Origin of the sequence: Haladaptatus paucihalophilus DX253, assembly GCF_000376445.1 — an archaeon.
Classification (GTDB): Archaea; Halobacteriota; Halobacteria; order Halobacteriales; family Haladaptataceae; genus Haladaptatus; species Haladaptatus paucihalophilus.
Genome location: NZ_AQXI01000002.1, coordinates 346,030 through 461,372 on the forward strand (window position 1 = coordinate 346,030; position 115,343 = coordinate 461,372).

The window sequence follows — 115,343 nt, forward strand, 5'->3', positions numbered from 1 at the left end:
ACACGTCGTGGTTTCGCAACGCGGCGCGTGCGTCGTCGCGGGCCTCGGGCGGAATCGTCTCGTGGTCCGCGATTGCACCCGCGGCGTCCGTGCTCCCGTCCAAGCCGTCGGTGTCGATACTGGCGACGACGATGCCGGGACGGTCGAGTTCGCGCGTCGCGGCGAGGGAGAACTCCTGATTCGGCCCGCCGGTCCCGTCGCCATCGACGGTGACGGTCGTTTCGCCGCCCGAGAGGAGGACGGCGGGCGGGGCGAGCGGATTCCCCGTCGCGGCACACTCGACGCCGATTGCGGCGTGAGTTCTGCCGACCTCGGCCGCCTCGCCGCCGACGCGGGACGAGAGGACGAGCGGGGAGTAGCCCAGGTCCCGCGCCCGGTCGGCCGCCGCGTCGAGCGCCGTCCAGTTGTCCGCGATGACGCGGTTGGTCACGTGCGCGAACGCGTCGGGGTCGTCGTTCCCGGTTGGGGTCGATTCCCGCTCGCGCAGCGCCGTTTCGATGTCCGCGGGAACGCTATCGAGGTTCTCTTCGAGGACCCGCTTCGCGTCCGCGGGCGTCGCCCGACTCGGATACGTCGGCCCGCTGGCGACGACCGACGGGTCGTCGCCGATGACGTCGCTGACGACCAGTCCCACGACGCGGGCGGGAGCGGCGGCACGGGCGAGACCGCCGTCCTTCACGCTCGACAGCGCGCGGCGGACGGTGTTGATGTCGTGGATGTCGGCACCGGAGCGGAGCAGGCCGTCCGTGACCGTCCGAAACGAGTCGAGCGAAATGCCCTCCGCGGGCGAAGAGAGGAGCGCGCTGCCGCCGCCCGAAATCGGCGCGAGCACGAGCGTCTCCGCGTCGGCGTCGCGGGCGGCGGCGAGGATATCACCGGTCGCGTCCCGGTTGCGTTCGCTCGGAAGCGGATGGTCGCCGGGACGAACGTCGATTCGGGTCGTCTCGGCGGGCGAGTCCGTCACCACGATGCCGTCGGTCAGGCGCTCGCCGAGGACGGCTTCGAGGCTGGCCGCCATCTCCCCGGCGGCGTTCCCCCCGCCGAGGACGACGACGCGCGAGAAGTCGTCGAGGTCGAACGTCTCGTCGGCGACGGTGAGCGTCGTCCCGTCTCGGGAGAGCGTTCGACGGACGACGTGCCGCGGACGTGCGGCGTCGATACCTGCGTGCAGGCAGTCGAGCGCGACGGTTTGTGGTGACGGTCGGTCGGTTCGGTCGTGGGTCATCGGTGGTCCGCTCCGTTCATGGTCACGCTTCGGCCGCGTCCCGTGTCAAGAGTGCGGTCAGATACTCCGCGTGGCACCACGCGAGCGGCATGGCGAACCGAACCACGTCGCGGTCATTCGTCTGGACTTCCAAATCGCGATAGGCCTCCCGCATGTGGCCCAGTTCCTCGGCGATGAAGTCGAACGACACGTCGCGCAAGACGTCCTCGTCGAACTCCTTCTCGTAGTCGAGTCCCGTGTCCCACTCGTTCTCCATGAACGCCTCGAACCGCCGTCTGGTCGTGAGGTGTTCGGGGATGTGACCCTCCTCGTTCGCGTAGCGCGCAATCGTCGCCAGTACGTCGTTTCCGCGGTCGAGGTCGCCGTTGGCGAACCGATACTGAGCGTGCCACGCGGTGTACTGCAACCACGGTCCGTTTCCGCCGTGCTGGTGGACGTCGAAGTCGCGGTAGAAGCCCATGAATCGCTGGATACCGCCGATTTCGGGGTCTTCAAGCGCGGTCGCGCTTCGGTTCGCGGCCTCGTGAAGCGCGTCGTCGAACAGGTCTTCGAGGTCGAAGTAGAAGGGAGCGAACAGCGTCACGTCCGGACGAGTGTCGAGGTCGCCCTCCGGCGAGTAGCGTCGCGGTACCTGTGCCGGACTCGTGAACGCGCGTTTCACGCCGCCTTCGAGGTGCGAGCGGAAGCGGTGGATGTCGTCCTCGACGGCCGCGGACTCCTCGGGGAGGAGGGAAAGCGCCCGTTCGATGTCGCGGAGGGCGGACACGAACACGCAGTTGACCCAGAGGGTGTAGCCGGACTCGATGCGGCCCTCGTGGATGCTCGTCGTGCTCTCCACGAGGTGGGCGTTCGGGTCGAAGAGGTCGTCGCGGACGTGCGCGACGGCCCTGTCGGCCGCGTCGATGACCCTCTCCCGGAACGAGGCATCGACCGTCGCCAGCGCGTCGGTCGCATCGAGGGCGAACACGGCGTGCGCGAGAACTCGCAAGCCGTGTCCAACGTTGTCCTCCTGTCGGTAAATTCCGCGGTCGGTGCCGTCGAGCGCGTAGCGCTGTCGCCACTGCCCGCCCTCTTCCTGTGCGTCGAGGAAGAACCGAGCGGCGTCGAGGATGTGCCGTTTGCACTGGTCGGGGCGGATATCAGCCTCGACAGCGCCGAGCCACGCTTTCGTGATGCAGGCGATGTCCCGCGGATAGGCGTAGGGATAGCGGTCGTCCGGGTCGCTCGCCAGCGGCACCGACCCGTCGCAGTCGGCCGGGTACACTAGGTCGTCCAAGACGTCGAGGTGGAACGTCGGGTCGTCGAGGTCGGTCGTCGGCGAATCGTGAATCGCGTTTTCCGTCGTATGGTTTGGCATTTGTCGGTGGAGGGATTAGTTGGAGATGGATGGTCGCTGTGTCTGTTCGTCGGGGAATCCACGCGTCTTGAGAGCGCCGCCGGTGTCCGCGTCGAAGAGGAACACGTCCCGCGGGGAGACGGTCACACCGAGCGTCTCGCCCGGGTTCGGATACGTGTCGGACGGGACGCGGGCCATGAGGTCTCGGTCCGCGATAGAGAGGTGAACGAAGTTGTCGTTCCCTTGGTACTCGGAGACGGTCACGGTCGCGGCGAACGTCCCGTCGGCCGGGTCGTCGGCGAGTCGAACGTCCTCGGGTCGGAGGCCGAGCGTGACCGACTCGCCGTCCGCGAGGGAAACCGCGCCGGACGGAACCGCGGCGAGCGTCGTTCCGCCGTGGCGGAACGCCAGTTCGTCGCCGTCCTCGCGGACCGTCGCCTCGAAGGTGTTCATCGAGGGACTGCCGAGGAATGTGGCGACGAACTCGTTTTCCGGGTGGTCGTAGGCGACTTCCGGCGGCGCGACCTGTTGGAGTTCGCCGTCGTTCATCACGGCGATACGGTCGGCCATCGTCATCGCCTCCGTCTGGTCGTGGGTGACGTAGACCGCCGTGACGCCGAGGTCGGTCTGGAGCTGTTGGAGTTCCGTCCGCATCCGCGCCCGAAGTTTGGCGTCCAGATTCGAGAGCGGTTCGTCGAGCAGGAACACGTCCGGGTCGCGGACGATGGCGCGGCCGAGCGCGACGCGCTGTTTCTGCCCGCCGCTCATCTCGTCGGGTTTGTCGTCCAACAGTTCGGTGATGTCGAGCAGTTCCGCGATGTCCTCGACCTTGCGATTTCGTTCGTCCGCGCTCAAGTCGGTCGAGTGTTTCAGCCCGTAGGCCATGTTCTCGCGGGCGGTCATCTTGGTGTAGAGCGCGTAGCTCTGGAACACCATCGCGATGGAGCGCTCGCTCGGCGCGAGGTGTTGGACCTCGCGGTCGCCGATGGTGATGGTTCCGTCGGTCACCGTTTCGAGACCGGCGAGCATCCGGAGCGTTGTCGATTTCCCGCACCCGGACGGCCCGACGAGAACCAGAAACTCGCCGTCGTCGATGTCGATATCGAGCGAATCGACCGCGACTTCGCGGCCCTGTGCGTCGTCGTATATCTTCGTGAGGTCGGTCAGTTCAAGCGTCGCCATGGGTTTCACCTCCGTGGTCGCAGTCCGCGGTTCGGTTCATCGAATCGCCTCCCCCGTCGCGTCGAACGCGTGGAGTTCCGTGCGGTCGAACGCCACCTCGACGTCCGCCCCCGGGGAAACCCCCTCGGGAAGCGCCCGGACGCGGGCGGTGAAGGTGTACTCCCCACGCGCGAGTTCGAGTTCGTAGGCGTTGCCGAGCGGTTCGATGACCCGCACCGCACAGGTCATCGCGTTCGTCAGGTCGTCCAGGTCGGGTCGGGAGACGTTCGCCACGTCCGCCGCTGGAGTTCGGAGCAGGTGGACGTCCTCCGGCCGAACGCCGAGGGTTTCGGTGTCCGCGGGGAGCGTCGTATCGAGTCGAACCGACTCCCCGTTCGGCAGGAGTTCGACGCCCTCCCCGACGGAGACATCGAAGAAACACATCGGGGGGTTGCCGATGAATCCGGCGACGAACTCGTTGGTCGGCGTCTTGTAAATTTCCTCGGGCGTCCCGACCTGCTGGAGTTCGCCGTCGTTCATCACGGCGATACGGTCGGCGACGCTCATCGCCTCCTCCTGGTCGTGGGTGACATAGACCGTGGTCGTCCCCAGTTCCTGCTGGAGTTCACGAATCTCGAAGCGCGTCCGAACCCGGAGTTGCGCGTCCAGATTCGACAGCGGTTCGTCCATCAGGAACGCCCGTGGCTCCCGGATGATGGTGCGGCCCACCGCGACGCGCTGTCGCTGGCCGCCCGACAGTTGGCCGGGTTTCTTATCGAGGAGGTCCTCGATTTCGAGCAGTTCCGCCGTGTGCTCGACTTTCGCGTCGCGCTCCTCGTCCGAGACGTCCATCTTCCCGAGCGGGAATTCGAGGTTGCCGCGGACGGTTTTGTGCGGGTAGAGCGCGTAGCTCTGGAACACCATCGAGAGGCCGCGCTCCTGCGGGAGGGTCCTCGTCACCTCCTCGTCGCCGATGTCGATGCGGCCGTCGGTCGGGGTTTCGAGACCGGCTATCATCCGGAGCGTGGTCGATTTCCCACACCCGGACGGGCCGAGCAGGACGAGGAACTCGCCCGGTTCGACGTCGAGCGAGAGGTCCTCGACCGCGAGCACGTCGCCGTACGACTTTTCGATGTTCGAGAGCGAGATACCGGCCCGCTTGGTCTCGACCGCCGAACGGTCCGTTTCGGCGGCGGTCGGCGATTCGTCGTCGATTTCGGTCGTTTCGGAGGACACGGATTAGCCCTCCACCGAGCCGAAGGTGAGGCCCTCGACCATGTATTTTTCAAGATACACGAACATGATGACGATGGGAATGCTCGTCAGCAGCGATGCGGCCATTATCTGTCCCCACACCTGGTGGAAGCCGGACGAGAGCGCGTCCAGACCGATGGGGAGCGTGAACGTCGATTGGCTTCGGAGGAAGATACTGGCGAAGAGGTACTCGTTCCACGCTATCATGTACGTGTAGATGAACACGGCCACGATGGCGGGTGCCGAAAGCGGGAGCGTGATGCGGAAGATGACTTCCAGCCGCGAGTAGCCGTCCATCATCGCCGCCTCCTCGATTTCCGGCGGGACGCTCCGGAAGTAGTTCCCGAGCATGTACAGCGACACCGGCAGCGTCTGGACGAGGTAGGTGATGACCAGACTGCCGAGGTTGTCCACGAGTCCCAGCCAGACGATGATTTTGAACAGCGGCACGACCAGCAGGATGCCCGAGAACATGTACACGAGCAGGACGCCGCGCGAAAACAGCCCCCGTCCCGGATAGTCGAGGCGGGCGAAACTGTACGCGCCGAACGTGGCGACGACGACGGACATCCCCGCGGTTATCACCGAGATGATGAGGCTGTTTTTGAAGTAGGTGACGAACGGGAACGTCTCCGGGCTGAAGACGCTCTGGTAGTGTTTCAGCGTCAGGTCTTGTGGCACGAACGACGGCGGGAGCGAGTAAATCGCGCTCTCCGGCATGAAGCTCGTGACGACCATCCAGTAGAACGGGAGGAGCGAGACGAACAGCGTGAGCGCTATCGCCCCGTAGAACACGACCCGTTCCCACAGGCTGGTTTCGATGCGACTTCGCCCGAAGGCGTTACCGAATCCCTCGGACACCGTAGCGAGTATTGTCTGTATCATGTGTTACCACTCCAGAATCCAGCTGACGTACATGAGCACGAACAGCATGAGCGCGACGAACAACACCATCGCGATGGACGCCGCCTGTCCGTGGTTGTAGTTGGCGAACGCGGTCTGGTAGGCGTACAGCGACAGCGTGTTGACCTTCTTCGTCAGCAGCCAGATGTCGGCGAACTTGTTGAAGTTCCAAATCCAGCGGAGCAGGAAGACGGTTGCGAGGACGTACTTCAACTCGGCCAGCGTGATGTCCTTGAACCGGGCGATGCGTCCCGCACCGTCGATTTTCGCCGCCTCGTACATGTCGCTCGGAATCGCCTGCAGTCGGGCGATGATCATCAGGAACGCGAACGGGAAGTAGCGCCACGCGTCGAAGGCGATGACCGTCCAGAGCGCCGTCTTCCCGTTGTTGAGCAGGTCGATGTTCCCCGAGTAGATGCCGAGGACGTTGCTGAGGAAGTACGGAACCATCCCGTACAGCGGGTCGAGAAGCCACTGCCAGACGTAGGCCACCGCGATGAGCGGGGCGACGTACGGCAACAGCATGAGGCCGCGGACGAGGCGACGGCCGCGGAACTTCCGGTTAAACAGGATGGCGACGCCGAGTCCACCGGCGGTGGCGAGCACGTCGCTGAACAGCGTGAAGATGACCGTCGTCTTGAGCGCTGCCCAGAACTCGCCGCTCGAAAGGAGGGTTCGGTAGTGTTCGAGACCGACCCACGTGGGGGACGCGTCGGGCGACAGGGGGACGTTGGTAAAGCTCAGGTACACGTTGTACAGGACGGGATACACGATGACCGCGGCGACCAGCAGGAGCGCCGGTGCGATGAGCAGGTAGCCGAGGATGGCCTCCTTCTGCTCGACGGTGTAATCGCCGTCCAGCGACAGCTTCGTACGATTTGCTAAACTCATGAGTGAAATGGGGTCATGGTCGATTTCGAGCGACCGATTATTCCGAGATGGCGTCGCGCATCTTCTTCGCCTGTTCTTTCGCGACCGTATCGGCGCTCTCGCCGTCGGTGACGCGCGAGATGGCGTCCGCGATGAGGAACTTGTTCGTGATGTTGCCGAGTTCCGGGAACGCCTTGCCGTCGACGTAGCCGAATCGTTCGATGTTCTCGAAGGCGGCCGACACGTCCTCGACGGTCGAACCCCACGCCTTCAGCGTCTCGTTGTCCTTGAACTCGTCACTGCTCGCGGTTTTCTTGAGGACGGGGTTCATTCCGCCGGGGGCCATGTGGAGCCACTCGACGTACTTCTCGTCCATCATGTATTCGGTCAGTTCCTTTCCGGATTCGAGTTGGCCGTCCGAGGCCGACTCGAAGAGATTGAGACCGACGATTTGACCGAACGAACTCTTGCGCTCGTGTTCGACGTACGGGGCGAATCCGGTGTCCTTCACCATCTTCTCGCCTTTATCCACGATGTCGCCCATGATGAACGTCGAATACTGGATGATGTGACACTGCTCGTTGAGGTACGTGTTGTTCGCCGTCTTCCAGGTGTCCTTGCCCGGCGGCGTGTACTTCGAGAGTTTACCGTAGAAGTCGAGCGCCTCTATCATCTCCTTGCTGTCGAAGACGATGTTGCCCTCCTTGTCGAACACGCGTGCGCCGTTCGAGCGGGCGAAGGGCGTGAAACACTGGCGGGCGAACGCCGTCTTCTTCGTGCCGACGACGATACCGTACTGATTGTCGTCCGGTTTGTGGAGCGCTTTCGCCGCCTTCAGCATGGTGTCCCACGACGTCGGCTGTTTCAGGTCGTTGTCCTCCAAGACGCTCTTTCGGAACCACATTCCCTCGACCCAGCCGTACATCGGAATCGAATAGTGGCCGCCGTCGGGCGCTTTCGTGAGGTCGAGCGCGCCCTTGTAGAACTTGTCCTTGCCGATGGAATCGATAACGTCGTCCGCAGCTTTCGTCGAGAGGAGACCACCGCTACCGAGTTTTTGCATCGGCGAGAGGCCGAATTCCGCGACGGTCGGAAGCGTGTCGGAGGCGCGCGCCGACGAAATCCGGGTCGGCAGGTCGTCCTCCTTGACCGCGTTCATCGTGACCGCCGCTTCGTGGTCCGATTCGAAGGATTTGAGCACGTCCTTGATGACCTTCTGTCGGTCGTTTTCCACGTTGCTCGTCCAGAAGGTGACGTCCTTCGAGCCACCGTCGCCACCACTGCCGCCGAGACTGCCGAGACAACCCGCGAGAGCAGTTACGCCAGCCGCTCCGCCGAGTGATTTCAGCACCGTACGCCGCGTTTTTTCCCCGTGTTTGTGGTCGCCTGTCATAGGAGCTCTGTCCTACTCAACCATGAAGAATAAGACATATATAAATCTTGCTCATGAGTTTGATACAGGAGTGAATATGAGAATTCGCACGGTCGGTACGACGCACGATTCCGAGAGACAGTTACAACATTCAACACGATAGGATGGGAAGGGACACACAGATGGACACCGACGAACTTCGCAACGGACTCCGAGAGGCGGGGCTCTCGACCTACCAAATCGACGCGTACGTCGCTCTATTGAACCTCGGGAGCGCGTCGGCGACGTCGCTCGCGGAACAGGCGGACGTTCCGCGGTCGCGGATTTACGACGTGCTCCGGGACTTGGAGGAAGAGGGCTACGTGGAGACGTACAAACAGGACGCGCTTCGAGCGCGCGCCAGAGAGCCGACGGAGGTACTACAGAAACTCCAGTCGCGGGCGGAGACCCTCTCGAACACGGCGACCGAGATTCAAAATCGGTGGCAACAGGCGGGTGTGGGTGGGCACCGCATCAGCGTCCTCAAACGGGTCGAGACGGTCATCGAGCGGGCCGAGGAGGCGATACGAAACGCGACCAGCCAAGTACAGCTATCCGTGACGCCCGAACAGTACGAAGAACTCGCCCCGGCCCTCGAAGCCTGCTACGAAAACGGCGTCTTCGTCTCCGTATCGTTCAACACGAGTCACAAACTTCCGAGCAAACTCCCGTCGGAGGAGGAGTTGTCCGGCGTCGTCACGGAGGCGCGCCACCGCCACCTCCCCGCGCCGTTTCTCGCGCTCGTCGACCGAAAGATAACCTGCTTTGCGCCGCACATGGAACCGGTCGAGCAGTACGGCACGGTGTTCGAGGACGAGACGCTCTCGTACGTCTTCCACTGGTATTTCGAGGCCGCGCTCTGGGAATCGTGGGCCGTCGTCCACACGTCCCACAGCGAGACGCTCCCGGCGGAGTACGTGAACATCCGGCGGTGCATCCGCGACATCGCGCCGCTGCTCGGCGAGGGGGCGACCATCACCGCGACCGCGAGAGGGCGGGAGATGGGGAAACGAAACACGGTGGCGCTCACCGGCGAAATCACCGACGTGCTGTACGCCAACGGCGACCTCCGGGACGGGGAAGCGACGCCATCGCTCTCCTCGCTCGCGGGACAGGCGACCATCGTCATCGAGACGGACGACGGGGAGTACGGTATCGGCGGGTGGGGTGCCGTGCTCGAGGACATGGAAGCGGACAGGATCATCATCGAAAAGGTGAGCTACCCTGACGACGAGGAGGACGCCTGATGCTTCCCGACGACTGTGCGCTCGCCATGGACTCCGGCCGACAGGTAATCGTCGATTCGAGGGGGGACGTCACTCCGAAGACGCCGGAAACCGGCGTGTACGAGTCCGACCATCGCTACCTCTCGACCCTCGAAATAGGGGTCGGAGACGCCGACGAGTGGACCGTCCTCGGCCGCGACTCCCGCGAGCGCGGCGTGACGACGACGCTCGCCAGCCCGACGGTCGGCACCGGTCGCGGCGACCAACGGCCGTGGACGCTCGAAAAACGCGTCGAACTCACGGAGACGGGCGTGACGGCCACGGCGCGACTCACGAACAACACCGCCGATACGCGGGAGACGACGGTCGCGTTCGAACTCACCCCCGATTTCGGCCACGTCTTCGAGATTCCGTCGTTCTTCTCGCCGCGCGAGCGCCAAGACAGGCCGGTTTCGGTCGAACGGCACCCGAACGGGTGTGCGTTCGTGGGAACCCTCGCGGACGGGACGGAACGGCGCGTGACGGTCAGTTCGGACTCCAGCATCGAGACGACGAGTACCGACGATTCGGCGACGGTTTCGACCGACGTGGCGGTCGCACCCGCTTCGACGCGGACGGTCGAACTCGACATCGACCTCCCGGACGGGGCGCGGAACACGCCCGAAATCGACGCGGGTATCGACTGTCCGCGGTACGGTCGGCTCATCGACCGCGCCGCGGAAACGCTCGGGGCGCTGATGCTTCCGTGCGGCGTCCCGGCCGCAGGCGCGCCGCGATTTCTCGCGCCGTTCGGCCGGGATTCGCTGCTCGTGAGCTACCAACTCCTGCCGTTCGATTCGAGCGTCGCGGAGCGAACGCTCCGGTTCTTGGCCGACGAGCAGGGAACGGAAACCGACGACGCGACGCTCGAAGCACCCGGCCGAATCATGCACGAGAAGCGCCACGGCGACCTCCCCGCCATCGGCGAGAGCGTTCGAACGCCGTACTACGGCACCATCGACGCGACGCCGCTGTTCGCCGCGTTGTTCGCGGATACCGTGGCGGAGACGGAGGACGAGACGCTGTTCGGTTCGGTGTATCCCCACGCGAAATCGGCCGTCGAGTGGACGCTCGCCGAGTTGGACGACGAGGGATTCCTCTTCTACGAACCGCACGACCACCCGCTCGGTCTCGCCCATCTCGGGTGGAAGGACAGCGCGGAGGCGCTCGCGCGGCCGGACGGGACGCCCGCACAGGGATCGGTCGCCCTCGCGGAGGTGCAGGGGTACGTCTTCCGCGCGCTGACGCGGTTCGGGCCGCTCGCGGAGCGGGCGGACGATTCGACGCTCGCGGCGGAGTGCGAGGTGGCCGCGAAAACGCTCGCCGAATCGTTCGAGAAACGGCTGTGGCTCCCCGAGGAGGGGTGTTACGCGCTCGGTATCGACGACCGAGGAGTCATCCCGAGCGTGGCGTCGAATCAGGGCCACGCCGTCTGGGGCGGGTTGGGAAGCGACGACCGGGTCGCACGAGTCGCAACCCGGCTGACGGACGACGACGTGCTCACGTCGGCGGGGCTCAGGACGTTCGCGTCGTCGCACGACTCGTTCGACCCGCTCTCGTACCACCGCGGGAGCGTCTGGCCCCACGACACCAGCATCGCCGCGATGGGATTCGCGGAGCGCGGCCACCACGAGACGGCCGAAGCGCTCGCCGTGCGGGGACTCGACGCGCTCGCCGACACGGTTCGGACGGACTTCCCGGACCGGTTCGGCTTCCCGGAACTCATGGTCGGCTTCGACGGGGACGTATCGGCGGGGACGGTCCGACACCCGGACGCCTGTATTCCGGCGGCGTGGAGCGCCGGGAGCGTGTTCGGCTTTCTGCAGAGTGTAGCGCTCAACCGGGAAACGGCGGACGCGATAGCCGAGTTGGTTCGGTAGTCAGGCCGAGCGGCGAACGACGACGAGGAGTATCGCCGCGACCAACGTCATCCCGGCCAACAGTTCCCAGCCGGTTCCGTACCCCGACCGTTCGACGAGCATTCCGAAGATGGGCGGGGCGACGAGTCCGCCGACGTTGATGGCGGTCTGCCCGCCCGCCGTCGCGGCCCCGATGTCGTCGCCGTTGACGAGTGTGCTCAGACAGGAGTAGAACACGCCGGTCGAGCCGTAAATCGAGAGGCCGAGTCCGGCGAACACGACGAGCGCGACGGGGAACGAGGGGCTTCCGGCGGCGAGTGCGCCGAACAGGACGACACCGGTCGCAATCTGGACGAGCGCGACGGTCGCCGACCCGCGGGCACCGCCGAGCCTGTCCGCGGCGGTTCCGGCACCGATTCGTGCGGCACTTCCCGTGACCTGGGTGAGCGCCAACACGATACCGCCGACGGCGGTCGTTTTGCCGAGACCGTCCACGACGTAGAGGACGATGTACCCGAGCATGGCGAAGATGGACGCGCCGAGGAAGAACCCGGCGACGACGAGCAGCAGGTACGGCACGTTCGACCGGAGTTCCGAAAAATCCGGCAGCGACAGCTGGCCGTCGCCGGACGACCCGCCGTAGACGGCGGCGAACCCGAGCGCGTAGCCACCCGCGAGCACCGCGATGACCCAGAATCCGAGCTGCCACGCCGCGACGGCGGCGACGCCGGTGATAACGAGCGAGGCGACGGCGCTCCCGGCCGTGACGCCGACCTGTTTCAGTCCCATAGCGAGGTTCTGCCGACCGTCCGGCGCGCTGGTGATGATGCCCCGGTTCGACGCGGGCATGGCCGACGAGTAGGCCGCACCCAGCGCGAGGCCCGCCACGAGCAACAACGCGTACGATGACGCGACGGAGACGCCGACGGTGGCCACGGCGAGCGCGACCAATCCCACGACCATCACGCGTTTCTCGCCGTAGCCGTCCACCGCGGCACCGCTCGGGAACAGCGCGAGCGTGTAGCCGAACAGCGCCGCCGTCAGGAAGAAGCCGACGCTCGACGCCGACAGGGAAAAGGCGTCGCGGACGATGCCGGTTGCGGCGAAGATGCTGTAGTAACAGAGGCTCGCCGCCGTTTGCCACCCGGTGACCGTCGCAACGGACCGCCAATTTCTCGACACGAAGGTAGATTCCTCGGTCGAAAATCGCCCGGCGGCGCGGTAAGCGTGACGACTCGGGAAAACGATGCCTCGTTTCGACGGCCACGAACGGCGGCGAAAGGGGAGACGGATTCCGGTTTCCAGACCACTTATCGACGTCTGGGGCGTTACCCGAGGTGCTATGTCAGAGTCGATGCGAGCAGTCGAAGTCGCCGAACCGGGCGCATCGTTCGAACTCGTGGAGCGGGAGATTCCCGAACCGAGTGGCACCGAAGTTCGCGTCGAAGTCGAGGCGTGTGGCGTCTGTCACAGCGACGCCTACGCGAAAGAGGGCGGCTATCCCGGTCTCTCCTATCCGCGAATCCCCGGGCACGAAATCGTGGGGCGCGTCGATGCGGTCGGCGAGGACGTGGAACTGTGGGAGGAGGGCGACCGCGTGGGTGCCGGATGGCACGGGGGACACTGTTTCACCTGCGAAGCCTGCCGTCGCGGCGAGTTCCAGCAGTGCGAGAACGCAGACATCCACGGCGTGACGGTCGACGGTGGCTACGCCGAATACGCGGCGGTCAACGCCGAGGCGCTCGCCCGCGTCCCCGACGAACTCGACGCGACCGACGCCGCCCCGTTGCTCTGTGCGGGAATCACGACGTACAACGCGCTCCGACACACCGACGCCCGACCGGGCGATCTGGTCGCGGTGCAAGGCATCGGCGGCCTCGGTCACCTCGGCGTGCAGTACGCCCGACAGGCCGGGTTCGAAACGGTGGCCATCTCGCGCGGCACCGACAAGGAGGAGTACGCCCGCGAGTTGGGTGCCGACCACTTCATCGATGCGAAGGCCGACGACCCAGCAGAAGAGCTACAGAAACTCGGCGGTGCGAAGGTCGTCCTCGCGACTGCGCCGAACGCCGACGCGATTTCCTCGGTCGTTCCGGGCCTCGGCACGGACGGGGAAGTCGTCGTCGTCGGCGTTCTCGTCGAACCCATCGACGTTTCCGGGGCCGCCCTCGTCGGAAGTCGCGGCGCGGTCCGGGGATGGGCGTCCGGGCACGCCCGCGAGTCACAGGACACCTTGGAGTTCAGCGCGCTCCGCGACATCACGCCCGAAGTGGAGACGTTCGACCTCGCTGACGCCGACGAAGCCTACGAGCGGATGATGGAGAACGAAGTCAGATTCCGCGCCGTGCTGGAACCCTGAGAACGAGCGGTCGCCCGGTCCGCGACGCTCGTCTCAACGGGTTTCAGACGGGAGCCGAGGACGCACCGGACTGAGACCCTCTGCTCTCTGGGGCTGGACAGTGTTGTTGCCCAATAATACTGAGCACACATACTATTCAGAACTACTGACCAGACATACTGGCCAGCAATATTGGAAAAGAATATCGACCGTTCGGACTGAGCGAGACAGTCCGTCGGTCAGACTCGATTCGGCACTAGTCGAGTCCACGCTCGGAGGGAAACGACCGCCGATTCGAGCGAGCGTAGCATCCGACAGAGAGCGGTTATAAGGCGTTAAACAACCATACACGCGAATATACTGAGTAGTAAAACTATCCAACAACACCATTCAGCGATACCGAATAACAATACTGCTCAGAAACACCAACCACAGAGACCATTCCGACGGTATCGAGAGAGGCACTGCCCAACAGCACTGAGCAGGCACAACGACCAGGGATACTATTCAACAGTACTGAGCGTTGTTACTGCTCAGTAATACTGCCCGGTGCGTCTGACTAGTGTTTTTATGGGTTGCTTACGATAGGGTTCCTGTATGATTCCGTACACGGTTTGGTCGGAGGCGGGAGGCGTCGGGAAGACGACGTTCTCCGTGAACCTCGCGGCGGCGCACGCGCGGCGCGGACAACAGGTCCTCGTCATCGACATGGACCCGCAGGAGGGCGGACTGACACACCACTTCGGCGCGGACGACTACCGGTCGGACGCGAACGTGGACAACATCGTCCGGCACATGGTCGAACGACCGAAGGGCGAGTTCGCCGACCTCGTGATGAACGTCGGCGAGAACCTGGACCTCGTTCCGGGTCACAACATGCTCGGCTCGCTCGAACAGAACCTCACGCGCGCGGCCGAGATGGAACAGTCGATGCACGACGCGAACTACCGCTGGCCGAAGGAGAAGCAACTTCGGCGTGTGCTCGCCGACGGGGGCGTCCCGGACGAGTACGACGTGCTCATCATCGACCCCCCGGCGACGGTCGGACAGCACATCTACAACTCGATTTACGCGACGTCGAACCTGCTCATCCCGGCTGAACTGAGCGCGAAAGGCGAACAGAGCGTCGAGGGGCTTCGGGACGTGGTGAACAACATCGAAGAGACGCTCGGCGACATCGAAGTCGGGATTCTGGGAGTCGTTCCGAACAAAGTCAGCGGGACGAACGTCCAGCAGTCGGTGATGGACGAGCTCAACGAACAGGAACTCCCCGTCGCACCCGTCTCGATACGGGAGCGCGGCTCCATGCTCGGCGAAGCGTGGCAAAACCAAGTGAGCATCTTCGAACTGGGTGAGAGCGAGGACTACCGCGACCTCCGGGAGTACGAGGAGACGACGCTCGAAAAGTTCGACGAACTGGCGGCGTACATCTCGGAGCAGTTCGTGACACAGGAGACGGTAGCATGAAAACCGGCGCATCGGATCCCTTCGGCGACGACGGCGGAAACGAGATTTCGGAGTCAGAATCGACCGACTCGGAGACGACGACCGAGGAGACCACCGAGTCAGCAACACCAGATAATAATACTAGCCAGATTAACCGAGCAGACCTACCACTCATACTTCGTCGTGATACCGTCAAGGACGAGCGCGAAAGCGTCCACCAACTGTTCGTGCAGGACTCCACGGACGGGCGCGCCAAGGACGCCGAGCGCGAGTTGGAGTCTATCATCGGCGACGACATCTACCGACTCGACGCGCGGGAGGCCATCTATCTCGCGGGCATGCGGAACCTCGATACCGCGGCGGACATCCTCCGCGAGTGGGGCTACGACCTGTAGTTCGTCCCGCGGCGTTCCTTCCATTCCGGTAGCCACAAAGAGAAAATAGCACCGCGGTGAACACGACGGCCATGGCAACGCTCGGTGAGGAAGACGAGGGGAAGTTCCTGATGGACGGCGACGGTGAACAGCTCGGAATCGTAACGGAAGTCAAGGACAACACGGCCTACGTGGACCCCGACCCCAGCCTCGGCGAAGCGTGGGTGGAGTCGTTCGGATGGGGGAGCATCAACGAAGACGACCTGAGCGTCCCCGGCAACGTTATCGACACCGTGACCGACAAGGAACTCCGCATCGAGAAAGAACTCTAACTCGAAACCGTCGACGACAAGCGCGTTCAGGTACTCGGACTCGGAGAACCCTGTTCGACGCTCGGTTCGAGGGCGTGACCGGTGATGGTTCTGAGCCGGTCGGTGAGGCGTTCGATTTTGGACTCGCCCGTGAGCGCGACTTCGAGGACTTCGCTGATGTGCGAGACGGGGATGATTTCGACCATCTCCTCGTACTCTTCTTCTATCATCACGTCCTGCTCGTTGGCCTTCGGGATGATGACTGTCTTGATACCCGCTTTCGCGGCCGCCTCGATTTTGTGCGTGACGCCGCCGACCGGGAGCACGTCGCCGCGGACCGACAGCGAACCGGTCATGGCGATGCTCTGGTCGATGGGGATATCTTCGAGGGCGCTGATGACCGCGGTGGCCATCGTCACCGACGCGGAATCACCCTGGACACCCTCGTAGGCTTGAACGTACTGGATGTGGATGTCCTTTTTCGCAATCTTCTCGTCGCTGAACTTCTTGATGATGGCGCTGACGTTCTGGACGGCCTCCTCGGCGATGTCCTGCAGTTTCCCGGTGGCGATGACCTGACCGGAACCCTGTGAGGGCGCGATTTCCGCCATGACGGGCATGACGATGCCGCTGTCATCGCCCATGACGGCCAGACCGTTGACCCGTCCGACCACGTTGCCGTCCGACACCGTGAGTTCGTAATCCTTCCGGCGCTCGATGTAGTTGTCGGCTATCTGTTGCTCGATGGAGCGCGAGCGCTGTTTCGCCTGCAGCACGTGGTCGCGCGTGGTGTTCTCGGCGTCCTCGGCGCGGGCGATGTCGCCCGCAACGCGGACGAGGCCACCGAGGTCACGCAGCTTGAGTGTGAGGTGGTCCTTGCGCATCGCGCGGCGCTGGGCATCGTGAACGACTTCTCCGATAGCGTCGCGCGTGAAGTGCGGAAGGCTACCGTCTTTTTCGACTTCTTGGGCGACGAAGCGCGCGTACTTGCGGCGCATCTCCGGCGTGTCGTCGATAGTATCGTTCATGTAGACTTCGTACCCGTATCCCTTGATACGGCTCCGGAGCGCCGGGTGCATGTTCTCCATGGCGTCGAGGTTCCCCGCCGCGACCATCACGAAGTCGGTCGGAACGGGTTCCGTGTGCACCATCGCACCGGACGAGCGCTCGGACTGACCGGTGATGGAGAACTCGCCCTCCTGAATCGCCGTCATCAGCTTCTGCTGACTGCGGATGTCGAGGGTGTTGATTTCGTCCACGAACAGCACGCCCTTGTTCGCGCGGTGGATAGCGCCGGGTTCCACGCGGTCGTGGCTCGGCGTCTCCATGCCGCCGGACTGGAACGGATCGTGGCGCACGTCGCCCAGCAGCGCACCAGCGTGGGCCCCCGTCGCGTCCTCGAACGGGACGGTCTCGGTATCGGCGTTATCGACCAGCAGGTTCGGAATCACGGCGTTGGTCCCGCGCGAACCGTAGTTGAACATGAGATAGACGACCGCGACCGCGATAGCGCCCAACAGCAAATCTTTGGCGAGAAAGATGGCGTAGCCGCCGATGATGGCGATGAGCGTCCACATCAGGAACGTTCGCATCCGATTGCGTTTCCGTGCTTCCTCCCTGTGGGCGTTGATTATCTGTCTCCCCTTTCCGGCGGGCACGGTGCGGACTTTCGGCTCGTTCCCGTCGTCGGGGTTGTGATAGACGAGGACGTCCTGGAGTTCCTCCTTCGGGAGAAGTTGGCTCATCGCCTTCGCCAGCATCGATTTCCCGGTCCCGGGCGACCCTATCATCATCACGTGACGGCGCTGTGTGGCCGCTTTCTCGACGATATCTCGTGCCGTATCTTGACCGATGACCTGATCGACCAGTCGGTCGGGGATGGGAATCGCTTCGGTCGTTTCGACGTCGAGTCCTCCGAGAAGGTCGTCGTCGGTTTCGGGGTCGAAATCGTCGGCGATCAGCGAGGCGTCGATGTTTTGCCCGAGAGCGTCATCCGCCGCGGGGGTCGGCGTGGAGGACGGGTCGTCGTCGGAGACAGGCCGTGAACCACCTCGTCCGTCCGATTCGGAACCATCATCGGCAGGTACGGGCACCGTTTCGGACGTGGAGGGGTCGTCGGTGTCGTTTGGATTACTCATTCTACTATATCGTTGATACAACGCCCGGGACGATAACAGATATACTTTCTGAAAGGAATGGCGTTTCATTGATATTTTCGGGGACGGCCAATTCCGACCGTACGCGCGAGGTACGGCGGACGACGATGAATCGACACCACGAACCGAGCCGACGGCACCCTGAAGTGACGAACGATGAGACAGGAGGAGCGTGGACGGCCGGGACGTCGGGTGCCACCTGTACGAAGGAGACGAGGACGAGACGAATTCCGAAGCGGACGGGGAGTGCTGACACACCTCAGCTATCTTCATGGCGGTTCGACGTCTCGAATCGGACAGAGAATGCCTATCGAGTTGAACGGGTCACGAACGACCGCTCGCGTGATGGTCGAGGACGAGCGCCTCGTCGAATCGGGCTGCCTGAACCAGATTCAGGAACTCATCGACCACCCCGCGTTCACCGAACCGGTGCGGATAATGCCGGACACGCACTGGGGCGCGGGTGCACCCATCGGATTCACGATGCCGCTCCCGGACCGCGTGGTGCCGAACATCGTCGGCGTCGACGTGGGATGCGGGATGTGCGCGACGAACCTCGGCGACGACCTCCCGCTCGCGCACGCGAAGCGCGAGCGGCGGGTCCGCGACGTCGTTCCGATGGGCCGCGAGGTCCACGACTACGACGACGCACCGCACCTCGTGAACGAGTTCCCCTTCGAACGGGCGAACGAGGTTTTCGAGCGATTCGACGCCGCGTACCGGGAACGATTCGGTCGGGCCATCGACCCTATCTCGTTCGACTTCGACGGCTACGGCGAGTCGTACTTCAAGTCCCTCTGTGAGCGCGTCCTTTCGGGGCAACGACAGGGGATGGGCTACGTCATCAAGAGCGCCGGGACGCTCGGCGGCGGCAACCACTTCGTGGAGTTCGCCCGCGGACGCGAGTCGGACGACTACTGGCTCGTCATCCACAGCGGGTCGCGCTACCTCGGCAAGGCCGTCGCCGAGTACTGGCAAGGGCGCGCCTCGGACTACCGCGCGGCCGACCAAATCCGGGACGCGATTCCGGACGGCTACGAGGAGTTCCTCAAGTTCGACCCAGAAACCACCGGCGACGGCGAACTGTTCACGTGGGTCACGGGTGGCATGGGCGAATCGCACATCCGAGCGGAGCGCGTCCGAGAAGCCTTCGACGGCGGCGACATCGAGGACGCCTTCGACGCGCTCTCGGGGTCGAACCTCCGCCCCGACGGGGAGCGAAACGACGACCTCGATTGGCTGGATGGGCGGGAAGCACACGGCTACTACGTGGACATGCTGTTCGCCCAGCAGTACGCCCGCTGGAACCGCGAACTGATGAGCGACGCCATCTGCGACGCGCTCGACGTCGAACCCGTCGAGCGGTTCCAATCGACGCACAACTACATCGACTTCCGCGACATGACGATTCGGAAGGGCGCGACGCCCGCCCGCGAGGGCCAGCGACTCGTCGTCCCGTTCAACATGGCCGACGGCTCCATCATCGCTCGCGGAAAGGGCAACGAGGAGTACCACTCGACGGCGCCGCACGGTGCGGGCCGGACGATGAGTCGCGGCGACGCCTTCGAGACGATTTCGATGGACGAGTTCGGCGAAGCGATGGACGGCATCTACTCCGAGTCCGTCGTCGAGTCGGTGCGCGACGAAGCGCCGATGGCGTACAAACCGGCGGACGCGATTCGAGAGGCAATCGAGCCGACCGCTGACGTTGTGGAGCGGTTGGACGTGGTGCACAACCTCAAGGCGAAGTAGACCGGGTTCGAGGCCGGGTTTTGTTGTGTGAGAATTGCTTTTCAGGTGTTTCGTTACGAGCTGGGTTCGGTCGTTCCGGAATTGCAGTTGCAAGAGAAGCTGTCCGCGAACGCTCGGCCCAGTTCAGTCCATCCACACACCGCACTACTTGTCCTCCTTCACGCGCCGTTCGGCTGACCGGTATCGCCCAGCCCGTCCGTGGTCGGTGGCGCGCGCTGACGGGACGGTTCGACCGAAAAACGTAACGTCACCGGCGACTCGCCGTGAAACCCCACCACGGTCGGTAGCGGGCCGTTTCCTATTCCACCGGTTCGAACACGGGCGCTGGCATGCCGTCCAGTTCGACGGTATCCGCGAACTCGACGGACGCGCCGATTTCGACGCCCTCATCGCCACGGATACGTCCCATGAGCTTCGTCTCCCCGAGGTCGATGACGCCGACCTGATACGGCCCCTCGAATCCCACCGGCGGGACGGTTATCGTCGTCTCGCTGTGAACGGTGCCGGTGGTCGGCAGGGAGCAGGTATCGAGGATTCTGTCGCCACAATCGATGCAGGCGCGTTTGGGCGTCGCGGTGACGTGCCCGCAGGACCGGCATTCGAGTCCGACGAGTTCGCCGTCTTCGAGGCGGTCCCGCCAGTCGGCGTAGGCCAGCGGCCCCGATTCCGACGTTCGGTCCCCGCTCATGCTCGTGCCTCCAGAACGGTGACGACGGTCGTCGCGGCGTCGCCGCCGAGGTTGTGCGCGACTGCAGTTCGTGCGTCATCGACCTGCCGGTCGGCGGCGTCGCCGCGGAGCTGTTCGGTCAATTCCACGAGTTGGGCCGTCCCCGTGGCACCGATGGGATGGCCCTTCGCCTTGAGGCCGCCGCTCGGGTTGACGGGCATCTCGCCGTCGATGTACGTCTCGCCGTCGGCCGCCGCACGCCCGCCGGTTCCGTCCTCGAAGAGGCCGAGCGCCTCGATGGCCAGCACCTCTGCCCCGGTGAAGCAGTCGTGGACCTCGGCGACGTCCACGTCGTCCGCGGTGATTCCTGCCTGTTCGTAGGCTTCGGCGGCCGCGTCGCGGGCCGCCCGGGTTTCGGGAAGCGACGCCTTGTCCGCGAGCGGCACCGCGTCGGTTCGGTGTCCGACGCCGGTCACGGAAACCGGTTCACCGGTGAAACTGTCGGCGAGGTCGTCCGAGACGACGAGGACCGCCGATGCGCCGTCGGAGAACGGGCAGCAGTCCATCAGGTGAAACGGGTCCGCGATGATGGGGGTTTCGAGCACCGCCTCGACGTCGGTGTCGCGGCCGAAATGCGCCTTCGGGTTGAACTGGCCGTGGTGATGGTTCTTGACGGCGACTTCGGCGAGTTGCTCTTCCGTCGTACCGTACTCGTGCATGTGTCGCTTCGTCAGGAGCGCGAATACGCCGGGGAACGTCAACCCGGTCGGTTGTTCGTACTGGCGGTGGGATGCGCCCGCGAAAATTCGGGTCATCTCACCGGTTCCGAGGCCCGTCTCGGGGGTACAGCGCTCGACGCCGCCGACCAAGGCGACGTCGTGGACGCCGGATTCGACCGCCTGCACGGCGTGTTTGAACGCGTTCGAGGAGGTCGCACAGGCGTCCTCGAAGCGCTGACAGGGGATTCCCTGCAACCCGATGTGGGTCGCCAGCTTCGGCGCGAGGTGGGTGTCGGATTCGGTCTGGCCGCCCAGCGCGTTGCCGAGGTAGAAGGCGTCGATTTCGTCGCCAGCGATGCCCGCGTCGTCCATCGACGCGAACGCGGCGTCCGCAAACAGTTCCTCCAACGGTTGGTCGTGCGGGCCGAACGAAGTCATTCCGCCCCCGACGATGGTAGCTCGTGTCACTATACTCACCTCTCTCGGGGAGTGTCAATAATCCACCGCCCGCCGTCGGGCGACGAACGCGAAACCGAAACCGGTCAGTTCTCCCCGTCGTCGCCGGTCAACCGCGCGAGCGTCTCGGCGGACACCCCGGCCTCCCGGAGGACGGATTCGGTGTGTTCGCCGTGGTTCGGAAGCCGAGTCGGAACCGACCGCTCGTCGGATTCGAAGGCCGGGAAGCCGATTCGCGGCGGGGCGTCGTCCGAACTGACGACCATCCCGCGTTCGCGTGCCTGTTCGTGGTCGAAGGCTTCGGTCACGGTGTGAACGCCGCCGACGGCCGTGTCCACGTCGTCCAACTCGGCGAGCCAGTCGGCCATCGTCCGCTCTTCGAAAGTGTCCCGGAGGGTGTCGCGCACGGCCGCCCGAACCGCCGGGTCGTCGCTCAGGTGCTCGTCTATCAGTTCGGGGCGGTCGATGGCGGTACAGAGCGCCGTCCAGAACTTCGGTTCGAGCGCGGCGACCGTGAGGTAGCGGCCGTCGCCGGTGCGATAAACGTCGTAGCAGGGGAACTCGCCCGTCAGCAGCGTTTCCCCCGGACGGGGCGTCTCCCCGCCGAACGCGCTCCCGGCGAACACCTGCGCGAACGACAGCATCACGTCGGTCATAGCGATGTCGAGGTGCGTGCCGCTCGCCCCGCGTTCCCGGGAGAGCAGCGCGCTCACGATTCCGAAGGCCGCGAACAGGCCGCTCGCCATGTCCACCATCGGGTAGCCCGGAATCGCCGGTTTCGAGTCCTCGTCCGGACGCGTCATGTCGAGGAGGCCGGTGAGTCCGGCGTAGTTCAGGTCGTGGCCCGCTCGGTCCGCGTTCGGTCCCGTCTGGCCGTAGCCCGAAAGCGAGACGTAGACGAGTTCCTCGTTGTACTCGGTCAACGTCTCGTAGTCGATTCCCAACCGCTCCGCGACGCCGGGGCGGAACGTCTCGAAGACGACATCCGCCGCCTCGGCCAGTTCGTAGAACGCCTCGCGTCCGGCGTCGTCCGAGAGGTCGAGGGCGACGCTTTGTTTGCCGCGGTTCACCGCCTCGAATATCTCCCCGAAGCCGCTCTCGCCGATGGGTTCCATCGACCGGGCGTAGTCGCCGCGGCCCGGTTCCTCGATTTTGACCACCGTCGCGCCGAGGTCGGCGAGGAGTTGCGTCGCGTACGGCCCGGGCAGGAGTCTGGAGCAGTCGAGGACGAACAGGTCATCGAGTCGCATACGGGGGGAAGGCGGGGAGGCGGTAAATCGTTCGGGGAAAAGGCGAACGACGATAGCGGCGTGACTGGAGTACGACCCAATCCTTCAAACGACTCGCCCGTCAATCGTGGTGTATGGCCGTTTCGGGAACCATCGACGCACACGTCCACCTGATGCCGCCGCGACTGATGGCGGCGATTCGGAAATCGCTGTCGGCGGAGGCGGGGTGGACCTTCGACCACCCGACCGAGCGCGAGGCGATGGAGGCCGAGTTGCGTGCGGCGGGTATCGACCGATACATCGCGCTTCCCTACGCGCACAAACCGGACATGGCGGCGGAGTTGAACGGGTGGGTGTTGGCCGCAGCCGAGGACTCGGCGATGGCGGTTCCGTTCGCCACGGTGCACGGCGACGACGACGTTGCGGCGGTCGTGCGGGCGGCGTTCGAGGCGGGCGCGGGGGGGTTGAAGTTCCAGTGTCCGGTACAGGAGTGCGGTCCGGCCGACCCGCGACTCGACCCGGCGTTCGAGTTGGCCGCCGAGTACGACCGCTCCATCGTGTTTCACGCGGGAACCGCCCCGATGTTCGAATCGAGTCCCCACGTCGGGGCGGACCAGTTCGAGCAGTTCGTCGAATCGTACCCCGAGGTGCGCGCCTGTGCGGCCCACATGGGGACGTTCGAGGCGGACGCGTTCATGGAGTTCGCGCGGGAGCACGAGCAGGTGTTTTTGGACACGACGATGGCGCTCTCGCCGCGTTCGGCGGACGTGTTGGGGTTCGACCCGTCGGAAATCGGGGACGACCAGTTGGCCGAACTCTCCGAATCGGTCATGTTCGGGACGGACTTTCCGAACGTCCCCTACCCCTACGAAGCGGAGCGACGAGGGTTGATAGAGCGCGAGTTATCGGAAGCCGTGTACGCGGACGTCTTCCGTCGAACCGCGGAGCGGTTTTTGGGCGAGCGATAGCGAACACCGGCTCCGTTGAAACCCTTAATCGGTGATAGTTCTACTCGGCCGTGATGGATACACAGCGCATATTCATCGAGGAAAGGCAAATGGATTCGTGGGCGTACATATTTGGCGTCCTGCATCAAAGTTTCAACACGTGAACCAACCCTCCTCGCTCGCCAAACTTCGCACCCGGTTCGATGCGTTCCGTATGAAGAACGCTTCGGAGGCCGAGATACGGGAGCGCCAACAGCGGCGGCTCCAAGAACTGCTCCATTTCGTGCTCCGAAACTCTCGGTTTTACAAGCGACTATACGACGATATCGACCGGCCGATTACGACTCTGGACTCACTCCCACCAGTTACCAAGTCCCAGTTGATGGAACACTTCGATTCAGTCGTCACAGACACAGCAGTGGAGCTCGATGACGTTGCGGATTTCACCGGAGCTACAGCGACTCTCGGCGAGCGCTTTCTGGGGCGGTACCCAGTTTGGATGACCTCTGGGACAACCGGTGAACCGGGCATCTTTCTTCAGGATGACTGGTCAAAGACTGCTACAGATGCTGTCAGGGTTAGATGGGCTCTATCGGCTCTGTTCGATTTGCAGACGATTAAGCGACTGATTCGTCACAAGGGGAAGATTGCCGAGATCGCCGTCGGAGGCGGACACTTTGCTGGGGCCTCAGGCGTCGAAATATTTCGGAAGGAACACCGACGTCTCCAAGACAGGATACGCCTAGTCTCTCCAGACCAGCCCCTCTCGGAGGTTATCGCAGAACTCAACGAATACCAGCCAGCGGTCCTGATTGGATACGCAACTGTCCTCTTGGAGCTCGAACGAAAGCAACGGTCGGGCCAACTGAAGTTGAGCCCCGCCTACATCGCTCCGACTGGTGAACCGATCACTTCCGAAGAGAAAGACCGACTTCGAACGACCTTCGGAGCCAGTGTCAGAGAGATCTATGGTGCCACAGAGTTCTACGGAATCGGAGTCGAGTGCGAGCGCGGGAACGTCCACGTAAATACGGATTGGGTCATCTTGGAGCCTGTCGACGCCGATTATCAACCCGTCGACCCTGGTGAACCGTCCGAAACTGTTCTCGTGACGAACCTGGCAAATCGCATCCAGCCCCTCGTCAGATACGATCTCGGGGATAGCGTCACGATGTACGAGGAACGCTGTCCCTGCGGAAGTGCATTCCCAGTGATCGAAGTTGAAGGCCGGCAAGGCGAAGTCCTGCACTTCGAAACGGACGAGGGGAAGGAGATTCCGATCTTCCCACTCGCACTCACAAGCGTTGTGGAGGAAACCCCCGGCGTCCGTCGTTCCCAGATCGTGAAGACTGGCAGTAAGAGACTACGTATCCGACTCGAGTTCGAGGAGAAGTTCGATGAAGAGTCAGTATGGAAGACAGTCGAGAATGAGTTGTCCGACTTTTTCGCCACTCAGGGAGTCGGCGATATTTCCATAGAACAGGCCACAGAAGCACCTGCACGCGATTCACAGAGTGGCAAGTTCCGACACGTCTGGTCGGAAGCTTGAGAACGGGGCTTGATAAGGCAAGTGAAATGCCTGCTCAACGAACTGGAGTATCCGGGATTTTGGGAGGGCTTGCATCCGGTCAGACTACCGGGCGAATCTGTAACTCTCTGAGGATTTCAACAGAGCCCGAACACCCATTCAGACGTTATTTTCAGTCGAGACAGGAGCGAACGGGGTCGTCGAGCGATGGACGACGAAAACACTATGGTAATCCGTTCGAGAGGAGTGGTGTATGAACCCCGAGCACGCGGCCCGAGAGGCGGTCGACAGAATCGGGGATGGAGGAGAGCCGTTTTCGACGCGAGAGTTTGCGACGGAACTGGGTTGCAGGCCGGACGCCGCCGTGACGAACCTCGAAGCACTCGCCGAGCGGGGCGTCGTGAAGGGGAAAGAACTCCCGTCCGGAAACCGGGTGTGGTGGCGCGACGGCGACCGCGAACGGAACGACGACTCGCAGTTTCACTCGTTGGTCGAGGAGGTAGAGGAATACGCCATTTTCATGCTCGACCCGGACGGGTACATCGCCACGTGGAACAAGGGTGCGGAGAAGATCAAAGGGTACACCGCCGAGGAAGTCATCGGCGAACACTTCTCGAAGTTCTACACCGAAGCCGACGCGGAGGCGGGTGTCCCGGAGCACCACCGCGAAATCGCGGCCGAACGAGGACGCACCGAGTACGAGGGGTACCGCGTCCGGAAGGACGGCACGCGGTTCTGGGCCAACGTCGTCATCACGGCCCTGTGGACCGACGACGGGGAACTCAGAGGGTTCACCAAGGTCACTCGGGACATGACCGAACGGCGGGCGACGAAACAGCGGCTCAAAGAGGAACGCGATTTAATCGAGCAGGCGCTCGAAACCGTCCCGGTCGGCATCGCCGTCGTCCGGTCGGACGGCACGTTCGTCCGGGCGAACTCCCGCGTCACCGACCGGCTCGGCATCGAGGAGTCGAAGCTGGACCGGTACACGGTGCAGTCGTGGGACCTCTACGACGAGGACGACGAGTCGATTCCCCCCGACGACCGCCCGTTTGCGCGGGTCGCCGAAACCGGCGATCCCGTCGTCGATTTTCGGTGCCAGTTCCACCTCGAAGGGGAAGGTCGTCGGTGGCTCTCTATGAACGTCGCCCCCATCGACGACGGGGACGGAATCGACCGTCTGGTATACGCCATCGACGACATCACCGAACAGAAAGAGCGAACCGACCAACTCCTCCGCGAGCGAAACCAGACCGAACGACTGTTGGAAACGTCGCCGGTCGGCATTTACGTACAGGATGCGGACGGAGAGATACTGCTCGCAAACCGACGAGCGCAGGAACTTCTCGGCCTGTCCGAGGAGGAACTGCGGGAAAAATCGGACGACGCCGACGAGTGGCGGACCCTCGACGCGGACGGGGAACCGCTCGCCGACGGGGAGTCGCCCGCAGCGCGCGTCCACGCGACCGGCGAGACGGTGTACGACGAGGAGATCGCCATCGAAAAACCGGACGGCGAACGCCTGTGGCTGTCCATCAGCGCCGGACCCGTGTACGGGCCCGACGGGGAGCTGGAACGGGTCATCTCCACCGGTGAAGACATCACCGACCTCAAGCAGCGAGAACACGAACTCGAACGCCGACGGAGCGAACTCGAAACCGAGTTGAGCGAGATTCTCGGCCGCGTTTCGGACGCCTTCTTCGCGCTCGACGACGACTGGCGGTTCACGCACGTCAACGACCGTGCGGAGGATATCCTCCCGGAATCCGGCGAAGCGGTGCTCGAACGGCGTTTTTGGGACGTCTTGCCCACCGCCACCGAGACGGTCATGTGGGAGGAGTTTCACGCCGCGATGGACACCCAGGAGCCGACCAACTTCGAACTCAACGACGAACGGCTCGGCATCTGGATCGAGATGAACGCGTACCCGTCGGAAACGGGTCTCTCGGTGTATTTCCACGACATCACCGACCGTAAGGAGCGCGAACGCCGATTGGAGCAGTTCGCAAGCATCGTCTCACACGACCTTCGAAACCCGCTTTCCATCGCGCAGATGTATCTGGCGGAAGCCGAGATGAACGGTCGAGAAAGCGATTTCGAGGAGGTGAAACGCGCACACGAACGGATGGAACGGATCATCCGCAACCTGTTGCGGATGGCACAGAACAAGGAGACGGCCATCGAACCGAACGACGTCCCCCTTTCGAGCGTCGTGGAGCGGGCGTGGAACCACGTCAAAACGTTCGACGCGACGCTCTCGGTCGAGGATGCGATGCCGACCGTGCTGGCCGACGAAGACCGACTCAGAACGGTGTTCGAGAACCTGTTTCGAAACGCGGTCGAACACGGCGGCGAGGACGTTGCGGTGCTCGTCGGGGCGCTCTCCGACGGGTTCTTCGTGGAAGACGACGGGACGGGAATCCCCCCCGACGAACGCTCCGAGGTGTTCGACTACGGGCACACCTCGGGGAACGGAACGGGGTACGGACTCACCATTGTCACCGAGTGCGTAGAAGACCACGGCTGGGAGATAGACGTCACCGAATCGTCGAGCGGCGGTGCGCGGTTCGAAATCCGGGGGGTCACGGAGGGAAGCACGCGGACACGACCGCGGTGATCGATTCGGACGACTGCTCCCGCGACTCGTCGTCCCCACGCAACCGCCATCCTCGGGGTGAGAAATAGAGATACGGGGAGACGGCGAACTGAGTCACTTATCCGTCGGGAGCGGATTCGTGTAGGTATGGTCTCCGGAATCCACGTCCAACTCGCGGTGAGCGACGCGGACGGGTGTCCCGTTTCGTCGATCAGCGAGGAGTTCGAAATCGAATCCCTCAGCGTGGCCCAACACGCTACCCGAACGGCGACCGAAGTCGTCGGGGAGCTAACGGTGGACCGGTCCGACGATGCCGGAACGGAACCGGAGGCGGCCGAGGAGGTCTTCGTCGACGAGACGAAATCGGTGTACCGGTACACGCACGACAACGAGTGTCCGTGCCAGCGCGTGCCGAGTCACGGGTGTCCCGTCCGCACCCTCAGGGCCGACTCCGGCCGACTCATCGTCTCGTTCATCGCGCCCGACCTCGAAACGCTCCGGGGCGTCGTCACCGACTTGCGGTCGTGTTGCGAGGGCGTCACGGTGAACCGACTCACGCGCTCGGCGGCCACCGACGAGCGGTCGTTGCTGTTCGTGGACCGCACGGCGTTCACCGACCGCCAGTACGAGGCGCTGGAGACGGCCCACGAGATGGGATATTTCGACTCGCCGAAGGGCACGACCGCCGAGGAAGTCGCCACCGAAATCGGAATCTCCGTGGCGACGTTCCTCGAACACCTTTCGGTCGCACAGACGAAACTGCTCGACCAGATTCTCTCGACGTGACGACGGTCGGGGGTGAATCACCGGTCGTCGAAATCCACGAATCGACCGAACGGGGGATTGAATCGAGGACCACGGTGATTGTTCACACGAGTCTTGGTACCAAATATCGTTAGTTTAAATAAACCCGAGTATGGTAGTGAAAGGTCGTATGCGGAACCCGGACCGACAATCGTGGTGACGCAATGTCTCAATCAGTTTATCACGAAATCGGCGGACAAAGCGCGGTCGAAGCGGTCGTCACGGATTTCTACGACCGAGTGCTGTCCGACGAGCAGTTGATTCCGTACTTCGAGGGGATGGACATGGCGGAACTGCGCGCCCACCAGATTCAGTTCATCAGTTCGGTGGCCGGTGGTCCGGTCGAGTACACGGGTGACGACATGCGCGAAGCGCACGCGCACCTCGACCTCGACGAATCCGATTTCGATGCCGTCGGCGAATACCTCGAAACCGCGCTCCGAACGAACGGCGTGGACGACGAGAACGTCGAAGCCATCATGAGCGAAGTCGTCGCGCTCAAGGACCCGATTCTCAACCGATAAACGCCGCTTTCGACACGCGAATCGGCGTTCTAATACCCGAATCGGCGGTGTAGCGGGGGACGGCAGCGGGACGGACGACGACCGGCCGGAACGACGACGGGACGGTAACGGGACGACCGAACCGACGAAACTGCCGTAATCCATCCGTTTATCGGGGTGAACCCTCTCCGACTAGGCATGAGTGAAGATTTGTTTTCGTACCACTGGACCGCGGAGGGTCCGAGGTGTGGAACGGGGACGCGGTGGTCACGGAGTGAGTAGCGACCGCGACACCCGGACCGTCGTCCTCAGCCTCATCGCGGGCGTCTTCTTCGGCGGCGTCGGCGGCGGCGTCGCATTTCCGACGCTCCCCCGTCTCGGAACCCTGCTCGGGTTCTCGGCGCTGACGGTCGGAATTATCCTCGCCATCAACCGCTTCACCCGGATGCTGTTGAACACGCCCGCGGGGACGATTCTCGACCGGTTCGGAACGCGGCGGCCGATGCTCGTCGGCTTCACGCTCCAAGGGCTCGCGCCGTTCGGCTACGTGCTCGGACTGACGGACGCGTGGACGAACGGACTCGCGGAAGCCGTCCCCGTGACGGCGACCGTCGTGAGCGCCACGACGTTCGCCGGGTCGCGCGTGCTGTGGGGAATCGGGTCTGCGTTCGTGTTCGTCGGCGCGTTCAGCACGGTAACGAAAGTGACGACGCCCGAGAACCGAGGCAAGTGGACGGGGTACTTGCGCGGCGGCCAGAGTCTCGGTTTCCCCGCCGGACTGGTCGTCGGCGGACTCGTGGCCAACCTCTACGGCTTCACCCCGGCGTTTCTCGTGGCCGGGTTCGCGGGGTTGTTCGCGGCGCTCGTCGCGTTCTTCGTCCTGCCGGATTTGAACCCGACCGTCGAGACCGACACCGGACTCCGGGAGATTCCGGGTATCGTCGCCTCGGACGTTCGCATCCTCTCCGTCGGCCTCGTGAACTTCGTCGTTCGGTTCCTCTTCGCGGGAGTGCTCCTCTCGACGGTCGTGGAGTACGCGGCCGTCGTCGGCATCCGCATCGGCTTCCTCGACGCGACGGGCATCAGCGGCGTCGTCATGGCCGTCAGCGTGCTGTTTTCCAGCGGGACGACGCTACTGGCGGGACCGGCGTCCGACCGCGTTTCGAACCGCGCGTTCGTCTCGATTCCGTCGCTCGGCTTTCTCGCCGTCGGCTTCGGCCTCCTCGCGCTGGTTCCCTCGCTCGTGGGAACGTTCGTCGGCGTGGCGGCCATCGGAATCGGCGTCGAGGGCGTGAACATCCCGCTCCTCGCGTACCTCGGCGACATCAGCCCGGAAAACGACGTGGGAAAACTCGGCGGCGTGTACAACGTCTTCGGCGACTTCGGCTCCACGGTCGGCCCTCTCGTCGCCCTCCCGTTCGCGGTACGGTTCAGCTACACGACGGAGTATCTGGGTTGCGTGCTGTTAGTGATTCTGACGGGGGTTCTCGCCGCGCTCACGTTGCTCGGCGAGGACGACCACGAACGGCCCATCGTCGTTCCGAGCGACGACTGAGGACGCTTTCTACGGGTGGTTTCGGTCGGGGAATTCAGCTATCGCGCACCGCCGCACGGAGGAGTCCGGTCCCGTCGGATTCCGTCGGGGAGCGCACCGACAGACACAACTCCCAGTCGTCGGCATCGACCGACCGAGCCCACTCTATCGACACCGATTCGGGGTAGATTCGGCGGAGTTCGATGGCGAGCGGGAGAGTCGGGAGGTACCGTTCGTCCCCCTGTAGGGCGTACTCGGAGAGCCTGACGAGCCACGCTCGCGGGGACACCGCGTCGTCCATCGAGGTGAGTCGGTAGTCCGAGACGATGGACACCGAAACGAGGTACTCCAGCACTGTTTCTATCGTCGCCCCGTCATCGACCGTCGGCGGCAATCGGGCCGCTGCCGACGCCAGCACGCGGGCCTGTTCGTCGGCGGAAAGCCGGTCGGTCAACTCCTCGACCATGCTTTCGAGCAGGATGAGACAGAACTCGTCGCGGTCCGAAATCGACTCCGCGGCGTCCAGATACACGTCCATCACCGCTCGCTCGACGGCGGCGAACCCCTCCGTTGCGAGCGTCTCGAAGAGCGCACCGGTGACGTCGTGACAGAAGTCGATGAGGGGTTGGTGGTCCGTGACCGAATCACCGCCGACGGAACGGGCGGAACGTTGGAGGGTGGGTCGCTGGAACGGCGGTGTGGCGTCCCTCGCCGCGTCGGAACCCCTCGGCGTCTCGCATACGATGAGGTCGTGATAGGGAAGGTGCGGGTCGTAGCGTCGGAGCGCCGCCCGATATTGTTCGGCGAAACGGAGCGCGGTCTGTGCGGTGTCCCTGCTCTCGAACCGTTGTCCCGCAATGGGGACCGGACTCGTCCCGGTTCGACCGCAGACGATGCGGTACGTTCCGCCGTCGGTCGCGAGCGATTCGACGTGCCGACGAATGTCGTGGAGGGTGTTTCCTACCATGTGTCAGTCGTGGTTCCGTCGCGGGGGTCAGCAGGACCCAGCGACGGTACCCGTGTCACCGCCATGTTTTTAGGCTGGCCTAAAACTCTAAAAGTGTTTTGTTTGATTCACGAACGGTCGTAAGTACAGGAACGTTGTTCCGGGTCAGTCGTTGTCGAACGGGACGTGCTTCGCGGCCGCGGAGAGTGCGTCCCTTTTGCATCCGGTAATTGCTAGCACGAGTCGAAATCTTTACGCCGTCGTCCGGAAACCATGGACATGACAGTTCATGAAGAAGGAAATGACGACGATGGATTTCCTCGACCGCGCCGTCGATCTCTACGACGACGTGGTGGGAGTCATTGCGGATGACGGCACGGAATATACGTACGCGGAGTTCAACGAGCGAGTCAACAGTCTGGCGAACGTGTTGGCCGACCGCGGCATCGGACAGGGCGACCGGGTGGCGATGCTCGCATCGAACACGCACTACTTCCTCGAAGCGCTGTACGCGACCAACCATCTGGGCGCGGTGTACGTCCCGATGAACTACCGCCTCGTTCCGGAGAACTACGAATACATCCTGAACGACTGCGAGGCGTCGGTCGTCATCGCGGACTACGACTTCGCCGAGAAGGTGGAGGCGGTCCGCGATTCTGTTCCGGCGGAGACGTTCATCGGCTACGAGGCCGACGAAATCGACGGCGACTGGGAGGACTACATGACTCTCGTGGACGAGGCATCGGCCGACCCGCCGGAGCGCGCCGACCTCTCGGAGGACGACGACGCCAGCATCAACTACACGTCGGGGACGACCGGGGACCCGAAGGGCGTCGTACGCACCCACCGAACCGAACACTGGCACGCGCTCGTGCTCAACCAACACATGGAGATTCGGGACGACGACACCTACCTCTGGACGCTCCCGATGTTCCACTGCAACGGGTGGGGGCACACCTACGCCATCACCGGGACCGGCGGTACGCACGTCTGTCTCCGGAAGTTCACGCCGGAACGAACGCTCGGGAAGATTCGGAACCACGACGTGTCGTTCATGTGCGGCGCGCCGACGGTCCTCAACCGCGTCATCGCCTATAAAGAGAACAACCCGGACGTGGAGACGACGGGCGACCGCGAGTTGCGCATCGCCACCGCCGGAAGCGCGCCCGCGACGGCGACCATCGAGACCGTCGAGGACGACATCAGCTGGCGCATCATCCACATCTACGGCCTGACCGAAACCGCACCCATCATCACGACCTCGAACTCGCCGCGCCGCCTCGCCACGCGCGGTCGGTCACTCAAGGTCAAACAGGGGAGCGAAGTGCTCGGCACCGATGTTCGCGTCGTCCACGACGACGGAACGGACGTTCCCGCCGACGGGCAAACGATGGGCGAAGTCGTCGTCCGCGGCAATCAGGTGATGGACCGCTACCTCAACAAGCCGGAGGCGACCGAGGAGGCGTTCAACGACCGCATCTCGGGCTACTTCCACACCGGCGACCTCGCTACCATCGACGAGGACGGGATGATATCCATCCAGGACCGCAAGAAGGACATCATCATCTCGGGCGGGGAGAACGTCTCGTCCATCGAGGTCGAAGACGTGCTCTACGACCACCCCGAAATCGCCAAAGCGGCCGTCATCCCTACGCCGAGCGACGAGTGGGGTGAATTGGTGACCGCCGTCGTCGTCCCGAAACCCGGCGTCGAGCTATCCGATGCGGACGTGGAGGATTTCTGCCGCGACCGGATGGCGGGCTACAAGATTCCGCGCAAGATTCTGGTGCAGGAAGACCTACCGGAGACTGCGACGGGCAAGGTCCAGAAGTACCAACTGCGCAAGGAATTCTGGGAAGACGAGGATCGGCTCATCGGACAAGGGTGATAGCCTCCTCGAAGAAAGATAGCCCGCTGGAACGCGGCTCGAACCGATCTGCGGTTTTTCTATGCATGTCGAGAACGTGAACTGAACAACCGACAGACACACGATGCCGGGGAACGTTATGGCGGTCGGGGGAAAAACAGTGAGTCGATACGATACGACGCGGAACGTTCTCGAAAGCGAACTACAACGGACGGAGCGGAGGCGATAGCATGGCCGTGGTGGACACCATCATCGTCTTCATCGTCAGCCTGCTCATCGGCGGGTTCGGCATCTACGTCGGGGCGCGGGTGACGACCGAATACGCGGGAAGCTACGGCCACGCCATCGTCACGGCGCTGATCGGGTCGATAGTGTGGGGCATCATCAGCTTCTTCGTCGGGTGGATTCCCATCCTCGGCGCGCTGTTGGCGCTCGTCGCGTGGGTCGGCGTCATCAACTGGCGGTATCCCGGCGGGTGGGGGACGGCCGTCGTCATCGGACTGGTCGCGTGGTTCGCGGCCGCAATCGTCCTCTACCTGTTCGCGCTGTTCGATATCGTCGCCTCGGGCGCGCTCGGAATCCCCGGCGTCTGAGCCGCCTATCAACCCGTTTTACCGGAGTTCCGGGGTCCACACGGACGACGACAGCGAGAGCGGCGGTTCGCGGGAGCGAACCCACCGGGCGATGGCGACCGTTCCGACGACGATAGCGCCGACGCCGACCAGCCCCGCTTCGGGGCCGAACGCCCCGCCGGTGAACACGCGGGGACCGACCTGTTCGGTTGCGATGACCGTCACGGGGAGGCGAAGCCCGCTGACGGAAAAACCGTAGACGCTCGTCTGAAACAGGTTCCACGAGACGTGCAACCCTATCGGAATCGCCAGTTCGCCCGTCACCAGGTAACCCGACGCGAGCATGACTCCCGCGAGGACGATGACGACCGTACTCGTGAGCGTCGCGTTCGGGTTGAAGACGTGTGCGACGCCGAACAGAATCGACGAACAGAGCGTCGCGGCCGCGACCGCAACCTCACCAGACACCCGCGGAAACCAGCGGAAACCCTCCGCGAGATTCGTCAGGATGTAGCCTCTCACCAGCAGTTCCTCGCTGACGCCGACGACGACGAACACGAGAACGGAGGTGAGAAAGACGGTGACGAACGACAGGCCGGACACCGTTCGAAAGAAGCCGGTGACGCGAACCCACCCCAATGCGAGTTCGGTCAGGAATATCGCGGTCATGAGCGTCGCGCCGAGAGCGAGGCCGAACCCGAAATCGAGCCACCACGTCCGCGACAGGTGAAAGCCGAAGTCCGAAAACCGACGCCGGTCGATGAACCGACCGACGAGGTACGTGAAGAGACCGACGATGACCAGTTCGAACGAGGTTCGAAACAACAAGCTTCCGAGACGCCCGAACGACGCGAATTGGAACCCGACGAACGCGGACACCCACACCGGGCGAAGCGAAACCGCCGCGGCGAGCGAAACGACAACGAACACGATTCCGGCGACGACGAACCGCCACGGGAGTCGAAGCCGCCGGTCAGTCGCGTTCCAGAAGACGGCTTTTATCGAAGAGAGCACCACGAAACCGTACGACGAGGAGGGTTGTTAATCCTTGAGCCCACCCGCTGTTCGATTCGACCGTGCGAATAAAAAAGGGGGATTACGGGAAACGTCGGTGTCACCTCGGCGGCGTTATCGGCACTCGGTTCCCGAGATGTTCACGTCGAGCGACGGCAGTGCGCTCGCTTCCTCGTCCCTACCCGCGTCGATGGTCGTCTCGAAGCCGACGTCGACCGCCCCGACGGGATAGATTTGGTCACGAATCTCGCCGTCGGGATACGCTTTCGAGTGAACGTTGACGTAGGTCTTCCCGGCCGTCATCTCGGTAGCAAGGTCGTCGATCGAGGACCCCTCGTAGGGACCGACCAAATCGTCGTCGGAAATCGTCCCGGTAGCGACCACGCTGGTGCCGAAGAGGTACTGTTCCTCCGTGCCACTGCCGTCGATGAGATTAACGACGTGTGGGCCGTTTTCGCCCGACTCGCCCGTGTGGATGTGCGCCTTGGTCACCGGCGCGTCGAGTCCGAACGCGAGGAGTCCGTATTCGAGTTCGCCGTCGGTCGTCCACTGGAAGACGGCGACCCCCCGTCCGTCGCTCTCGTTGGGAGGCACCTCATTCTCCCCAGTTAGTACCCCCGTGCTGAACAGTTCGGTCGGCGGTTGCTGTTCGGCGTCCGAACCCGAATCCGAGTCCGAATCGGTGTCATCGTTTCCGGCGACTACTCCAGCGCCGACGCCGCTGAGGGCGACGGCTCCGAGGCTCAGCAGTTTCAGCGTCTCTCGTTTGTCGGTATCTGGCATCGTGGGACCAATTAGTGAGTCGATTCGAAGTTACTAAGCCATTATTGCCACCTGTAATATATTGATGTATTAAATAGATAGAATGGAACAAACAGTGTTTCGCCCGCGACAGAGCTATGTTCTGATACAGCAGTTCGACGACACGTCGATACGCACACTTTCCTCCGCTTCGAAGAGTGGGTACAGATGCCCTCAAACTCGAAGCTCGACGGTCAAGTCGCCTTGATTACCGGCGGTACCAGCGGCATCGGTCGGGAGACGGCGCTCGCGCTCGCGGACCGCGGTGCCTCGGTCGCAATCGTGGGACGCAACCGAAAACGCGGGCGGCGCGTTGCGCGCGAAATCGACGCGCGGAACGGCGACGGATGGGCCGAACTGTACATCGCCGACTTCGCGTCCCGAAAGAGCGTCCGCAACCTCGCGGTTGCGTTTCGGGACCGACACGACCGGCTCGACGTGCTGGTGAACAACGCGGGGACGTTCCGCCACCGGCGGTCCGAAACCGGGGACGGCATCGAAGCCACGTTCGCCGTCAACCACCTCGCGCCGTTCCTGCTCACCCACCTACTGGTCGATACGCTGGTCGAAAGCGCGCCCGCACGGGTCGTCACCGTGACCTCCGAGTTGCACGAGCGGGGCGCCATCGATTTCAGCGATTTGGGGTGCGAGCGCGACTACGACGGCATGGAGGCCTACAGCCAGTCGAAGCTGGCGAACGTTCTGTTCACCCGCGAACTGGCCGAGCGACTCCGCGGAACCGGCGTGACCGCGACCGCGGTCAACCCCGGTTTCGTGCCGGGAACGGGATTCACCCGCGAGGCCTCGATTCGCAATCGATTGCTGTTAGGGCTGTTCTCGGTCCTACCGCTTCCCTTCACGAAGAACGTCGAAGAGGGCGCGGAAACCGTCATCGAGGCGGCCGCATCACCCGAATTCTCCGACGTGACCGGCGAATACGTCAGCGACGGGGTAATCGCGGAGGCCTCCGACAAGGCGCACGACGATGACGTTCGACGGCGGTTGTGGGACGTGAGCGCGGGATTGGTCGGCATCTCGCCGGACTATCCTCGGTAGGAAAATCGACCCGACTGGAACCGTTTTGTCCGTCGGACGCCAACCCTCATCAGAGGGGGAAACAATGACTGACGCACTGATAGTCATCGACATGCTGAACGATTTCGTGACCGGGAAGATAGCCGCCGAGCGCGCGGAGCAAATCATTTCGCCGCTCGACCGACTCACGGCCGCGGCGCGCGAGAACGGCGTTCCGGTTATCTACGCGAACGACGCCCACCGACCGGAGGACTTCGAGTTGGACGTGTGGGGCGAACACGCCATGCAGGGGACGGAAGGAGCGGCGGTGATTCCCGAACTCGAACCCGACGAGGGAGACCACGTGTTCGAGAAGCGGACCTACGACGCGTTCTACGGGACGGCGCTCGACGAACACCTGCGGAGTCTGGGCGTGGACCGAGTGGTCCTGACCGGCCTGCACACGAACATGTGCATCCGTCACGCCTCGGCCGGGGCGTTCTTCCGCGGTTACGACATCGTGGTTCCGGAGGATTGCGTGGAGGCCTTCAGCGAGGAAGCTCACACGGAAGGACTCGAATACCTCGCGGACGTGTACAACGCGGAGATAACGACGACGGACGACCTCATCGAGGAGTGGCGAAAAACCGCGTCCGCCGAAGCGGTGAGCGACGAGGGAACGGCGTCGTAATCGCCCCGTGGCTATCGACGCCGGAGCGACCGAACCGACTCCCGTAACCGCCGGAGCGAATCGGCGTGCCGCGAAGCGCCGAGGTCCGAACTCGACGGGGATTCCGACGGAGCGGTTTCGGACGAAGAGGTGCCGGTCGTGGGGGGTTCGGACGAGGTGGTCCTGGATGTGGTGGTTTCGGACGAGGTAGTGCCGGACATGTGGGGTTCAGACAAGGGAGTATCACGAGTGGAGGCCTCTGACGAGGATGGTCCGACGTCCGTCGGGTCCGTCCCCGCGGCTTTCGACCGCCATGCGCGGAGGTTCGCGGGGATGTCCACGGGAAGGTCCACGGAGAGGTTCGACGCGGCGACGCCGGTAGTGAGGCCCATCGAGGACGCCAGCACCGCGGTTTGGAGTTCGAGGCGTCCGAATTCGAGCGGGTCGAGTTGAAGGAGCGTCCACAACAGCCCGGAGACGAACAGAACCACTCCGGCAACGGTCAACCACTCGTTCGTATCGGACGCGTCGGCCGCCCGTCCCGCGAGTCGCGTCACGAGGACGCCCGTGACGAACTGGACGAGGAACACCGCGGCGAGAAAGCCGAGGGCGGAAACGGCCGCGAACGGGTCCCACGACGCGATTCCGCCGAGCCGGTCGCTCGGGAAGACACCGGCGGCGAACTGGAGGGTCGCTTCGAGGAGCGCGGCGGTCACGGCGTCTATAAGGCCGAGCGTGTCGACGAGCAGTCGTATCTCGCCGTCGAGGAGCGCGCGTGCGAGGTTCCGACTCGACTGGCTTCCGAGGAGTTCCGCGAGGACGAAGAGACAGAACGGTGGAAGCGCGCCGAAAACGACGGCGTATCGCGCGAGTCGAGTGGGAAAGCCGCTCCGGCGGACACTCTGCACGACGAACCAGAGAACGACGGCGAGCGGGACGATGGCGGACGGCGATTCGTGGAGGACACCGATAGTCGTCTCGAACATGGGGATGGCCAATCGAACAGAGCATGGCAGTTCCGCGTAGAGAAACTTACGGCTTCGAACGCGCCCGCGGGGAACTCCTTCGAAACGGATGGGTGGCGCGTTCGGTCGGGATAGGCACTCGTCCGGGGGCTATCATCCGGAAACGAAGAGACAATCGGCCGCGTTTCGGAGTGAAGGTTACTCGATTTCTATCTCGACGACCTCGGGGTCGTTGTCGAAGTCATCGTCCAGCGGGTCGTGTGCGAGGTCCTCCAACACCAGTTCGATGTTGCGTTTGTTGGCCTTCCACACCGCGTCGATGATACCGCCGACGACCGGGAGCGACCCGCCAACCACGTCGATGCTCACGTTCGCTATCATCCGCAAGAGGGTGGTGAACGAGACGCCCAAGCGGGCCGCTTCGAGGACGAGGTACAGGGACAACCCAGCACTGATAACGTCGCCGACCCCCGGCAGCGCGCCGAGGATGGGGTCGAGACCGACGCGGAAATCGGTCCCCGGAACGCGCATGAAGTCGTCGAAGACGCGCGCTACCGTCCGCATTCTGTCGATTGCCGCGCGGTCGAGGGTCGGCGGGAGTTCACCCTCGAAGTCGAACTCGTCTTTCAAATCCGAATTGCGGCTCATGGACACACCTGTTTCCGAGACGCAATAAACCCGACGGCTGGTGAGATGCAGATGACGTCGAGCGTCGTCTCCGCCACAAAGCATTTGGACGATTCGGTGGATTTGGGACCCGTGACGGTAGTTTCACGGCCATTGAATCGGAACGGCGTGCAGTCGTCACGAAAGCGAGCGGACATCCGCTCCCCGTGCTACCGTCACTTGCCTCTGACTTCCGATACCGGTGCGTCCCCTGACGTACCGGTGTTTACCTGACTCGGACGACGGTGTGTGTGCACAATCATCATAGTTTTGCACAACGTAGTGTCGTCCATGTCGCGGAGAATCGTCGTGGAAACCGCGAGGGCCGAGCGCGGAGAACATCAGTGGCTGGAGACGTTCAACGATTCGCCGAGTCACGGGGACGAGTACAACGCCATCACGTCGCTGTCGTGGAACGGCCCCCGGGAAAATCAGGTGGGCGTATTACGCTACGGGAAACTGCCGAAACTCGACCTGCCGTCGTACCTCAACTACTGGTACTACCACCTCAAGTGGGGCTTGGAAAAGGAGGGCATGGTTTCCAGACTGTACGCGCCGAACATCTACGAGACGAACGCGGAGTACATCGAAGAGTACTTTCCCTACGTGACGGTCGAACGAGTGCTGGAACGGCGAGGATGGCAGATGAGAGACGAACGACAGTTGGAGGACGGCCGCGTTCGATACACGTGGACCAAACCCGAGCGGCGGGACTCGGTGGCGGAGTCGGCGAAGCGACTGATGACGAGAATACGGCGCAAAGAAGCCACGTGAACGGCGAACGGTGAACAGCAGTAACGACAGCGGAGCGGTCACTCCAGCACGACAGCGGAACAGTCATTCGGTCTCGATACCGCGAACTCAGTCGGAACGACCGGCGGTCGGGTCCACGACGCGGCCGAGGAAGAGGACCGTATTTGTCGGTTTGTGGCGAATCAGGAACAGAAACGGCCTATCGACGGTCATTTCGAACGGATTCAGCGGTGCCGACGTGACACCCACTTCGACGGCCGTCGCGGCCGCCGCTTCGGTTCCGTTCTCGTCCACTTCGATAACGCTCTTCTGACGAACGCTGTCGATGGAGAGGTTCTCGCCCGTCTCCTCGATGTCGGCCATTCCGCCGAAATCGGCACTCGGGGAGAACGCGCGGGCCATACCGAGGTCCGAGAGCGTCGTCCCGAGGTCGAGCGACGATTCGAGGGAGAACTTCGGCAGCGCAATCGAGCCGTCCGTTCGCTCCATCTCTCCCAGCAACGTCTCCAGTCGGTCGGCGGAAAGCGACGACGTGAACGCCTCGAACGTCCCCTTTTTCGGCAGAAGGACGACCATCCCGACCTCGTTGCCGACGTAGGGGAGTTCTATCAGCTGCTGGCCGTCCACGGCGGCGTAGGGGAACGAGTCGGATTGGGACATCATCGGCACCCGCGATGTCGTCCCGTCGAGCGCGGTGAACGGCCGCCGTTTCGTGTTCTCCTCCGAGAACGTGCTGGCCCACGTCGCCCGGAAGTAGATGGCGTTGGTGAGGACGAGTCGCGTTCGCGCATCGAGCGCGTTTTCCGCCAGCAGGTCGGTGATTTTTCCCTCCGTTCGGTCGGCGACCCACGCGTTGATGGTCTCCGTGGCTTCGTCGGCATTCTCTTGGAAGTCACAGACGTTGAGACCGGCGTCGTAGTACGTTCGAAGTGTCGTGAGGAAGTCGTCGCGCCACGGATAGCCTTCCTGTCCCCAAATCGCGTTCGCGGTGGTCAACTGGAACGGCGTCCCTCGGTTCGCGTCGGCGTCCGCCCGCTCGTCTACGGTTTCGAGTCGCTCGTCCGTCTCGCCGAACGCGGCGTGAAGCGACTCACCATCGAAGGGGAATCGGAGGGTGTCGGCCATCGCCGCTCGCGTCTCGCCGCGCGCCCCGGCATAGGTCGTCGCCAACGCCACAGACACGCTGAACGGGGACAGAAACTGGTTTTCGTTCGGGTCGGTTTCGGCGAGCGAGGAGAGAAGCGTCAGGCCGAACTCCGAGTTTCCGCGGGCGAGCGTTCGAATCGCCGCCTCGTCGGTCGAAACGGGATTCGACTTCCCGGTTCCGGTTACCGTCTGAACGTTCGTTCCGGGGTCGTTCGACGAGAGCGGGGCGAGACAGCCCGAAAGGAGGGTTCCGGCGACAAGCGCGTTCGAGAGCGCGAGAACGCGGCGACGGGTGGGTGGCATACTCCACATTTCGCCTTCGCGAGCAAATACGTTAGTAAGACACAAATACCGATTGTAGTTACGAAGTATCCGCTTCGTCCCCGCCGCGGCGAGCGAAGAACACCTTGGGCTCCATGGTGAGTTTCGTCTCGTCCGCCTCGTTCTGCATTTCGAGGTAGAAGGTGACGAGGCCGCGGTTCGGGTCGCTTTCGAGCGGGCGTTTGTCGGTGACTTCGAGCGTGAGCCAGAGGGTTTCGCCCGGTTTGACGGGAGCGGGCCACGTGACGGATTCGACGCCGGGCGAGCCTAAACTGCCGCTGTTCTCGAAGAAGTTGTCCACGAGGATGCGCATGGAGATGGCGGTGCTGTGCCACCCGCTGGCGACGAGTTCGCCGAACATCGATTCGGCCGCGGCGTCCAAATCGACGTGGAACTCCTGTGGGTCGTACTGCTCCGCGAACGAGAGGATTTCCTCCTCGGAGACGGTGTAACTGCCGAACGATTCGCGGTCGCCGACGACGAGATCTTCGAAATCCCGGTTGCTCATGCGGTTGGATTGGCGGAGCCGAAACAAATAGCCGAGGGCTGGGGAAATCGAGGGAGTAATTCTCAGTCGCCGCTCGTCGCCGAGGCTGACGACTCGCCGCGTTCACGCGGGATGTAGTAGGCGAACCCGACCGCGAGAATGGACACGACGACCGACAGTGCGAACACGGTCGTCAGTCCGTCCGTCAGAATCGTCGCTAACCCGGCGGGCGGCGTGGGAGACCCGAGAAGCCGCTGTTGGAGTTGCCCGAGGTTCGAGACGCCGGAAATCGTCGTCAGTTGGTTTCGGATGACGAGGTTCAGGGCGAACCCGAGGAGCGCGACGCCCATCGTCCCGCCGAGGTTGCGAAAGAACTGTTGGGAGGAGGTGACGACACCCATCTGTGCCGTCCCGAAGTGGTTCTGAATCGCCGTCAGCAACGGCGGCGTGACCATTCCCATACCGACGCCCATCACGAACACGTTGCCGATGACGAGCGGGAGGGCCGTCGCTGCCGTCCAGAGGACCGTCGCCGCGCCGAAACTCAGGACGAGGAGGACGGTTCCGACGGTGGCGAGTCGCTGTTCGCCGACCCGATTTACCAGTCGGCCCGAGAGAAAGCTCGTCCCCGACCAGCCGATGGAAATTGGAAAGACCGCCAGCGCCGCACTTCCCGCACCGCCACGGACGCTTTGCAGGTAGAGCGGCACGTACGTAATCGCCGCGAAGAGCACGAAACTCGTGAGGAATCCGGTCACGTTCGTCGTGATGAACACCGTGTCGTCGAACATCGACAGCGGGACGATGGGCTGGGTCGCGCGCCGCTCGACGGCGTAGAACACACCGAGACCGACGATTCCGGCCGCGATGAGCGGAAGCGCCCACGAACTCGTCGTTTCGAGGAGTTGAAGCCCGACGAGGAGCGCCCCGACGGCGACCGAAAGCACGGCCGCGCCGAGGAAGTCGACGTCGCGGTCGGCGCTGCCGGTCGATTCGTCGAGCGAGACGGCCACCAGAACCACGGCAACTAGCCCGACCGGAACGCTGAGGTAGAACACACCGCGCCAGCCGACCGCTTCGACGATGACGAAGCCGAGAAGCGGGCCGATGACGCTCGAAATCCCCCAGACGGTGCTCCCGAGGCCGATGGCTCGACCGCGTTCCTCGGGCGGGTACACCACCCCGAGGATGGTGTACGGGATGGCGAACATCGCGCCCGCGCCGACTCCCTGCAGCGACCGGAACGCGACCAGTTGAGGCATGCTCCCCGCCGCACCGCACAGCGCGCTCCCGGCGACGAAGATGGCGGCACCGACGAAGAACAGCCGTTTCCGGCCGTAGATGTCGGCGAGGCGGCCGTACAGGGGCATCGAAACCGCCGCGAACAGCATGTAGGCCGCGAAGGCCCACGCGTACAGTTCGAGTCCTCCCAGCGATTGTACGACCGTCGGCATCGCCGTGCTCACGATGGTTCCGTCGATGGCCGCGAGGAAGATACCGAGCAGGACGCCCAGCGTCGCAAGCCGTCGGTTGGTCATAGAACTCCTTCGGGAGCGACGGGCAAATAGCCGCCCCACGGCTTTCCGTGGCTTCCACACGGCATCGTGGGGAAATCGTTTCCGACCGCAGCGTCAGTCAGGATTCCGACCACGGCGTCAGTCAGGAGTCACCCCTATCCGTGGTGTTCCGTCAGATTAACCGCCAGCACCGGAACCGTCGTCAAGCGAATGACTCGCTCGGTGACGCTCCCGAGCAGGAGGTGGCTGACGCCCGTATTGGCGTGGGTGCCCATCACGATGGCGTCGATGTCGTTCTCCTCGGCGTAGTTCACGATTTCCTCTGCCGGGTCGCCGTTCACGATGGCGGTCCGCGTTTCGAGACCGGCGCGCTCCGCCGTGCCTTCGATAGAGGACACGGCCGTTTCGCCCGTCGTTTTGAGGTCGTCGTGAACCATGGATTGTGTCGATTCGGAGAGCGAATCGGCAAGTCCGGAATCCACGACGTGAAGGACGTGAACCGTTGCGTCCGTGAGTTCGGCGAGCGAAATCGCTTCCTCGACGAACTGCTGTTCACCGCCGCTACCATCCGTCGGCACGAGAATCGCGTCGTACATCGGTTCGCCCAACGAGGGCAACCGGGATAGTGGTACTGCTTGCCCGAAGAGCAGCAGAGAGTAGTAACTGAAGAAGCAGGAACAGAGGTCGCGAAACTACGGAACCGGCGGTAAATGACCGACGAGACCGATATTACACTCTGGACGAGGGGTGTCAGACGTGTGTCTGGTTGTGACACAAAACAGACCACTCGTCCAAACGTGCGTCGAAAATAGTTCGTTCCTCGAACGACGTCGTTGGCGGATTACTCGTCGATGTCGATGCTGTCGAATCGGCTGTCCCGGAGCACGGATTTCAGGACGATATCGGTGTCCTGCACGAGTCGATGTTCGAGGTAGCTCCCCTGTCCGCGACCGCCGCCGGTTCGCGTCGATTCCACGACGCCGAGGAACGCCTGTTCCTTGAGGAGTTCGTAGACGCGGTGTTCGCTCAGCACGTTCGCATCCAGTTGCTTGCAGATCTGCTGATAGCGAGTGAAAATTTCGCTCGTCGAGAACTCCGAGCCGCGGTTTTCCTTCGTCAGGAGTGCGAGCGCGTAGAGGATGAACTTCACCTGCGTCGTCGACCCACGGAGCAGTTCCTCAAAACGGTCCACCTCGGCCCACTCCTGTGCATCGCGGATGTGTTCCTCGGTGACGAGTTCGTCACCTTGCCGTTCCGCGAGTTCCCCGGCGTGGCGGAGGATTTCGATTGCCTTTCGCGCGTCACCGTGTTCCTGTGCGGCAAACGCGGCGGTCAGCGGAATGACGTCGCCGGTCAGGACCCCTTCCTTGAACGCGTCGCGCCGGTGTTCCATGATATCCCGCAGTTGGTTCGCGTCGTACGGCTGGAACACGAACTCCTCCTCCCGAAGGCTGCTCTTGACCCGCTCGTTGAGCCGGTCGCGGTATTCGATTTTGTTGCTGATGGCGACGATACCGAGGTGGCAATCGGCCTTCCCCGACTCCCTTGCGCGCGAGAGTTGCATCAGTACGTCGTCGGATTCGAGTCGGTCAACCTCGTCCAGGATTATGATCACGGCGTCGTAACAGCGGTCGAGAACCTCCCAAAGGTAATCGTAGTACTCCCCGCTTCCGATACCCGTCCGAGGAATGGAAATCCCCGTCTTGTCCTCGTCGTTCAGCGTTCGGGTGATAGACCGAGCGACCCTGGTGTGGGTGTTGTGCTGTGCGCAGTCTACGTACACGGTACCGACGTCGACGTCCTGTGCACCGGCAGCCTGTCGTGCGCGCTCGGTCACGTGCCGTGTGACGAGTGATTTCCCGGTTCCGGTCTTGCCGTATATCATGACGTTGTTCGGCGGGTCGGAACGGACGATGGGTCGGAGCTCGGCCGCGACGGACTCGATTTCGGAATCACGCCCGACGATGCGCGTACTCTGGGGGACGTGACCGACTTTCAGCAACTCCTTTCGTTCGAACACCTGTGTCGTGGTTTCGTCGTTCACGTTGAACAGGGGGTCGCTCGCCGGGTCGTCCGTGGTATCGAAATCGGAGAGCCGGGGAGGTTCATCGGACATACGACAGCCAGCGTGCGCTCAGTATAAATAACTAGGCCTTCCCCACACACAACGTGTCGAGTGTATATCGACCGAATATACGAGAGAAGAGGCGTAATTCGTCGGTATCATATTCTCATCACCAAGACCCGAGAAAGAGTGAAAAAGAATCGAGAAGGGGAGAAGAGGATGAAAAAAGGACGTGAGGAAGAGAGGAAGAAGGAGAGAAAGAAAAGCGGATGAGAAGGGGAGAAGAAGATGAAAAGAGAACGGGAACGGGTGGAAACGACGAACCGGAAAGTCGAAGCCTGCTCGTCGAACAGACGCCCGGTCCAGAGTGAAAACACGCACGATGAGAACAGTCGAGATGAAATGAGAGCAAGACGGGAGAGGAGAACAAGATGGGAGAGCAAAAAATCAAAACCGGGGAAGTAAAACGGACGTGTAGAAAAACCATCAGGGAAGTAGAACGGAGCGGTAACGTGTGTTTTTCGTGTGATGTTGGACACCCCTCGTCCAGAGTGTAACGGTGGGAAAATCGGGTGTTTTTGAAGGAGGAATTCCTGAAAGTCGGAAGTAAATCTCGATGGTAAAGACCGGATAGACGACAGCTGAAAATAACGGACGAGAAAACGCGCCACTGGGCGAAAGAAGGTCCGTTTCGTCTGGAGGTTAGCGTCGGTTTATCGGAAGAAAGGAAAGGGTGACACACACCCCTCGTCCAGAGTGTAACGGGGAAGATGGTGGGTGGGGTGGAGGAGTGGGGGGAAGAGACGCGGGCGGTCTGTGATAGAGCGGGAAAACACGATCTAAAAGCCTCAGGCGGATATTACCGGTAGTACCGAGACCGTCGCGTTATTCGAGACGTTGCTCGGGATGATAGAATCGACCGATAAATACTCGACAGCAATTCATCGGCTACTCAATATAAATCCGTTGTAGCCCATACAACCGGGATAAAGAATATATGGATATATAGAATGTCGTTCACGTATCCATGGAGCATATCGAACGATTAAGTATAATATGTTAGAGCACGAAAAGTCCATTAAGCTAATTTCATTTTAACGAAGACGAATTTCTATTCGTCTTCGACTCTTGTTCCAGTCGAAGCGACCCCTCGGAAATCCCGCTGAAACGTGTGATTTGTGGGGGGTGGTTCGGAGCATGGAATTCGTGGAGTGTAGTCTTCGGGGAGGAGTTCGTGGGACGTAGTTTGCGAGGTGTAACGTCACGGGACCGTCCATGGGTTTCGAGATCCGTTCGTCTTTCCCTCGGCTGCACTCCGATATACTGCACTCCGTTATTTTCGTCCCACCTCACCTCATCCCTTCCCTCACCCCCCCACCCCCACCCCCACCCCCACCTTCTCCCCATTACACTCTGGACGAGGGGTGTGTGTGAACCAAAGTATGTCTTCTAACTATCAATTTCCCGTTCGTACCCGAGTCGGTTGCCGTCCTCCCGATTACGAACAGAGTAATCCACCGTCGAAAGCGGAACCGTGCACTTAGCCGTCGGTACGAACGACCAGCGCGGCGGCGATTAGCAGGGCGGCGGTCCAGAGGAGTGCGATATCGAGGACCGGATAGAGCGACCCGCTGACCCCCGCGCCGGTGTCGTATCCATCGCCAACAATCGCGTTCAGTACGCCGAAGGCGACGACAGCGACGAAGGTAAATCCGAACGCCGTTCCGAACCCCACGTCGGGTCGATACGCGACGAGCGGAACCGCGAGGAAGACTGTTACGATGCTACCGACGACAAACGGCGAAATCGGGAGCGGCCGTATCATCCACGCCCGGAGCAACGACCCGAGAACGCTATTGACGATACCGGATAACCCGATCCAGACGCCGACCAGCCGAAGTGGATGATCGAGTGCAGTCTCGATTCGACGGATTACTCCTTCCTCGTCATCCGCCGTTTTGTCACCTGTATCTTTGCCACCCGCCGTTTTGCCACCCGTCGTTTTGCCACCCGCCGTTTTCTCGTCCGTCATGCTTCCTCCAACGCGACCACCGCGTTTTCGATGCCGACGTACACCCGCTCTCCGACGACGGCGGGCGGCCCGACTGAACCGGTTCCCTCCTCGGGTTCGAACGCGAACAACCGTTCCCCGCTAGCAGCGTCGAGCGCGACGAGGCCCGACTCCGCTCCGACGTACACGGCGGTATCCGTGACCGCGAGGCCAGAGATGAAACTCGTCCGGTTCTCCCCCGTCCGTCCCACCGACGTCTTCCAGCGCGTGGAACCATCCGTCGAATCGACCGCGACGACGTGTCCCTCTCCGGCGCGGAATAACGTTTTCCCGTTCGCCGCCATCACCGCCCCTGTCGCGTCGGTGGTCCATTCGACCGTTCCTTCCCGCACGTCCACCGCGTAGAGTCGCCCCGCGCCGCTGTAGAACGTTCCGTTCGAGATAACCGGACCGTTCCCGAACGCCGCTTCGATATCGCCGGGAAGCCCGGGCCGTGACAGTTGCCAGCGCGTTTCGCCGTTCGTTGCGTCGAGGCCGACGAGAGTGGTTCGGGAGCGTCCCGCTCCAACGAGGATACCGTCCGCGTACGCGAGAGGTCGATATTTGCTGGGCGTTTTCCAGCGAGGAATCCCGTTCGATGCATCCAACGCGATGAGCGAGTCGGAACTACCGAAGTACGATGCGAGGAAGATCGTGTTCCCGACCGGGAGCACTTCGTCGAAACTGCTGTTCGTGGCGAACTTCCACCGTGCTTGGTTCTCGGAGACGGCGTACAAATTCACTCCTGCCCTATAACACGCCTGCCCATCGACGACGACCGGACCTCCCTGCAGGAGCTCGCCTTCGGTAGCGAACCGCCACCGCTCCGTTCCGGTGGCCGCGTCGAGCGCGACCAACTCGTGTCGCGTGAGGGCGTAGAGGATGTCGCTCGCGACGGTCGGCGACTGGAACAGATGCGGGTCGCCGACGGTCGTCCGCCAGGCGACTCGAACGTCGTCCGTCGGCGCGCTCGTCGTCGGCGCATATCCCGACCGGGAGGGGTCCCGACCGCGCATCGGCCACGCGTCAGGCGGAACCGACGGGTCGAGTGACTGCTCGTTCGTGAACAGGGAGGGGCGGACGTACCACGCACCGAGGGCGGCGGCACCTCCCGCGGTGAGTAGCTGTCGGCGTGAAACCCGTGGGGACTCTGGAAACACGTTCTGAATCAGTCCTATCCGTAATAAACAATTTCGAAAGCGACGTGAGGAATATCGTCGGTATCCGATGCAGTACCGCACCGTTCTCTCCCACTCATTAAATCGTCCACCCTTCCCTCTGTGGATAGCCCGAGGCTCGTTTGTAAAATTTAAGCAAGGCGGAACACCATGGTTCCGTATGCGAACCGGTATCGACGGCTCAACACTTCTCGTCTTTCCCGTCGAACATGTGTGACGACCGAACGCAGGTCGTTCGTCGCCACCTCGACGACGGGCTATCGCTCGGAACGTTCGAGCAGGAATCCCGTCCGACCGAGGAGGCAGCGACTCGGTTCTTTCGGACCCTCTTCGTGCAGCTACTCGACTTCGAAGCGACGCCCTCGTCGCTCGGCGATACTCCGTGGCAGGACCTTCCGGTCAGCGAATGGTCGAGTGCATCGCGGACGATGGCCGCTCGCGTGCTTGCGAAAGCCGGGTCGTTTCGGGTGGTCTACGTGGAACTGGAGGAACTCACGCGGACCGCCGAGCGAAGCGTCGTCCGTGACCTCGCCGATTCCAACCGTTCGGAAGCGTGGGGCGGTAGCGGTTCCTTCGTGGCCGTTTTCCACGCTCCGGACGCCGACGTTTGGCATCTCGTGACGCCGTACGAGGACGGAATCGGTGACATCACCACCGGCCGACCCGTTCTCCGGCGGTACGTCCTCGGAGCGGGCGAAACGCACCGAACCGTCGCCAGCGCGCTGGCGGGACTGAACGCGACCGAGAGCGGTCTCGCCGACCGAATTCACGACGCCTTCCGTCTCGAGCCGGTCACGAAGCGGTTCTACGAGGAGTACACGGAGGTGTTCGATACCCTTCGCACCGAACTCCGGGAGAAGGGAGTGTCGGAGACCGCGGCCGACCAGGGTGCGCACCTCACGCTGAATCGGCTGTCGTTTTTCTATTTCCTGCAAAAAACGGGGCGACTCGGCGGGCGAACGGACTTCCTCCCGTGGTTCCTCCGGCAGTACGAACGCTCCGACGATGTGGACTGCTTCCACGAAAAATGGCTTTCCGCGCTCTTCGGTCGCGTTCATCAACCCGACGGGACGCCCGCCGATACGACAGCTTCCAATGATACCGCAGTATCGGATTCGACGGTACTTTCCGACTCCTCGGCACTTCCCGACTCCGCGCCGTTCCCCAACTCCTTGACGTTCCGCGGTCCGGTCGCCGACGCTCTTTCCGAACGTCCGGAACTCGATGGCGGACTCTTCCGGTCGGATGTCGTCGAGACGGAGGGCGCTTTCCTCTCGGATGCCACCTTGCGCTCCGTCATCCGTGACTTCTTCGAGGAGTATCCCTTCACGCTCGCCGAGGAGCGACCGGACGACATCGACGTCGCGGTCTCTCCCCGGATACTGGGGACGATTTACGAATCGTTCATCGCCGAGCGGGAACGCGACGAGGCGGGTATCTTCTACACGCCACGTACCGAGGTGGACCTGCTGTGCCGGACGGCGCTGTACGAACAGTTCCGCGACCGACTCGACATCGATGAGGCGGACGCCGAACGGCGTCTGGTCGAGTTCGTCTTCGGCGACCCCCTCGATTGGAACCCCGAACCCGCCGAACCGACCGATGAATTGGAGTCCGTCCTGCGCTCGCTCGACATCGTGGATCCCGCGTGTGGCGGGGGTGCGTTCCTCATCGGGATGACGGAGATTCTCACCGAACTCTACCGAAAACTCGGCTACGATGGGGCGTACGGGTTGAAAAAGCGAGTCCTCTCCGAGAACGTCTCCGGCGTCGATATCAAACCGTGGGCGATTCACGTCGCGGAGATGCGTCTCTGGCTCTCGTTGCTCCGATCCGAAGACGGTTGCCCAGACGATACCCATCCCGACGCTACTCGTTCCGCCGATAGCCATCATGGAGCTACTCATTCCGCCGAGACTCATCCCGGCGATACCCATCATGGCGCTCCCTGTCCCGATGTGCACTCTCTCTTTCCCGACCTCTCGTTCGACCTGCTGGTCGGCGACACGCTGGTCCAGAACGCCAGCGCTGACGAGCACCTTCCCTTCGAGCAACTCCGTCACTGCGCCGATGAAGGGGACGATACGGGAGGGGAACTCGAGCGGGAACGCCGCGAGTTAGTGGACCGAAAGACCCGATTTTTCGAGGGAGAACTCGACGACCCGACGCTCGTCGAAGCACAGCGAACGAATCTAGTCCTCGCCGCCCTGGAGCGGGCCACCGACCGGCAGTCGGCGTCCTCGACGAGCGCGACCGCCACGCTCGACGGAATCGAACGGCTTCGGGAGCGGGTCGAGTCGGACGACGGAGACGGGTTCGTCTGGGAACTCGATTTCCCGGCCGTGATGACGACCGGCGGGTTCGATATCGTCATCGGCAACCCGCCATACGTTCGCCACGAAAACATCTCCCCACCGAACCTCCACCAGTTCGGTCCCGACGCGACGACCGCCACCATGTCCCCTGCCACCACGACCACCGCTACCGATGCGTTCCGCACCGATGCGTCCCGCGAGTCGAAGTCGGCGTACAAACGAGCGCTCGGCGAGTTCGTCGAACGGCGGTTCGACATCGCGCCGTACAAGACGAGTGACCTGTACCTGTACTTCTATTTCCGCTCGATGGACGTGCTTCGGGAGGGTGGCACGCTGTCGTTCGTCACCTCGAACGCGTGGTTGGACGTCGATTACGGCGTTCGATTACAGGAATTCCTGCTCTCCGAGGGTGACGTCCGCTATCTCTTCGAGAGCCGCGCCCGGCGGACGTTCGAAGAGGCGGACGTCAACACCGTTCTCTCCGTCGTAAATCGGAATTCCTCCGGCCGATTGTCGAACGCCGTCGAGTTCGTGGCGGCGTACACGGAGTACGACCGATTCGTCTCCGGGGATACCCTCGAATCCGTCCTCGTCGGGTCGGGAACTGGTTCTTCTCTCCCCTTCCACGACGAACGGCTGACGATCAAAACCGGTGACGGGTGGCGGTCCATCGGCGTTCCCGAATCCGCGCTGTGGCGGCTCGGCAGTGCGAGTACGACCACCGACGAGGCCGACGGGTGGGTGCGACCGCGGGGGGACTACCGTTCGGGCAAGTGGGGAAAATACACCAGAGCGCCGACGGTCTTCTTCGATATCGTGGGCAATGCGGACCCTGAACTGGTCCCGCTCGGCTCCCGTTGTGCCGTCCAGCGGGGGACCCGAACCGGCGCGAACCAGTTTTTCTACCTCCCCAGCGACTACTACGACGCGCGTCCGGAGGGGGACTCCCTCGTTCTGACGGCCACCGGCGAGTGGCCCGACGGCGGCTACGCGACGGAACTGGAGATACCGCGGTCGTACTGGATGCACGCGACGGCGGACGGATGGGAGCCGAACCTCGTGTTGAAAACGTCGAAATCGTTCGAGACGCCGATTTTCGACCCCGAATCGCTCGAACCGGGTCGGGGGCTCCGATACGTCCTCCGCATCGACGAGCTGCGGGACGAACTGGACGGGGACGTCGCCGAGTACGTCCGCTGGGGCGAGGAGTACGACCCGAGCCGGGACGATATCGGACGCAAACGCACGCCGTTCCCGTCCTCGGTTTCGAGCCGTGGTGTCGGGTGGTACGACCTCACCGAGGACCTCCAGCGCGGGGACGTACTCCCGATGAAGAGTATCGACCTCCGCCACGCCTACTGGTTTCCGACCCATCAAACGTGGATCGACAACCGCCTTCACGGAATCGAAGTTCCCGGCGGCGAACGGAACCGGCGGTTCGTCGCGGGACTGCTCAATTCGACGTACGGCGCGCTCGCCGCGGAGGTAAACGGCCGCGTGAATCTGGGGCAGGGCGCGCTGGACATCGCGACCGACGACCACAGAAGGACGCCGATTCCGCGCCCGAATGCCGTTGATGACCAGTTGAAAGCCGATATCGCGACGCGGTTCGAGCAACTCGGTGCCCGTCCCATCGCGTCCATCTTCGACGAACTGGGAACCTCCGACCCGGAATCGGTATCGTTCGAGCGCGTCGCTCCCGACCGACTCGAACTCGACCGGCTTGTGGTCCGGGACCTCCTCGGATTCGACGAGGCGGTCCACCGGGACCTCTATCGGGGCGTCGTCAAACTCGCTCGACAGCGAGTCGAGAAGGCCGACGGCGTGTGAATTACCCCTGTCGAACACCTCATCGATTTCACAATGCGACCGGAAATCCACCAAATAGGTTTCAAACGCACGTCGGTGAACTCTCCGCCGACCGGCGCGGGTCTCGAATTCGAGGATGCACCAGAACGCCGATTTACCGTCCACCCGGTTATCGCCGTATGGACCGTTCGACTCGTCTCTCTCGACGGCGACTGCTTCGAGGGCTCGGGGCCTCCCCCGCGGTAGCGCTCGCGGGCTGTCTCGGCGGCCCGTCCGGCGACGAACCGGCCGACCCCGTTCCGAAACCGTATCGAACCGCGACGGCGCAGGGCGGAACCGCTCGGAACCCGGACGCGCTCCGGTCGAAGGGCGGCGTCAACTACCACGCCGCACAAGGAACCGCGACCTGTGCAAACTGCATTCACTACGTCCCCGACAAGAACGGCGACGACCTCGGCGCGTGCGCCGTCGTCAAAGGGGATATCGAACCCGACGCGTGGTGTACGCTCTACGCCCGGTACGACGGTGGCTGATGCCCGGTGCGACGGTACGACGGTAACTGACGGTTCTTCTCGCCGAACTGTCCGCGCGACTATCGCAACTAGTCCGTGATTGTCCGGCCACGGTCGTCGAGCGGACGTGCAGAGTAAACAGATGACTGCACAAGACTATTCACGAAAATCACCGACGTTCTTGCAAACGGTTCGTCTCGCTAGAAGAATCGACCTCGATACTGTTTCGCGGTTTCGAGGGTGAACGCATCGAACCGAACGATGTCGTCCGTCGAGAGGTCGTCGTACCCCTCGACGTACGCTTTCGCGGCGCTCTCGGTCGAAAACGCGAGCGGGTTTTTCATCATCGGGTCGTCGACGTGCTCGGCGTTCATTTCGAGAACGAAGTACTCGTCGGCGACACTGACGAGTTCTTTCGACTCGTGGTCGTGAACCCACTTCGTCCCGATGTCATCGGGGGACGCGTCGTCGTCGAACTGACTCGGCTTTTCGACGTAGGCGACCAAACACCCCGTCGAACAGAAGTGGACGCGCTCGCCGTCCGTCCGCTGCAACTGCGCGTTGTACTTCGGATACATCGCGACTTTCATGTTACAGACGGCGCATTTCTCGTCCTTCGCGGGCGTTTCGGGGGTTCCCTCGGCGGTGTCCCCGTGGGACGTTTCACCATCCGTCGTCTCGTCGTCTCGTTCCGACTCTCCTTCCTCCGTTTCCGTTCCGTCCTCCGTTCGAGTCTCCCCGTCGTTCGTCGTACCCGTTTGACTCATCGTCGCCGCGACCGTCTCGCCGCCGTCATCGCCCGGTCCGCCGCCGAGACACCCCGCGAGAGCGATTCCCGCGCCGAGCGCACCCGTTTTCAGCACTGTCCGACGGTCGAATTTTCCTTCGGTTCCTGACTGGTCCTTTCGTCCCATGGAGTAAGGGTCCCAGTATATTTATTAGGTCATTCTGGTACGGTGGGCGAATCAGCCGGAATGGACGCTGAAAACGGCACGTACGCGATATCACTCGACAGATGCATCGCGCTCGACTGTATTCTCCGACCGTACGGACCACTGGTGGCGGTCGCGCGGTTCGAGATGTGTACCAGTCACGCTATACTGGTCGCCTGGGAAGTATCGATGTGTTTCGACGTGTGACGGCGCTCGGTGTCGTGCTCATCATCGCAACGACCGCCATCGGGGTCGGCTCGTTCGCCGCCGATACGACGGCGACACCCGAACCGGTGGCGTTCCACGAAACGGTCTCGGCCGGTCTCTCGTCGACCGCCATCGAGGAGAGCCGCGAGCGGGACCTATTGGTGCCGCAGGTCGAGGTCTTCTACTCGGGCTATCGGTACGTGCTGGGATACTACGGCGTCTCGGCGTACGCGCGAGTATCGCAGCTTCCGGAGACGACACAGCGGTACGGGACGCCCATCGCCGTCTACGTGAGCGACCTCTCGACGGTTTCGCTTCGCACGACCGAGGACGGCTATCTCGCGCACGACGGCACTCCCGACTGGGTTCGCGCCGACCGGGCGTTCTTCGTCCGCGACAGCGACGGCAGGACGATGGCCGGACCGGCCGTCCCCGCGTTCAGCGACCGAACCGACGCGGAACGGTTCGCGTCGGCCCACGGCGGTCGCGTCGTTCGGTGGGAGACCGCCGTCGAGACGGTCGGGACGGCGGATGACCGCCGCGCGGGAGCGGACGCGTCGTCCAAGCGCGCCGGAGCGGACCGGGACGTGCGAGCGACGGCGGGCTATCGGGACCGGCCGACGTCCGTCGTCGTCGGCCGCGACGCGCCGACAATCGCCGCGGCAATCGACCGAGCGCCCGCCAACACGACGGTGTTCGTTCCCCCCGGCACCTACGAGGGGAACGTGACCATCCGCAAACCCGTCACGCTCCGAGGGGCGCCGGGTGCGACAGTCCGCGGTAACGACTCGACGGGTGTCGTTACCGTTCGTGCTGACCGCGCCGCGGTCGTCGGACTCTCCATCACCGGAACCGAGTCCGGGGCCGGGTCCGACTCGTCCGGGTGGGTCGGCAGCGATCGCGGATGGGATTCGTGGGTGAAAAACGCCTACGCGGACAGCAGCGCGGCCATGCGAGTTGACGACGCCGACGCAACGCTGATCGCCGACGTGACGGTCACGACGCCGGATACCGGCGTTTTTGTCACGAACAGCACCGATGCCGTCGTCACGAACCTCACGCTTCACGGGAGCGACGACCGGTACGAGGGCGGCATGGGCGTCATGTGGATGTACTCGAACGGGGTCGTCCAGAACTCGCGGTTTCTCGACGGCCGCGACAGCGTTGCCACCCATCGCGCGGACGGACTCGTCGTCAGGAACAACACGATGACCGGGGGACGCATCGGCGTTCACCTGATGTACACCTCCGGGACGCTCGTGGCGAACAACACCATGCGCGACCAGCGACGCTCGGGAATCAGCGTGATGACGAAACCGACGAACACCACGGTCGTCGATAACAGGGTGGCGGGAGCCGACATCGGAATTTCAGTCGCCGGAAGTCGGGCCTACGTCGCGCGCAACATCGTGGCGAACAACACGTACGGTTTCGAGGTGACGACCAGCCACTCGATTTACGAGGAGAACGTCGTCTACGGAAACCGAATCGGCGCACAAGCGACCGACCTCCTCGCGTCGAACTCGGTTTCGAACAACGATTTCGTCTCAAACGAGCGCCACGCGGCCTCGACGTACAGCACGTTGCACGTCTGGACGTACGATGGCGTCGGTAACTACTGGAGCGGCGCGCCCGGCAGAACCGCGGGGGACCGCCTCGACCGCTCGTTTTCACCGACGGACCCGGTCGGACGGCGACTCGCCACGATGCCTGCCGTTCGCGTGGTGGCGGAGTCGCCGGGGTATCGACTGACGCGGTTCCTCCGCGGAACCGTGCCCGGGATGCGCACCGACGGCGTGGTGGACCGTCGTCCGCTCTCGCACCCGACCAACCCCGACCGGATTTCCCGCGCGGAACAGTTCGCCGACCGAACCGCGGTTGCGCACGACTCAGCCAACCGAACCGCGATTGCATACGACTCATGACGACGACGCACCCCGACCTTCCGAACGCTGTCGAACAGTCCGCGACCGACGATGCGGGACCCCGCGAATCCACGGAACGCTCCGCGGTCACCGCTGCCGACGTCACGAAACGCTTCGGGGACGTCGCCGTGTTGTCCGGCGTTTCCCTCACGGTGCCGACGGGAACCGTAACCGCGCTCATCGGGCCGAACGGGTCCGGGAAGACGACGCTGCTTCGCACCCTCTCCGGCCTCATCGAACCGACCGAAGGGGACATTACGCGTCCCGAGAACCGGGGACGGGCAATCGGCTACCTTCCACAGACGCCCTCGTTCCGGGGTCAACTGACGGTCGAGGAGACGGTCGCGGCGTACGCCGCCATCGTCGGCGAGGACGACGTGACATCGACGCTCGCTCGCGTCGGACTGGAATCCGCCCGCGACCGACGCGCGTCGAACCTCTCCGGCGGCATGACGCGGTTACTCGGAATCGCCACGGCGCTCCTCGGCTCGCCGCCGCTCGTCGTCCTCGACGAACCGACCAGCGGCCTCGACCCGTCCATGAGCGAGCGCGTCTTCGATATCGCGAACCGGGTCGCGGCGGACGGGACGGCCGTCCTGTTGAGTTCGCACGACCTCGAACTCGTGGCGGAACGCTCTGACCACGTGGTGGCGCTCCGACGCGGGGAGGTTGCGACGAGCGGGCGTATCGAGAGCGTCACCGACGACGAGGGGTCGCTCCGCACGCTGTTCGACGACCTCGTTGCGGACCACGAAGGTCACGTCGCGGTTCGAAGCGCCGGAGGGGACGCATGAGCGACGAGACGGCGACGGCCACGCAACGGCCGACGCGCGCCGACCGCGGCCTCGGACTCCGCGCTGCGGGGCCGGTCTTCCGCCGCGAACTGACGACCATCCGACGAAGCCGCGCCTATCTCGGGTTGGCGGGCGGATTCGCCGTCGCCGTCGTCGGACTCACGCTTCTGGGCGGCGGCGTCACGGTCGGGTACGTGCCCATGATAATCGACCTCCTGACCTACGTCGAGGTGTTGGTCCCGGTGGTCGCGTTCGCGCTCGGCTACCGCGCCGTGCTCGACGACCGAATCAGCGGCGAACTCGCCGTACTGCGGACGTTTCCGCTCCCGCGGGCGGCCTACGTCGTCGGCGTCGTGGCGGCGCGACTGTGCGCGCTGGTCGTGCTCCTCACCGTGCCGCTCGCGCTCGTCGGCGCGATAGCGTTCCTTCGGCCGGAACCCGCCGAATACCTGTTCGCCACGACGAGCGGTGCCGATTCACCCGTTCTCTACGTCCGGTTCGTTTCGCTGACGCTCCTCTACGGTATCGTGAACCTCGTGGGCGGTATCGCCGTCTCCGCGACCGCTCGTTCGGTTCGCACGGGCGTCGTCGTCGCCGTCATCTCGGTCGTGACGCTCTCACTTGGCTTCGACCTGTTCGTGCTCAGCGGACTCGCGGAGGGGATGCTCGGGGAGCGAACGCTCGCGGCCGCCCTCGCGCTCGGTCCGGCCAGCGCGTATCGCGCGCTCGTGATGACGACCGTCATCGGTGCGACGACGAGCGGCGTGACGACGATTCCTCCCCTCTTTCCGACCGTGGCGCTTCTCGCGTGGGCAGCAGTTTTGCTCGCCGTCGCCATCCGTCGGGTTTGGTAGCGCCCCGCCACACCGTTCAGCCGTTAGCGACCGATTTGGCCGATGAGCCGCGGCGTCACCGCGTCATAGTCGATGACGTCACCGCCGTACTCGTCCGCGAACGCGTCGGCGTCCGCGCGCTCGCCGAACGGTAACAGGTCGTCGCCCATCGCGCCAACGACGTCGCTCCCGACGACGTAGACCAGTTCGCTGACGGGCGAGAACGACTCTTCTTGGAGATGCGAGGAGATGAATTGGTCGCCGCCGTCGGAGAACACCTCGTAGTCCACGGCCGAATAGTCCGTGATGAACCCCTCCCGTCGCGTCCAGTCGCGGTCGCTCGCTCGCATATCGTACTGAAATCCCTCCCACGCGCTGCAGAACCACGCGGGACCGTCGTGCTCGGGTCCCTCGTCCCGATAGAAGAACTGCGCTTTCGGGCCGGGATGTTGCTCAAGAACCATCCCGCAGGTCTCACACTGTTTCGTCCCCGTCAGCGCTATCGGCTCCACCGATTTCCCGTTTCCGCTCCCGAGACACCCGGCGAGGAGGGCGGCTCCCGTCGTTCCAGCACCTACGAGGACCGCCCGCCGCGACGCCGCGGGTCGAAGCTTCGTCATTGTCCGTTCTACCTAGTCGTTCCCCAAATACGGTCTGGTAGGGTCCTCGAATCCCGGTCTCGGAGCGGTACGCGCCGTTTTCGCCCCATTTCGTTCGTTTGGCGCGGAGCGGTCCAGCGGCGCCATCGCTCCAACGCGCGTCTCGAAAACGCAGCGGTGACTCGCCGCGTCGAATCGATTAGAGTCGAAACCGGATGCTACGGCTCCCGAGGACCCGCATTCGAAGCTCGCACCAGAACGTCCTTTTCCGACCCGTGGCGATATCCGCCAATGGCACACCCGACAGTCTCGTCCGTCCCGACCGTCTCACTCACCGCTCCCGCTCGCCCACACGTAATCGACGCCGCTCGTCATCGACGTCGTTCGGTTCCGATTCGACGCGCGCGGACGGAAAAGTCGAACGCGACCCGGTGGCACCGACGATGAGTAACGCTTCGAACGCGACGACGGTCGTGGCAGGGTTTATACACAATCGAAGCAAACTCGCCACGTAACGCCGCTGACTCCGTATGAATCTCGGTATCCCGACCCTCGTCTTTGGCACCCCGTGGATGCGAGCGCTCGCTCGTTCGACGAGCGGTGGTCTCGCCGACCCCGCCACGCCCTTGCACCTCGGTAGTACCACGACGGACGTGACGTTCGTCTTCATCGTTCTCGGCGGCATCGCATCGAGCGTGTTGGCCAGCGCCAGCGTGTTCGCCTTTTCACAGCGCCGCTCCCGGCCCTACCTGTTCGTGTCGCTCGCGCTCGGGATGCTCGCGGCGAAGGCGTTCATGGGCGGACTCACCGCCTTCGGATTCGTCCCCGGGGCGACACATCACCTGATAGAGCACGCGCTCGATTTCGCCACGGCGCTGTTGCTCATCGCAGCCGTGGTCTTCGCTCGGATGGAATCCGCCGGGTCCGAGGACCGTCCTCGACGCGAAGACGCCGACGACGAACGAGTAGACACCGACTTCCCGAACGGGTTCGAACAGTGATTTCGCCGACTTCTTTCCGACCGCGCCGCCCGCCCGCTCCGTGAGGACCCATTTTTCGAGGCGCTTACCGCGACAGCACGCGAGAATATCGTGAGGTTTAGAAGTCTCGTCACCTGAGAAACGGGTAGGAACGGCGACACGGAACCACAGCTACACATGACGGAAACACGTACCCGAATCGAGCTTCAGATCCGGCGGAATCCCGGCATTCACTTCAACGAACTCGTGCGGTCGGTCGATTTCGCTCCCGGTCAAATTCAGTATCACGTCCACCGGTTACTCGACGACGATTCCATCGTCGAAGAGAAACTGTACGGCCGAACGCACTACTACTCGCCGTCGTTCGACCCGTGGGAACGGCGTCTCCTCGCGCTGTTCCGCCGGGAAACGTCGCGCGACATCATCGGGTACGTTCTCGAACACGAGCCGACCGACCCGCAAACGGTCGCCGACGACCTCGGAATCGCCCGGAGCACGCTGGAGTGGCACCTGAGTCGGCTCGTCGAACAGGAAGTCATCGTCAAGGAACGCGACGGCCAAAACCGCGTGACGCTCGTGGTGAATCGCCCTGACCGGACGCGAACGCTCCTGAAGCAAATCGCGCCGTCGATTCCGGACCGGTTCATCGACCGGTTCACCCGACTCGTCGATAGCCTTCTCGCCGAATAGGCCGTGACCGGTTCGTCCGTCGAAGCGGGAGAATTTCCCCCTCTCCCGTCCCGAGTCCCGACCTCCTCTCTCCCCCGGGTTCCGACTTTTTCCCCTGAGTCCCGACCTTTCCTCCCGTATCGACACCTCTTTCGATGTTCACACCAGAACCTACTTTCAACGCCACCGATAACCGACACCGTACTGGACGGAGACGCACATGAAACGAAAGCGACGGCCGAGCGCATTCTCGGCTGCACGACAGTCAGAACGCCGAACCATACCATGAACGTCGAGCGAACTCTCCGGAACCTCCTTTTCCTGATCATCGGGTTGGAAATCGCGGCCTCTCCGGTTGCGGCACACACCGGGACGACGCACGCGGCAACGCCCCACTGGATTCTCTTCTCCTTCTTCGTCGGAGGTATCTGCGTGATGGCCGGGGTCGCCGCGGCGATTCGGCGCGAACTCCTCTCGATACCGCTCGCTGGCGTCCTTCTGACGGCGAGTGCCGTCACCGCGGTCTTCGGCGGTATCGGTCTCGTCGAAACCCAAATCGTCGGTCAGACGGCACCGCAGCTCATCGCCATCTATCCGGTTCTGAGCCTGTTCATCGGCGGCCTCCTCGCCGTGGGCGGCTTTCTCCTCGTGCTCACGAGGTACCCGACGAAACCGCAGTACGCCCTGCTTTGCATGGTGTTGGCGGGGTGGATACTCTACCCGACCGTCATGCCGGGACAGGGGTATTACAACCCGCTCGGGTACCTGCTCGTGCTCTCGCTTCCGGCGATCATCGCGTACATCGTTTGGACCGACGCGCGCGGCGTCCTCCAGAGCATCCGTCTTCAGACGACGCCGAAGCTCGTCGGCATCGTCGCGGGGTTGTTGATGTGCGTCTTCTTCGCGTTCTCGGCCGGAACGATGAGTATCAAACCGGACTCCGGGATCAACGCGCCGACGAGCGCGTTCATCATCCCTTACAATGTCGCCAGTCCGCTCGTCGTCTGGCCCGCCGTGGAGTGGTACTTCCCGTCGATTCCGTTCACCGGCTATCTCTCCGTCGGCTCGTTCCTCTTGATGGCCATTCTGGGCGGTTTGACCGGCCTGAACGCGGCCATCGTGACACAACAGTGGTCCGGTTCGGAGTCGGTTTCCGCCACGCCGCTGTTCTCCGGCTCGCTCGCCGCCTCCGGCGCGACCGCGTGCTGTTGCTGTGCGCCCGCGTTCTACGGTGCCCTCAGCGTCCTGTTCGGGACCGCCGTGACGCCCGTCTACTGGTCGTTCATGATACCGTCGTCGCCGGTCGGGTCCACGTTCTTCGCCGCGAGCGTGCTGTTGCTCCTCTGGAGCATCGTTCGGGCGACCGGCGCGTCCGCGGGCGACGCGTGTGCCGTCGCGCCGTCGGAGTGAATCGGAAATCGGAAATTGGGAATCGAAATCGGGAATTCCTGTCGGCGACCGGGATTTGCGATTGGGTCGGATGCCGTCTTAGAGTTCTTCTCGAAGCCGCGTGAACAGTCGTTCTTCGCGGTCCGCGAGCGCCGCCGCCTGCTCGCTGGCGTCCTCGAACAGCGCTCCCTGTTTTTCCCCTTCGACTTCGCTCGCCTCTTTGAGCGTGTCGCCGAGGCCGGTCCAATCGTCCGCGACGGCGTGGAAGCGGTCGGGAATCTCTCCTTCGAGTTCGAGGTCGGATGCAACGTGGTCGAGGAAATCGGCGTACAATCGGCGGAACGCGCCACCGCCCGTTCCCCGCCGTTCGATGTTCTGGTAGGCGAACCGGGCGCACCAGCCCGAATCCTCCAACGCGGTCCACGAGGGGAGGTCCGCCGCGAACCGGCGAATTCCGTCGATACCTTGCGAGTGCCAGCCGCCGTCCTCCGCCGAGAGCATGAGGTCTGCCGTCCGTCGAACCGCGTCCCGACTCGCGGTCGCGAGGTCGGTTTCGATGGTCGGATCGGTCACGACGAGCCATCGGTTGTCGAGCGGGCCGAAGCCGTGGTCGGAGTCCCACGCCTCCCGAAGGTGGGAGGCGGGCAATCGCTGTGTCGTCTCGAATTCGCTGTCGGACAGGAGCACGTCGTCGCCGTCGGTGCCGACGCAGAGGAGGATGTGCGGGCCGAAGTGCGTGTTCGTTTCGAAGTAATCGAGGTAGTAGAGGTCCACGAACAGCATCACCGGAACGTCGTCCGCGAGATACTCACGAACGTCGCTCCACGCCGCACCCCACTGCCGTTCGCTGTCCTCCCGGTAGTCGATGCCGAGCGTCTCGAAGAACCCCGTCTCCAACTGCCCGTTTCGCCCCATGATGAGACGGCTCGCCGGGCCGCGCTCGTAGTATCCGAAGCCGAGTCCGGAACCGAGACCGAAACAGAGCGATTCGTCGAAGCCCCACTGGTAGAAGTCCGAGAGGTTTCGAAGCGACGCGGAGCCACAGTGCGCTCCGGGTGTGTGGTCGTACTCGGAGAGGTGCATGCGTACTCGATGGACGCGGCGTGTAAAGTAGTGACCGTCTTCGTTCTTCGAATAGTCGGACTCAAACCTTTTGATCAGTTATCGAGAATCTCGATGCTGGACGGCTGCATCTGTCTCTTCCCATTACATCCCTCATGTGTGGATATTGCTGGTGGGCTCAACATCGGATTTCCCAAACCCTCATTGAACATATGATAATTATAACATTAATTAAAAATTGTTATTTTATTATATTTCTATAATATATTTTAAATTGTGAGCAATTAAGTGCTATTATCTACATTTACGAACTGATGCAATATATCAAGCGCGGGGACGATGAGTTATTTAACCGAACACGACGTTCGTTTCTACGTTTCACTGGTGCCGCAGCTACTACTTCTGCTTTTCTCGCAACGCAAGGGATGAGCACCGCTGCGACTCGGACCAAATATACCATCCGCGAGGATACGCTGGACGAAACCGAGGTGTACGTGACTGATACGCAGAAATCGGGGCCGACGGCGGTCGTGGTAGGCGGCATACAGGGTAACGAACCCGCCGGTTACGATGCAGCCAGGGACATCAAAACGTGGTCGATAGACCGAGGAACCCTTGTCACGATTCCACAGGCGAATCCGATTGCGATTCGCCGGGATACATACTTCAACGACAGGGGGAACCTCAATCGGAAGTTCCCGCCGGGGGAAACGCCGACGACACCGCTCGCACGGGCGATTTGGGGCGTTCTTACGTCGTACGACCCGGACGTGGTTATCAATCTCCACAGTTCGCGAGGCATCTATCGGGAAGACGTCGGACCGGACGGCGTCGGACAGGCGATCTACCCGACGACCGTTTCGGGTGCCGCTCGTGACGCGATACGCACGAAAGAGTACATGAATCGATATCATCTCGACGACTCTTTTCCCGACCACTATCGATTCAAGCGCGGCAATCTGATCGATGGGACCCGTCCGTTACTCATCCACAAGGTCGATGCCGACCTGAACGAACCGGGATTCATCATCGAGACGACCCGGTACGGGACGAGCCTCAAAACGCGGACCCGTTGGGAGCTCAACATCGTTCGACATCTGCTGGGACGACACGGAATCCACCGGACGTACGAAAATTGAAATCGGGATGGTTTCGGGTTGCAGAGTCGATGAACAGTAAATGGGAGTACATCGATGGTGTTGCCCGCCATCGATCCGTCTTCGTTCTTCGAACCGCTCACTCGTCCCGCGGCGTAACCCGTACCTCGACGCCGTTCGGTCGGTAGGCGTTCGCCGCGTAGCCCCCCTCGTTCCACGGGTAGACGTCCTCGGGAACCTCCGCCCAGTCGTCGAGGACGGCGATGCGGGACGGCTGGGTTCGTCCCTCCTCGTCGGTCGCCCGCGAGAGCAACGTGACCGTCCCGTCGAACCCCGTCTTCGGTTCCCACGCGTAGCTGAACAAGCGCCACGCGCCGCTGTAGTCCGGACCGTACAGGTCGGCGTCGTGCCACGTCTCGCCGTCGTCCGTCGATACTTCGACGCGGGACACCCTGTCGTCCCCCGCCCACGCCACGCCCCGAATCTCCACCCGTCCGTCCGCGTCGGGTGTGACCGGGCGTTCGCCGTCCGGTTCCCCGATGAGCGACATGACGTTCTCGTCGAACGTGTACGGGTGCGTCACGTCGCCGACGAGTTGCTCCCACGTATCGACCGTCGGAACCGTCTCCTCGATTCCCGGTTCGGCGTCCGCCGGATGGATGCGGTAGGCACCGTGTTGCCAGTAGGTGTACGTCCGCCCGTCGTCCTCCTCGGCGAACGTCGCGTCCGTGACCATCGTGTCCGTCACCCGGAGTTCCTCGACCCACTTGACGCTGTTCGTGCCGTACCATCCCGGCACGATGAGTCGGACCGGATACCCGTGTTCGACCGGGAGCGGTTTGCCGTTCATCTCGTACGCGAGGACGCAATCGTCGAGCGCCTTCGACAGCGGAATCGATTTCACGTACACGTCGTCGTCCGCGGGGACGTCCCCGCCGACGACGGTGAGCCAGCGATCCGAATCGTCGTTCACGTCTACGCCGCGGTCTTCGAGCACCGCCCGAATCGGCGTTCCGCTCCACATCGCGGTTCCAACGGCGTCCCACGTCCACTGGACGCTCCCCGTCTCAGGGTCGTGTTGGCCGCGGTTGTTCCCCGCACACTCCATCGTGTGTGCGACGGCGACCGTCGGATAGTCCTCCCGAAGCGCCTCCATCGAGAGCGATTCGCCGTCGTCCACGCCCGTCACCCGGACTCGCCACGTTTCCGCGTCTGCGTCCGGGATGTCGTTCCGATGGCAGACGAAGTGTTCCTCGACCGGCGTCAGCCAGTCCGCGAACGTCCCCCGACTCGCCGCGCCGACGACGGTGTACCGGTCCTCCTCGTCACGAGCCTCCCGCGTCCCGGGTTTCCGTTCGAGGATGTCGTCTATCTCCCCGTGCCGTGAGTCCCGTCCAGTGCTCTCTCCCATGTATGATATTATCAGTCACGACGAGCAAAACCGTTCCGGCGTGATGTGCGAACAGGCTTTTCCTGTTCTCTTTCCGTATCGTATCCGCGAACAAATGTGGCGAATCGAAGTAATTCCGGCTAGGGGCTCTGACGAGCGTCGTCGCACCTTGATTTCGAAACGTTCCTCGGTATCGTCGCTCTTCTCCTTCCTTGTCGTATATTACCTGAGCCCTTCACTCCGATTGATCATTCCTATCAGACGGTACGTCCTCCGAACGTGATAGATGATGGGACATAACTAATTATAAAAATTCTAAATTTATGATCCGATGTCAAATAACGAGAGAGGAGAGGACGCGGGAGTCGATAGAACACGGCGTTCGTTCCTTCGTCACGCCGGAGTCGCGGCTACCGCTTCGGCGTTTCTCGCGACGCAGGGGACGACTCGGGCCGCGACTCGGACCAGATACACCATCCGTGAGGATACGCCGGACGAAACCGAGGTGTACGTAACTGATACAGGGGTATCTGGACCGACGGCGGTCGTGGTGGGCGGCATACAGGGTAACGAACCCGCCGGTTACGAAGCGGCTGAGGATATCAAAACGTGGTCGATAGACCGGGGAATGCTCGTTACGATTCCGCGGGCCAACCCGGTTGCCATTCGCCGGGATACATACTTCAACGATAGGGGGAACCTCAATCGGAAGTTCCCGCCGGGGGAAACGCCGACGACACCGCTCGCACGGGCGATTTGGGACGTCCTTACGTCGTACGACCCGGACGTGGTTATCAATCTCCACAGTTCGCGAGGCATCTATCGGGAAGACGTCGGACCGGATGGCGTCGGACAGGCGATCTACCCGACGACCGCTTCGGGTGCCGCTCGTGACGCGATACGCACGAAAGAGTACATGAACCGGTATCATCTCGACGACTCGCTCTCCGACCACTATCGATTCAAGCGCGGCAATCTGATAGACGGGGACCGTCCGTTACTCATCCACAAGGTCGACGCCGACCTGAACGAACCGGGATTCATCGTCGAGACGACCCGGTACGGGACGAGCCTCAAAACGCGGACGGCTTGGGAGCTCAACATCGTTCGACACTTGTTGCGACGACACGGCATCCACCGGACGTACGAAAATTAACGTCGAAATCCGTGCTGTGGGTGCCGAGTAGGCGGTCCCTGAACCGGTTTTCACGCCGACTCAGTGCCCGCGGTTCTACGAGCGCACGGAGCGTGACCCGTAAAACCGAAACCGAAGCCGACCCCGGTCGGCAGGCACGAATAAAAATCGTTGGAGGAACCGAACCCCCTGTTTATCGGCGTCGAATCAGCAGTACATCGATTCGGCGACGTCGATGAGCGACGCCTTGGAGAGCGACCCGGTTACCGAGTAGCTGCTGTCGTCGTCCGACCACTGGAGCAGGCCCTGCTCGCCGACGGTGGTGTAGGTGGCGTCGTGTCCGGCGACCGAGACGGTCTGGTCCCCGCGAGACGGGCGCGTCGCGGATGTCTGCGAGACGACCAGCGAGTCGGTTCCGTTCGAGTATCGCAGCGACACCGACGCGTCGCCGTTCGAGGTCGTGACCGTCACGTTTTCGAGCGAGTAGCCGTCCGGAACGTCGGTCGGCTCGCGGATGGCGAAATCGACCGCCTCCTGTGCGTCAGCGACCGAGGAGTACGTCGTGGTTTCCGGCAGCCCGACGTCGATGACCTTTGCGTCCTCCGGCGGGGTGTACGTGAACCGCTCGTCGGAAATCGACGCGTCGTACGACAGGTTCGAATACGTCATCGTCGTCGTAGTCGTATCGTTTCCGACGGCTGTCTCCACGTGCGTCTTGACGGGGAACCAGTTCTCCTGGTCGAGCCAGACCGTCTGGTTCTGCATCAAGTTCCCGAGGGACTCGTTTTTCGGCTGGAGCGTCACCTTGTAGGTTTCGCGGCCGGAGACCGTCGCTTCCCCTTGGTACTCCGCGGTGAACGCGTCCGAGAACTGCTGGAACGCTTTGGTGAGGTTCTGGACGAGACCCGCGTTCTCGCCGCTGAGCCGCAGGTGACGGGCGGTGTTCCGCGTGTCGTTGTACATCCAGATGTCCGACCCGTTCGAGACCATCACGTCGCCCGCCGTGGGTCCGTCCGTGTACTCGTACCGGACGTGGTTCGGCAGTCGCTGCCAGACGTCGGCGCGGACGGTCTGCGTGTCGTTCGCCCGCTCGGTTTCGACGGTCACCGTTCCGGTGACGCTGGTGACCGTGGTGTTGTTGCCGAGGGCGTGCTGTTCGATGGTCGATTCCGATGGCGTCGAGGTATCCTGTACCTGATCGGAACTCTCCATGCTCGCATAGCCGCCGACCGAGGCGGCGACGACGAGCGTGAGGAGACCAAGTGTCAGGAGGGACTTTCGTGTGACCATGCGACCGAAAATTACCACTGCCGTTTGATGAAATCTTTTATGAATTTCTGATAGATGAGATGAATTAGCACGGTGTTGAGATTTGCTCGACGGCCGGAGTCCGTCGAAACCCGCTCTCTGAATCGCGCTTACTGCACCGAGAATCCGCCGTCGACCACGAGGCCGTGGCCGTTCACGAACGAGGCTTCCTCGCTCGCGAGGAACAACACCGCGTCGGCAACCTCCTCGGGACGGGCGAGTCTGCCGAGCGGATATCGTTTCAGCAACTCCTCTTTCGCCTTCTCCGGGTCGGGTCGCGTCTCGAAGAACTCGCGCCCGAGTTCGGTGTCCGTGAACGCCGGGAGGACGGCGTTCGCGCGGACGCCCGCACGGCCCGCCTCGGCGGCGACGGCGCGGGTGAAGTTGAGCACGGCACCCTTCGTCAGCGAGTACACGGACTGCATCGGCAGTCCGTAGAAGGACGCCAGCGACCCGACGTTGACGATGTTCCCCGACCCTCGCTCTTTCAGGTGCGGGAGCGCGGCCTGACAGCCGTTCCAGACGCCGCGGACGTTCACGTCGAAGACCCCTTCGAAGACCGAATCCTGTACGTCCTCCACGTACGCTGGCGGGTGACCGACTCCCGCGTTGTTGACGAGCACGTCGAGTTCGTGTTCCGCGACCACGGCGTCCACGAGGGTCGAGAACGACTCGGCGTCCGTCACGTCGAGTTCGAAGAACTCCGCGTCGTCGCCGTCGTCCGCGATGTCCGCAACCGTCTCCGGTCCCGTCTCCTCGTTCACGTCGGTGCAGATGACGAACGCACCCTCCCTCGCACACCGCTTGGCCGTCGCTTCTCCGATACCCTGTCCCGCACCCGTGACGAACACTGTTTTATTTTCGAGCCGCATACGTAACGACTGTCAGCTGAATACTTGGTTCTTTTTATGGTTGGAAGAAACAGGTGCCCCAATCGTTCCGCGTCGCTCGAACGGGTCCCTACAGTTCGAGGAGTTCGACCGCGTTCCCGTCGGGGTCCCGGAGGAAGCAAATCCGCGTCCCGCTGCCGGTCGTCTGCGGTTCGCTGATGGTTTCCACGTCCTCGGGCAGGGTCGCGTAGACTTGCTCGATGTCGTCCGTCCGTAGTCCGAGGTGTTTCGCGCCGGTTTCGTACACGTCACGGGCGCGGCCGTCGTCCGCGTCGTCCGTGCGGTCCGCGACACTGGTCTCGTTCCCCTCGTCCGAATTGCCCGCATCGCCGTCGTCCCTCTCGTACTCGATGAGTTCGACGCGGGCCGTCTCGCCCCCGAGTTGGGCGAAGCGGCCGGTTATGGAAGTTGCAAGGCTAAAACCCCGTCCTTTAGGGCGGGGATACAGCCGACAACTCCTACCCTATCCACCACCAATAGCAAGGTCGGATATTCAACGCTACCGACACTATTAAGAGAACGAGCTTCATAACCAGTTATGAAGCCAGAAAATGAGTCGAACCGTCCGAACCTTCGAGGCCACGATTGCGAACCAGCGACAGGTTCGTGACGACCTCGACCAACTCGGATGGGCCGCCTCAAAACTCTGGAACGTCGGTCGCTACTACACGCAAGAACAGTGGGACGAAACGGGCGAGATTCCCGATGACGGGGAACTCAAAGCCGAACTCAAAGGCCACGAACGCTACACGGACTTGCATTCGCAATCCAGTCAGCGCGTTCTCGAAGAACTCGCTGAAGCGTTCAACGGCTGGTTCGGCAAGCGTCGGAACGGCGACGACCGTGCCCGACCGCCCGGCTACCGCAAAAACGGAGACTCCCACCCGCGTTCAACCGTGTCGTTCAAAGTGGCTGGCTTCAAGCACGACGCACAGTTCACCCGTGTTCGCCTCTCGAAAGGCCGCAACCTCAAAGAACACCGCTCGGACTTCATCCTGTGCGAGTACCAGACGCGCCCGGATGTTGACCTGACCGAGTGGGACATTCAACAGGTTCGCGCCGTCTACAAACGCGACGAGTGGCGGTTACAATTCGTCTGTCGCACCACTATCGACCCGGAACCGCCGGGTGACGAGGTGGCTGGTGTTGACCTTGGGATTTGCAACTTTGCCGCTATCTCGTTTGGTGGTGAGTCGGTTTTGTATCCGGGTGGCGCACTCAAAGAAGACGAATACTACTTCACAAAGAAGAAAGCCAAGTGCGACGATTCGTCGTCCCGGGAGGCTACTCGTCTCGACCGGACACGGACGGGTCGTCGGACGCACTTCTTGCACGTACTCTCGAAAGCGATTGTTGAGGAGTGCGTCGAACGAGGTGTCGGTAGACTTGTCGTTGGCGACCTCGGCGGCCTCCGAGAAGACGATGAGAACGGCGAGTCTCGGAACTGGGGCGACCACGGTAATCTCGACTTGCACGGGTGGGCGTTCGACCGCTTCACGACGCTACTCGACTATAAGGCAGAAGCCGAGGGTATCGACGTGGAGTTGGTGTCAGAACGCGATACGTCGAAGTCGTGTTCGTGTTGTGGTCACACGGACGATAACCAGCGGGTTGAACGCGGGTTGTACGTGTGTGAGACGTGCGATACGGTTGCGAACGCGGACGTGAACGGCGCGGAGAACATTCGGCAAAAGGTACTCCCGAGTCTCGCCATAGACGGCGGAGATAGGGATAACGGCTGGTTGGCACAGCCAGCGGTTCACCTGTTCGACCGTAGTGAGGGTGTTTTCGCCCCACGAGAACAGGTCGTGAACCGCGAACCGTAATATCCCAACGCGGTCGGGAATCCTCGCCCTTCAGGGCGGGGAGGATGTCAACGGTCCGCTCCCGATGGCCGTTGCGAGCGCGTCGTCAGAGAGCGTGTAGCGGTCGAGCAGCTCCAATCCGAGCACGTCGCTGTAGAATTCGACCGCGCGGTCGAGGTCCGAGACGGAGATTCCGTGGTGGTGCACGCTGGGGTGTGCCATACTGTTCCCTTCTCGCCCGCGTTCAAAGGTCTTCGTCTCCCGCGGTTCCTTCCCCTTTCGTTCCCGTCAGTCCCGGCTTTCGAGGTGGAACTTCTGGACCTTCCCGGTCGTCGTCCGCGGTAACTCCTCCACGAACTCGACCTCGCGGGGATGTTTGTACGCCGCGAGTCGTTCGAGACAGTACTCCCGCACGTCTTCCGGCGTCGCGTCCGCGTCCGGTTCGGGGACGATGAAAGCCTTGACCGTCTCGTTCCGGCGCTCGTCGGGAATGCCGACGACGGCGGCGTCTGCCACGGCCGGGTGTTCGAAGAGGAGTTCCTCGACTTCGCGCGGATAGACGTTGTACCCTGCCGTGTTTATCATGTGCTTCTTGCGGTCCACGACGAAGAAGAAGCCGTCCTCGTCGGCGTAGCTGATGTCGCCCGTGTGGAACCAGCGCTTTCCGTCTGCCTCGGTGAACGCTTCCGCGTTCGCCTCGGGGCGCTCGTAATACCCCGTCATCACGTTCGGTCCCGCGACGACGAGTTCGCCGGTTATCTCGTCGAGGTCCACGCTTCCCTCCTCGACGGGGCCGCGTTCCACCGGCGGTCGCTCGTCGAACGCGTCATCGACGATGCGGGCGGACACGCCGTCGAGCGGTCTGCCGATACTGCCCGGTCGCCGCTCCCCGGCGTGGTTCGCGTGCGTGACGGGACTCGTCTCGGTCAGGCCGTAGCCCTCGTGCAGTTCGACGTCGAACCGTTCCTCGAACGCCCGGCGGACCTCTTCGGGCAGGCCGCTTCCGCCGGAGTTGGCGAATCGGATCGATGAGAGGTCGAACTTCGTGTCTTCGGGCAGACCCGCGAGGTCGTTGTACATCGCGGGAACGGCGTGGACCAGCGTTAACTCCGCTTCCTCGATGAGGGATGCGGCCGCCTCCGCGTCCCACGCCGGTAGCGGGTAGTAACTTCCGCCGTCGAACAGGGTTGCGTTCATCGTCACCGTCATGCCGTAGATGTGGAACAGCGGAAGGACGCCGAGGTGGCGGTCCGTCGGTCGGATTCCGTCCGGGATGGGGTTCGTCGAGGCGTTCGCATCCCACGCGAGGTTGTGGTGCGTGAGGAGGACGCCCTTCGGCGTTCCCGTCGTTCCCGAGGTATAGGGTTGGACGGCGACGTCCTCGTCCGCTCGGTCGGCGATGGGACGCGTTTCGTCGGCGAGGAATGCCTCGAACCGAACGTCGCCGTCACCCTCGCCGACGGTCACGACGGCTTCCACGTCGGTTTCTTCCCGAACCGCATCGACGTGCTGTACGAGGTCCGGGAGGGTGACGACCGCCTTCGCACCGCTGTCCCCGAGGAGGTGGCGGAGTTCCCGGCGCTTGTACTGGGGGTTCATCGGGACGACCACCCCGCCAGCGCGGAGCGTGCCGTGGAACGCGGTGACGAACTGGGGGAGGTTCGGGAGGTAGATGGCGACCCGGTCGCCCGCGCCGATTTCGCGCTCGGCGAGTCCGGCCGCGAACCGCCCCGTTCGCGTCCAGAACGCTTCGTAGGAGGTCTCTTGCCCGTCGTAGACGAGCGCCGGTGCCTCGCCGCGCTCCGCCGCCGCGTCCGCCACGTGGTGAACGAGATTCATGCGTCGTCCGTGCCATGTGCCCACACTGGCAAAAGCGTTTATTGATGGTCGCCAACCGCCCTAATATAGTTATCTTTGGAAAGATTTAACGGGAAAGAGTTATCGATGTCAACCATCCCGCTCGCGGCGCACGGCACTTCGTGCGTCCCCAGTTATGGTTCCCAGTTGTATAGCGCGTCTGTGAAGATGGCGTGGACATCCTCTTCCGTCACGGGACGGGGGTTACAGCGGAGCAACCGCGCTTGCGTGTCCACGGTCTGTTTCGCCAGCCAATCCACGTCGTCCTCCGTAATCCCGGCCAACTCGGCGAGGCCGCTGGGGAGGACGTTCAAGTCCCGCTGGAGTCGGATGTACTCCCCTTTCAGGGCGTCCGCGGCCTCGTTCGTGCTCATCCCCGTCGTGTCGACGCCGAACCGACGGGCGAGCGAGGCGAACCGCTCCGGGTCGCTCGCGGCGTTGTAGCCCAGCGTGCTCGCGGGAGTGAGCACCGCGATGGTCTCGCCGTGGTAGGTGTGATACTTGTTCCCGACGGGATAGGCCATCGCGTGACAGAGGCTCGCGCCCGCGGTCAATCCGGCGATAGCACCGAAGAGGGCACCCTGCAACATGTTTTCGCGCGCTTCGAGGTCGTCCCCGTTGTGAACCGCTTTTCGGACGTTGCCCGACAGCAGGTCGATGGCCTTCTCGGAGAACATCTCGGTGAGCGGCGTCCGCCCGGCGTACACGGGCCGTTCGCGGGGGTTCGTCGGTCGGAGGAGCGAGTCGTACTCGTGGGTGGTGTACCCCTCGATGGCGTGGCCGAGGGCGTCCATCGCCGTCTTCGCGGTCAGTTCCGGCGGAAGCGTGGTCGTGAGCGTCGGGTCGAGAACCGCCGCGTCCGCGCGGATGTGGTTGCTGGAGATGCCTTCCTTTATCTCTTTTTCCTCCACCGAGAGGATGGAAACCGGCGAGATTTCGGCCCCCGTTCCCGCGGTTGTCGGCATCAGGACGAGCGGCGGTCCCGACTCGTCCAGGGCCTTCCCTTCGCCGGTCGGTTCGGCGATGTAGTCGAGCGGGCCGCCACCGTTGGCGATGACAGCGCGGGTCGTCTTCGCGGTGTCCATGCAACTGCCGCCGCCGAGACCGACGTAGAAGTCGTAACCCTCCTCGCCCTTCTCGTCGCGGACGAACGCCAAGCAGTTCTCGATGTCCGCGATGGAGGGTTCGCGCTCCGATTCGTCGTAGACGTCGACGGCGAACTTGGCGTCTTCGAGGTGCGTCTCGACGCGCCCGACGTGGCCGATATCCGAGAGCGTCTCGTCGGTGATGATGAGGCCGTGTGCGCCCTCCTCGACGCCGAGGTCGCGCAACTGGAACGCCAGTTCGTCCGTCGCGTCCCGTCCGAATCGAATCTGGGGCATCTGGATGTGCCAGACCGTTTCCGGCGAGAGTTCGTGCGACGGCGCGGAGACGGAGCGTTCGTAACTCATCTCAGGGCCACCCTTCCTGAATCTCCTCGAACTGCTCTGGGTCGTGGCCGTACACCACCTCGGCGTCGTGCTCGCGCTCTATCTCCTTCAGTTTCTGGAGGCTGTCGAACCAGTGGCGGTGACTCCAGAGCAGTCCGGCACCGAGCGGCGTCCCGTTCTCGTAGTTCTCGGTTTGGTAGATTTCGTCACCCGCGAACGCGACCGTTCCCGCACCGTCGAGGTGGAAGACCGTCCCCGTCAATCCCGGCGTGTGACCCGGGAGACGAACGAACTCGACGTCCTCGAAGTGCGTTTCTCGGTCGCGGTGGAGCACCCGCCAGTTGAGGTCGTGGTCGAAGTCGCCGAGGATGTACGCGCCGCTTCCCTCGTCCGTCTTCGTGCTGTAGTAGGCGAACTTCAACTCCTCCTCGTGGACGAACACGGGCGTGTCCGTCCCGTCGAAGTGGTGCAGGCCGCCCGCGTGGTCGAGGTGAAGGTGTGTCTGGAACACGTAATCGATGTCGTCGATATCGTACCCCGCATCCGCGAGGTCGTCCCGAAGGTCGTGTTCCCGAACGTCGTGCGGATAAAACGCCTGTTTCAACCCCTCCGGCCAGTGACCGTCGAGCGCGTCCTCGTGGTTACCCGTATCCCAGAGAATCGTCCCCTCGGGATGGTCGATGACGAGGTTGAACACGGGTATCTCCACGTAGTCGGTGTCCGGATTCGGTTCGTCGTGGGACCCGAGCGTGTTGCCCTCGATGAGGTAGTTGAGGTCGCACTCCAATCCGCCCCGGTGGATTACGTCGATGGTTGCATCAACCATGGTTAATCATTACTGTCTGACGGGATGAGCGTATCTTACTGCCGGAAACATGTCTTTTCACACACGAACGCTCGACCAGATACGAACTCCGTGGCCGACTTCCGACGGTTCGACCGCAATCGCTGTCGTATTAACCGCGGTGACACAACGGGACGGTGACTGATGCTTTCGAACCAACTGTTCTATATCGCAAACGCCGTCGGGTTGGTCGCCTTCGCGCTCGTCGGCGCGAGCAAGGCAATCCGGGAGGGATTCGACCCGTTCGGGGTGACGGTCGTCGGCCTCGTCACCGCATTCGGCGGCGGAACGACCCGCGACGTGCTCGTCAATCGCATTCCGCTCTCGCTCCAGACCCTCTCGAACATCGGGTTCGGCGTGGTCGGCGTGACCACCGCGGTCGTGCTGTCCATCCTGTTCGACGAACCGGACCGACACCCGATTTCGCTGGCCGCCGATGGCGTCGGCCTCGCCGCGTTCACCACTGCCGGTGCAATCGTCGCGTCCGGGGCGGGCGTCTCCCCGTTCGGCGTCGTCGCGGTGGCGACGATAAACGCCGTCGGCGGCGGCGCGATGGCGGACATCCTCCTCGACCGCTCGCCGTTCGTGCTGATGCGGGACTTTTACGCGAGTTGTGCCATCATCGGCGGTTCCGCCTACTGGTGCCTGCTCGCCCTCGGCGGCGACGCGAACGTCGCGGCGAGCGGATGCGCGGCCGTCACGCTCGTCACGCGGGTCGCCGCGGTTCGGTTCGGCTGGCGGCTTCCGACCGTTCGAACGAGTCTCGGCTGAGTATGCGGCCACACGACGGGATTGCGGCCATGCTTTCGTGACGGACTTTCCGCTGTTTTCTCCTGACGGCGTTCCCGCCTCCTACTCCCCACGAGTCCCGTCGTTGCCGACCCGTTAGCCGTGCTGGAGCGCCCTCGTCAACCGTCTGAACGCGTCCTCGTCCGCGGCGTTCGAGGGTTGTGCGCCGACGACCGCGATTTGGTCCCCGTCGTCGACCGTCTTCGCGACGAAAAACCGCAAGTCGGTCGAGGTACCGTCCTTCTTCGCCGTGCCGTCGAAGGTAACGAGGTCCGTCGTCGTTCCGAGGAGGTTGATGGACTTGGTGCCGTTTTTCCCGCTCACGGTCACGGTCCCGTAGTTGTTCGAGAAAGCGGTGTCGATGACGCCGCCTTCGGTTTCGATTATCTCCCGCTCGTTCATCTCTCGAAGCGGGTCGATGGTCCGCCCGCTCACTTTGGCTATCGGCACGCTGAGGCCGAAATACAACGCGGGCAGAGATGCGCCCGTCCCGTTCCGACGGTATTTGGAAATCTGGCTGTGCACCGAAACCCCCTCGAATCCGTCCGGGAGGTCGAACCCGCTCGTCAGTCCGAACCCCTCCGTATCGACCAGGCTGTACCCCGTTTTCGAGAGCGCCTCGTCGGAAACTGTGACGGGAGTCGCCTCCGCTTCGACGCTCCCGCTGGGAAACATGTCGAGACAGCCGGAGGCGAGCGCGACGCCGACCGTCCCGGTTAGCTGCAGCACCCGTCTCCGTGACCGGGATGTGGTTCGATTCGACGTGTGGCGGTCGCGGTCGTTCGATGAGGACTCGTTCATCTCTACGTGTACGGACGGCTCACCGCCTTCTGGTTTGGGTGTCTTACTATGCAGACGACCGCCGAACGACGGGTCTATCAGTTTGGACGCTCCGGCGTTTTCTTCGTCTGAATCCCCGACCCAACATACCGTCTTCAGCGTACGCACGCCTGATTCGGCACGAGGTCGAACGAATCTATCGGTACAAGGTCGAACGAATCCCTCATACCGTCGTTCAAACGAAGCTATCACATCCCTACATTTCTCGGCGAGACGACGAGCGTCCGGCACGGTGCACCGCTTTCCGCGGGATAGAACCGCCGTCGTGACGCTTTCACCCGGCTTCGTCGCCGCCGTCATGATTACTAGACGCGGTTCGGTAACGCATCGTGATAGCTAGCGTGTCATGACAGGGGAGTGGACCTCCTCGATTATTTTGAAACATGATGAGTGATGCTGACGACGGGGGTCGCTCCCAACGCTCGGTGTTGGACGGCGACTCGTCGTCGACCGATAGACCACGCCCCGGAACGAACGACGGAACGGCGAACGACCGTCCGGCCGTGGTTTCGGCCAGCGGCGTTCGACGGACCTACCACCTCGGAAAGCCGGTTCACGCGCTAGACGACGTTTCCGTTTCCCTCCCGGACGGGTCGTTTACCGCGGTCATGGGACCGAGCGGTTCCGGGAAGAGTACCCTGATGAACATGCTCGGCTGTCTCGACACGCCCGACGAGGGCACCGTCAGTATCGACGGGCAGGCGGTCGATTCGCTCTCGGACAACGAACGGGCGCGCCTCCGCGGCACGGAAATCGGATTCGTCTTCCAGCAGTTCAACCTGATGCCGAAACTCACGGCGGCGGAAAACGTCACCCTGCCGATGGTGTTTCACGATGCCGTCGATGAAAGCCGCCGCGAGCGCGCTCGCACGCTCTTGGACCGCGTTGGCCTCGGCGACCGATTGGACCACGCGCCCAACGAACTGTCCGGCGGGCAACGCCAGCGGGTCGCCATCGCACGCGCGCTGGCGAACGAACCCACGCTCGTGCTCGCCGACGAGCCGACGGGCAACCTCGACACCGAAACCGGCGAGGAGATAATGGAGCTGTTCACCCAGCTACACGACGAGGGGCGGACCATCGTGATGATCACCCACGAGCGGGCAATCGCCGAGTACGCCGACCGAATCATCCACCTCGTCGACGGAGCTATCGACGACATCGAGGTTCTATCGGCGTCCGCGGAGCGTTCGAACACCGACTCCGACGACACCGGAGGGACCGACGAATGAAACTCGGCGAAAGCCTCCGTATCAGTTGGCGGACGATCACCTCGCACAAACTCCGGTCCACGCTGACGACGCTCGGCGTCATCGTCGGTATCGGGTCCGTCATCACGTTCATGATTCTCGGCGGCGCGTTCTCCGCGAACATCCTCGGTGACGTGGGCGCGATGAACGAACCGGTGATGAAGATATCGACGCAACGGTCGACGGGCGCGGTCGGTATCCAACAGAGCCACTCTCCCATCTACACCGAATCCGACGTCGAGGCCTTGCGACAGCTCGATAACGTCGAGTACGTCGCCCCGCTCGGTAGCGTTCCGGCCGCCCAACTGTCGCACGGAAACGACAGCATCACCGGCATGTTCGCGGTGCAGGCCACGACTACCGACCGGTTCGAACACGGCGAACCGCACGAGTTCACCGAGGGCGAGGTGTTCTCCGGGGACGACCAAGCGGTGATGAACACGCGGGCGGCACAGTTGTTCGAGAAGAACGTCTCGGCGGGCGAGACGGTGACCCTCTCGTTCCAGGACGGTTCGAAAAAGACCGTCACCGTGACAGGAATCGTCGATGAGGACATCGGCAGTCACGCCGCGTCCCCTATCGTGTACGTCCCGCTCGGCTCACAGTACGCGACCACCGTCCGGACGCCCGGCGGTGAGGAAAAGCGCGCCTACTCCGGCGTGGAAATACGGGCGACCAGCATGGATGACGTCGATTCGGTGAAGCAAGCCGCGGCGAACTACATGCACGAACGGTCGGACGCTCGGAAGCTCAAGGCCGACGACTTCGATATCGTCGTGGAGACGATTCGAGACGAGGTTGACCGCGTGTCCTCCACTCTCGACCAACTGACGGTCCTCATCGGCGGTATCGCCGCGATTTCGCTCGTCGTCGGGTCCATCGGCATCGCCAACATGATGATAGTCAGCGTCACCGAGCGAACGCGGGAGATAGGCATCATGAAATCTATCGGCGCACGGAAACGGGACATCGTTCAGCTGTTCCTCGTCGAATCCATCATCCTCGGTGCCATCGGTGCGGTCTTCGGTATTCTGGTCGGTATCGGATTCGGCTACCTCGCCGTCACCCTCGCGGAGTGGCCGATGACGTATCCGGTCGATTGGATCACCATCGCCGCCGCGGTCGGGGTCGGCGTCGGTATCGTCTCCGGGTTGTACCCCGCCGTGCGCGCCGCTCGAATCGACCCCATCGAAGCGCTTCGACAGACCTGACCGCTTCGTCCAGTCTCCTCGGTTCCCATCGACTCCCGCTGGCGCGCTCGACTCTCCCCTTCGACACCCCTCCCTCCTCCGTCCCCGCCGACCTGCTGACGCCCTCCATTCGCTTCCCCGCTGACGCCATTCCACCTCCACCTTCACCTCCGTGCCCCGCCCGACCTAACTACCCGTCTCCCGCCGACTTTCTTCTCGACCCAACCACACACCCACGACGACCGCCCCGTTCGACGCCAACCTCTGCATAGCTAGAATCCACCACTAAGTTCGAGGCGGCCTAACGTAGGATAAATGCGACGTGCCCTCTCGCGCACCGGGACGCCGGAATCCGCGTATTTTCGTGCTTACAGCCGTCAGAACCGCTAACGAACATGACCGACGATGACTCCGACGACGGACTGCAACCGCTCCCGGTGGACGGGTACCCCGACCCGGTGCTCGAATACGGCTTCGAGGACGAACGACCGGTGGTGAGAGCGGGTAACGAGGCGTTCCGGGTGACGTTCGACGCAGACGCGTCGAACGTCTCGCTCCGCTCCGTCTTCGACCGATTTCAGTTTTCCGGGACCTCCTCCCCGACCGAGTTCGTGACTCGCGTTTCTCGGAACGAGCAGTTCGGTACCCGTCTTCGCGTCCCGGAACGGGCCGACGCCGATGGGGGCAACGGGGACGGCGGAAACGACGGAACGAGCTATCTCGTCCGGGTGGTACCCGCGTCCGACGGGTCCGGCGGACACGTCGTCTTCGCACCCGGTTGCGAACGTCCGCGAACGAAACCGGGAGACGAGCGGTGGGGGTCGGTGGCGAGCGTCATCACCCACGACCTCCGGAATCCGCTCGACGTCGCCAAGGCCCGTCTCCGCGCGGGTCGTGAAACCGGCGACGACGCGCACTTCGAGCACGTCGAGCGAGCACACGAGCGCATGGAGCGCATCATACGGGACGTTCTGACCGCCTCTCGCGGGACGGATACGATAGCAGTCGACCCCTCCGAAGCCGTCGATTTCGAGGAGTTGGCCGTGGCCGCGTGGGAGACGGTCGAGACGGACGGGGCGACGCTGACCGTCGAAGACTCGCTTCCGACGGCGGTCGCCGACGCGGACCACGTTGGCCGACTGTTCGAGAACCTGTTCCGAAACGCGGTCGAACACGGCGGCGAGACGCCAACCGTCCGCATCGGCGGGCTATCGCGGGACTCGAACGACGGGTTCTACGTCGCCGACGACGGACCGGGAATACCGCCGCGGGACAGACAGGTCGTGTTCGAACCCGGATACAGTTCCCACGAACGGGGAACCGGTTTGGGGTTGGCCATCGTCGCCCGCATCGTCGCGGCCCACGAGTGGACGATTCGAATCGAGGAGTCGGCGAACGGCGGAGCCAGATTCGAGGTGTGCGACGTTCGCCGCGACGATTCGACCCCGCGGTCGTAGCGAGCGACACGGTGAAATAGCAGGAATCGTATCGATTAACCGACAGGGACGACTTCGACACCAGCACAACGATGGACGAAAAACTCGACCGAGCGCCGATAGGCGTTCTCGACTGTTCGACGGACGGCACGGTGACCGGCGTGAACGAGGCCGCCCGGCGGCTCCTCGACGTCGGAACGGCCGACGTGACCGGTGCCGACGTCGGAACCGTGTTTCCGCGGAGCGTCGAGAACACGCTTTCGACCGTCCTCGATGCGGGACCACCCACGGAGGACCGCGAGTTCGAGGAGTACTACCCCGAACTCGAACGGTGGCTCGTGGTTTCGCTCGTCCCGGTGGACGATGAGGTGACGGTCTATCTCCGCGACGTGACCGACCGCCGGAGCCACGAACGGACCGTCGCGGATATCCAAGGCCAGCTCGACCGGTTGATACTCCTCAACGGCCTCATCTCCGAGATTCTCACCGATCTCGTCGATGCGTCCACGCGGGACGAAATCGCCGAGACCATCTGCAAGCGCCTCGGCGAGACGGACATCTACGAGTTCGCGTGGGTCGGGGAGCGGAAACTCGGCGCGGACGAAATCGTCGTCCGCGCGTCCTCGGGGGCAACCGGTCGGACGTTCGAGAACCTCACGGAGAGCCTGTCGCGGTCCGAAATGGGTCCGGAAGAACGCGCCGCCGAGACGGGAACGCTCCAAGTCGTTCGCTCGCTGGCGAGCGACGATACGGTCCCCGAGGCCGTCCGTCGAGCGGCTTTCGCCGAGGGATTGCAGTCGATGCTGGCGATTCCGCTCACGTTCGGAACGGAGGTACACGGCGTCGTCGGCGTCTACTCGTCCGAACAGGAGGCGTTTTCCTCCCGCGAGCGAGCGAGTTTCGAAACGGTCGGCGAAATCGCCGGATTCGCCGTGAACGCGACGCGCAACCGAAACCTCCTCCTATCGGATACCGTCACCGAACTCACGTTCGAGGTGACGGACCCGGACTCCCCTCTCGTGGCCGCCAGCGCCGACCTCTCGGCTGCACTCTCGCTCGCCGGGATGGTTTCACACGACGACAGGGGACTGCTCTGCTATTTCAGGGTCGATGGCGAACCGCCAGCGACGGTGGCCGAGACGCTCGATTTCGGCGACGATGCCGTCGTCTCCCGCATTGTCAACGATAGCGCGGAGACCGGTTCCGTCGAGATGGAACTCGGCACCGAAACCCTGCTCGGGGTGCTCTCGACGCTGGGCGTCTCCATCCGGTCCGCCGAGTTCGAGGACGGGTCCGGGCGCATCGTCGTCGAACTCTCCCCGGACGAAAGTGTTCGTCGAATCGCCGATGCAGTGACGCGGCAGTTCGACGCGGACGTCGTTGCCGTGCGGGAACGCGAGCGACCCGTTACGACCGCGAACCAACTCCGTGACGAACTCGGCGACAGGCTGACCGACCAACAGGAGGCCGTGCTCAGGACGGCCTTTTTCGCCGACTACTTCGAATCGCCGCGGGGAAGCACCGCCGAGGAGGTCGCAAGCACCCTCGGTATCACCGGTTCGACGCTCCTCTATCACCTTCGGGCGGCACAGCGGAAGCTGTTGGATTCGTTTTTCGACGACTCGGTTTCGGTGGTTCGAAAGTAGGAGACGAAACGGGAACACACCCGCTCTCGATTCGGTGACGGTTCGGTGTGGGAGTACCGGTGTGGACTTAGCGTCCCTCGCGGTCGATGGCCTCGAACGCCTCGAACAGTTCGTGCGGGTCGTCGAGCAACCGATGGATTCGGTGGGCCAACTGCGCCGCTTTGCGCTCGATGTCGAGATACTGCTGATGGTCTTGGCGCTTTCCTTCGGGTATCTCCGCCTCGATAACCGCGCGTTTGGACTCGACGCTGAAGTACTCGCCGAGCATTTCGTATCCCAGAATCGTACACTGCTGTGTAACGGCCGTTCGGATGTCCTCGCGGTCCACGGGCTTACAGAGGTAGTCGTCGAACGGCATATCCAGAACGTCGAAGCCGGGGTCGATGGCCGTCACCATGATGACGCGGCCGTCGAACCCCCGACCGGTGAGTTCGGAGAGTACCTCGTCTCCGGACATGCCGGGCATGTGGCGGTCGAGGAGAACGACGTCGACCGTCGAGTCCTCGACCGTTGCGAGAGCGGCCTCCCCATCGTAGACGGTTTCGACCGAACAGAGTCCTTGGAGTCGGAGCGCGTACGCGTCTGCGACCTCCTTTTGGTCGTCCACGATGAGTGCCTTCGCCAGTGTCTCGTCGTCCGTATCGCTCACCATCTGAATCGAGCCTTACCCGTCGTATCTCGTCGCCATCATATAATTACCAACTATTTTCGACGGGAAACTGCCACGTCCACGCGCGGCGTCGGTGCCGTCTCGCGGTGCTGACCCGTACGGTATCTGTACTCCTAGAGGGGACGTTTTCAGTGATGGACGCTAGCTACCTCATATGGATTGTCGAACGGACCGGTCGATATCGAAACGGCGGTCGTGTCAGATGCGGAGCCAGACCCGTCCGCTACCGGTTTTCGGGGCGACCGCGGCGTCTTTCCTGTCTTTCCGTTCCGATATCGCTATCCCCGGCCGTTCCGGGCCGCGTCGGTTTCCTCTTGGTTTAATACCGTTCACAAATAAGACCTATCCGTCAGTGTCCGCCCGTTATGTGTGCTCCATCCGTTCGCCCTACGACCGTGACGTCACTCCCCTCCCCCGCGAAGTGTATCGCACCGTTAGCAGGAACCCAGCGCCGCGTGCGGTGATGTGCTAGTCGAATGATGGACGTCGAGTTGGGGCTGCGCGTTGCGATAAACCTCGTCTCGGTCCTCGTGACGGGATACTTCCTCGTGATCATGTGGCGAGTTCGGTCGGAACCGACCTCCTTGCCGTTGCTCGGCGTTGCGGTCGTCGTGTTCCTCGGTGCCGTCGTCCACCCGCTCGTGACCACGTTCCTCACGAAATTCTGGTTCCTTAGCATGTACTCCGTCATCGTCTTCGGCGGCGGGTTCTGGTTCCTCTTCGCCCTCCGGTATACCGGCCGCGGCGGACGAGTTACTCCGTTAGCGGTCGCGCTCGTCGCTGGGCTGTCCGTCACCATGCTCGGCATCGATATCGCCGGTGCGACGTCGCTCTTCCGGCGGTTCGTTCTGGTCAACGTCCTCCTCAACTCCGTCATCCTCGTGCTGGCGTCGTTGGTCGTCATCGGCCTCATCGTCGTCGTCACGGTCTCCTACGAGGAAAACGAGTTCCTGATTCGCGGGTCGATGCTACTCTCGGGCGGTGCGGCGGTCCTCGTCCTCGTTCCGGTGGTCGCGTCGAAGTTTCCGAATCCCGTCGTCGTTCCCTCCATGTTCATCGCAGCGAGCGGACTGCTGAGCGTGGCCGTGAGCCGCTATCGTCCGTTCGAGATGCTTCCCGTCGTCCGCGTCGCCGGGCGGGACCGAATCATCGAAGAGCTATCGGATGCGGTCGTGGTCGTCGACCGCGACGGTCGAGTTCGGGACCTCAATCCGAGCGCCGAGACGGTGTTCGACATCGACCGGAGCGCGGTCCTCGGACGGCCGCTCGGAGATGTCTTCCCGGTTCCGTTCGACACGGCGAGCGCGGCCGCTGCCCAAGAACCGACCCACGTTCGAACGGACGACGACACGATTCTGTCGGTCACCGTGCGGAGCGTCACGGACGACCGTGACCGCCTGTTTGGCCACCTCCTGGTCTGTCAGGACGTCACCGACCGCCGAAATCGTGAGGACCGATTGGCGGTCCTCAACCACCTACTGACCGGCGCGATGCGTGAGCAAATGGGGGCCGTCGCGGACGATGTGACCGCGCTGCTCGATTCCGAGACGGCCGAGGCGACGGACCCGGAAGGTATCGGCGACGGCATCTACACGACGACGACGGACCTGCTGACGCTCGTCGAGCGCACCCGCGAAGTCGAGCGTGCGCTGGCCAACGGCGACGGGACCGGGGCCGACGAGCGAACCGATGCGGTTCCGATAGTCCGGGACGTGGTGAACGCCGATTCCGCTGACATCGACATCGTGCCGACGCTCCCCGACGGTCCGGTCCCGGTTGCAATCGGCGGGTCGCTCCTCCGGACCACGGTCGAAACGCTGCTGGACGATGCCGTCCGTCACGCCGCCGAAACCGTCGCCGTCGCCGTCGAAGAGACGGACGAGATGGTGACGATACGAATCGTCGATGACGGTCCGTCCGAGTCGGACTCCGCCGAAGACGAGGGACAGTTCTCGGACGGCATCTCGATGCAGATCGCCCGACTCGCGGTCGAACACGCGAACGGTTCCGTCTCCGTTTCACCCGACGAAACCGACGGTCGTCGTATCCGCGTCCGACTTCCCGGCATCGGTTCGGCGTCGCGTGCTTCGGGACGGACGGATTCGTCCGGTCGGGATGGCTCCCTCAGCCGAGACGCTCCGTCTCCGGTCGATGGAGGTGCTGAACGGTGACCGACGCGTCGGTTCTCGTCGCCGGCGTCGGTGCGATAGGGTTGTTCGCCGTCGCAACCGCCATGGCCGTCCGCCATCGGAAACTCCCCGGTGCGGATGCGTTCGTCTTCCTGTTGCTCGCGCTGGTTTCGATGACGGGGTTCGTCGTTCTCGGTCGAACGGGGGTCCTTTCGACGGAACTCGCTCTCGGCGGCCTCATCATCTGCTGGATGGTCGCGTCGGTGATATGGGCCGTCTTCGCGTTCGAGTACACCGGTCGCGGTCCGACGATGACCGGTCGCCAGGTCGCCGGGTTGCTGTTGCTACCCGCGTTCGTCTGGGTGAACGCGGTGGTTCGAAATTCGCTCTCCGGCCCGTTCAAATCCGCCTCGTTCGCCTTCGGGAGCGTCGTGTTGCTAGCGACCATCTCGGTCGGCGGCTTCGGCGTGTTTCTCGTCCTCCAATCGGCCATCTCGTACGACGACCTACCGTCCGACAGGGCGCTCGTCCTGACCGCCTTCGGGGCGAGCATTACCCTCCTCGCCCTTCCGGCGAGCCTCGAAACGGCACGGTTCGAGGTGATAACGGACGTGGTTCTGCTAGGTGCGGTCGCCATCAGTGCGGCGGCCGTTCTCGTCCAGCGCAACTACCAACTGTTCGAAAGCGGCCCGAGTACGGGTCATCTCGCTCGGAAAACCGTTCTCGACCAACTGTCGGCGTCCGTCTGCGTCGTCGGCCGAGAGGGTCGTCTCCTGGACGCGAATCGGGAGGCAACGCGCACCTTCGACATCGAAACGAAGAACGCCATCGGCCAGTCGGTGGACGAGGTTCTCGGCGTCGCACTGGACGTCCCGACGGGCGAAGTCATCTCTCTCGAAACCGTCGATGGTCGCCGCGAGTTCGAGGTCAGTCGCTCGTCCCTGACGGAGCGACACGGAACTCACATCGGGCACGTCTATCTTTTCCGAGACGTGACGGAACAACGGACGCACGAACAGCGCCTCGAAGTCCTCAATCGCGTCCTCAGACACAACCTCCGGAACGAACTCGACGCCGTTCGAGCGTTCGCGGAAACGCTCGGTGACGACGGCCCCATGGAAACGCCGACCGTCGCCGCGCGGATTCGGGACGTCTCGCGGGAACTGGTCCACCTCGGAACGACCGTCGAACGGGCGGAGCGATTGCTCGCGCGCGAGACCCTCGACCGCGAACCGGTGGACGTCGATGCGTTGGTTCGGTCGGTCGCTTCCGACGTCGCTCGGACGTACCCGGACGGGGAACTCACGATTTCGACACCGGACGACGGTATCGACGCGCGTACCGACCGGGAAATTCTCGAAGCGACGCTCGCGGAAGTCGTCGATAACGCGCTCAAACACACCGGGACGGTGGACCCCAGCGTCACGATCCTCGTCCGGCGAGCGGACGAGTCCGTCGTCATCGAAGTGCGGGACAACGGTCCCGCGATTCCGGACCACGAGCGCGCGGTTCTGCTGGACGGCGAAGAGACGCCACTCCAGCATGGAAGCGGATTGGGCCTGTGGTTGGTGTACTGGGGGGTCTCTCGCTTGGGTGCAGATATCTCCATCGGCGAAAACGACCCGTCGGGGAGTGTCGTGACCATCCGTATTCCAACCTGACGGTGCCCCGTCTCTTTTCTCGGCACCTGGTCGATATCGGCGATTCGAAGCTCGACACCAGATTCGACCTATCTCTGGATTATGTGGACGTAATCGATTTAAAAATAATCACAACAATTAAAGTATATGAAGAAGTAAAATTCAAATAGAAAACTATGGTTACTGACACGAGTTCGGGCGGAACCCCGGCGATTCGGGTCGACGGATTACGGAAGTCGTTCGGCGACGGCGACGACGCTGTAACGGCCGTTGACGGCGTTTCCTTCGACATCGAAACGGGAACCGTCGTCGGGATGCTCGGACCGAACGGGGCCGGAAAGACGACGACGATAAAGTCCATCCTCGGGCTGGTAATCCCGGATTCCGGAACCGTCGAAATCGCCGGTATCGACGTCCACGAACGACCACGGCGAGCGTATCGGAACGTCGGTGCGATTTTGGAAGGCGCTCGAAACGTGTACTGGCGGCTCACCGTCCAGGAAAACCTCTCGTTTTTCGCGGGATTGGGCGGCGATGACCCCGACGATCTTCGGGAGCGACACGAGTCCCTCTTGGAACAGTTCGGTCTCTCGGAGTACGCCGATACGCCGGTGAACGACCTCTCTCGCGGCATGAAACAGAAAGTCTCGCTCGCATCGACGCTGGCACGCGACGTCGATGTGGTGTTCATGGACGAACCGACGTTGGGGCTCGACATCGAATCTTCCCTCGAACTCCGTTCGGAACTCGACCGTCTCGCCGACCGCGAGGACGTCACCATCGTCCTCTGCAGTCACGACATGGACGTCATCGAGACCGTCTGCGACAGCGTTCTGATACTCAACGACGGCTCTGTCGTCGAGCACGATACCGTCGATTCCCTGCTCGAACTGTTCCGAACCCGCGACTATCAGGTCACGCTCGAATCGCCGGTCGCCGACGACGTTCTCCGTCGATTCGAACGGGCGGTCGGAGCCGACTGCTCCGACGACGGTGACCGCGTGACCGTCACGTTCACCGCGACCGACGGCGACGAGATGTACGCCGTGATGGACACCATCCGGGACGCGGGAGCGGAGTTACGGGATGTCGAATCCGTGGACCCGGACTTGGAGGAGGTGTTCCTCCGACTCACCGAAACCGGCGACGGGCCGACCGACGATTCGTCCGCCCCAACGGGTACTCGGCCGGTTCCCGGCGATTCGGACGGTCCGCCTACCGCGGCCACGACGGAGGTGAGCGCCGATGGCGACCGTTGATACCGGAACGGAGACGCGGGACGACGCCTCGCTGCTCGCGCTCGCGAAGGTCATGGTGTCCAAACACCTCATCCTCCTCGTTCGCTATCCCGTCAACACCGTGGCTCGACTGCTCACGCTGATAATCCTCTTCGCGGTGGTCTTCTTCGGCGGGCAGGCGGTTTCCGGTGCCGCCCTGACGGACTCGTTGGACGGGATCATCGTCGGATTCTTCCTGTTCACCCTGTCGATCATCGCCTACTCGGGACTGGCGTGGAACGTGACGCGCGAAGCCCAGTGGGGGACGCTGGAGCGGTTGTTCATGTCCCCACACGGGCTTGGAACGGTGATGGCCGTCAAGACGGTCGTCAACGTCTGCATGAGCGTCCTCTGGGCGGGTGTTCTGCTGGTGTTTATGATGCTCACGACAGGGCGCTGGCTGACCATCGACCCGCTGACGGTCGTCCCGTTGGTGCTGTTGACCCTCATGTCCGTCATCGGAATCGGGTTCCTGTTCGCGGGACTCGCCCTCGTGTATAAGCGCATCGAAAACGTGTTCCAAATCGTCCAGTTCGGATTCATCGGTCTCATCGCCGCGCCGACCGGCGATATCGAGTGGCTGAAGCTCCTGCCGGTGGCACACGGCAGTTATCTCACGCGGATGGCGATGCAAAACGGCATTCGACTCTGGGAGTTTCCCACCTCCGAACTCGCGTTGTTCGTCGCAACCAGCGTCTTCTACCTCGTGGTCGGCTACTACTGCTTCTACCGAGCGGGCATTACAGCGCGCACGAGAGGCGTGATGGGGCACTACTGACGACTTCCCGTTTCGGGACGGTGACCCGGACGGCGGATGGTGGTTCCTGTTACTGCGGGCGCTTCGGTATGCGGTGCTGGGGGATGGAAATGGGGATTCATAAAATTCGTTCGAATCGAGAGGAGTTCCCTCCTCGGTACCGACGTCTTAGATACCCGTGATGAGGCAGGTGATGATGCACATTTTCGCCGGACCGAGCGTGTCGTCGTCGAGGTCGGCTGTCATCTCCACGTCGAATTGGGAGTCGTACGCGTTCTTGTTGAGCTGTGCCGTCACCGTGTTATCAATTGCAACTGACATGCGTTGTACACTTTAAATTATACAGTATTAAATATTAGTATTATATTCAATCTTTTATTACTGTACTATATTCTTATATTGATATCGAGAAAAATAATCTTGCTGTGACTCAGTTGGATATGGCACGCCGTCGCGTAAAATTGTGTGATGTGTCGGTCAGTTCGAGCACTCGTCGTCGCTTAGACGCTGACCGTAACTGCACAGCTGACGGTGCACGTGAGAAGACACAGCTTCGCCGGGCCAAGGTCCTCTTCGTCCTCGTATTCAGGAACCAGCGCATCCGTCTTGAACTCGGAGTCGTAGACGTCTTTGTTAAGCTGTGCCGCCACCGGACTGTCAATTACGATTGACATACAATACGTATATCATGATATATATTAAAATTTACTACCGGACTGAAATTGAATCCAATATCTATAGAACTATACCAATACTCCGAATTTACGGATGCTATTTAACGGTATATCCGACCAACACCGCTTGTATTTTCTATTATTCTCATTGTCGTCCGTTTGTGTGGTCCTTTTGAGAATCCTCGGTGAGAGTAGTACCATCGCTCGACTAAAAATGGGGTCCGTCGTTTGATGCGGCGACGTTAGCCGGTGATGGTGCACGTGAACACACCGCACGTGATCAAGCACCACGAATCGTCGGCTTTTGCGACGAACTCGTCGTCATCGATATCCGGCGTTTCCATCGGAACGTCGAACTCCGCATCGTATTTTTTCTTGTCGAACTGAATCGAACTCTTATTTTCTATCACAACTGACATGCAATACAATTATATTAGTGCAATCATATTAAACTTATTGCTCTAGTTAAATTATTAAAACAGCGGTCATACTCGATGAGTGACCTCTTCGCTGGCGTGTTTTGTACCGATACGAACGGTACACAACTGATTTCCACGAATATGATCTCGTGGGCTCACTCCAGCAGCAGGACACTGGGGAGCGAATCGGGGTCACGGAGTCGAAGGAGCGTGTAAATCGCTCCCGAAATCCCGTCGAAGAACGTCGGATTGACGAACGCCTCCGAATGGCCGGGGAGCGACAGCACGCCGCCACGGTCCCGGCGAGTGAGACAGCGACCCAGCAACGTTTCCGCCGCATCGAGGTCGCCGTCGGCGCGACGCGCGCCGACGAGTATCGTCTCGACGCGGCCGAGGTTTCCACAACAAACGTTGTCGAGATGCGACGGCCGCTCCGTCGCCGTCGCGGACAGCGCATCGTTCACCGTTGGAAGCAACGACGAGTCGTTTAGCTGTTCGCTGATACCGATGCGAGCGAGCGCGATTCCGGCCCGCCCGTGACACCACCTGTCCCGATAGTTCTCGACCGCCGACGAACTCGCCCAGTTGTCCCGGTCGGGCGCGTACAAACTCGATTCGAAATCGAGCGCCTCCCGCGCGGCCTCGGCGTATCGCGCATCGTCCGTCGCGGCGGCGAGCCGAGCCAACGCGTACGCGATTCCGCTCGACCCGTGCGAGAAGCCGGTTATCGGCGTCTCCCTGTCGCCCGTGTTCCACACCCGACACCCGTTGACCGTGACGCGCGCTTCGAGCAGTCGTTCCCCACACTCGATTGCGCGGTCGAGGACGCTCGACTCGCCGTACCGCTCGTAGTAGGCGAGCAGTCCGAGCAGCGTCCCGGCGGACCCTTCCATGACGTCGAACACGTCGTCACGCGCGAGCTTTTCCGCGGTCACTTTTTGCGTCGCCGCCAACGCACCCGCTCGGTAGGCGTCGTCGTCCAGCAGTTCGGCGATGACCGACAGGGTGTACACGACGGACCCGACCCCCTTCGTTCCGCCGAGCGACGCGGAAAAGTCCCCGCTGGAGAGGTCTTCGAGCAGCGGGTCGAGCGTTTCCGAAACCACCCGTCGGTACCGCTGCTCGCCGGTCGCGTCGTAGAGGGCCGCTGCGGAGAGCGCGATACCGCCTCGCCCCCAGAACAACGAATAACTCGCCGGAGCCAGGTTGACCATGGTATTGGTCGGACACACCGAAATCCACCCGTGGCCGTCCGGTGTGTCGATGGCCGCGTCCATCACGTCGTCGAACAATTCCTCCGCGTCGCGCTGCAGTCGGTCTTCGGTTATCTCCGTCGGTTCGGGCGTCGATTCGTCCGGTTCCGCGGTATCGTATATCTGTCTGAGCAACCAGACCTGTTCCGCCAAATCGTCCTCATCCATCGCGTCGAGGCGCCGTTTCGCGTGGTTGTACCCCGACTCGTCCGCCACCACGTCCAGCGGTTCCCCGTGGTGGAACAGCCGCCGTTGGTCGGGTCGGGACGTGAACCGCGGGATGTCCTGCCGTCGAAGGTCGCGCCGCTCTGCTTCGTACAACTCCCAGTGTCGATCCGTTTTGATCCGGCCGTCGAAGAACGGAACCGCGAGGTCTTCGAACTCGACCGTGAAGCGTGCACCGTCCCGGAGCGGGTTTCGCGCGGTGGTCGAGCGCCGAATCGACCGGTACTGCATGGTCGCCCGGTACACGAGACGGTTTTCGATGCCGTCGATGAGGTCGTACGTTGCGATGGTGGACAGGAACTTCCCGTCCACATGGAGCCGACGAATCGTTTCGTGAGTCTCTTCGAACCCACGAACGAGCGCGTCGATGTAGTCGTCCGGCGATTGGTCTTCTCCGCCTATACTCGGCGTGTTCGTGCTCAAACCGACCGTCATCTCCTCTTCTTTGACCGACATCACGTCGGTGTTGACGGCCTCGACGGACGGGAGCGACCGATTTGCGAGTTGCGTCTGACCGCTTTTCCTCCCGAACCCGGCCACCGACGCCGCCAACCCTTGCTTGTCCGGTTCGCGCGGGTCTCCCGCGGACCACGGAAGCAGCGCGGTCAGCAGGACCGAGCCGTCCATCACGTCGAATATCTCCTCCGGGACTTGTTTCGCGTCCGCGTCCATGTGCGGGTGAAAGAGCGTTTCTCCGTCTACTATCATCGGGTTCTCTCCGTCGACGATGAGGTTCTCCAACTGGCAGTCGGTGAAGTTGAGCGCGTACGCGACACACAACATCGCACCAGCACGCTCGTAGTATCGAGTGGCGGCGGTTTCGTTGGGTACGTCCCGATACTCGACGTACTCCATCCACCCGTACTCCTCGCGGGGGACGTACGTCGGCGTCTCGAAGGACGGAAGCGAGAGGTACTCGTCGAGCCGTTCCAGAATCGTGTAAAACGCGACGCCCCCATCGACCGGTCGCGGCTTGTAAATCACGTCACCCGTCTCGAACGAGACGCGGACCGGAATACGACCCCCGCCGTGAACGTCGTCGGCGAGCGGGGAGAGTGCCGTGATGTTCCCCTCGACGCCGAACCGTTCACGGAGGGTCATCTCGTCTCGTTCCAACCGTTCACAAACCTCAGTAATCGCGTCGATCCAGTTTTCGACGAACACGACGACCTGCCGTCCGAGCACCGGATACTCCACAAAGAGATTTTTGAAGCCGTGTTCGAACATGGCGTCGATGAACTGGTCGTAGTACGTCGTGTCCGGGTTCGCAACGTCGCCGGGGTCGGCTTTCGCCAACTCCGGGTCGTGATACTCGACGAAGCTCTTGAATTCGACGTACAGAGGTCGAACACACGTTTTCGAGAGCTGTGAGACGAACCCCTCGACCATCGGCGACATAGCGTCGATAGTGACGGTACCCGTCGGTAGTCGCTGACGGGCGTACTCCGCGATGCTGGCCAACAGCTCCACGAACGGCGTCTCCTCGGGAACCGTAACGCCGATTGCATGTCGGTCGGCGGTCGGCGTCGCTTCGACGTGTCGAACCATCTCTTCGACCGTGTGTATCCAGTCGGGAAGGGGATGGTCGGCGGGCCAGCGGGTCGCGGCGAGCTGTTCGCGGACGGTTTCTTCCGTTAGTCCGTCGCGCCTGAGACGCTCGTAAAACGCCGCTTCGTCCGGGAACTTGTCCTTCCACTCGTGAAGAATCTGTTCCGGCTCTATCGGCGGTTCCGCTCCCGGCTCGTTCGGGGGTCCTTCAACTCGTTCGTGGACGGTTCGTGCCCGTCCAGCAATCTCGCGCCGTTCCTGTTTCGTGAATGTCGTGTCCATCGTATCCTCGAAAACGTCCGTGGTGTGGTTTGTTGTCGAATCCGTCGGCGTGTCTCGTCGTTTCGATTCGCGTCGTCCGTGACGGGTTCGAACCGCGTCAGGTGGGTGGTACAACCCAGCCCGTAAACGGCACGCCGACTGCCGAGTCGATGAGGCCGACTGACCGCCGTCGAACCGACGCCGCTCCAATTTTCATACGCCTCGAAAGGCATATTACAAATTTGGGTTGACATATACCGGTGCAAATAGTATATGTTTATTAAAACCTCTTGTCCGAACATGTTTGGGTGTGTTTCATATCAAACTGCTATCTTCTCGTGACTGATCAAAACGATTCGCACCTTCGACCCTTGTCGCATTCGACTGGAGCGTTCGGACAACAGATGCAAGGGCATCTGTGATTTCGTTATTTTATCCGGTGAGGCCGCAGCTGAGACCACACGAGAACCAGCACATCTCGGCCGGTCCGAGAAGGTCGTCCTCGTCGAATTCGGTTTCCGACGTTGCGGCGTCGAATTCCGCGTCGTAGCTTTCTTTATCGATCTGTGCCGCCGTGCTGTTGATTGCAACGGACATGCAATTAACACATTAATACATAATATATTAAAACTTTCCCTATTGAAAATATAACACTTATTTTTTGATTCTGTTAGAGAAATTATTGCAGTTTGGCCCGTCAATCTACAAATTATAAATCATGTCTGTGCGAACTGTATTATATTCCATCTAATAATGTATGATTATAACATGGGCGTATGAGGAAATATCTACGAACAACGGCTTACTGTACTCTCTACTGATATTATCCCGCACGTATCTTCTTCTGGACTTTCATTTTAAACTTTGTAAATTCTTAATTTCAGTTTGAATATAATGCCGTTATTCTTCTCTAGTGCCCGTGCTGAATCCACTCATTTCTGAAATCAACTATCGGATAAATGTCGTCCGTTCTAGCACGGTTATTCCTTTGCGGGTGGTTACGACGCTCCGCTCGCGTCTCGATGTCGGTATTCACGTTGCGGGCAATGGACATCTCGGCTGAAAATTTATATATCAAACATTCTTTTAGAATAGTATCATGGTTTCGAAATCAAAAATCCGAGACGCGGTCGGCAAATCGGAAATCGAAAACTGGGAGAAACACCCGTTCACGATGCATCCCGTTCGCTCGGACGACGAATCGATGCGCGCGTGTTGGGTGTACGAACACGACGTCAACCTCCGCTTGGAGAGAACCGAGGCGTTGGCCGCGGATGTCGAGCAGGAGTGGACCGCGGAACTCCCCGCGCCGAGCCATAGCTACGAGTATTATCTCTTCTACGGAACGTCTCCCGTCGAATCGCACGTCATCGTTTCCGTCGATGAACACAATGCGGCTATCCCGTTGCCCGAACGTGACGAGGACGGTAACCGGTACATCACGCCCTATCAAGCCACCCTCGGCCGCGTCGTCACCGGCGACTATCAGGACTTCGAGATATATCTCGACTGGACGGACATCGAAATCCGCTGAATACCGTCCCGCCCGCTCCCCCGTTCTTCGATTCGTTCGTCTTCGACCTCGAACGACTTTCTCGGACCGGCCGAGTCAGTTCTCACCCAGTAAGAGCAACTGTCTACGGTTATATTCTCCTCTCGCCTATAAATATCTATGAACGCACGTGCCATCCTTTTCGCAGTTGCGAGCGCCGTCACGACCGTCTTGCTCGCCGGTGCCGCCACTATCGAGCTACTGAGTGCCGTGTACGGCGAAAGCCCCGGCGTCGGCATGCTCGGCCTCGTCGTCGGTCTCGTCGTCGGCGTGTCGGTCGGCGCTGGCGTTGCGGTTACGGCGGGGCGATTCTCCGGGATCTCCCTGGCGGCGCTCGTCGCGTACGCGACCTTCGGCGTCGCGTTCCTCGCCATCGCCGGACTCCGATACGTCAACGCCCCCGGTGCGGACGCGCTGTTCACGTTCCCGGTCCACCTCGCGGTGAGCCTGCTCCTCGCACTCGCGTTCGCGGTCCTCACCGCCCGCGGTCTCGTTCGCGGTGTACGACCGAGCGTCTGAACGACGGTCATCGTCGGCGTCGGGTGTTCCCGTGGCGCCGTCTCTTGGTTCTCGTCGCGTCTCGGTGACGTATGCTCCCTCCGTGCAATACCCATCTTCACATACCGGTCGTTCGACGAGAGTTCGTTCGAGTTTTCGCCCGTCGGTCTCTTCTCGATGCGCGGAAGCGGACGGACCGTCGATACCCGGCAGTGACGTGCTACCTGCCGACTGATTTCCGCATTCGGATACCCTTCGAATCCGCTTCCCGGCGACCGCACTAATGATATTGCGGAATATTGTGAATAGCGAGAAAAGTATAAGTGTCTATGTCACGTTTAATGGTAACATTGTTCAGGAGAGGTGGTGACAATCACCAATTTCGGCTTCGTCATCGACAACAGGCGATGTATCGGTTGCCACGCGTGCACCGTCGCGTGTAAGACAGAACACGACGACCCCATCGGCGTTAACAAAACATGGGTAAAGTATATCGAGAAAGGGGAGTTTCCGAACACGAACCGGAACTTCTCCGTGATGCGGTGTAACCACTGCGACGATTCGCCCTGTACGGACGTCTGCCCGGTCACCGCTCTCTGGGAGCGCGAGGACGGAATCGTGGATTTCGACCCCGAGCGATGTATCGGCTGTAAGGCCTGCATGCAAGGGTGTCCGTACGACGCGCTCTACATCGACCCGGAGACCTCGACCGCGGCGAAGTGCAACTACTGCTCGCACCGCGTCGATACGGGGCGCGAGCCGGCCTGCGTCACCGTCTGCCCGGAAGACGCCATCATCGCGGGCGACGTGGAGAATCCCGACACGGAGATCGCCGAGACGATCTCCAAACAGGAGGTACAGGCGCGCAAACCGGAGAAAGGGACGGACCCGACGCTGTTCTACGTCAACGGAGATGAAGGAAGCACGACGCCGGGAACTACCGCCCGCGAGGACCACTACATGTGGTCGGACGCCCCGAACCGCGTGGAGACGCGCGGGGCAGCGCGGGAGGAGTTCGACATCCGTCGCGCCGCCGAATCGCTCGCCGACTCGGACGTCGACCTCGGACGGAGCGACGAGGCGCGGTCCGACGGTGGGTGTGCCTGCGGCGGTAGGTGCGGCGGTGAGTGCCGGTGCGACGACCGCGTTGCCTCGGACGGAGGAACGGCGGCGACATCGGCCGCGGAGAGGGCGGACGGACCCCGGAGTGGTGGGTCGGACGAACGGGAGAGCAGTCGGACCGAGCGCGCGTACGAACTCCTCCACGAAGAGGCACGACGCGTCTACGATATCGGCGAGAGCCACTACACCTCGTGGGGATGGGAGGTCTACTCGTACACGTGGACCAAATCCATCGCCGCGGGCGTGTTCATGCTCCCGGCGCTGTTCACGCTCGCGGGGCTCGTCGAACCGAACGCGACCACCATCGGCGTCGCGTCGCTCGTGAGCCTCGTTTTCCTCGGCCTCACCACGCTGTTGCTCGTCCTCGACCTCGAACAGCCGACCCGGTTCCACTGGGTCCTGTTGCGCCCGAACTGGAACTCGTGGCTCGTGAAGGGCGGATACATCCTGACCGCCACCGGCGGTTTCCTGACGCTCGTCGCGGGGAGCTGGCTGCTCGGCGTCGAGACCCTCGTGACCAACCCGGTCACGCTCGGCGTCGGGGCGGTACTGGCGGCCGCCACGGCGGTCTACACCGCGTTCCTGTTCAGCCAGTCGAAGGGGCGCGACCTCTGGCAGAGTCCGACGATGCCGCTCCACATGTTCACCCAAGCGGTGGTCGCCGGTGCCAGCGTAACGGGGCTGTTGGGGCTGGCCGGTATCGCCGGGTTCGACGCGTTCGTCGGCCTCTCTCGGCTCACGCTCGCCGCTGGCCTCGTCGTCCATCTGCTGATAATCGCCTCGGAGATATTCACGCCGCACCAGACCGAGGACGCCGAGGAGGCCGCCGCGCGCATCACTCGCGGTCGATTCAGCCGGGCGTTCTGGATCGGCGGCATCCTCGTGGGTATCGCGCTGCCGCTCGTCGCCCTCGCGGCGAGCGCTAGTCCCGCGGTCGTCGCGGTCGGCGGCGTGCTCGCCCTCGCCGGGTTGTTCGCCTTCGAGTACTGCTGGATAACCGCTCCGCAAACCATCTCGCTCGCATAACCATGGGACACCAATACGAACTCAGTCGAATCGAGAAACTCGCCGAGAGCCTCGGGCTGTTGTCCGACCGCTCGACGGGCACGTCGAAGCAACGACAGGGAACCAGTGGTGCCGTCAATCGAATCGCCGCACCGGGCGAACTATCGAGCTATCCCGACCCCGAAACGTGGCACGAGTGGGTGGAGTACGATTCGACCGGCGAACCGACCGAGTACTCGGTCGTCCCGACCGCCTGCTTCAACTGCGAAGCCGGGTGCGGGCTTCTCACCTACATCGACAAGGAGACGGGTTCCATCAGGAAGATCGAAGGGAACCCGGAACACCCCGGCTCCCGCGGCAGAAACTGCGCGAAGGGGCCCGCGACCGTCAACCAGATCAACGACCCCCAACGCATCGAGCACCCGCTCAAACGCGACGGTCCCCGGGGGAGCGGCCAATGGACTCGCGTCTCGTGGGACGAGGCCCTCGACGACATCGCCGGGGAGATGCGCGACGCCATCGTGGCCGACCGCGGCAACGAAATCACCTACCACGTCGGTCGCCCCGGCCACGAGGAGTACATGGACCGGGTCATCCAAGCGTGGGGTGTCGACGGCCACAACTCCCACACGAACATCTGTAGCGCCGGTGCACGCGCCGGGTACGGCCTCTGGCACAAGTACGACCGTCCGAGTCCCGACTTCGCAAACGCGGAGTTCATCCTCCTCCTGTCGGCGCACCTCGAATCGGGCCACTACTTCAACCCGCACGCCCAGCGAATCATGGAAGGCATGCAGGACGGCGGCCAGTTGGCCGTCGTGGACCCGCGGCTGTCGAACACGGCCGCGATGGCCGACTTCTGGCTTCCGACCCAGCCCGGCAGCGAGGCGGCCGTCCTCCTGGCGATGGCGAACGTCATCCTCGACGAGGACCTGTACGACGCCGAGTTCGTCCGCAACTGGGTGAACTGGGAGCAGTTCCTCGACGAGGAGTTCCCGGACCGCGAGCGGAGCTTCGAGTCCTACATCGAGACGATTCGGGAGGTGTACGCCGAGTTCACGCCCGCGTTCGCGGCGGCCGAAAGCGGCGTCGACGCCGACACAATCGAGACGGTCGCTCGGAAGATCGGCACCGCCGGGGACCGCTTTGCCAGCCACATCTGGCGCTCGGCCGCCTCGGGCAACGACGGGGGTTGGCAGGTTTCACGTACCCTCCATTTCCTCTCGGTGTTGACGGGAAGCGTCGGAACCAAGGGCGGTACGGCGCCCAACGCGTGGCACAAGTTCGACCCGCACCTGCCGAACGAACCACCCCGTCAGCGGCTCTGGGACGAGTTACAACTTCCGCCCGAGTATCCGTTCGCCCACTACGAGCTGAGCCAATTGCTCCCGTACTTCCTCAAGGAGGGTCGCGGGAAGCTCTCGGTGTACTTCACGCGCGTGTTCAACCCCGTCTACACGTACCCGGACGGCTTCTCGTGGATAGAGGCGCTGACGGACGAGGAGAAGGTCGGCATGCACGTCGCACTGACGCCGACGTGGAACGAGACGGCCTACTTCGCCGACTACGTGCTCCCGATGGGTCATTCGCCCGAACGACACGACATCCAGAGCCAAGAGACGCACGCCGGGACGTGGGTCACGTACCGACAGCCCGTCCTCCGCGAGTACGCCGAACGGGAAGGTGAGGACGTCGAGTTCACCTACGAGGCCAACCCCGGTGAGGTCTGGGAGGAAGACGAATTTTGGATCGAACTGTCGTGGCGTCTCGACGAGGACGGCACCCTCGGCATCCGCGAGCACTTCGAGTCGCCGTACCGCGACGGCGACGGCGACGCCCCGGCGAAGATGACCGTGGACGAATATTACCGGTATATCTTCGAACACGAGGACAACCTCGTGGAACTCGCCGCGGAAAAGGACATGACGCCCCTCGAATACATGAAACACCACGGGGCGTTCGAGGCGTCCGAGAACGACTACGAACTGCATCGGGAATCGCTCGACGAATCCATCCTCGACGCTGACGACGTGACCGTCGACGAGTACGGGACGATTCGCCGCGGCGAGAAACCGTCGAGCGCGTCCGCGTCCGACGACTCGGACGTCCTCGGCGTGATGGTCGACGGCGAACCCAAACGCGGGTTCCCGACGCCCACGGGGAAACAGCAGTTCTACTCGCGGACGATGGCCGAGTGGGGCTGGGACGACCTCGAATACACCGTTCCGCACTACCTGAAATCGCACGTCCACCCCGAGAACGTCGATTACGAGAACGGCGAGATGGTGCTGGTACCGACGTTCCGCCTCCCGACGGCGATTCACTCCCGGTCGTCCAACTCGAAGTGGTTGGAGGAGATTTCGCACAACAACCCGGTGTGGCTTCACACGAAGGACGCCGACCGACTCGGCCTCGAAACGGGCGACCTCTGTCGCGTCGAAACCGAAATCGGCTACTACGTCAACGAAGTCTGGGTCACGGAGTCCATCAAACCGGGAATCGCCGCGATGAGCCACCACATGGGACAGTGGAAAATCGACCGCCCGGACAACGACGAGTCGGACGTCCAGGAGGGCGGGGACCCGTACGGGAAGGTGACCGTCGACCTGAACACCGAGGCGGGCCGGTGGGGGATGCGACAGGTCGAGGGCATCCATCCGTTCGAGAGCGACGACAGCGACAGCGAGCGCGTCTGGTGGACGGACGGCGGCGTCGCACAGAACCTCACGCACGCCCCGCATCCCGACCCCGTCTCGGGAATGCACTGTTGGCACCAGAAGGTGACCATCCGACCGGCCGAGGCGGACGACTACTACGGCGACATCTACGTCGATACGGAGCGGTCGTTCGAAATCTACCGCGAGTGGCTCGCCGAGACGAAACCGGCCCCGGGACCCGACGGGCTTCGTCGCCCGAAGTGGCTCAAACGGCCCATCGCACCCCCGACCGACTCCGGAGCTGACGCGGGGTGGTTCGTGGACGGTCCCATCGGACGCCCCGGCCGCTGGGACCCCGAGTCCCTGTCGACGACGGCCGACGAGGAGTAACGCGGATGGGCACGACACCATCCGACGACGAGTCACTCGCCGCCTGCGTGGAACGCGCGCTGGCGGACGCTCACATCGGTCGAGACGGTCTGTTCTACGCTCTGGACGAACTCGACGGGTTCGGACGCGTTCGCGTCGATGGCCGGACGGCAATCGTCCCGGTGACGCTGCCGCTTCCCGCGAGAGACGTCCGAACGGTCGTCGAGCGCGACGTTCGGGAGGCGGTCGGCGCTATCGACGGCATCGATGCGGTCACGTGCCGCTTCGAGCCACGGGTACCCGACCCCGGCGTCCGCGTCGAGTTGCTCCCCGACGTGAAACACGTCATCGCCGTCGCCTCCGGGAAGGGCGGCGTCGGCAAAAGCACCGTCGCCACCAACGTGGCCGTCGCGCTCGCCGATGCGGGCGCGTCGGTCGGAGTGCTGGATGCCGACGTCTACGGGCCGAACGCACCCCAACTGCTCGGCGTCGGCGAACGGACGCCGACCGCAACCCTCGACGACCGAATGGTTCCCCGCGAAGCGCACGGCGTCTCGGTGATGAGCATGGGGTTCATCGTCGGCGAGGACGACCCGGTCATCTGGCGCGGCCCGGTCGTGGACGGGTTTCTAACGCAACTGTTCGGCGACGTGGAGTGGGGTCCCCTTGACTACCTCGTCGTCGACCTCCCGCCCGGTACCGGGGACGTACAGCTCTCGCTCGTCCAGCACCTGCCCGTGACCGGTGCGGTCGTCGTGACGACGCCGCAAGCGGTCGCCGTCGACGACGCCCGGCGTGGACTCGAAGGGTTCGCACGGTACGACGTTCCCATTCTCGGTATCGTCGAAAACATGGCCGGATTCCGCTGTCCCGATTGCGGTTCCGTCCACGACCTCTTCGACGCGGGCGGCGGCGACCGATTGGCCGAGGCGTTCGAGGTGCCCGTTCTTGGGCACATTCCGCTCGACCCCGCCGTCGGCGAACTCGAACGCGGCGAGGACCCACCCGACCCGCCCGGCGTCTCGGTTCCGCTCCTCGGCCGGTTGCAACTGCCCCGGACGGAGGCGGAACGCGAACGCCCCACGAGCGCCGAGCCGATGGCACTCCGCGAGGACGGCGGCGAGACGAGGCGTGCGCTCGAACTCGTCGCGACGCGAACCGCGGCCCGCGTCAACGCCCTCGTCACCGACTCGACGCCGCCCGACTCGTCTCCCGACTGACCTCGGAACCACGGTCACGAGCGGTCTCGTGTATTTTCCGACCGAATTCTCGGTTGCGGTTCGCGGTGGTGCCGAAGTACCCCCGTCGAATCGTGTCGGCCTCCCCAAACTCATTTGTCGCTGCTCGTCGTCTCGGAGGGCTATGAACGGCTTCGACGACTTCGACTCGCTGATAGAACGACTCCGGCGCACCGCGACGGTCGAAACGGTGTACGGCGACCCGATTTCGACCGGCGACCGGACCGTCGTCCCGGTTGCGACCGTCGGCTACGGGTTCGGCGGCGGCGGAGGCGACGAGGGAAGTGGACTGGGTGGCGGCGTGGGTGCGTCCCCGGTCGGCGTCCTCGAAGTCACGCCGGACGAGACGCGGTTCGTCCGCTTTTCGGAATCCCGGAACGTGGCGCTCGCACTCGTGCTCGGATTCGTCCTCGGCCTGTTCGTTCGTCGCTCGAACTGACCCTACTCTCTCCCCGTTTTTCCCGCCCGCTGAGAACTACTCGTCGAGTATATCATCTCTCGTGACATATATTCTGTTGACCATGCCGATCAACATCACAACCATCCTCAAGCGAGGCTACAGTCGAAGTATCGAGCGAAACGGCCTCATGCTCATGGGGATACTCTTCGTCATCTCCGTCTTTAACGGCGTGTTAGGGCTCGGTGTTGACCGGTGGGTCGCCCGACAGGGTGGGGCCGCCGGTGTGCAGGCGAATCCGTTGGTGATAGTTCCGCCGCTCGGTGCCGGTATCGTCTCCCTGATACTGGGCATCGCGTTGCTCGTCGTGAGCATCGCGGCCATTCGCGTGTTCGTGAGCGACGAAACCGAGCGTCTCCCGCGAGAGTTCTTCACCCGGAACATGGTCTGGGCCGCGGTCAACCTCTTCGTCGGGACGATAGTCTTCGCAATCATCGTGGCACTGGGTCTCGTCGCGCTGGTCGTTCCGGGCATCTTCCTGCTCGTGACCCTGGTGTTCTGGACGGTCTACGTGGCCGTCGAAGACCAGAACTTCGTCGAGGCGTTTCGAAGCAGCTGGGGACTGACGCGGGGCTACCGCCTCAACCTCTTCATGCTGGGCGTGGCGGTGGCGTTCATCACGCTGATCCTCAACCTCGTCTTCGGTTTCGGCGACCTCGCGAGCGGCAGTTTCGTCGGCGATTTCGTCGCCTTGGTGTTCGCGCAAGCCGCCAGCGCTATCGCGACGGTCTTCGCAACCGCCGTGCTCGCGACGGCGTACACCGAACTCGACGCCTCCGACGATGAGGACCTCGGTGAGACGATAACCGACGACAGCACCGCCGGACGGCCCGCCGCCTAACCGTATTTTTCGATTTTTCGAGTAACCGTGTAAAACCGCGCTCCGGCGTCGAGCTAGTCCACGGGTTGGGTGTCGCGCCCGAGGAGGACCCGCGTGAGGTCCTCGCCGAGACTCTCGCCAGCGTGCGTCTCCTCGACCTGCGTGTAGACGAGAACGAGACCGAACGTCGCGAGCGCGGCGGCGAACGCGAACGGGACGACGTAGCCGAAGCCGACGAGCCACCCGCCCGCGAGCGGGCCGATGGCGGTGCCGAGACCGAACGCCATCGTCAGCACGGAGAGCGTCGTCCCGGCGTTCGAGTTCCGTGCGATGTCACCGGCGAGCGCGAAGGCCGGTGCGAACACCATCGCTCCGGCGATTCCCTGCACGAACCGAGCGGCGACCATCCCGACCGGCGTCGCAACGAGTCCCTGTGCGAGCGTCGCTGGCACGAGGAGGACGAGGCCCGCGAGGATGAACGGCTTCCGGCCGTACCTGTCGCTCGCGGTGCCGACGGGCGTCTGCGTGACGACTTGACCGAGCGTGAACGCCGCGAACTCGATGCCGAAGAGCGTCGCGCTCTGGCCGAGATGCTGGTTGATGATGCTCTCTAGGGGCGCAAGGATGGCGATGCCGATGGCCATGAAGAGCGACGCGATGCCGAGCGTGAACACGGAGTCGAGCACGCCGTTGCCGTCTCGCTCGAAGACGGCGACGCTGTGTTCGCCGCCCGCGTCTGCAGTGTTCTCCGCGTCGATGTCGATGTCGGGGTCGCTCACCAGTGCGAAGACGAGGATTGCGCCGACGAGCGCACCGAGCGTGGCGATGTAGAACGCCGCCTCGAAGCCCGTGACCGCGTAGCCGAGGACGGCGTACGGACCGCCGTAGATGACGGTGCCCGCCGCCACGGGGCCGATACCGAATCCGAGCATACGGAAGGTGTTGAACACGCCCATCGAACCGCCGCGCGTGTCGTCCGTGGAGAGGTCGTTCACGAGCGCGATGGTCGCCGGAACGGTGACGGCGACGCCGATTCCCTGTCCGATGCGGATGAGCAACATCGCGCCGTAACTCCCGGCGAGCGAGTACGTGAAGTTCGAAACCGCGAGGATGAGCAGTCCGGCGACCACGAAGGCTTTCCGCTTCCCGGTCTTGTCGGACAGGTTCCCCGCGATTGGCTGGACGCCGCTCATGAAGAACCCGAACGCGGATAGGATGAGTCCCGTGACGAGGGCGGTGCTGAGGCCGAACGTTCCCCCGCTGACCACGCCGCTGGCGATGTAGAGCGGGAGGACGACGATGAGGAACGAATTCCCGATGGAGTCGGCCATCCGCGCGAACGCGAGCGCGAGAATTCGACGGTCCGTATCGAGGATGCCCATTATCGGGGTCCCTCCTCGATGTGATGATGTGTGCTGTGGCTCCGAATCATTTCTTACTAACTACTCAGTTAGCAACGCGGATAAACGTTCCGACGTGGCAGGTGCCGACTAACTGTGGACGGGAAATAACGCTTGAAACGCGGTGATTCGGACGAATGGGGGTGTTTGGGACGTCTTTCCACCCGGTTCCGATGGATTGACTGGACAGTAAGTTTTTGGAGTGCTATATGTCGGGGAACCGAATCACTCGCCCGCCATGCGGTTCGCTCCGGGCGTTCTTCGACGCGTTCGGCGGGGGTTTCAAAACGAGTGTCGAACCGCGGAAACGTCGAGGGCAGTTACTGCCAGAGAGCGCCCGTTACCATGTTCCGAACGGCGCGACGACGGCGACGTCGAGCGCCGAACAGACGAAGCTCGTGAATAACCTACCTGTGAGTGAGATTCCGACGAGTTCTCGGGCGTTCACGTCGTCGGGAGGAGCGTCGATGTCGAATCGTTAGTCGTCGGCGACCACGCTGTCTTCGGTCGCCGCACAGCGGTTCGGTCCCAGTTCGAGTTCGTTCTCCTCATCGACGTTTTCCGGTTGGTAGCTACCCTGGTTCGTGGCGATGACCGTCTCGTAGTTCGGCGGCTTCGATGGAAGGTTCTCGAACATGTGCTCGACGAATTCCTCCTCGTCCAACTGGACGATTTCGTTGGTCTGCCGAACGGAGCCGACCGTCGTGACCATCGGCATGCCGGGCGTGACGTCCACGTACTCGCCGTCGTCGGTGACCGAGAAGTGGCCCGGGAGAATCTTCACGTGGTCGGGAAGGGACAGGATGACCTTCTGGAGCGTCGCGTACTGGACGCGTGCCCCGTCGCGCGCGTCGGCGTCGGCGAACTGGAGTTCGGTGCGGCCGATGGACTCGACGAACAGGGTGTCGCCGGTCAACAGCGCCTCGTCGTCGATTAGCCACGAGGTCATGCCCGTCGTGTGACCGGGCGTGTGAACCGACTTGATATCGACGTCACCGACGTTTACCGTGTCGTTCGGGTCGACGCCGTCGAAGTCGTATTCGGGGTCGCGCGTCGCGGCGGGCGAACCGAGGTGGTACGGGACGCCGAGTTCGTCGGCGAGTCGGCGACCGCCGGAGATGTGGTCGGCGTGGATGTGCGTATCGAAGACGTGCGTGATGTCGAACCCGCGCTCCGCGGCGGCGTTCTTGAACGTCTCCGTGGCGCGCGTCACGTCGATGGCGGCGGCCTCGCCGGTGCGCCTGTCGCCGACGACGTAGCCGAGACAGCCCTTCGAACGGCGCTGTAACTGGAGGATTTCCACGTCGTCGTTCCGCGTTGCGATGGGTACGACGTCGTAGAGCATGCTCCAGGATTCCATGCCGCCCTCGACCGTCAGTACGTTCTCGAACCCGTCAGCTTCGAGCCACTCGGCGAACTGTCCGGCCGAACTGCCGGTCGCACAGATGGTGATAATCTCGTCGTCGGCGTCGAGTTCCTCGCGGTGGGCGTCGAAGTCGCCGACCAGTTCGTCGTTCGCGCCCGAATATTCGACGTTCTCGGCCTGGGCGATGTGCCAGTCCGCGTAATCCTCAGGGTTTCGCGTATCAAACAGGGTAACGTCTCCGTTCGCGTCGATCTTATCTCGCAATTCCTCCACCGTGATTTCCTGAACCATTGCATCGGATTGTATTGTCCATGCAATAATAAGGGTTCGTCAGGACGGTTTTGTTGCCGGGTTATCGCTCCGATACCGGATGTCGAACACGGGTAATCCACATTTTTGCCCCTTCTTCGAACGTTTCCGCATCTTCCACTGACCCCTCGGTGAGGCTCGGAGTGGTCTCGGCAGTATTGTGTGATACTGTCCTTATTGACTGGAACAAACCGGCAACCACATTACGTTGGGACCACTACGACGGATAGGTGACCCGCGATGTCTGATTCGGACTCGATACGTGAGAAACTCGATGGGCTCCCCCCCAGTTCTAAGTTCATCTACAAGACGCTCGAACGGAACGGTCGAATGACTCAAAAGGCTCTCATCGAGGAGACGATGCTGTCGGCCCGAACGACGCGCTACGGTATCAAACAGCTCGACGACGCCGGGTTGCTCGAATCGTCACCGGCGCTCCGCGACGCCCGACAGACCTGTTACGGGCTGGCGTTGGACGGGCCGGACCAGCGTGGCTACGCGAAGGACGTCCTCGTCGCGGCGGAGTGGCTCGCCGAACGCTTGGACGAGGTTCGAAGCGACGACCCGTCGCTTCGCCTGATAGAGGCTGACACGGGCGACGCCTACGAGGACGGTCACATTCCCGGTGCGATCAAATTCGGCTGGTTGACGCATCTGACGGCGGAAAACGGCCGCGGCGTTCCGGAGAAAGGGACGTTCGAGGAGTCGCTCGGTCGGCACGGCATCACCGACGAAAGCACCGTCGTCCTCTACGGCGGCGAGTCGAACTGGTTCGCCGCCTACGCCTACTGGCTGTTCAAATATTTCGGCCACGACGACCTCTATCTCCTCGACGGCGGTCGTGACTACTGGGTCGAGGCGGGCTATCCTACGACGACCGAGATTCCGTCGGTTACGGAGCGCGAGTACGACGCGAGCGGTCCGTTCGACCACCTCCGAGCGACTCGTAACGACGTCGAACGGGCGCTCGCGGGGGACGTGACGCTGCTCGACGTGCGGAGTTCCGAGGAGTTCGTCGGCGACGTCCGAGCACCGCCGGACGGCGAGGGGATGCCCGCGACGATGGTGGGCGGTCACATCCCCGATTCCGTCCACGTTCCGTGGTCGAACATCTTCGACGACGACGGTTGGTTCAAGCGCCGCGACGAACTCCGGGCCATTTACGAGGCGGAAGGGGTGGCGACCGACGACGACGTTATCGTCTACTGCCACGTCGGCGAGCGCTCCGCCCTGACGTGGTTCGTCCTCTCCGAACTCCTCGGCTACGAGACCGTGCGAAACTACGACGGGTCGTGGAGCGAATGGGGAAACCTCGTGGACGCGCCGATAGAGACGGAGTGACCCCACACGCTGCAACCGGTCTGTATCGCCCGTTTCCGCCGGGATACAAATTTTGCCGCCGTCTCTTGGTGTTGTGAGTATTGCACAACAATGTTGCTTCTATCTCTAGTTTGATGGGCGTGGGACCACACGTGTAAGTAGGTATGGTAAAGATAGTCGTTCTCGGTGCGGGTACGGGCGGTGCCATGACAGCGAACCTCCTTCGACGGAAATTGGGCACTGACGCCGATATCACGGTGGTCGATAAGAGCACGAAGCACATGTACCAGCCGTCGTTCTACCTCATCCCCTTCGGCTATCTCGACGCCGAAGAGCAGGCTCGGGACGTCCGCGAACTCTTCGACAACGGCATCGAGTTCGTGCAGGACGAGGTGACCGGCGTCGACCCCGACGAGAAGGTCGTCGAGTGCGCCGAGGACGACATCGAGTACGATTATCTCGTCGTCGCCACCGGTCATCGACTCGCACCCGAAGCGACCCCCGGACTGCTCGAAGGGTGGGAGGAAACCGATTCCGTCTATCCGTTCTATCACTACGAGGCGGCGATGGCGATGCGGGAGGCGTTCGAGGACTTCGACGGCGGAACGTTCGTCGTCACCCAACCGAACACGCCCATCAAATGTCCCGGCGCGCCGCTGAAGATGACGATGCTCGCCGAGGATTTCGCTCGGCGCAAGGGAATCCGCGACGAGACGGAGTTCATCATGACCCGGAACGCCGACCACCACTTCGGCGTCCAGCCCTACCGGGACAAACTCTACCAGTTGTGGGACGACCGCGACATACAGTTCGAAGCGAACTTCTCCGTCGAAGCAATCGACCCCGACGAGCAGGTCGTCCGCGCCGCCGACGGCCGGGAGATAGAGTACGACCTCCTCGCCCCGGTGACGCCCCAGTACGGCCAGACGGCCATCACCGAAGGCTCGCCCCTGACCGAGGGCAGCGAGAACGGCGAGTACGTGACGATAGACGAGCGCACGCTGCAGCACACGGAGTACGACGACGTGTTCGCATTGGGCGACTGTGAGAACGCGCCCCACTCGAAGACCGCGGCGGCCGCCCGCAAAGAAGCGCACGTCGTCGCCGACAACCTCGAAGCCCTCATCGAGGGACGGACGCCGCACGCGAAGTACTCCGGCTACGCCGCCTGTCCGCTCCTCACGAAGAAGGGGAAGGCGATGATGGCGGAGTTCGACTACGAGGAGAGCATCTCCGCGCCCGTCGAGAGCAAGATGAACTGGATTTTGGACGTCAACGTGCTGCCGTCGGTGTACTGGAACCTCTGGCTGCACGGTTACGACCCGCTCCCGTAGGTGATCACGAATGAGTGATACACAGACCCAGGAAGCGGTTACCGAACGCGACTCGGAGGACCTCGACGCGCTCGTGGACAAAATCGACGACAACGCCGAGGACCTCATCGCGTTGCTCGACGCCCTCGACGCGACGCAGGGCCTCGCGGAGGAACTCGTCCCCGAACTGACGGACGTCGCCCGCGACAACCGCGAACCCATCCGCGACCTTCGCGTGGCGTTCGAGCGCGAAGAGACGCTCGTCCTGCTCCAGAAGGTCGGGCACAATTCGGAACAGTTGGTCGAACTGCTGGACGTGCTCGAAGTCAGCGCCGGGCTGACCGAGGACCTCGTGCCGGAACTCGTCACGGTCGTCCGCGAGAACCGTGCGACTATCGAGCGACTGCGAGCGGCGTTCGAGAAGGAAGAAACAATCGTCCTCCTCGAACGACTCGGCGAGAACGCCGACGCGCTCGTCGAACTCCTCGAACTCCTCGACGTGACGCGCGGGCTGGCCGACGACCTCGTTCCCGAACTCACGGACGTCGCACGGAACAACCGCGAACCCATCGCGGACTTGCGGCTTGCCGTCGAAGGATTCACGGACGCCCGCCGGGAGCGCGAGACGCCGGACATGTACGAACTGGGGAGGAACATGGAGGGCTTGGTCGCGCTGACCGAGACGGCCGCCCAACCCGAGGTCGTGAACTCGCTCGACGCCGGATTGAGCGCGTTCACGGACGAGACGAAGCCGAAGAAACTCGGCCTGTTCGGCCTGCTCGCGGCGTTACGCGACGACGACGTTCGACAGGCGCTCGGAACCCTCGTCGAAGCGGCGCGACGGATGGGGAGAGCGAACGACGACCGCTGAGTCGGGATGCGGCGCACCGAGGACCATCAAAGAGGCCATTTACGAGGGAGAACGGGCCGCTCGTCGCGGACGTACTGGAAGAATGTGGAAACCCCTATCTCGTGACGGATGAAGTCGAGACGAGCCACCCTCTCTGTGGCCTCGTAAACTACCCCATACGCTCCCGAAAAGCGGGGATTGCACTGATTGATACGTGGTAACCGTCATACCTACCGAGCGATAGTTATCCGCGTATCACCAACTCATTCGTATGGGGGACCGCGAAGACGAGGAGTTCGACCCGGAGCAACGCCACGCCCGTGAGGTGGCGACGAAGGCGGCAGAGGAGCGTTCCGATTTCCTCTCGTTGATACCCCACTACTACCGGGGCGAAGTCTCACAGATGTCCACTCGGTTGGACCGCTTGGACCTCACTATCGACTGGGCGATTGCCGTTATCGTAGCGATGCTCGCACTTTCGTTCGAAAGTACGGATAGTCCGCCCTATTTCCTGCTGATCGGGATGTTTGCGATGGTCATGTTCCTGCTGTTCGACGTTCGGCGGTATCGCACGTACGATGCGACCCGCTCGCGTGTGCGGATGATCGAAGAGAACATCTTCGCCAACGCGTTCGACCCGGAGGGCGCGGTCCACCGTGACTGGCGAGAAAAGATCGGCGCGGACCTTCGGAAACCGACGGTGAAAGTGTCGCTACGGGAAGCGATGTCACGTCGATTGAAACGGATCTACTTTCCGTTGCTCACGGTTCTCCTCGTGGCGTGGCTCTTCCGCATTACCGTCTTCGTCCCGAACGAGAGTCCGCTCGCGACCGCTGCCGTCCCGGGAATTCCCGGTGTCGTCGTCATCGGCGGTGTCTTTCTCTTCTATTTGCTAACGGCAGTCGTGACGTTCTGGCCGACCACGCGCGAAGCAAAGGGTGAGTTCCACGGCGAAGAGGCCGGTGACTGGAAAGCGGAAAAATGAGGACCGTATTGGACGGATGAGTGATTTGAGGAACTGGCCAAAGCGGCTAGAGGAGGGCGATGAGAAGTCTGGTCGTTGCCGGTACGGTCGTATTCAACACGCCCATGCCGAACCCGAGTCCCGTGAACGCGGCGAGGAGCGATACTTCGTCCCGATACGTCGATACGGAACTCCCGAGGGCGGTCAAGCGGATGACCGAGAGCGAAAAGAGACAGACGAAGAGGGCGACGAGGGACGCGAGAAGGTCGAACACGAAGTCGGACCGCACGCTCAAACAGTGATGCGGGAGGCACCGTCGAGAGCGAGACCATCGTTTTACCACCGAGTGAATAGCGGAAGAAAAGACCGGAGAACACGGTGATTCCGACTGTCCCCAGTCGAAACGTTCGTCCCAGTGTGCGTTCGAATACCGTCGGCGTGTGCGTCAGTCCGACCGAACCGGCGTGGCCGAATCTCGTTCCTGGTTTCGCCTGAACACTCGCCGAGTAAGCCGACCGAGCGGGGTCAACGCTTCACTGAGACGGCCGGTGATACCGGTGGGGGTCGCGTAGACGATGACCGGGACACCGGCGGCGTCGGCCCGCTGAATGACTTGATCGGGAGTCGACCCGAGGACCCATCGTTTGAGCAACCGCGTCCGTGACGCCCCGATGAACAACGGGCCTCCGTTCTCGGCGGCGACGTCGACCACTCCGTCGGCGACGCTTTCGGCCGTGACCTCGTGGCGCTCGATGGCGATATCGGGTGGCAGTTCATCGAGGGTTTCCTCCATCTCCTCCGTCGTCCCGTTGTTACCGGTCGGGGTGACGTTGATGACGTGAACCGTTGCGCCCGCTCTCCCGAGGGTTCCGACGAGCGAGAGCATCGATTCGTGGTGCGGACCGCCGCCCACACCGACGTTGATGGTGTCGAGTTGCTCCGAATCCCCCATGTCGAAGTTCTGCGCGAACAGGACGTCACAGGGGGCGTTGTATTCGACCGACTCGGCGATTTCGTAGTGTTCCTCGGGATATCCCATCAGGATGAGGTCCACCTCGTTACTGCGGGCGGTCTCGTTGATATCGAACCCGACGTCCCGTGAGATGTGCCCGCCGACGGTATACTCGGCGTTCACGTCCACGGTGTCGAGCCGCTCCACGAGTCGGTCGGCTCGCTTTTCGGCGGTCTCTTGGACCATCTCGTACGGCGTCTGGTCGGGGATGTGTGTGACGTTGAGGACGTGAACGATGGGGTTTTCGTCGCGTGCGTTCGCCAGCGTTGCCGCCAATCGAACATAGTCGGGGGCGCGGTTGATGCGCGCCATCGGTACCAGTACGCGATAGCGGTCTTCCGATTCCTCGCCTGCCGCCTCCACGTCGGTATCGAGTTCCGATGGCGTCTCCGCTCCGGCTTGACCGTCTCCGGTCGTCCCGAGCGGTTGCGTCTGTTGTTCGACGGCGTGCCTGACCAGTTCGTCCACGTTGGGCGCGCCGCCCCAGACGAGATACGCACCGATGAACAGCAGTTCGACGGCGACGCCGACCGCGATTCCCGTCGGCGGCAACTTGGCGATGAGCGCGAGATTGGCGACGATTCCCAACACGGGCAACCACGGCGAGAACGGGACCCGGATGGGCCGTTCGAGGTCGGGGAACCGACGCCGAGAGGCGATGAGCGCGACGTTGACGACCGCCAACGGGGCGAGCAGGTTCAGGTTCGCAAACCCGGTCAGCGCGTTGAGGCCGAGGTGAAGCGGGCCGACCCCGCCCTCGCTGGGAAACAGCGTAATGAAGGCGACGATGAGGGCCGAAATCACCCCCGTCGTCGTTATCACGCTCCAGAACGGGGTGGCGTACGTCGGATGAATGCGGCTAAACCGTCGGGGTGCTTGGCCCTGTTTCCCCATCAACGAACCGATACCCGACGCCGCCAGGATGGAGGCGTTCGACGCCGACACCATGCTGAAGATGGCACCGGCGACGATGAGCCACTTTCCGAACGAACCTAGGAACGCCGCGGCGACCTTTCCCATGGCGGTTTCGCCCTGCCGAGCGACTACCTCCGCGGGAATCGGCGAATTGACCATGGCGACGATGACGAAGATGTAGAGGACCGTCACCGTGAGAATACTCGCGGCGATTGCTTTGGGGACCGTCTTTCGCGGTTCGATGATTTCACCCGCACTGGCGGCGATGGCGGAGAACCCGAAGAACGTGATGAACGCGACCGCGGCGACGGAGACGATGCCACCGACGTCGTTCTGAAATCCGGTCGTGAACGTACCGATGGCTTCCGCCGGACCAGCGCTTCCGAAGGCTCCGCCGACGAACACCACCAGAACGGCCACCTTCGCGCTCGTTACGAGTACCTGAAACGTGCCGCTCTCCTCGGTCCCCTTCGAATTGAGGTAGCCGAGGAGAATCGCGGTGAGAACGGCGATACCGCCGTGCGGAATCGGTATGCCGTGGGGAATGATGAACTGGTGAAACCACTCGCCCATGGTGGCGAGGTAGAACGCCGTGGTCGCGCAATATCCGAGAAACAACGAGGAACCGATGGCGAACAGCAATCGGTCCTCCTCGAACGTGCGCGAGGAAAACAGATACCCGCCGCCGTTTTCGCTGTAGATGGAGGCGAACTCCGAGTAGGTGTATGCCGTGATACTTGCGATGACCGCCGCGATAACGAACGAGATAATCGCGCTGCTCCCCACCGCCGCCACCGCCGTCCCGGACAGCGAGAAGATACCGGCGGCAATCATCGTCCCGAGGCCGAGCGCGAACGCAACCTTGAATCCGAGTGTACGGGTATGCTCGACCATTTTACGTGGTACCAGCGCTACTCAGATCCGATCTATCCTGATGCGTGGTTCGATCGCTATCGCAATTCAATTCGCTCGTGTCATCAGAAGAGAGGTGTCGCAACGATTTGTACTCTTGAGGGAGACTGGTTTCGGTTTTCGAACAATGTCGTCTCATAGTAAATCCTTTCAACAGAATGTGGTATTTGAGCGTTATACTCGATGGGGCTGCATATTCAAGCAGGTAATTCGACGTCCCGGATTGGCTCCACGATTCTCAGCGAATATCCCGGGATTCGCTTCCACACCTCTCTTGCACGGGTGTTGGAACCGGGCGGTCGAAAGTGACGCTTCGGACATCATGTCCGAGAGAAAAACAGAGATGAGTCGTTATCCGTGTTCGAGACGAAGGGATGGATATGGCACAGATTACGGACCTCTTCATCACAGGGACCGGGTCCGAACCGATGCAGTCGGTCACGGAGGTACACGCGGTCGCCGACAGGGGACTCCGGGGCGACCGATATTTCAACGGAACGGGCTACTATTCCCCGTACGACGTCTGTCAGGTCACGTTGATAGCGAACGAAGCGATCGACGCAATCGACCGGGAGTTCGGCTTCGACCTGACGGCTGGCGAGCATCGACGCAACGTCGTCACGGAGGGCATCGACGTGCACGACCTCCTGAAACACCGCTTTCGAGTCGGTGACGCGCTGTTGGAGGGGACGAGACCGCGGCCGCCCTGTGCGCACGTTGAACAACTCAACGAACAGGAGGGCGTCGCCCGAGCGCTCAAAGACGGCCGCGGCGGGATATGTGCGGATGTAGTCGAATCCGGTCGGATCGGCGTCGGCGATTCGATTTCCGACATCGAGGCGATGGACAAGACGGCGAGCATCATCGAGCGACTCCGGTCGAAGTAGTCGGCGAACCCTCACCACGTCGGCCCGGACGGAAACGGACGGTACCACTTACTTGCGGGCGTCCGTAGTGAAGCCGGTATGACCGACAGTCCGTTCGACGCGACCATTCGCGTGGCCGAGGTGCGAGAGGCAAAAGCGTTCCCCGAAGCGGAGAAGCCCGAGATGGTCAAACTCCGGTTGGATGTGGGCGACGAATCGCTTCAATCGGCCGCACAGTTGGGGTATCACCACGATGTCGACGACCTCGTAGGGACGCAGGTGCTCTGTGCGACGAACTTGGGGTCGGTTCGGATCGCTGGGTTCGAATCGGAGGCGCTGACCGTCGGCGTCCCGGGCGACGACGGGAATCCGGTCCTCGTCACGCCCGAAAAATCGGTTCCTCCCGGGGGAACGCTCTACTGAATCGGATATCGCTTTTCCGTCAGCCCGCACCGTCGCGGAATACCGGTGAAGGCCGTGCGGGAGCCGAACGTTGATGGTCCCGGCATACGAGCGGAGAGCCATGGCGAGAGCGACCGTGTACGAAGACGTCGAGAGCGAGCGGGAACGACTGACATCGATGGCTCAGCGCATCTGGGAGACGCCCGAACTCGGCCTGCAGGAAGAGGAATCCGCGCAGGTGCTCATCGACCGGTTGATGGAGGAAGAGTTCGACGTGGAGGTCGGACTCGGCGGAATGCCGACGGCGTTCAAGGCTTCGTACGGAAGCGGCGACCCGACGGTCGGGATTCTCGGGGAGTACGACGCGCTCCCGGACCTCTCCCAGAAGGTAACGGCGGAACACGACCCCGTTGAACAAGGTGGGCCGGGTCACGGCTGTGGTCACAACCTCTTCGGCGTCGCCGGAGTCGGCGGGGCTATCGGGGTGAAGCGTGCCATCGAACGCGGCGATATCGACGGAACCATCGAATTCTACGGCTGTCCGGCGGAGGAGACGCTCGTCGGGAAGGTCTTCATGGCCCGCGATGGCGTGTTCGACGGCCTCGATGCGGCCATCACGTGGCATCCATCGACCCTCAGTACGCCCACGCTCGACCGGTCGCTCGCGCTGGACTCGATCCAGTTCACGTTCGACGGCGTTTCCGCACACGCGGCGGCGGCACCGGAATCCGGGCGCAGTGCGCTCGACGCCGTTGAACTCCTCAACACGGGCGTCGAATACATGCGGGAACACATCTCCGAGAAAGCCCGCGTCCACTACGTCATCACGGACGGCGGCGACGCCCCCAACGTGGTCCCCGCGAAAGCCACCGTGTGGTACTACGTCCGTGCACCCACGCGCTCCGAAGTCGAACAAATCAGCGACTGGCTGACGGACATCGCCGACGGCGCGGCCACGATGACGCAAACGGACGTGAACCGCCGGTTCATCACCGGCTGCTGGGACTTCCTTCCCAACCGTACCGTCACCGACGTCATCTGGGAGACCATGCAGGAAGTCGGCGAGGTCGGGTACTCCGACGACGACAGAACGTTCGCGGGCAAACTCAAGGAGACCGTCTCCGACGAACGGATCGAGGCGAGTCTCGAAGACGTGCCCGAGGAGTACGCGGCGGAGATACGCGACGCGAACCTCTACGACGTCCCGGTTCCACCGCACGCGGAGGGTGACGTCGGCGGCGGTTCGACCGACGTGGGTGACGTGAGTTGGATCACGCCGACGGGTCAGTTCCGAGCGGCGACGTGGGCGGTCGGAACGCCGGGCCACACGTGGCAGGCGACCGCGGCGAACGGCGATTTCGGGAAACAGGGGGCCGTCTACGCCGCGAAAGTGCTCGGCGGAACCGCGTACACGCTCATCGAGAATCCGTCCATCGTCGCGGAAGCGAACGAGGAGTTCGACGCGGAAACCGGTGAACAGAGCTACGAGACGCCGCTTCCGCCGGAAACCGAGCCGCCGTTCGATAACACCGCG

At 62.8% G+C, this 115,343-nt stretch carries 98 protein-coding genes (2 of these 98 only partly in view); 52 read left to right on the forward strand and 46 right to left on the reverse strand.

The features are described 5' to 3' along the window. The 7 genes from B208_RS0117910 to B208_RS0117940 all read right to left on the reverse strand — a co-directional run. Positions 1-1,225, reverse strand: the 5' portion of a protein-coding gene (locus B208_RS0117910; RefSeq protein WP_018129031.1) for a glycerate kinase type-2 family protein. 107 nt of this gene lie to the left of the window's left edge; only the first 1,225 of its 1,332 coding nucleotides appear in the window; its start codon is at positions 1,223-1,225; its stop codon lies off the left edge, out of view. A 22-nt stretch (positions 1,226-1,247) separates the two neighbouring features. After that, complete coding sequence (locus tag B208_RS0117915; protein ID WP_007981076.1) at positions 1,248-2,582, reverse strand: hypothetical protein; 1,335 nt, start codon at positions 2,580-2,582, stop codon at positions 1,248-1,250. A gap of 15 nt (positions 2,583-2,597) precedes the next feature. Next, positions 2,598-3,743: an ABC transporter ATP-binding protein gene (locus B208_RS0117920; protein WP_007981077.1), complete on the reverse strand. Its 1,146-nt coding sequence runs from the start codon at positions 3,741-3,743 to the stop codon at positions 2,598-2,600. 36 nt (positions 3,744-3,779) lie between these two features. Beyond that, on the reverse strand, positions 3,780-4,871 hold the full coding sequence (locus B208_RS0117925) for an ABC transporter ATP-binding protein (protein ID WP_232423868.1): 1,092 nt from the start codon (positions 4,869-4,871) through the stop codon (positions 3,780-3,782). Between the two features lie 90 nt (positions 4,872-4,961). Beyond that, a complete protein-coding gene (locus B208_RS0117930; RefSeq protein WP_007981079.1) occupies positions 4,962-5,861 on the reverse strand; it encodes a carbohydrate ABC transporter permease in 900 nt (299 codons plus the stop codon). Positions 5,862-5,864: 3 nt separating this feature from the next. Further along, positions 5,865-6,770 carry a carbohydrate ABC transporter permease gene (locus B208_RS0117935; protein ID WP_007981080.1) on the reverse strand — a complete coding sequence of 302 codons (906 nt, stop codon included), beginning with the start codon at positions 6,768-6,770 and terminating at the stop codon, positions 5,865-5,867. 37 nt (positions 6,771-6,807) lie between these two features. Next, positions 6,808-8,142: an ABC transporter substrate-binding protein gene (locus tag B208_RS0117940; protein ID WP_007981081.1), complete on the reverse strand. Its 1,335-nt coding sequence runs from the start codon at positions 8,140-8,142 to the stop codon at positions 6,808-6,810. 161 nt (positions 8,143-8,303) lie between these two features. Here B208_RS0117940 and B208_RS0117945 point away from each other — a divergent pair, with 161 nt between their 5' ends. Both B208_RS0117945 and B208_RS0117950 read left to right on the forward strand, forming a co-directional pair. Continuing rightward, positions 8,304-9,407 carry a TrmB family transcriptional regulator gene (locus B208_RS0117945; RefSeq protein ID WP_007981082.1) on the forward strand — a complete coding sequence of 368 codons (1,104 nt, stop codon included), beginning with the start codon at positions 8,304-8,306 and terminating at the stop codon, positions 9,405-9,407. Next, positions 9,407-11,305 carry an MGH1-like glycoside hydrolase domain-containing protein gene (locus B208_RS0117950; protein ID WP_007981084.1) on the forward strand — a complete coding sequence of 633 codons (1,899 nt, stop codon included), beginning with the start codon at positions 9,407-9,409 and terminating at the stop codon, positions 11,303-11,305. The genes B208_RS0117945 and B208_RS0117950 overlap by 1 nt, the downstream gene beginning before the upstream one ends. On the opposite strand, the gene B208_RS0117955 is transcribed toward B208_RS0117950, so the two are convergent. Then, positions 11,306-12,466: an MFS transporter gene (locus tag B208_RS0117955; protein ID WP_007981086.1), complete on the reverse strand. Its 1,161-nt coding sequence runs from the start codon at positions 12,464-12,466 to the stop codon at positions 11,306-11,308. A 160-nt stretch (positions 12,467-12,626) separates the two neighbouring features. Between B208_RS0117955 and B208_RS0117960 the strand changes: the two genes are divergently transcribed. The 4 genes from B208_RS0117960 to B208_RS0117975 all read left to right on the forward strand — a co-directional run bounded on the left by B208_RS0117960 (position 12,627) and on the right by B208_RS0117975 (position 15,774). Continuing rightward, a complete protein-coding gene (locus B208_RS0117960; RefSeq protein ID WP_018129032.1) occupies positions 12,627-13,643 on the forward strand; it encodes an alcohol dehydrogenase in 1,017 nt (338 codons plus the stop codon). A 576-nt stretch (positions 13,644-14,219) separates the two neighbouring features. Then, positions 14,220-15,089 (forward strand): ParA family protein, encoded by an 870-nt coding sequence (locus B208_RS0117965; RefSeq protein WP_007981090.1) that lies wholly within the window; start codon positions 14,220-14,222, stop codon positions 15,087-15,089. Further along, positions 15,086-15,463 (forward strand): hypothetical protein, encoded by a 378-nt coding sequence (locus tag B208_RS0117970; RefSeq protein ID WP_007981092.1) that lies wholly within the window; start codon positions 15,086-15,088, stop codon positions 15,461-15,463. The genes B208_RS0117965 and B208_RS0117970 overlap by 4 nt, the downstream gene beginning before the upstream one ends. A 71-nt stretch (positions 15,464-15,534) precedes the next feature. Further along, a complete protein-coding gene (locus B208_RS0117975) occupies positions 15,535-15,774 on the forward strand; it encodes a hypothetical protein (protein ID WP_007981094.1) in 240 nt (79 codons plus the stop codon). Positions 15,775-15,800: 26 nt separating this feature from the next. Here the strand turns inward: B208_RS0117975 and lonB are convergent, their stop codons facing one another. Further along, positions 15,801-17,891, reverse strand: coding sequence for an ATP-dependent protease LonB (gene lonB, locus B208_RS0117980; RefSeq protein ID WP_007981095.1), 2,091 nt, complete (start codon positions 17,889-17,891; stop codon positions 15,801-15,803). Between the two features lie 321 nt (positions 17,892-18,212). Here lonB and B208_RS0117985 point away from each other — a divergent pair, with 321 nt between their 5' ends. Continuing rightward, complete coding sequence (locus B208_RS0117985) at positions 18,213-19,661, forward strand: RNA-splicing ligase RtcB (protein ID WP_007981096.1); 1,449 nt, start codon at positions 18,213-18,215, stop codon at positions 19,659-19,661. A gap of 298 nt (positions 19,662-19,959) precedes the next feature. Here the strand turns inward: B208_RS0117985 and B208_RS0117990 are convergent, their stop codons facing one another. The 3 genes from B208_RS0117990 to B208_RS0118000 form a co-directional block, all read right to left on the reverse strand. Next, on the reverse strand, positions 19,960-20,349 hold the full coding sequence (locus B208_RS0117990; protein WP_007981097.1) for a Zn-ribbon domain-containing OB-fold protein: 390 nt from the start codon (positions 20,347-20,349) through the stop codon (positions 19,960-19,962). After that, complete coding sequence (locus B208_RS0117995; RefSeq protein ID WP_073096645.1) at positions 20,346-21,515, reverse strand: thiolase domain-containing protein; 1,170 nt, start codon at positions 21,513-21,515, stop codon at positions 20,346-20,348. Before B208_RS0117995 ends, B208_RS0117990 begins: the two co-directional genes overlap by 4 nt. Positions 21,516-21,589: 74 nt before the next feature. Next, positions 21,590-22,753: a CaiB/BaiF CoA transferase family protein gene (locus B208_RS0118000; RefSeq protein ID WP_007981099.1), complete on the reverse strand. Its 1,164-nt coding sequence runs from the start codon at positions 22,751-22,753 to the stop codon at positions 21,590-21,592. Positions 22,754-22,866: 113 nt separating this feature from the next. Here B208_RS0118000 and B208_RS0118005 point away from each other — a divergent pair, with 113 nt between their 5' ends. The 6 genes from B208_RS0118005 to B208_RS0118035 all read left to right on the forward strand — a co-directional run bounded on the left by B208_RS0118005 (position 22,867) and on the right by B208_RS0118035 (position 30,665). Beyond that, the gene (locus B208_RS0118005; RefSeq protein WP_007981100.1) at positions 22,867-23,700 is read left to right on the forward strand and encodes an amidohydrolase family protein; all 834 of its coding nucleotides are present in this window, start codon (positions 22,867-22,869) and stop codon (positions 23,698-23,700) included. Between the two features lie 193 nt (positions 23,701-23,893). Beyond that, positions 23,894-25,228, forward strand: a complete 1,335-nt coding sequence (locus B208_RS0118015) for a phenylacetate--CoA ligase family protein (protein WP_007981102.1) — start codon at positions 23,894-23,896, stop codon at positions 25,226-25,228. 232 nt (positions 25,229-25,460) lie between these two features. Continuing rightward, positions 25,461-27,824: a PAS domain S-box protein gene (locus B208_RS0118020; protein ID WP_007981104.1), complete on the forward strand. Its 2,364-nt coding sequence runs from the start codon at positions 25,461-25,463 to the stop codon at positions 27,822-27,824. A gap of 126 nt (positions 27,825-27,950) precedes the next feature. Further along, positions 27,951-28,589 carry a helix-turn-helix domain-containing protein gene (locus B208_RS0118025; protein WP_007981106.1) on the forward strand — a complete coding sequence of 213 codons (639 nt, stop codon included), beginning with the start codon at positions 27,951-27,953 and terminating at the stop codon, positions 28,587-28,589. A 182-nt stretch (positions 28,590-28,771) separates the two neighbouring features. Then, the gene (locus B208_RS0118030; protein ID WP_007981108.1) at positions 28,772-29,131 is read left to right on the forward strand and encodes a group I truncated hemoglobin; all 360 of its coding nucleotides are present in this window, start codon (positions 28,772-28,774) and stop codon (positions 29,129-29,131) included. A 253-nt stretch (positions 29,132-29,384) separates the two neighbouring features. Then, entirely contained in the window at positions 29,385-30,665 is a 1,281-nt protein-coding gene (locus B208_RS0118035; RefSeq protein ID WP_026177933.1) for an MFS transporter, read from the forward strand. A gap of 34 nt (positions 30,666-30,699) precedes the next feature. On the opposite strand, the gene B208_RS0118040 is transcribed toward B208_RS0118035, so the two are convergent. Next, the gene (locus tag B208_RS0118040; RefSeq protein WP_007981110.1) at positions 30,700-31,611 is read right to left on the reverse strand and encodes a DUF7551 domain-containing protein; all 912 of its coding nucleotides are present in this window, start codon (positions 31,609-31,611) and stop codon (positions 30,700-30,702) included. 268 nt (positions 31,612-31,879) lie between these two features. On the opposite strand from B208_RS0118040, the gene B208_RS0118045 reads away from it, so the two are divergent. Further along, positions 31,880-33,478: a class I adenylate-forming enzyme family protein gene (locus B208_RS0118045; protein WP_007981111.1), complete on the forward strand. Its 1,599-nt coding sequence runs from the start codon at positions 31,880-31,882 to the stop codon at positions 33,476-33,478. 209 nt (positions 33,479-33,687) lie between these two features. Next, entirely contained in the window at positions 33,688-34,050 is a 363-nt protein-coding gene (locus tag B208_RS0118050; RefSeq protein WP_007981112.1) for a hypothetical protein, read from the forward strand. 18 nt (positions 34,051-34,068) lie between these two features. On the opposite strand, the gene B208_RS0118055 is transcribed toward B208_RS0118050, so the two are convergent. After that, the gene (locus B208_RS0118055) at positions 34,069-35,046 is read right to left on the reverse strand and encodes a CPBP family intramembrane glutamic endopeptidase (protein WP_018129035.1); all 978 of its coding nucleotides are present in this window, start codon (positions 35,044-35,046) and stop codon (positions 34,069-34,071) included. Between the two features lie 111 nt (positions 35,047-35,157). Then, on the reverse strand, positions 35,158-35,826 hold the full coding sequence (locus B208_RS0118060) for a CHRD domain-containing protein (protein ID WP_007981114.1): 669 nt from the start codon (positions 35,824-35,826) through the stop codon (positions 35,158-35,160). A gap of 186 nt (positions 35,827-36,012) precedes the next feature. Between B208_RS0118060 and B208_RS0118065 the strand changes: the two genes are divergently transcribed. After that, positions 36,013-36,900 carry an SDR family oxidoreductase gene (locus B208_RS0118065; RefSeq protein ID WP_007981115.1) on the forward strand — a complete coding sequence of 296 codons (888 nt, stop codon included), beginning with the start codon at positions 36,013-36,015 and terminating at the stop codon, positions 36,898-36,900. 64 nt (positions 36,901-36,964) lie between these two features. Continuing rightward, positions 36,965-37,549 carry a cysteine hydrolase family protein gene (locus tag B208_RS0118070; protein ID WP_018129036.1) on the forward strand — a complete coding sequence of 195 codons (585 nt, stop codon included), beginning with the start codon at positions 36,965-36,967 and terminating at the stop codon, positions 37,547-37,549. Between the two features lie 11 nt (positions 37,550-37,560). Here the strand turns inward: B208_RS0118070 and B208_RS0118075 are convergent, their stop codons facing one another. Continuing rightward, positions 37,561-38,514, reverse strand: coding sequence for a hypothetical protein (locus tag B208_RS0118075; protein ID WP_007981117.1), 954 nt, complete (start codon positions 38,512-38,514; stop codon positions 37,561-37,563). A gap of 177 nt (positions 38,515-38,691) precedes the next feature. Beyond that, on the reverse strand, positions 38,692-39,141 hold the full coding sequence (locus tag B208_RS0118080) for a DUF4112 domain-containing protein (protein WP_007981118.1): 450 nt from the start codon (positions 39,139-39,141) through the stop codon (positions 38,692-38,694). A gap of 309 nt (positions 39,142-39,450) precedes the next feature. On the opposite strand from B208_RS0118080, the gene B208_RS0118085 reads away from it, so the two are divergent. Beyond that, complete coding sequence (locus B208_RS0118085; protein WP_007981119.1) at positions 39,451-39,933, forward strand: hypothetical protein; 483 nt, start codon at positions 39,451-39,453, stop codon at positions 39,931-39,933. 87 nt (positions 39,934-40,020) lie between these two features. Here the strand turns inward: B208_RS0118085 and B208_RS0118090 are convergent, their stop codons facing one another. The 7 genes from B208_RS0118090 to B208_RS0118120 all read right to left on the reverse strand — a co-directional run bounded on the left by B208_RS0118090 (position 40,021) and on the right by B208_RS0118120 (position 48,658). Next, a complete protein-coding gene (locus B208_RS0118090; protein WP_018129037.1) occupies positions 40,021-41,361 on the reverse strand; it encodes a serpin family protein in 1,341 nt (446 codons plus the stop codon). Between the two features lie 58 nt (positions 41,362-41,419). Further along, entirely contained in the window at positions 41,420-41,887 is a 468-nt protein-coding gene (locus B208_RS0118095) for a MaoC family dehydratase (protein WP_007981123.1), read from the reverse strand. Positions 41,888-41,949: 62 nt separating this feature from the next. Next, entirely contained in the window at positions 41,950-43,404 is a 1,455-nt protein-coding gene (locus B208_RS0118100) for an MDR family MFS transporter (protein ID WP_007981124.1), read from the reverse strand. A 134-nt stretch (positions 43,405-43,538) separates the two neighbouring features. Beyond that, on the reverse strand, positions 43,539-43,979 hold the full coding sequence (locus tag B208_RS0118105) for a universal stress protein (protein WP_007981125.1): 441 nt from the start codon (positions 43,977-43,979) through the stop codon (positions 43,539-43,541). A gap of 245 nt (positions 43,980-44,224) precedes the next feature. Further along, positions 44,225-45,499, reverse strand: coding sequence for a Cdc6/Cdc18 family protein (locus B208_RS0118110; protein ID WP_007981126.1), 1,275 nt, complete (start codon positions 45,497-45,499; stop codon positions 44,225-44,227). 1,489 nt (positions 45,500-46,988) lie between these two features. Further along, on the reverse strand, positions 46,989-47,480 hold the full coding sequence (locus tag B208_RS0118115) for a hypothetical protein (protein WP_007981127.1): 492 nt from the start codon (positions 47,478-47,480) through the stop codon (positions 46,989-46,991). Beyond that, on the reverse strand, positions 47,477-48,658 hold the full coding sequence (locus tag B208_RS0118120; RefSeq protein WP_232423858.1) for an outer membrane protein assembly factor BamB family protein: 1,182 nt from the start codon (positions 48,656-48,658) through the stop codon (positions 47,477-47,479). The genes B208_RS0118115 and B208_RS0118120 overlap by 4 nt, the downstream gene beginning before the upstream one ends. 227 nt (positions 48,659-48,885) lie before the next feature. Between B208_RS0118120 and B208_RS0118125 the strand changes: the two genes are divergently transcribed. Then, a complete protein-coding gene (locus tag B208_RS0118125) occupies positions 48,886-52,821 on the forward strand; it encodes an Eco57I restriction-modification methylase domain-containing protein (RefSeq protein ID WP_018129038.1) in 3,936 nt (1,311 codons plus the stop codon). Positions 52,822-52,979: 158 nt separating this feature from the next. Next, positions 52,980-53,333, forward strand: a complete 354-nt coding sequence (locus B208_RS0118130) for a high-potential iron-sulfur protein (RefSeq protein ID WP_007981130.1) — start codon at positions 52,980-52,982, stop codon at positions 53,331-53,333. Positions 53,334-53,512: 179 nt separating this feature from the next. Here the strand turns inward: B208_RS0118130 and B208_RS0118135 are convergent, their stop codons facing one another. After that, entirely contained in the window at positions 53,513-54,226 is a 714-nt protein-coding gene (locus B208_RS0118135; RefSeq protein WP_232423859.1) for a nitrous oxide reductase accessory protein NosL, read from the reverse strand. 209 nt (positions 54,227-54,435) lie between these two features. Between B208_RS0118135 and B208_RS0118145 the strand changes: the two genes are divergently transcribed. Genes B208_RS0118145 through B208_RS0118155 form a run of 3 tightly spaced genes read left to right on the forward strand, consistent with a single transcriptional unit; the run spans position 54,436 to position 58,024 of the window. Then, positions 54,436-56,376 (forward strand): NosD domain-containing protein, encoded by a 1,941-nt coding sequence (locus B208_RS0118145; RefSeq protein WP_232423860.1) that lies wholly within the window; start codon positions 54,436-54,438, stop codon positions 56,374-56,376. Beyond that, positions 56,373-57,170 carry an ABC transporter ATP-binding protein gene (locus B208_RS0118150; RefSeq protein ID WP_007981135.1) on the forward strand — a complete coding sequence of 266 codons (798 nt, stop codon included), beginning with the start codon at positions 56,373-56,375 and terminating at the stop codon, positions 57,168-57,170. The genes B208_RS0118145 and B208_RS0118150 overlap by 4 nt, the downstream gene beginning before the upstream one ends. Beyond that, positions 57,167-58,024, forward strand: a complete 858-nt coding sequence (locus B208_RS0118155) for an ABC transporter permease (RefSeq protein ID WP_007981136.1) — start codon at positions 57,167-57,169, stop codon at positions 58,022-58,024. Before B208_RS0118150 ends, B208_RS0118155 begins: the two co-directional genes overlap by 4 nt. A 23-nt stretch (positions 58,025-58,047) precedes the next feature. Here the strand turns inward: B208_RS0118155 and B208_RS0118160 are convergent, their stop codons facing one another. Continuing rightward, positions 58,048-58,623 (reverse strand): nitrous oxide reductase accessory protein NosL, encoded by a 576-nt coding sequence (locus tag B208_RS0118160; RefSeq protein ID WP_007981137.1) that lies wholly within the window; start codon positions 58,621-58,623, stop codon positions 58,048-58,050. Positions 58,624-59,132: 509 nt separating this feature from the next. On the opposite strand from B208_RS0118160, the gene B208_RS0118170 reads away from it, so the two are divergent. The 3 genes from B208_RS0118170 to B208_RS0118180 all read left to right on the forward strand — a co-directional run bounded on the left by B208_RS0118170 (position 59,133) and on the right by B208_RS0118180 (position 61,661). Further along, positions 59,133-59,603: a DUF7471 family protein gene (locus B208_RS0118170; RefSeq protein WP_007981139.1), complete on the forward strand. Its 471-nt coding sequence runs from the start codon at positions 59,133-59,135 to the stop codon at positions 59,601-59,603. Between the two features lie 156 nt (positions 59,604-59,759). Continuing rightward, positions 59,760-60,272, forward strand: a complete 513-nt coding sequence (locus tag B208_RS0118175; protein WP_007981140.1) for a winged helix-turn-helix transcriptional regulator — start codon at positions 59,760-59,762, stop codon at positions 60,270-60,272. A gap of 264 nt (positions 60,273-60,536) precedes the next feature. Further along, the gene (locus B208_RS0118180) at positions 60,537-61,661 is read left to right on the forward strand and encodes a hypothetical protein (protein WP_007981141.1); all 1,125 of its coding nucleotides are present in this window, start codon (positions 60,537-60,539) and stop codon (positions 61,659-61,661) included. A gap of 78 nt (positions 61,662-61,739) precedes the next feature. Here the strand turns inward: B208_RS0118180 and B208_RS0118185 are convergent, their stop codons facing one another. Next, positions 61,740-62,723 (reverse strand): BtrH N-terminal domain-containing protein, encoded by a 984-nt coding sequence (locus B208_RS0118185; protein ID WP_018129040.1) that lies wholly within the window; start codon positions 62,721-62,723, stop codon positions 61,740-61,742. Positions 62,724-63,127: 404 nt separating this feature from the next. Between B208_RS0118185 and B208_RS0118190 the strand changes: the two genes are divergently transcribed. Continuing rightward, positions 63,128-63,841 (forward strand): M99 family carboxypeptidase catalytic domain-containing protein, encoded by a 714-nt coding sequence (locus B208_RS0118190; RefSeq protein ID WP_007982980.1) that lies wholly within the window; start codon positions 63,128-63,130, stop codon positions 63,839-63,841. A 97-nt stretch (positions 63,842-63,938) separates the two neighbouring features. On the opposite strand, the gene B208_RS0118195 is transcribed toward B208_RS0118190, so the two are convergent. Continuing rightward, entirely contained in the window at positions 63,939-65,210 is a 1,272-nt protein-coding gene (locus tag B208_RS0118195) for a sulfite oxidase (protein WP_007982981.1), read from the reverse strand. Positions 65,211-65,520: 310 nt separating this feature from the next. Here B208_RS0118195 and B208_RS0118200 point away from each other — a divergent pair, with 310 nt between their 5' ends. After that, complete coding sequence (locus B208_RS0118200; protein WP_232423861.1) at positions 65,521-66,345, forward strand: M99 family carboxypeptidase catalytic domain-containing protein; 825 nt, start codon at positions 65,521-65,523, stop codon at positions 66,343-66,345. 186 nt (positions 66,346-66,531) lie between these two features. On the opposite strand, the gene B208_RS0118205 is transcribed toward B208_RS0118200, so the two are convergent. The 3 genes from B208_RS0118205 to B208_RS24795 all read right to left on the reverse strand — a co-directional run bounded on the left by B208_RS0118205 (position 66,532) and on the right by B208_RS24795 (position 68,970). Next, positions 66,532-67,614, reverse strand: a complete 1,083-nt coding sequence (locus B208_RS0118205) for a DUF4367 domain-containing protein (protein ID WP_007982983.1) — start codon at positions 67,612-67,614, stop codon at positions 66,532-66,534. A gap of 128 nt (positions 67,615-67,742) precedes the next feature. Continuing rightward, on the reverse strand, positions 67,743-68,504 hold the full coding sequence (locus tag B208_RS0118210; RefSeq protein WP_026177935.1) for an SDR family NAD(P)-dependent oxidoreductase: 762 nt from the start codon (positions 68,502-68,504) through the stop codon (positions 67,743-67,745). Between the two features lie 88 nt (positions 68,505-68,592). Further along, the gene (locus B208_RS24795; RefSeq protein ID WP_368085863.1) at positions 68,593-68,970 is read right to left on the reverse strand and encodes a VOC family protein; all 378 of its coding nucleotides are present in this window, start codon (positions 68,968-68,970) and stop codon (positions 68,593-68,595) included. 103 nt (positions 68,971-69,073) lie between these two features. Here B208_RS24795 and B208_RS0118220 point away from each other — a divergent pair, with 103 nt between their 5' ends. Next, entirely contained in the window at positions 69,074-70,348 is a 1,275-nt protein-coding gene (locus B208_RS0118220) for an RNA-guided endonuclease InsQ/TnpB family protein (protein ID WP_007982992.1), read from the forward strand. 30 nt (positions 70,349-70,378) lie between these two features. On the opposite strand, the gene B208_RS0118225 is transcribed toward B208_RS0118220, so the two are convergent. The 4 genes from B208_RS0118225 to B208_RS0118240 all read right to left on the reverse strand — a co-directional run bounded on the left by B208_RS0118225 (position 70,379) and on the right by B208_RS0118240 (position 74,440). After that, positions 70,379-70,549, reverse strand: a complete 171-nt coding sequence (locus B208_RS0118225) for a VOC family protein (RefSeq protein WP_007982994.1) — start codon at positions 70,547-70,549, stop codon at positions 70,379-70,381. A 66-nt stretch (positions 70,550-70,615) separates the two neighbouring features. Further along, the gene (locus B208_RS0118230; RefSeq protein WP_007982999.1) at positions 70,616-72,166 is read right to left on the reverse strand and encodes a long-chain-fatty-acid--CoA ligase; all 1,551 of its coding nucleotides are present in this window, start codon (positions 72,164-72,166) and stop codon (positions 70,616-70,618) included. A 152-nt stretch (positions 72,167-72,318) separates the two neighbouring features. Then, entirely contained in the window at positions 72,319-73,635 is a 1,317-nt protein-coding gene (locus B208_RS0118235; RefSeq protein ID WP_007983000.1) for a hydroxyacid-oxoacid transhydrogenase, read from the reverse strand. Position 73,636: 1 nt separating this feature from the next. Further along, the gene (locus B208_RS0118240; protein ID WP_026177936.1) at positions 73,637-74,440 is read right to left on the reverse strand and encodes an N-acyl homoserine lactonase family protein; all 804 of its coding nucleotides are present in this window, start codon (positions 74,438-74,440) and stop codon (positions 73,637-73,639) included. Positions 74,441-74,602: 162 nt separating this feature from the next. Between B208_RS0118240 and B208_RS0118245 the strand changes: the two genes are divergently transcribed. After that, positions 74,603-75,229: a trimeric intracellular cation channel family protein gene (locus tag B208_RS0118245; RefSeq protein ID WP_007983003.1), complete on the forward strand. Its 627-nt coding sequence runs from the start codon at positions 74,603-74,605 to the stop codon at positions 75,227-75,229. A gap of 114 nt (positions 75,230-75,343) precedes the next feature. Here the strand turns inward: B208_RS0118245 and B208_RS0118250 are convergent, their stop codons facing one another. Further along, complete coding sequence (locus B208_RS0118250; RefSeq protein WP_007983004.1) at positions 75,344-76,048, reverse strand: DUF6517 family protein; 705 nt, start codon at positions 76,046-76,048, stop codon at positions 75,344-75,346. A 422-nt stretch (positions 76,049-76,470) separates the two neighbouring features. Here B208_RS0118250 and B208_RS0118255 point away from each other — a divergent pair, with 422 nt between their 5' ends. The 4 genes from B208_RS0118255 (at position 76,471) to B208_RS0118270 (ending at position 81,609) form a co-directional block, all read left to right on the forward strand. Further along, positions 76,471-77,319, forward strand: a complete 849-nt coding sequence (locus B208_RS0118255; protein ID WP_007983006.1) for an ABC transporter ATP-binding protein — start codon at positions 76,471-76,473, stop codon at positions 77,317-77,319. After that, on the forward strand, positions 77,316-78,548 hold the full coding sequence (locus B208_RS0118260) for an ABC transporter permease (protein WP_007983008.1): 1,233 nt from the start codon (positions 77,316-77,318) through the stop codon (positions 78,546-78,548). Before B208_RS0118255 ends, B208_RS0118260 begins: the two co-directional genes overlap by 4 nt. Before the next feature lie 374 nt (positions 78,549-78,922). Next, a complete protein-coding gene (locus B208_RS0118265) occupies positions 78,923-79,984 on the forward strand; it encodes a sensor histidine kinase (protein WP_007983010.1) in 1,062 nt (353 codons plus the stop codon). 71 nt (positions 79,985-80,055) lie between these two features. After that, complete coding sequence (locus B208_RS0118270) at positions 80,056-81,609, forward strand: bacterio-opsin activator domain-containing protein (RefSeq protein ID WP_007983012.1); 1,554 nt, start codon at positions 80,056-80,058, stop codon at positions 81,607-81,609. A 67-nt stretch (positions 81,610-81,676) separates the two neighbouring features. Here the strand turns inward: B208_RS0118270 and B208_RS0118275 are convergent, their stop codons facing one another. Next, positions 81,677-82,261: a response regulator gene (locus B208_RS0118275; RefSeq protein ID WP_007983014.1), complete on the reverse strand. Its 585-nt coding sequence runs from the start codon at positions 82,259-82,261 to the stop codon at positions 81,677-81,679. A 494-nt stretch (positions 82,262-82,755) separates the two neighbouring features. Here B208_RS0118275 and B208_RS0118280 point away from each other — a divergent pair, with 494 nt between their 5' ends. The 4 genes from B208_RS0118280 (at position 82,756) to B208_RS0118295 (ending at position 88,103) form a co-directional block, all read left to right on the forward strand. Continuing rightward, positions 82,756-84,450, forward strand: coding sequence for a PAS domain-containing protein (locus tag B208_RS0118280; RefSeq protein WP_232423862.1), 1,695 nt, complete (start codon positions 82,756-82,758; stop codon positions 84,448-84,450). After that, a complete protein-coding gene (locus B208_RS0118285; protein WP_007983016.1) occupies positions 84,447-86,069 on the forward strand; it encodes an ATP-binding protein in 1,623 nt (540 codons plus the stop codon). The genes B208_RS0118280 and B208_RS0118285 overlap by 4 nt, the downstream gene beginning before the upstream one ends. Positions 86,070-86,224: 155 nt before the next feature. Continuing rightward, positions 86,225-87,307, forward strand: a complete 1,083-nt coding sequence (locus tag B208_RS0118290; RefSeq protein ID WP_007983017.1) for an ABC transporter ATP-binding protein — start codon at positions 86,225-86,227, stop codon at positions 87,305-87,307. Further along, a complete protein-coding gene (locus tag B208_RS0118295; RefSeq protein WP_007983018.1) occupies positions 87,294-88,103 on the forward strand; it encodes an ABC transporter permease in 810 nt (269 codons plus the stop codon). Before B208_RS0118290 ends, B208_RS0118295 begins: the two co-directional genes overlap by 14 nt. 147 nt (positions 88,104-88,250) lie before the next feature. Here the strand turns inward: B208_RS0118295 and B208_RS23970 are convergent, their stop codons facing one another. The 5 genes from B208_RS23970 to B208_RS24500 all read right to left on the reverse strand — a co-directional run bounded on the left by B208_RS23970 (position 88,251) and on the right by B208_RS24500 (position 93,059). Further along, the gene (locus tag B208_RS23970; RefSeq protein WP_154652469.1) at positions 88,251-88,403 is read right to left on the reverse strand and encodes a hypothetical protein; all 153 of its coding nucleotides are present in this window, start codon (positions 88,401-88,403) and stop codon (positions 88,251-88,253) included. Positions 88,404-88,582: 179 nt separating this feature from the next. Then, the gene (locus B208_RS24495) at positions 88,583-88,756 is read right to left on the reverse strand and encodes a hypothetical protein (protein WP_007983020.1); all 174 of its coding nucleotides are present in this window, start codon (positions 88,754-88,756) and stop codon (positions 88,583-88,585) included. 242 nt (positions 88,757-88,998) lie between these two features. Further along, the gene (locus tag B208_RS23975; RefSeq protein WP_154652470.1) at positions 88,999-89,175 is read right to left on the reverse strand and encodes a hypothetical protein; all 177 of its coding nucleotides are present in this window, start codon (positions 89,173-89,175) and stop codon (positions 88,999-89,001) included. Positions 89,176-89,330: 155 nt separating this feature from the next. Continuing rightward, positions 89,331-92,483, reverse strand: a complete 3,153-nt coding sequence (locus B208_RS0118315; protein WP_007983023.1) for a type 2 lanthipeptide synthetase LanM family protein — start codon at positions 92,481-92,483, stop codon at positions 89,331-89,333. Between the two features lie 411 nt (positions 92,484-92,894). After that, the gene (locus tag B208_RS24500; protein ID WP_007983024.1) at positions 92,895-93,059 is read right to left on the reverse strand and encodes a hypothetical protein; all 165 of its coding nucleotides are present in this window, start codon (positions 93,057-93,059) and stop codon (positions 92,895-92,897) included. A gap of 502 nt (positions 93,060-93,561) precedes the next feature. Here B208_RS24500 and B208_RS0118325 point away from each other — a divergent pair. From B208_RS0118325 to B208_RS0118355, 7 genes are all read left to right on the forward strand, one after another. Further along, a complete protein-coding gene (locus tag B208_RS0118325; protein ID WP_007983025.1) occupies positions 93,562-93,996 on the forward strand; it encodes a hypothetical protein in 435 nt (144 codons plus the stop codon). Positions 93,997-94,134: 138 nt separating this feature from the next. Next, positions 94,135-94,533 (forward strand): hypothetical protein, encoded by a 399-nt coding sequence (locus B208_RS0118330; RefSeq protein ID WP_007983026.1) that lies wholly within the window; start codon positions 94,135-94,137, stop codon positions 94,531-94,533. Positions 94,534-94,878: 345 nt separating this feature from the next. Beyond that, positions 94,879-96,660, forward strand: coding sequence for a 4Fe-4S dicluster domain-containing protein (locus B208_RS0118335; protein WP_232423863.1), 1,782 nt, complete (start codon positions 94,879-94,881; stop codon positions 96,658-96,660). Between the two features lie 2 nt (positions 96,661-96,662). Further along, positions 96,663-99,686 carry a molybdopterin-dependent oxidoreductase gene (locus tag B208_RS0118340; RefSeq protein WP_007983029.1) on the forward strand — a complete coding sequence of 1,008 codons (3,024 nt, stop codon included), beginning with the start codon at positions 96,663-96,665 and terminating at the stop codon, positions 99,684-99,686. Positions 99,687-99,691: 5 nt separating this feature from the next. Beyond that, positions 99,692-100,885: an Mrp/NBP35 family ATP-binding protein gene (locus B208_RS0118345; RefSeq protein ID WP_007983030.1), complete on the forward strand. Its 1,194-nt coding sequence runs from the start codon at positions 99,692-99,694 to the stop codon at positions 100,883-100,885. A 142-nt stretch (positions 100,886-101,027) separates the two neighbouring features. After that, on the forward strand, positions 101,028-101,342 hold the full coding sequence (locus tag B208_RS0118350; RefSeq protein ID WP_007983031.1) for a spore germination protein GerW family protein: 315 nt from the start codon (positions 101,028-101,030) through the stop codon (positions 101,340-101,342). An 82-nt stretch (positions 101,343-101,424) separates the two neighbouring features. Then, complete coding sequence (locus B208_RS0118355; protein ID WP_007983032.1) at positions 101,425-102,201, forward strand: hypothetical protein; 777 nt, start codon at positions 101,425-101,427, stop codon at positions 102,199-102,201. Between the two features lie 53 nt (positions 102,202-102,254). Here B208_RS0118355 and B208_RS0118360 read toward each other — a convergent pair whose 3' ends face one another. Continuing rightward, positions 102,255-103,562 (reverse strand): MFS transporter, encoded by a 1,308-nt coding sequence (locus B208_RS0118360; protein WP_007983033.1) that lies wholly within the window; start codon positions 103,560-103,562, stop codon positions 102,255-102,257. Between the two features lie 496 nt (positions 103,563-104,058). Further along, positions 104,059-105,237 (reverse strand): MBL fold metallo-hydrolase, encoded by a 1,179-nt coding sequence (locus B208_RS0118370; RefSeq protein WP_007983035.1) that lies wholly within the window; start codon positions 105,235-105,237, stop codon positions 104,059-104,061. Positions 105,238-105,495: 258 nt separating this feature from the next. Between B208_RS0118370 and B208_RS0118375 the strand changes: the two genes are divergently transcribed. The 4 genes from B208_RS0118375 to B208_RS0118390 all read left to right on the forward strand — a co-directional run bounded on the left by B208_RS0118375 (position 105,496) and on the right by B208_RS0118390 (position 109,723). Further along, positions 105,496-106,596 carry a rhodanese-like domain-containing protein gene (locus tag B208_RS0118375; RefSeq protein WP_018129045.1) on the forward strand — a complete coding sequence of 367 codons (1,101 nt, stop codon included), beginning with the start codon at positions 105,496-105,498 and terminating at the stop codon, positions 106,594-106,596. A 143-nt stretch (positions 106,597-106,739) separates the two neighbouring features. After that, positions 106,740-107,909, forward strand: a complete 1,170-nt coding sequence (locus tag B208_RS0118380; RefSeq protein ID WP_007983037.1) for an NAD(P)/FAD-dependent oxidoreductase — start codon at positions 106,740-106,742, stop codon at positions 107,907-107,909. A 10-nt stretch (positions 107,910-107,919) separates the two neighbouring features. Further along, on the forward strand, positions 107,920-108,759 hold the full coding sequence (locus B208_RS0118385; RefSeq protein ID WP_007983042.1) for a DUF1641 domain-containing protein: 840 nt from the start codon (positions 107,920-107,922) through the stop codon (positions 108,757-108,759). Between the two features lie 250 nt (positions 108,760-109,009). Next, positions 109,010-109,723, forward strand: a complete 714-nt coding sequence (locus B208_RS0118390) for a DUF2270 domain-containing protein (protein ID WP_007983045.1) — start codon at positions 109,010-109,012, stop codon at positions 109,721-109,723. Between the two features lie 46 nt (positions 109,724-109,769). Here the strand turns inward: B208_RS0118390 and B208_RS0118395 are convergent, their stop codons facing one another. Further along, positions 109,770-109,991, reverse strand: coding sequence for a hypothetical protein (locus B208_RS0118395; protein ID WP_018129046.1), 222 nt, complete (start codon positions 109,989-109,991; stop codon positions 109,770-109,772). Positions 109,992-110,147: 156 nt separating this feature from the next. Further along, positions 110,148-112,523, reverse strand: coding sequence for an amino acid permease (locus tag B208_RS0118400; RefSeq protein ID WP_007983048.1), 2,376 nt, complete (start codon positions 112,521-112,523; stop codon positions 110,148-110,150). A gap of 392 nt (positions 112,524-112,915) precedes the next feature. Here B208_RS0118400 and B208_RS0118405 point away from each other — a divergent pair, with 392 nt between their 5' ends. From B208_RS0118405 to B208_RS0118415, 3 genes are all read left to right on the forward strand, one after another. Beyond that, entirely contained in the window at positions 112,916-113,428 is a 513-nt protein-coding gene (locus tag B208_RS0118405; protein WP_007983050.1) for an MOSC domain-containing protein, read from the forward strand. Between the two features lie 78 nt (positions 113,429-113,506). After that, positions 113,507-113,830 (forward strand): tRNA-binding protein, encoded by a 324-nt coding sequence (locus B208_RS0118410; RefSeq protein WP_007983052.1) that lies wholly within the window; start codon positions 113,507-113,509, stop codon positions 113,828-113,830. A 100-nt stretch (positions 113,831-113,930) separates the two neighbouring features. After that, positions 113,931-115,343 carry the 5' portion of an amidohydrolase gene (locus tag B208_RS0118415; RefSeq protein WP_007983054.1) on the forward strand. Its footprint extends 6 nt past the window's final position, so the window shows 1,413 of its 1,419 coding nt (coding positions 1-1,413); the start codon lies at positions 113,931-113,933; its stop codon lies off the right edge, out of view.

Excerpts from the sequence above, each read along its gene's own strand:
- B208_RS0117915 (WP_007981076.1), bottom strand. The coding sequence starts at position 2,582 with ATGCCAAACCATACGACGGAAAACGCGATTCACGATTCGCCGACGACC.
- B208_RS0117920 (WP_007981077.1), bottom strand. The coding sequence starts at position 3,743 with ATGGCGACGCTTGAACTGACCGACCTCACGAAGATATACGACGACGCA.
- B208_RS0117930 (WP_007981079.1), bottom strand. The coding sequence starts at position 5,861 with ATGATACAGACAATACTCGCTACGGTGTCCGAGGGATTCGGTAACGCC.
- B208_RS0117935 (WP_007981080.1), bottom strand. The coding sequence starts at position 6,770 with ATGAGTTTAGCAAATCGTACGAAGCTGTCGCTGGACGGCGATTACACC.
- B208_RS0117940 (WP_007981081.1), bottom strand. The coding sequence starts at position 8,142 with ATGACAGGCGACCACAAACACGGGGAAAAAACGCGGCGTACGGTGCTG.
- B208_RS0117945 (WP_007981082.1), top strand. The coding sequence starts at position 8,304 with ATGGACACCGACGAACTTCGCAACGGACTCCGAGAGGCGGGGCTCTCG.
- B208_RS0117950 (WP_007981084.1), top strand. The coding sequence starts at position 9,407 with ATGCTTCCCGACGACTGTGCGCTCGCCATGGACTCCGGCCGACAGGTA.
- B208_RS0117960 (WP_018129032.1), top strand. The coding sequence starts at position 12,627 with ATGTCAGAGTCGATGCGAGCAGTCGAAGTCGCCGAACCGGGCGCATCG.
- B208_RS0117965 (WP_007981090.1), top strand. The coding sequence starts at position 14,220 with ATGATTCCGTACACGGTTTGGTCGGAGGCGGGAGGCGTCGGGAAGACG.
- B208_RS0117970 (WP_007981092.1), top strand. The coding sequence starts at position 15,086 with ATGAAAACCGGCGCATCGGATCCCTTCGGCGACGACGGCGGAAACGAG.
- B208_RS0117975 (WP_007981094.1), top strand. The coding sequence starts at position 15,535 with ATGGCAACGCTCGGTGAGGAAGACGAGGGGAAGTTCCTGATGGACGGC.
- lonB (WP_007981095.1), bottom strand. The coding sequence starts at position 17,891 with ATGAGTAATCCAAACGACACCGACGACCCCTCCACGTCCGAAACGGTG.
- B208_RS0117985 (WP_007981096.1), top strand. The coding sequence starts at position 18,213 with ATGCCTATCGAGTTGAACGGGTCACGAACGACCGCTCGCGTGATGGTC.
- B208_RS0117990 (WP_007981097.1), bottom strand. The coding sequence starts at position 20,349 with ATGAGCGGGGACCGAACGTCGGAATCGGGGCCGCTGGCCTACGCCGAC.
- B208_RS0118000 (WP_007981099.1), bottom strand. The coding sequence starts at position 22,753 with ATGCGACTCGATGACCTGTTCGTCCTCGACTGCTCCAGACTCCTGCCC.
- B208_RS0118005 (WP_007981100.1), top strand. The coding sequence starts at position 22,867 with ATGGCCGTTTCGGGAACCATCGACGCACACGTCCACCTGATGCCGCCG.
- B208_RS0118015 (WP_007981102.1), top strand. The coding sequence starts at position 23,894 with ATGAAGAACGCTTCGGAGGCCGAGATACGGGAGCGCCAACAGCGGCGG.
- B208_RS0118020 (WP_007981104.1), top strand. The coding sequence starts at position 25,461 with ATGAACCCCGAGCACGCGGCCCGAGAGGCGGTCGACAGAATCGGGGAT.
- B208_RS0118025 (WP_007981106.1), top strand. The coding sequence starts at position 27,951 with ATGGTCTCCGGAATCCACGTCCAACTCGCGGTGAGCGACGCGGACGGG.
- B208_RS0118030 (WP_007981108.1), top strand. The coding sequence starts at position 28,772 with ATGTCTCAATCAGTTTATCACGAAATCGGCGGACAAAGCGCGGTCGAA.
- B208_RS0118040 (WP_007981110.1), bottom strand. The coding sequence starts at position 31,611 with ATGGTAGGAAACACCCTCCACGACATTCGTCGGCACGTCGAATCGCTC.
- B208_RS0118045 (WP_007981111.1), top strand. The coding sequence starts at position 31,880 with ATGAAGAAGGAAATGACGACGATGGATTTCCTCGACCGCGCCGTCGAT.
- B208_RS0118050 (WP_007981112.1), top strand. The coding sequence starts at position 33,688 with ATGGCCGTGGTGGACACCATCATCGTCTTCATCGTCAGCCTGCTCATC.
- B208_RS0118060 (WP_007981114.1), bottom strand. The coding sequence starts at position 35,826 with ATGCCAGATACCGACAAACGAGAGACGCTGAAACTGCTGAGCCTCGGA.
- B208_RS0118065 (WP_007981115.1), top strand. The coding sequence starts at position 36,013 with ATGCCCTCAAACTCGAAGCTCGACGGTCAAGTCGCCTTGATTACCGGC.
- B208_RS0118070 (WP_018129036.1), top strand. The coding sequence starts at position 36,965 with ATGACTGACGCACTGATAGTCATCGACATGCTGAACGATTTCGTGACC.
- B208_RS0118075 (WP_007981117.1), bottom strand. The coding sequence starts at position 38,514 with ATGTTCGAGACGACTATCGGTGTCCTCCACGAATCGCCGTCCGCCATC.
- B208_RS0118080 (WP_007981118.1), bottom strand. The coding sequence starts at position 39,141 with ATGAGCCGCAATTCGGATTTGAAAGACGAGTTCGACTTCGAGGGTGAA.
- B208_RS0118085 (WP_007981119.1), top strand. The coding sequence starts at position 39,451 with ATGTCGCGGAGAATCGTCGTGGAAACCGCGAGGGCCGAGCGCGGAGAA.
- B208_RS0118090 (WP_018129037.1), bottom strand. The coding sequence starts at position 41,361 with ATGCCACCCACCCGTCGCCGCGTTCTCGCGCTCTCGAACGCGCTTGTC.
- B208_RS0118095 (WP_007981123.1), bottom strand. The coding sequence starts at position 41,887 with ATGAGCAACCGGGATTTCGAAGATCTCGTCGTCGGCGACCGCGAATCG.
- B208_RS0118100 (WP_007981124.1), bottom strand. The coding sequence starts at position 43,404 with ATGACCAACCGACGGCTTGCGACGCTGGGCGTCCTGCTCGGTATCTTC.
- B208_RS0118105 (WP_007981125.1), bottom strand. The coding sequence starts at position 43,979 with ATGTACGACGCGATTCTCGTGCCGACGGATGGTAGCGGCGGTGAACAG.
- B208_RS0118110 (WP_007981126.1), bottom strand. The coding sequence starts at position 45,499 with ATGTCCGATGAACCTCCCCGGCTCTCCGATTTCGATACCACGGACGAC.
- B208_RS0118115 (WP_007981127.1), bottom strand. The coding sequence starts at position 47,480 with ATGACGGACGAGAAAACGGCGGGTGGCAAAACGACGGGTGGCAAAACG.
- B208_RS0118125 (WP_018129038.1), top strand. The coding sequence starts at position 48,886 with ATGTGTGACGACCGAACGCAGGTCGTTCGTCGCCACCTCGACGACGGG.
- B208_RS0118130 (WP_007981130.1), top strand. The coding sequence starts at position 52,980 with ATGGACCGTTCGACTCGTCTCTCTCGACGGCGACTGCTTCGAGGGCTC.
- B208_RS0118135 (WP_232423859.1), bottom strand. The coding sequence starts at position 54,226 with ATGGGACGAAAGGACCAGTCAGGAACCGAAGGAAAATTCGACCGTCGG.
- B208_RS0118150 (WP_007981135.1), top strand. The coding sequence starts at position 56,373 with ATGACGACGACGCACCCCGACCTTCCGAACGCTGTCGAACAGTCCGCG.
- B208_RS0118155 (WP_007981136.1), top strand. The coding sequence starts at position 57,167 with ATGAGCGACGAGACGGCGACGGCCACGCAACGGCCGACGCGCGCCGAC.
- B208_RS0118160 (WP_007981137.1), bottom strand. The coding sequence starts at position 58,623 with ATGACGAAGCTTCGACCCGCGGCGTCGCGGCGGGCGGTCCTCGTAGGT.
- B208_RS0118170 (WP_007981139.1), top strand. The coding sequence starts at position 59,133 with ATGAATCTCGGTATCCCGACCCTCGTCTTTGGCACCCCGTGGATGCGA.
- B208_RS0118175 (WP_007981140.1), top strand. The coding sequence starts at position 59,760 with ATGACGGAAACACGTACCCGAATCGAGCTTCAGATCCGGCGGAATCCC.
- B208_RS0118180 (WP_007981141.1), top strand. The coding sequence starts at position 60,537 with ATGAACGTCGAGCGAACTCTCCGGAACCTCCTTTTCCTGATCATCGGG.
- B208_RS0118185 (WP_018129040.1), bottom strand. The coding sequence starts at position 62,723 with ATGCACCTCTCCGAGTACGACCACACACCCGGAGCGCACTGTGGCTCC.
- B208_RS0118190 (WP_007982980.1), top strand. The coding sequence starts at position 63,128 with ATGAGCACCGCTGCGACTCGGACCAAATATACCATCCGCGAGGATACG.
- B208_RS0118195 (WP_007982981.1), bottom strand. The coding sequence starts at position 65,210 with ATGGGAGAGAGCACTGGACGGGACTCACGGCACGGGGAGATAGACGAC.
- B208_RS0118200 (WP_232423861.1), top strand. The coding sequence starts at position 65,521 with ATGTCAAATAACGAGAGAGGAGAGGACGCGGGAGTCGATAGAACACGG.
- B208_RS0118205 (WP_007982983.1), bottom strand. The coding sequence starts at position 67,614 with ATGGTCACACGAAAGTCCCTCCTGACACTTGGTCTCCTCACGCTCGTC.
- B208_RS0118210 (WP_026177935.1), bottom strand. The coding sequence starts at position 68,504 with ATGCGGCTCGAAAATAAAACAGTGTTCGTCACGGGTGCGGGACAGGGT.
- B208_RS0118220 (WP_007982992.1), top strand. The coding sequence starts at position 69,074 with ATGAGTCGAACCGTCCGAACCTTCGAGGCCACGATTGCGAACCAGCGA.
- B208_RS0118225 (WP_007982994.1), bottom strand. The coding sequence starts at position 70,549 with ATGGCACACCCCAGCGTGCACCACCACGGAATCTCCGTCTCGGACCTC.
- B208_RS0118230 (WP_007982999.1), bottom strand. The coding sequence starts at position 72,166 with ATGAATCTCGTTCACCACGTGGCGGACGCGGCGGCGGAGCGCGGCGAG.
- B208_RS0118235 (WP_007983000.1), bottom strand. The coding sequence starts at position 73,635 with ATGAGTTACGAACGCTCCGTCTCCGCGCCGTCGCACGAACTCTCGCCG.
- B208_RS0118240 (WP_026177936.1), bottom strand. The coding sequence starts at position 74,440 with ATGGTTGATGCAACCATCGACGTAATCCACCGGGGCGGATTGGAGTGC.
- B208_RS0118245 (WP_007983003.1), top strand. The coding sequence starts at position 74,603 with ATGCTTTCGAACCAACTGTTCTATATCGCAAACGCCGTCGGGTTGGTC.
- B208_RS0118250 (WP_007983004.1), bottom strand. The coding sequence starts at position 76,048 with ATGAACGAGTCCTCATCGAACGACCGCGACCGCCACACGTCGAATCGA.
- B208_RS0118255 (WP_007983006.1), top strand. The coding sequence starts at position 76,471 with ATGATGAGTGATGCTGACGACGGGGGTCGCTCCCAACGCTCGGTGTTG.
- B208_RS0118260 (WP_007983008.1), top strand. The coding sequence starts at position 77,316 with ATGAAACTCGGCGAAAGCCTCCGTATCAGTTGGCGGACGATCACCTCG.
- B208_RS0118265 (WP_007983010.1), top strand. The coding sequence starts at position 78,923 with ATGACCGACGATGACTCCGACGACGGACTGCAACCGCTCCCGGTGGAC.
- B208_RS0118270 (WP_007983012.1), top strand. The coding sequence starts at position 80,056 with ATGGACGAAAAACTCGACCGAGCGCCGATAGGCGTTCTCGACTGTTCG.
- B208_RS0118275 (WP_007983014.1), bottom strand. The coding sequence starts at position 82,261 with ATGGTGAGCGATACGGACGACGAGACACTGGCGAAGGCACTCATCGTG.
- B208_RS0118280 (WP_232423862.1), top strand. The coding sequence starts at position 82,756 with ATGATGGACGTCGAGTTGGGGCTGCGCGTTGCGATAAACCTCGTCTCG.
- B208_RS0118290 (WP_007983017.1), top strand. The coding sequence starts at position 86,225 with ATGGTTACTGACACGAGTTCGGGCGGAACCCCGGCGATTCGGGTCGAC.
- B208_RS0118295 (WP_007983018.1), top strand. The coding sequence starts at position 87,294 with ATGGCGACCGTTGATACCGGAACGGAGACGCGGGACGACGCCTCGCTG.
- B208_RS23970 (WP_154652469.1), bottom strand. The coding sequence starts at position 88,403 with ATGTCAGTTGCAATTGATAACACGGTGACGGCACAGCTCAACAAGAAC.
- B208_RS24495 (WP_007983020.1), bottom strand. The coding sequence starts at position 88,756 with ATGTCAATCGTAATTGACAGTCCGGTGGCGGCACAGCTTAACAAAGAC.
- B208_RS23975 (WP_154652470.1), bottom strand. The coding sequence starts at position 89,175 with ATGTCAGTTGTGATAGAAAATAAGAGTTCGATTCAGTTCGACAAGAAA.
- B208_RS0118315 (WP_007983023.1), bottom strand. The coding sequence starts at position 92,483 with ATGGACACGACATTCACGAAACAGGAACGGCGCGAGATTGCTGGACGG.
- B208_RS24500 (WP_007983024.1), bottom strand. The coding sequence starts at position 93,059 with ATGTCCGTTGCAATCAACAGCACGGCGGCACAGATCGATAAAGAAAGC.
- B208_RS0118325 (WP_007983025.1), top strand. The coding sequence starts at position 93,562 with ATGGTTTCGAAATCAAAAATCCGAGACGCGGTCGGCAAATCGGAAATC.
- B208_RS0118330 (WP_007983026.1), top strand. The coding sequence starts at position 94,135 with ATGAACGCACGTGCCATCCTTTTCGCAGTTGCGAGCGCCGTCACGACC.
- B208_RS0118340 (WP_007983029.1), top strand. The coding sequence starts at position 96,663 with ATGGGACACCAATACGAACTCAGTCGAATCGAGAAACTCGCCGAGAGC.
- B208_RS0118345 (WP_007983030.1), top strand. The coding sequence starts at position 99,692 with ATGGGCACGACACCATCCGACGACGAGTCACTCGCCGCCTGCGTGGAA.
- B208_RS0118350 (WP_007983031.1), top strand. The coding sequence starts at position 101,028 with ATGAACGGCTTCGACGACTTCGACTCGCTGATAGAACGACTCCGGCGC.
- B208_RS0118355 (WP_007983032.1), top strand. The coding sequence starts at position 101,425 with ATGCCGATCAACATCACAACCATCCTCAAGCGAGGCTACAGTCGAAGT.
- B208_RS0118360 (WP_007983033.1), bottom strand. The coding sequence starts at position 103,562 with ATGGGCATCCTCGATACGGACCGTCGAATTCTCGCGCTCGCGTTCGCG.
- B208_RS0118370 (WP_007983035.1), bottom strand. The coding sequence starts at position 105,237 with ATGGTTCAGGAAATCACGGTGGAGGAATTGCGAGATAAGATCGACGCG.
- B208_RS0118375 (WP_018129045.1), top strand. The coding sequence starts at position 105,496 with ATGTCTGATTCGGACTCGATACGTGAGAAACTCGATGGGCTCCCCCCC.
- B208_RS0118380 (WP_007983037.1), top strand. The coding sequence starts at position 106,740 with ATGGTAAAGATAGTCGTTCTCGGTGCGGGTACGGGCGGTGCCATGACA.
- B208_RS0118385 (WP_007983042.1), top strand. The coding sequence starts at position 107,920 with ATGAGTGATACACAGACCCAGGAAGCGGTTACCGAACGCGACTCGGAG.
- B208_RS0118390 (WP_007983045.1), top strand. The coding sequence starts at position 109,010 with ATGGGGGACCGCGAAGACGAGGAGTTCGACCCGGAGCAACGCCACGCC.
- B208_RS0118400 (WP_007983048.1), bottom strand. The coding sequence starts at position 112,523 with ATGGTCGAGCATACCCGTACACTCGGATTCAAGGTTGCGTTCGCGCTC.
- B208_RS0118405 (WP_007983050.1), top strand. The coding sequence starts at position 112,916 with ATGGATATGGCACAGATTACGGACCTCTTCATCACAGGGACCGGGTCC.
- B208_RS0118410 (WP_007983052.1), top strand. The coding sequence starts at position 113,507 with ATGACCGACAGTCCGTTCGACGCGACCATTCGCGTGGCCGAGGTGCGA.